This window comes from Streptomyces sp. LMG1-1-1.1 (genome assembly GCF_040815545.1).
Lineage (GTDB): Bacteria > Actinomycetota > Actinomycetes > Streptomycetales > Streptomycetaceae > Streptomyces.
This window is the reverse complement of record NZ_JBFPNH010000043.1, coordinates 279,171-375,526: the sequence shown is the minus strand read 5'-3', so window position 1 is coordinate 375,526 and position 96,356 is coordinate 279,171. Positions and strand designations below refer to the sequence as shown.

The 96,356-nt window shown below is 73.5% G+C and carries 85 protein-coding genes and 1 pseudogene; 58 read left to right on the top strand and 28 right to left on the bottom strand.

The genetic code is table 11. The annotated features are described in order from the left end of the window. The 5 genes from MRBLMG1_RS25775 to MRBLMG1_RS25755 all read left to right on the top strand — a co-directional run. Positions 1-278, top strand: a 278-nt coding sequence (locus tag MRBLMG1_RS25775) for a proline racemase family protein (protein WP_367826485.1), incomplete at its 5' end; no start/stop codon positions are given. Then, entirely contained in the window at positions 275-1,660 is a 1,386-nt protein-coding gene (locus tag MRBLMG1_RS25770) for an aldehyde dehydrogenase family protein (RefSeq protein WP_367826484.1), read from the top strand. The genes MRBLMG1_RS25775 and MRBLMG1_RS25770, both read left to right, overlap by 4 nt. A 47-nt stretch (positions 1,661-1,707) precedes the next feature. Then, a complete protein-coding gene (locus tag MRBLMG1_RS25765) occupies positions 1,708-2,388 on the top strand; it encodes a GntR family transcriptional regulator (RefSeq protein WP_367826483.1) in 681 nt (226 codons plus the stop codon). Positions 2,389-2,525: 137 nt separating this feature from the next. After that, positions 2,526-3,800 carry an alpha/beta fold hydrolase gene (locus tag MRBLMG1_RS25760; protein ID WP_367826482.1) on the top strand — a complete coding sequence of 425 codons (1,275 nt, stop codon included), beginning with the start codon at positions 2,526-2,528 and terminating at the stop codon, positions 3,798-3,800. 86 nt (positions 3,801-3,886) lie between these two features. Further along, positions 3,887-4,984 (top strand): calcium:proton antiporter, encoded by a 1,098-nt coding sequence (locus tag MRBLMG1_RS25755; protein ID WP_367826481.1) that lies wholly within the window; start codon positions 3,887-3,889, stop codon positions 4,982-4,984. A gap of 10 nt (positions 4,985-4,994) precedes the next feature. On the opposite strand, the gene MRBLMG1_RS25750 is transcribed toward MRBLMG1_RS25755, so the two are convergent. Then, positions 4,995-7,388, bottom strand: coding sequence for a penicillin acylase family protein (locus MRBLMG1_RS25750; RefSeq protein ID WP_367826480.1), 2,394 nt, complete (start codon positions 7,386-7,388; stop codon positions 4,995-4,997). A gap of 157 nt (positions 7,389-7,545) precedes the next feature. Between MRBLMG1_RS25750 and MRBLMG1_RS25745 the strand changes: the two genes are divergently transcribed. Then, on the top strand, positions 7,546-9,054 hold the full coding sequence (locus MRBLMG1_RS25745; RefSeq protein WP_367826479.1) for a fatty acyl-CoA synthetase: 1,509 nt from the start codon (positions 7,546-7,548) through the stop codon (positions 9,052-9,054). An 18-nt stretch (positions 9,055-9,072) separates the two neighbouring features. Here MRBLMG1_RS25745 and MRBLMG1_RS25740 read toward each other — a convergent pair whose 3' ends face one another. Further along, positions 9,073-9,453, bottom strand: a complete 381-nt coding sequence (locus MRBLMG1_RS25740) for a VOC family protein (RefSeq protein WP_367826478.1) — start codon at positions 9,451-9,453, stop codon at positions 9,073-9,075. A gap of 173 nt (positions 9,454-9,626) precedes the next feature. Between MRBLMG1_RS25740 and MRBLMG1_RS25735 the strand changes: the two genes are divergently transcribed. Beyond that, entirely contained in the window at positions 9,627-10,001 is a 375-nt protein-coding gene (locus MRBLMG1_RS25735; RefSeq protein WP_367826477.1) for a hypothetical protein, read from the top strand. Positions 10,002-10,192: 191 nt separating this feature from the next. After that, positions 10,193-10,918, top strand: coding sequence for a dienelactone hydrolase family protein (locus tag MRBLMG1_RS25730; RefSeq protein WP_367826476.1), 726 nt, complete (start codon positions 10,193-10,195; stop codon positions 10,916-10,918). A gap of 131 nt (positions 10,919-11,049) precedes the next feature. Here the strand turns inward: MRBLMG1_RS25730 and paaK are convergent, their stop codons facing one another. After that, complete coding sequence (gene paaK, locus MRBLMG1_RS25725; protein WP_367826475.1) at positions 11,050-12,345, bottom strand: phenylacetate--CoA ligase PaaK; 1,296 nt, start codon at positions 12,343-12,345, stop codon at positions 11,050-11,052. A gap of 289 nt (positions 12,346-12,634) precedes the next feature. Here paaK and MRBLMG1_RS25720 point away from each other — a divergent pair, with 289 nt between their 5' ends. After that, on the top strand, positions 12,635-13,315 hold the full coding sequence (locus tag MRBLMG1_RS25720; RefSeq protein WP_367826474.1) for a class I SAM-dependent methyltransferase: 681 nt from the start codon (positions 12,635-12,637) through the stop codon (positions 13,313-13,315). A 159-nt stretch (positions 13,316-13,474) separates the two neighbouring features. On the opposite strand, the gene MRBLMG1_RS25715 is transcribed toward MRBLMG1_RS25720, so the two are convergent. Continuing rightward, positions 13,475-14,290 (bottom strand): pentapeptide repeat-containing protein, encoded by an 816-nt coding sequence (locus MRBLMG1_RS25715; protein WP_367826473.1) that lies wholly within the window; start codon positions 14,288-14,290, stop codon positions 13,475-13,477. A 127-nt stretch (positions 14,291-14,417) separates the two neighbouring features. Here MRBLMG1_RS25715 and MRBLMG1_RS25710 point away from each other — a divergent pair, with 127 nt between their 5' ends. Beyond that, positions 14,418-15,941, top strand: coding sequence for an alpha/beta fold hydrolase (locus MRBLMG1_RS25710; protein WP_367826472.1), 1,524 nt, complete (start codon positions 14,418-14,420; stop codon positions 15,939-15,941). A gap of 48 nt (positions 15,942-15,989) precedes the next feature. Here the strand turns inward: MRBLMG1_RS25710 and MRBLMG1_RS25705 are convergent, their stop codons facing one another. Beyond that, positions 15,990-16,340 carry a winged helix-turn-helix transcriptional regulator gene (locus tag MRBLMG1_RS25705; protein WP_367826471.1) on the bottom strand — a complete coding sequence of 117 codons (351 nt, stop codon included), beginning with the start codon at positions 16,338-16,340 and terminating at the stop codon, positions 15,990-15,992. 81 nt (positions 16,341-16,421) lie between these two features. On the opposite strand from MRBLMG1_RS25705, the gene MRBLMG1_RS25700 reads away from it, so the two are divergent. From MRBLMG1_RS25700 to MRBLMG1_RS25685, 4 genes are all read left to right on the top strand, one after another. Then, complete coding sequence (locus MRBLMG1_RS25700) at positions 16,422-17,075, top strand: NADPH-dependent F420 reductase (protein WP_367826470.1); 654 nt, start codon at positions 16,422-16,424, stop codon at positions 17,073-17,075. 152 nt (positions 17,076-17,227) lie between these two features. Then, a complete protein-coding gene (locus tag MRBLMG1_RS25695) occupies positions 17,228-18,202 on the top strand; it encodes a hypothetical protein (protein ID WP_367826469.1) in 975 nt (324 codons plus the stop codon). Positions 18,203-18,335: 133 nt separating this feature from the next. Continuing rightward, positions 18,336-19,475, top strand: a complete 1,140-nt coding sequence (locus MRBLMG1_RS25690) for a hypothetical protein (RefSeq protein ID WP_367826468.1) — start codon at positions 18,336-18,338, stop codon at positions 19,473-19,475. Continuing rightward, positions 19,472-20,095, top strand: a complete 624-nt coding sequence (locus tag MRBLMG1_RS25685; protein WP_367826467.1) for a hypothetical protein — start codon at positions 19,472-19,474, stop codon at positions 20,093-20,095. The genes MRBLMG1_RS25690 and MRBLMG1_RS25685 overlap by 4 nt, the downstream gene beginning before the upstream one ends. A gap of 162 nt (positions 20,096-20,257) precedes the next feature. On the opposite strand, the gene MRBLMG1_RS25680 is transcribed toward MRBLMG1_RS25685, so the two are convergent. After that, positions 20,258-21,892: an acyl-CoA synthetase gene (locus MRBLMG1_RS25680; RefSeq protein WP_367826466.1), complete on the bottom strand. Its 1,635-nt coding sequence runs from the start codon at positions 21,890-21,892 to the stop codon at positions 20,258-20,260. A gap of 174 nt (positions 21,893-22,066) precedes the next feature. On the opposite strand from MRBLMG1_RS25680, the gene MRBLMG1_RS25675 reads away from it, so the two are divergent. The 8 genes from MRBLMG1_RS25675 (at position 22,067) to MRBLMG1_RS25640 (ending at position 30,850) form a co-directional block, all read left to right on the top strand. Then, positions 22,067-22,867 (top strand): crotonase/enoyl-CoA hydratase family protein, encoded by an 801-nt coding sequence (locus tag MRBLMG1_RS25675; protein WP_367826465.1) that lies wholly within the window; start codon positions 22,067-22,069, stop codon positions 22,865-22,867. Positions 22,868-23,052: 185 nt separating this feature from the next. Next, a complete protein-coding gene (locus tag MRBLMG1_RS25670) occupies positions 23,053-24,012 on the top strand; it encodes an OB-fold nucleic acid binding domain-containing protein (protein ID WP_367826464.1) in 960 nt (319 codons plus the stop codon). Beyond that, positions 24,009-25,067 (top strand): thiolase domain-containing protein, encoded by a 1,059-nt coding sequence (locus MRBLMG1_RS25665; protein WP_367826463.1) that lies wholly within the window; start codon positions 24,009-24,011, stop codon positions 25,065-25,067. Before MRBLMG1_RS25670 ends, MRBLMG1_RS25665 begins: the two co-directional genes overlap by 4 nt. Beyond that, entirely contained in the window at positions 25,060-26,226 is a 1,167-nt protein-coding gene (locus MRBLMG1_RS25660) for a thiolase domain-containing protein (protein WP_367826462.1), read from the top strand. Before MRBLMG1_RS25665 ends, MRBLMG1_RS25660 begins: the two co-directional genes overlap by 8 nt. 33 nt (positions 26,227-26,259) lie before the next feature. Next, a complete protein-coding gene (locus MRBLMG1_RS25655; RefSeq protein WP_367826461.1) occupies positions 26,260-26,670 on the top strand; it encodes an ACT domain-containing protein in 411 nt (136 codons plus the stop codon). 106 nt (positions 26,671-26,776) lie between these two features. Further along, the gene (locus tag MRBLMG1_RS25650; RefSeq protein ID WP_367826460.1) at positions 26,777-29,842 is read left to right on the top strand and encodes an ATP-binding protein; all 3,066 of its coding nucleotides are present in this window, start codon (positions 26,777-26,779) and stop codon (positions 29,840-29,842) included. Between the two features lie 124 nt (positions 29,843-29,966). Beyond that, the gene (locus MRBLMG1_RS25645; protein ID WP_024757478.1) at positions 29,967-30,467 is read left to right on the top strand and encodes a hypothetical protein; all 501 of its coding nucleotides are present in this window, start codon (positions 29,967-29,969) and stop codon (positions 30,465-30,467) included. 17 nt (positions 30,468-30,484) lie between these two features. After that, positions 30,485-30,850, top strand: coding sequence for an RNA-binding S4 domain-containing protein (locus MRBLMG1_RS25640; protein WP_367826459.1), 366 nt, complete (start codon positions 30,485-30,487; stop codon positions 30,848-30,850). A 52-nt stretch (positions 30,851-30,902) separates the two neighbouring features. Here MRBLMG1_RS25640 and MRBLMG1_RS25635 read toward each other — a convergent pair whose 3' ends face one another. The 3 genes from MRBLMG1_RS25635 to MRBLMG1_RS25625 all read right to left on the bottom strand — a co-directional run bounded on the left by MRBLMG1_RS25635 (position 30,903) and on the right by MRBLMG1_RS25625 (position 36,668). Beyond that, complete coding sequence (locus MRBLMG1_RS25635; protein ID WP_367826458.1) at positions 30,903-33,101, bottom strand: terpene synthase family protein; 2,199 nt, start codon at positions 33,099-33,101, stop codon at positions 30,903-30,905. 160 nt (positions 33,102-33,261) lie between these two features. Further along, positions 33,262-35,181 carry an N-acetylmuramoyl-L-alanine amidase gene (locus MRBLMG1_RS25630; protein ID WP_367826457.1) on the bottom strand — a complete coding sequence of 640 codons (1,920 nt, stop codon included), beginning with the start codon at positions 35,179-35,181 and terminating at the stop codon, positions 33,262-33,264. A gap of 359 nt (positions 35,182-35,540) precedes the next feature. Then, positions 35,541-36,668 (bottom strand): aminoglycoside phosphotransferase family protein, encoded by a 1,128-nt coding sequence (locus tag MRBLMG1_RS25625; RefSeq protein ID WP_367826456.1) that lies wholly within the window; start codon positions 36,666-36,668, stop codon positions 35,541-35,543. A gap of 233 nt (positions 36,669-36,901) precedes the next feature. On the opposite strand from MRBLMG1_RS25625, the gene MRBLMG1_RS25620 reads away from it, so the two are divergent. After that, positions 36,902-38,389 carry a hypothetical protein gene (locus MRBLMG1_RS25620; RefSeq protein WP_367826455.1) on the top strand — a complete coding sequence of 496 codons (1,488 nt, stop codon included), beginning with the start codon at positions 36,902-36,904 and terminating at the stop codon, positions 38,387-38,389. 81 nt (positions 38,390-38,470) lie between these two features. On the opposite strand, the gene MRBLMG1_RS25615 is transcribed toward MRBLMG1_RS25620, so the two are convergent. Next, positions 38,471-40,006, bottom strand: a complete 1,536-nt coding sequence (locus tag MRBLMG1_RS25615) for a PP2C family protein-serine/threonine phosphatase (RefSeq protein ID WP_367826454.1) — start codon at positions 40,004-40,006, stop codon at positions 38,471-38,473. A gap of 177 nt (positions 40,007-40,183) precedes the next feature. On the opposite strand from MRBLMG1_RS25615, the gene MRBLMG1_RS25610 reads away from it, so the two are divergent. The 7 genes from MRBLMG1_RS25610 (at position 40,184) to MRBLMG1_RS25580 (ending at position 49,928) form a co-directional block, all read left to right on the top strand. After that, positions 40,184-41,560 carry a hypothetical protein gene (locus MRBLMG1_RS25610; RefSeq protein WP_414721644.1) on the top strand — a complete coding sequence of 459 codons (1,377 nt, stop codon included), beginning with the start codon at positions 40,184-40,186 and terminating at the stop codon, positions 41,558-41,560. A gap of 66 nt (positions 41,561-41,626) precedes the next feature. Next, positions 41,627-42,841 carry a threonine synthase gene (locus MRBLMG1_RS25605; protein ID WP_367826453.1) on the top strand — a complete coding sequence of 405 codons (1,215 nt, stop codon included), beginning with the start codon at positions 41,627-41,629 and terminating at the stop codon, positions 42,839-42,841. Between the two features lie 127 nt (positions 42,842-42,968). Then, positions 42,969-44,114: an ABC transporter substrate-binding protein gene (locus MRBLMG1_RS25600; RefSeq protein ID WP_414721643.1), complete on the top strand. Its 1,146-nt coding sequence runs from the start codon at positions 42,969-42,971 to the stop codon at positions 44,112-44,114. After that, positions 44,111-44,827 (top strand): HEAT repeat domain-containing protein, encoded by a 717-nt coding sequence (locus MRBLMG1_RS25595; RefSeq protein ID WP_367826452.1) that lies wholly within the window; start codon positions 44,111-44,113, stop codon positions 44,825-44,827. The genes MRBLMG1_RS25600 and MRBLMG1_RS25595 overlap by 4 nt, the downstream gene beginning before the upstream one ends. Positions 44,828-44,830: 3 nt before the next feature. Beyond that, complete coding sequence (locus MRBLMG1_RS25590; protein ID WP_367826451.1) at positions 44,831-45,889, top strand: HEAT repeat domain-containing protein; 1,059 nt, start codon at positions 44,831-44,833, stop codon at positions 45,887-45,889. A gap of 309 nt (positions 45,890-46,198) precedes the next feature. Then, on the top strand, positions 46,199-49,300 hold the full coding sequence (locus MRBLMG1_RS25585; protein WP_367826450.1) for a tetratricopeptide repeat protein: 3,102 nt from the start codon (positions 46,199-46,201) through the stop codon (positions 49,298-49,300). Between the two features lie 100 nt (positions 49,301-49,400). Then, entirely contained in the window at positions 49,401-49,928 is a 528-nt protein-coding gene (locus tag MRBLMG1_RS25580; protein ID WP_367826449.1) for a GNAT family N-acetyltransferase, read from the top strand. 120 nt (positions 49,929-50,048) lie between these two features. On the opposite strand, the gene MRBLMG1_RS25575 is transcribed toward MRBLMG1_RS25580, so the two are convergent. Then, positions 50,049-50,600, bottom strand: coding sequence for a YdeI/OmpD-associated family protein (locus MRBLMG1_RS25575; RefSeq protein ID WP_367826499.1), 552 nt, complete (start codon positions 50,598-50,600; stop codon positions 50,049-50,051). Between the two features lie 284 nt (positions 50,601-50,884). On the opposite strand from MRBLMG1_RS25575, the gene MRBLMG1_RS25570 reads away from it, so the two are divergent. Then, on the top strand, positions 50,885-51,823 hold the full coding sequence (locus tag MRBLMG1_RS25570; RefSeq protein ID WP_367826448.1) for a carbohydrate kinase family protein: 939 nt from the start codon (positions 50,885-50,887) through the stop codon (positions 51,821-51,823). Here MRBLMG1_RS25570 and MRBLMG1_RS25565 read toward each other — a convergent pair. The 3 genes from MRBLMG1_RS25565 to MRBLMG1_RS25555 all read right to left on the bottom strand — a co-directional run bounded on the left by MRBLMG1_RS25565 (position 51,801) and on the right by MRBLMG1_RS25555 (position 54,248). Continuing rightward, a complete protein-coding gene (locus MRBLMG1_RS25565; protein WP_367826447.1) occupies positions 51,801-53,090 on the bottom strand; it encodes an ATP-binding protein in 1,290 nt (429 codons plus the stop codon). The genes MRBLMG1_RS25570 and MRBLMG1_RS25565 overlap by 23 nt on opposite strands. A gap of 205 nt (positions 53,091-53,295) precedes the next feature. Beyond that, positions 53,296-53,652 carry a DUF805 domain-containing protein gene (locus MRBLMG1_RS25560; RefSeq protein ID WP_367826446.1) on the bottom strand — a complete coding sequence of 119 codons (357 nt, stop codon included), beginning with the start codon at positions 53,650-53,652 and terminating at the stop codon, positions 53,296-53,298. A gap of 233 nt (positions 53,653-53,885) precedes the next feature. Then, positions 53,886-54,248, bottom strand: coding sequence for an SPW repeat protein (locus MRBLMG1_RS25555; RefSeq protein ID WP_367826445.1), 363 nt, complete (start codon positions 54,246-54,248; stop codon positions 53,886-53,888). A gap of 372 nt (positions 54,249-54,620) precedes the next feature. On the opposite strand from MRBLMG1_RS25555, the gene MRBLMG1_RS25550 reads away from it, so the two are divergent. Next, entirely contained in the window at positions 54,621-54,992 is a 372-nt protein-coding gene (locus MRBLMG1_RS25550; RefSeq protein ID WP_367826444.1) for a cupin domain-containing protein, read from the top strand. Between the two features lie 65 nt (positions 54,993-55,057). On the opposite strand, the gene MRBLMG1_RS25545 is transcribed toward MRBLMG1_RS25550, so the two are convergent. Continuing rightward, entirely contained in the window at positions 55,058-56,029 is a 972-nt protein-coding gene (locus MRBLMG1_RS25545) for a TauD/TfdA dioxygenase family protein (RefSeq protein WP_367826443.1), read from the bottom strand. 563 nt (positions 56,030-56,592) lie between these two features. Between MRBLMG1_RS25545 and MRBLMG1_RS25540 the strand changes: the two genes are divergently transcribed. The 10 genes from MRBLMG1_RS25540 (at position 56,593) to MRBLMG1_RS25495 (ending at position 68,105) form a co-directional block, all read left to right on the top strand. Next, positions 56,593-57,825, top strand: a complete 1,233-nt coding sequence (locus tag MRBLMG1_RS25540; protein ID WP_367826442.1) for an ROK family transcriptional regulator — start codon at positions 56,593-56,595, stop codon at positions 57,823-57,825. Positions 57,826-57,901: 76 nt separating this feature from the next. Further along, positions 57,902-57,973: a putative leader peptide gene (locus MRBLMG1_RS25535; RefSeq protein WP_329625827.1), complete on the top strand. Its 72-nt coding sequence runs from the start codon at positions 57,902-57,904 to the stop codon at positions 57,971-57,973. Between the two features lie 381 nt (positions 57,974-58,354). Then, on the top strand, positions 58,355-59,947 hold the full coding sequence (locus tag MRBLMG1_RS25530) for an ABC transporter substrate-binding protein (protein ID WP_367826441.1): 1,593 nt from the start codon (positions 58,355-58,357) through the stop codon (positions 59,945-59,947). A gap of 1 nt (position 59,948) precedes the next feature. Next, a complete protein-coding gene (locus MRBLMG1_RS25525) occupies positions 59,949-60,893 on the top strand; it encodes an ABC transporter permease (protein WP_367826440.1) in 945 nt (314 codons plus the stop codon). A 5-nt stretch (positions 60,894-60,898) separates the two neighbouring features. Next, positions 60,899-61,756, top strand: coding sequence for an ABC transporter permease (locus tag MRBLMG1_RS25520; protein WP_367826439.1), 858 nt, complete (start codon positions 60,899-60,901; stop codon positions 61,754-61,756). Beyond that, positions 61,753-63,588, top strand: a complete 1,836-nt coding sequence (locus MRBLMG1_RS25515; RefSeq protein ID WP_367826438.1) for an ABC transporter ATP-binding protein — start codon at positions 61,753-61,755, stop codon at positions 63,586-63,588. Before MRBLMG1_RS25520 ends, MRBLMG1_RS25515 begins: the two co-directional genes overlap by 4 nt. Then, positions 63,585-64,514, top strand: coding sequence for a formylglycine-generating enzyme family protein (locus MRBLMG1_RS25510; protein ID WP_414721642.1), 930 nt, complete (start codon positions 63,585-63,587; stop codon positions 64,512-64,514). The genes MRBLMG1_RS25515 and MRBLMG1_RS25510 overlap by 4 nt, the downstream gene beginning before the upstream one ends. Then, positions 64,511-66,859: an arylsulfatase gene (locus MRBLMG1_RS25505; RefSeq protein WP_367826437.1), complete on the top strand. Its 2,349-nt coding sequence runs from the start codon at positions 64,511-64,513 to the stop codon at positions 66,857-66,859. The genes MRBLMG1_RS25510 and MRBLMG1_RS25505 overlap by 4 nt, the downstream gene beginning before the upstream one ends. A gap of 77 nt (positions 66,860-66,936) precedes the next feature. Further along, positions 66,937-67,359 carry a DUF4440 domain-containing protein gene (locus tag MRBLMG1_RS25500; protein ID WP_367826436.1) on the top strand — a complete coding sequence of 141 codons (423 nt, stop codon included), beginning with the start codon at positions 66,937-66,939 and terminating at the stop codon, positions 67,357-67,359. A gap of 11 nt (positions 67,360-67,370) precedes the next feature. Beyond that, positions 67,371-68,105 carry a GNAT family N-acetyltransferase gene (locus MRBLMG1_RS25495; RefSeq protein ID WP_367826435.1) on the top strand — a complete coding sequence of 245 codons (735 nt, stop codon included), beginning with the start codon at positions 67,371-67,373 and terminating at the stop codon, positions 68,103-68,105. On the opposite strand, the gene MRBLMG1_RS25490 is transcribed toward MRBLMG1_RS25495, so the two are convergent. From MRBLMG1_RS25490 to MRBLMG1_RS25480, 3 genes are all read right to left on the bottom strand, one after another. Beyond that, the gene (locus MRBLMG1_RS25490; RefSeq protein ID WP_367826434.1) at positions 68,089-69,294 is read right to left on the bottom strand and encodes a serine hydrolase domain-containing protein; all 1,206 of its coding nucleotides are present in this window, start codon (positions 69,292-69,294) and stop codon (positions 68,089-68,091) included. The two genes, MRBLMG1_RS25495 and MRBLMG1_RS25490, sit on opposite strands and share 17 nt — an antisense overlap. Positions 69,295-69,430: 136 nt before the next feature. Then, entirely contained in the window at positions 69,431-69,796 is a 366-nt protein-coding gene (locus tag MRBLMG1_RS25485) for a hypothetical protein (protein ID WP_367826433.1), read from the bottom strand. A 36-nt stretch (positions 69,797-69,832) separates the two neighbouring features. Beyond that, positions 69,833-70,789 carry a LysR family transcriptional regulator gene (locus MRBLMG1_RS25480; RefSeq protein ID WP_367826432.1) on the bottom strand — a complete coding sequence of 319 codons (957 nt, stop codon included), beginning with the start codon at positions 70,787-70,789 and terminating at the stop codon, positions 69,833-69,835. A gap of 146 nt (positions 70,790-70,935) precedes the next feature. Here MRBLMG1_RS25480 and MRBLMG1_RS25475 point away from each other — a divergent pair, with 146 nt between their 5' ends. The 4 genes and pseudogenes from MRBLMG1_RS25475 to MRBLMG1_RS25460 all read left to right on the top strand — a co-directional run bounded on the left by MRBLMG1_RS25475 (position 70,936) and on the right by MRBLMG1_RS25460 (position 76,942). Then, a complete protein-coding gene (locus MRBLMG1_RS25475; RefSeq protein WP_367826431.1) occupies positions 70,936-72,255 on the top strand; it encodes an MFS transporter in 1,320 nt (439 codons plus the stop codon). A 69-nt stretch (positions 72,256-72,324) separates the two neighbouring features. Beyond that, positions 72,325-73,767 carry a carboxylesterase/lipase family protein gene (locus tag MRBLMG1_RS25470; protein ID WP_367826430.1) on the top strand — a complete coding sequence of 481 codons (1,443 nt, stop codon included), beginning with the start codon at positions 72,325-72,327 and terminating at the stop codon, positions 73,765-73,767. A gap of 212 nt (positions 73,768-73,979) precedes the next feature. After that, the gene (locus MRBLMG1_RS25465) at positions 73,980-76,208 is read left to right on the top strand and encodes a sulfatase-like hydrolase/transferase (protein WP_367826429.1); all 2,229 of its coding nucleotides are present in this window, start codon (positions 73,980-73,982) and stop codon (positions 76,206-76,208) included. A 40-nt stretch (positions 76,209-76,248) separates the two neighbouring features. Further along, positions 76,249-76,942: pseudogene (locus MRBLMG1_RS25460) on the top strand (RraA family protein). Between the two features lie 229 nt (positions 76,943-77,171). Here MRBLMG1_RS25460 and MRBLMG1_RS25455 read toward each other — a convergent pair. Further along, positions 77,172-77,609: an OsmC family protein gene (locus MRBLMG1_RS25455; RefSeq protein ID WP_367826428.1), complete on the bottom strand. Its 438-nt coding sequence runs from the start codon at positions 77,607-77,609 to the stop codon at positions 77,172-77,174. A 101-nt stretch (positions 77,610-77,710) separates the two neighbouring features. Then, positions 77,711-78,580, bottom strand: coding sequence for a type 1 glutamine amidotransferase (locus MRBLMG1_RS25450; protein WP_367826427.1), 870 nt, complete (start codon positions 78,578-78,580; stop codon positions 77,711-77,713). A gap of 180 nt (positions 78,581-78,760) precedes the next feature. Between MRBLMG1_RS25450 and MRBLMG1_RS25445 the strand changes: the two genes are divergently transcribed. Genes MRBLMG1_RS25445 through MRBLMG1_RS25435 form a run of 3 tightly spaced genes read left to right on the top strand, consistent with a single transcriptional unit; the run spans position 78,761 to position 82,023 of the window. Further along, a complete protein-coding gene (locus tag MRBLMG1_RS25445; RefSeq protein ID WP_367826426.1) occupies positions 78,761-79,087 on the top strand; it encodes a hypothetical protein in 327 nt (108 codons plus the stop codon). Between the two features lie 57 nt (positions 79,088-79,144). Further along, positions 79,145-81,529, top strand: a complete 2,385-nt coding sequence (locus tag MRBLMG1_RS25440; RefSeq protein WP_367826425.1) for a molybdopterin cofactor-binding domain-containing protein — start codon at positions 79,145-79,147, stop codon at positions 81,527-81,529. 14 nt (positions 81,530-81,543) lie between these two features. Further along, on the top strand, positions 81,544-82,023 hold the full coding sequence (locus MRBLMG1_RS25435; protein WP_367826424.1) for a (2Fe-2S)-binding protein: 480 nt from the start codon (positions 81,544-81,546) through the stop codon (positions 82,021-82,023). Positions 82,024-82,091: 68 nt separating this feature from the next. On the opposite strand, the gene MRBLMG1_RS25430 is transcribed toward MRBLMG1_RS25435, so the two are convergent. Then, a complete protein-coding gene (locus MRBLMG1_RS25430) occupies positions 82,092-82,469 on the bottom strand; it encodes a MerR family transcriptional regulator (protein ID WP_367826423.1) in 378 nt (125 codons plus the stop codon). Positions 82,470-82,533: 64 nt separating this feature from the next. Between MRBLMG1_RS25430 and MRBLMG1_RS25425 the strand changes: the two genes are divergently transcribed. Next, positions 82,534-83,769 carry an MFS transporter gene (locus tag MRBLMG1_RS25425; RefSeq protein ID WP_367826422.1) on the top strand — a complete coding sequence of 412 codons (1,236 nt, stop codon included), beginning with the start codon at positions 82,534-82,536 and terminating at the stop codon, positions 83,767-83,769. A 107-nt stretch (positions 83,770-83,876) separates the two neighbouring features. Here MRBLMG1_RS25425 and MRBLMG1_RS25420 read toward each other — a convergent pair whose 3' ends face one another. From MRBLMG1_RS25420 to MRBLMG1_RS25410, 3 genes are read right to left on the bottom strand one after another with little or no spacing between them, the layout of a single operon-like run. Then, positions 83,877-84,716, bottom strand: a complete 840-nt coding sequence (locus tag MRBLMG1_RS25420) for a hypothetical protein (RefSeq protein WP_367826421.1) — start codon at positions 84,714-84,716, stop codon at positions 83,877-83,879. After that, complete coding sequence (locus MRBLMG1_RS25415; RefSeq protein WP_367826420.1) at positions 84,716-85,987, bottom strand: VWA domain-containing protein; 1,272 nt, start codon at positions 85,985-85,987, stop codon at positions 84,716-84,718. Before MRBLMG1_RS25415 ends, MRBLMG1_RS25420 begins: the two co-directional genes overlap by 1 nt. 37 nt (positions 85,988-86,024) lie before the next feature. Further along, on the bottom strand, positions 86,025-86,561 hold the full coding sequence (locus MRBLMG1_RS25410) for a hypothetical protein (RefSeq protein WP_367826419.1): 537 nt from the start codon (positions 86,559-86,561) through the stop codon (positions 86,025-86,027). A 168-nt stretch (positions 86,562-86,729) separates the two neighbouring features. On the opposite strand from MRBLMG1_RS25410, the gene MRBLMG1_RS25405 reads away from it, so the two are divergent. The 3 genes from MRBLMG1_RS25405 to MRBLMG1_RS25395 all read left to right on the top strand — a co-directional run bounded on the left by MRBLMG1_RS25405 (position 86,730) and on the right by MRBLMG1_RS25395 (position 89,044). Next, positions 86,730-87,236 (top strand): DinB family protein, encoded by a 507-nt coding sequence (locus tag MRBLMG1_RS25405; RefSeq protein ID WP_367826418.1) that lies wholly within the window; start codon positions 86,730-86,732, stop codon positions 87,234-87,236. A 144-nt stretch (positions 87,237-87,380) separates the two neighbouring features. After that, positions 87,381-87,965, top strand: coding sequence for a TerD family protein (locus MRBLMG1_RS25400; RefSeq protein ID WP_367826417.1), 585 nt, complete (start codon positions 87,381-87,383; stop codon positions 87,963-87,965). Positions 87,966-87,982: 17 nt separating this feature from the next. After that, complete coding sequence (locus MRBLMG1_RS25395) at positions 87,983-89,044, top strand: hypothetical protein (RefSeq protein ID WP_367826416.1); 1,062 nt, start codon at positions 87,983-87,985, stop codon at positions 89,042-89,044. Between the two features lie 176 nt (positions 89,045-89,220). Here MRBLMG1_RS25395 and MRBLMG1_RS25390 read toward each other — a convergent pair whose 3' ends face one another. Both MRBLMG1_RS25390 and MRBLMG1_RS25385 read right to left on the bottom strand, forming a co-directional pair. Further along, complete coding sequence (locus MRBLMG1_RS25390) at positions 89,221-89,577, bottom strand: STAS/SEC14 domain-containing protein (protein WP_367826415.1); 357 nt, start codon at positions 89,575-89,577, stop codon at positions 89,221-89,223. A 344-nt stretch (positions 89,578-89,921) separates the two neighbouring features. Next, complete coding sequence (locus tag MRBLMG1_RS25385) at positions 89,922-90,509, bottom strand: exonuclease domain-containing protein (RefSeq protein WP_367826414.1); 588 nt, start codon at positions 90,507-90,509, stop codon at positions 89,922-89,924. A 436-nt stretch (positions 90,510-90,945) separates the two neighbouring features. Between MRBLMG1_RS25385 and MRBLMG1_RS25380 the strand changes: the two genes are divergently transcribed. The 4 genes from MRBLMG1_RS25380 to MRBLMG1_RS25365 all read left to right on the top strand — a co-directional run bounded on the left by MRBLMG1_RS25380 (position 90,946) and on the right by MRBLMG1_RS25365 (position 93,828). Then, positions 90,946-91,320, top strand: a complete 375-nt coding sequence (locus MRBLMG1_RS25380) for a hypothetical protein (RefSeq protein ID WP_367826413.1) — start codon at positions 90,946-90,948, stop codon at positions 91,318-91,320. Between the two features lie 192 nt (positions 91,321-91,512). After that, complete coding sequence (locus tag MRBLMG1_RS25375) at positions 91,513-91,878, top strand: ArsR/SmtB family transcription factor (protein ID WP_367826412.1); 366 nt, start codon at positions 91,513-91,515, stop codon at positions 91,876-91,878. Between the two features lie 508 nt (positions 91,879-92,386). Next, the gene (locus MRBLMG1_RS25370) at positions 92,387-92,617 is read left to right on the top strand and encodes a hypothetical protein (protein ID WP_367826411.1); all 231 of its coding nucleotides are present in this window, start codon (positions 92,387-92,389) and stop codon (positions 92,615-92,617) included. Between the two features lie 272 nt (positions 92,618-92,889). After that, positions 92,890-93,828 (top strand): SDR family oxidoreductase, encoded by a 939-nt coding sequence (locus tag MRBLMG1_RS25365; protein WP_367826410.1) that lies wholly within the window; start codon positions 92,890-92,892, stop codon positions 93,826-93,828. Between the two features lie 140 nt (positions 93,829-93,968). On the opposite strand, the gene MRBLMG1_RS25360 is transcribed toward MRBLMG1_RS25365, so the two are convergent. Beyond that, positions 93,969-94,358, bottom strand: a complete 390-nt coding sequence (locus MRBLMG1_RS25360; protein ID WP_367826409.1) for a DUF6479 family protein — start codon at positions 94,356-94,358, stop codon at positions 93,969-93,971. 238 nt (positions 94,359-94,596) lie between these two features. On the opposite strand from MRBLMG1_RS25360, the gene MRBLMG1_RS25355 reads away from it, so the two are divergent. Further along, the gene (locus MRBLMG1_RS25355) at positions 94,597-95,262 is read left to right on the top strand and encodes an SDR family NAD(P)-dependent oxidoreductase (RefSeq protein WP_367826408.1); all 666 of its coding nucleotides are present in this window, start codon (positions 94,597-94,599) and stop codon (positions 95,260-95,262) included. A 165-nt stretch (positions 95,263-95,427) separates the two neighbouring features. Here the strand turns inward: MRBLMG1_RS25355 and MRBLMG1_RS25350 are convergent, their stop codons facing one another. Further along, positions 95,428-96,159, bottom strand: coding sequence for a flavodoxin family protein (locus MRBLMG1_RS25350; protein ID WP_367826407.1), 732 nt, complete (start codon positions 96,157-96,159; stop codon positions 95,428-95,430). Between the last annotated feature and the right edge of the window lie 197 nt (positions 96,160-96,356).

The window sequence follows — 96,356 nt, the reverse complement described above, 5'->3', positions numbered from 1 at the left end:
TGGCCATCCACCCCGGCTGGTTCGACCGCTCACCCTGCGGCACCGGCACCAGCGCCCGCATGGCCCAACTCCACGCCCGCGGCGAACTCCCCCTCGACACCGACTTCGTCAACGAGTCCTTCATCGGAACCGAGTTCACCGGCCGCATCACCGCCGAAACCCAGGTCGGCGACCAGCCCGCCATCATCCCCACCGTCACCGGACGCGCCTGGATCACCGGCACCGCACAGTACTTCCTCGACCCGCACGACCCCTTCCCCGGAGGCTTCCTCCTGTGACCGACGCCCTTCCCCTCCTCACGTCCCGGAACCCCGCCGACCCCACCGACGTGCTCGTGCGGATCCCCGCACCCGGCGCCTTCGCCGCCGTCGACACCGTCGAACGCGCCCGCGCCGCCCAGCCCGGCTGGCTGCGCGCGGGAGCCGCCGCCCGCTCGACCGCCCTCGGCGCCGTCGCCGCCGGCATCGAGGCGGCGGCCGACGAACTGGCCGCCCTCGCCGTCCGCGAGGTCGGCAAGCCGCTCGCCGAGGCCCGGGCCGAGGTCGCCCGCACGGTCGCCATCTGGCGCTACTACGCCCAGGCCCCCTTCGAGCCCACCGGCGCCGTCCACGAGACCGCGGCGGGAGCCGGGCTGCTGTTCACCCGCCGCCGCCCGCACGGGGTCGCCGGACTCGTCACCCCCTGGAACTTCCCCTTCGCCATCCCGACCTGGAAGGCCGCCCCGGCGCTCGCGACCGGGAACACGGTCGTCCTGAAACCGGCGCCCGAGGCCACCGCCTGCGCCCTGCGCCTGGCCGAGATCGTCGGAGGGGTCCTCCCCGGGGGCGTCTTCACGGTCCTCCCCGGTGGCGCGACCGAGGGCAACGCGCTCGTCTCCGCCGCCGACGTCGTCTCCTTCACCGGCTCCACCCCCGTCGGCCGGGCGGTGGTCAGGGCCGCCACCGCCCGTGGCATCCCGGCGCAGGCCGAGATGGGCGGACTGAACGCGGCGCTCGTCCTGCCGGACGCGGACATCGCGCAGGCGGCGGCCCACATCGCCGCCTCCATCGCCGGGTACGCCGGCCAGAAGTGCACCGCCACCAGCCGTGTCATCGCAGTCGGCGACGCCCTCGACCCGCTGCGCGAGGCGCTCTCCGAAGCCCTGCGGGCCGTCCCCGTCGGCGACCCCGCCGACCCGGCCACCGTGTGCGGGCCCCTCGTCCACGAGCACGCCCGCGACCAGGTCGTCGAGGCCGCACGGGGGCTGTCGGTCCTCGCGGGCGGCACCGTACCCGACCGGGCCGGCTGGTACGCGACCCCGACGCTGGTGGAGAAGGTCTCGCCCGGACACCGGCTGCTCCGCGAGGAGGTCTTCGGCCCCGTGGCCTCGCTGCTGGCCGCCGACGACCTCGCCCACGCGGTCCGGATCACCAACTCCGTCCCGTACGGCCTGGTCACCTCGGTCCACACGGCCGACCTGAACACGGCCCTGCACGGTCTCGACCTGCTCGACACGGGCATGATCCGGATCAACGCCCCGTCCACCGGAGTCGACTTCCACCTGCCGTTCGGCGGCTCCAAGGCGTCCAGCCACGGGCCGCGCGAGCAGGGCGCGGCGGCCCTGGAGTTCTACACGTCGGGACGGACGTACACCCTGGCACCCGCGGGCCCCGCGGCGTGACATCGTACGGTGGTGATGACAACCGGAACGAAGGGATCACCACCGTCATGGGGCACCTGACCCAGCGCGACCTCAACGCCTCCCGGGAGCGGCTGCGCGATCAGGTCGCCCACGCCCTGCGCGCCGCCCTTATCTCCGGCGAGCTGCGACCCGGGGTGGTGTACTCGGCCCCGACGCTCGCCGAGGACTTCGGCATCTCCGCCACCCCGGTCCGCGAGGCCATGCTCGACCTCGCCCGGGAGGGCCTGGTCGAGCCCGTCCGCAACAAGGGGTTCCGCGTCACCGAGGTCGACGAGCGCGACCTCGACCAGTACAACGAGATCCGGGCGCTCATCGAGATCCCCACGGTCGGCAGGGTCACCAGGGTCGCCGCCCGCGAAGACCTGGAAGCCCTCCGGCCCGTCGCCGAGGACATCGTGCGCGCGGCCCGCGCGCACGACCTCATCGGCTACCTGGAGGCGGACCGCCTCTTCCACCTCACCCTGCTGGGCCTCGCGGGCAACGAACGCCTCGTCGAGACCGTCGGCGACCTCCGCAAGCGCTCCCGCCTGTACGGCCTCACCGCCCTCGACGAGAGCGGCGACCTCCTCCCGTCCGCCGAGGAGCACCTCGAACTCCTCGACCTCATGCTCGCCGGCGACGCCGAAGGCGCGGAGGCCTGCATGACCCGCCACCTGGGCCACGTCCGCTCCCTGTGGGCGAAGGCCGCGGGCCCGTCGGGGTCCTGAGGCCCCCGGCCCCCGACGGCCCGTTCGGGTCCCAGGGGCTCCGGCCCGCGTGACGCGCGGGTGGGGTGAGGGTGAGGGTGAGGGGCGTGCCCGTCGCCGCGCCATGCCATGTCACACCTCACCTGAAAGGAACCCTCGTGAACCCCGCGTACGCGACCGTCGACCACACCTTCACCGTTCCCCTCGACCACGGCGTCCCGGGCGGGCCCACCATCGAGGTCTTCGCCCGCGAGGTCGCCGACCCGGCCCGCGCGGGCGACGAACTCCCCTGGCTGCTCTACCTCCAGGGCGGACCCGGTGGCAAGTCGCCCCGTCCGTCGGCCGGTTCGCCCGGCTGGCTGGCGCACGCGCTGAAGACCCACCGGGTGCTGCTGCTCGACCAGCGCGGCACCGGCCGCTCCACCCCGGTCACCGCGCGGTCCGCCGCCCGGTTCGCCTCGCCGGAGGCGCTGGCGGGGTACCTGGCCCACTTCCGGGCCGACGCGATCGTCGCCGACGCGGAGCTCATCCGCCGCGAACTCTGCGGCGACACCCCCTGGGAGACCCTCGGACAGAGCTACGGCGGCTTCATCACCCTCAGCTATCTCTCCACGGCCCCCGAGGGCCTGCGCGCCTGCTACGTCACCGGCGGACTGCCCGGCCTGACCGCCACGGCCGACGACGTGTACGCCCGCACCTACCCCCGCGTCCGCGACCGGGTCCTCGCATTCCACGCCCGCTACCCGGAGGACGCGCGCCGGCTGCGGAGGATCGCGGACCTCCTCGCGGCCGGTGACGTCCGCCTGCCCGACGGGGACCGGCTGACCCCGCGCCGGCTCAGGACGCTCGGGCTCGCCCTCGGGATGGGCGACGGGTTCGAGCGGATCCACTGGCTGCTCGACGAGTCCCTGGACGCCGACGGCGAGTTGACGGACACCTTCCTCCACCAGGTGACGGCCCTGACGGGGTTCGCCGACAACCCGCTGTTCGCCGTCCTGCAGGAGACCCTGTACGGGCAGGGGGCCGGACCGACCGGCTGGGCGGCCTCCCGGGCCATGGCCGGCTTCCCCGAGTTCGCCGAGGACGCCGACCCGCTCCTGCTCACCGGCGAGATGATGTACCCCTGGATGTTCCGCGAGATCAGGGGCCTTCGTCCGTTCGCGGACGCCGCCGAGCTGCTCGCCGCCCGTACCGACTGGCCGGCGCTGTACGACCCGCGGCGCCTCGCCGCCAACGAGGTCCCGCTCGCCGCGGTGGTCTACCACGACGACATGTACGTGGACGCGGGCCTCTCGCTGTGTACGGCCCGGGAGGTCGGCGCGGCCCGAGTCTGGGTGACGAACGAGTGGGAGCACGACGGGCTGTCGGCGTCGGGAGGGCGCGTCCTCGGCCGGCTCATGGACCTGGCCGCGGGTCGTGTGACGGATCGCTGACGCGTCCCCGTGGACGCGTGGGCGGACCTCCGGCCACGAAGGGCGAACGAAAGGGGCGAAAGGTCCGATGTGGCAGGATGCGGATCATGAGTTCGAGTTCGACCGCGTTGACACGGCAATGGACCACCTGGGGGCCGGTGGTGGCGGGGCTTGTCCTGGTCGCGGCGTGGGGCCGCGACCTGCCGGGCTTCGCCGTGGGGCTCATCGCGCTCTGCCTGCTCGTCGCGGTCCTGGCGGCCGTGCACCACGCGGAGGTGATCGCCCACCGCGTCGGCGAACCCTACGGGTCGCTCGTCCTGGCCGTGGCCGTCACCGTCATCGAGGTCGGACTGATCGTCGCGCTCATGGTGGGCGGCGGCGAGAAGACCGCGACGTACGCGCGTGACACCGTCTTCGCCGCCGTCATGATCACCTGCAACGGCATCGTCGGCCTGTCGCTCCTCGTCGCGGCCCTGCGCAACCGCGTCGCGGTCTTCAACGCCGAGGGGTCGGGCGGCGCGCTCGCGACCGTCTGCACGCTCGCCGTGATGACGCTGGTCCTGCCGACCTTCACCACCAGCCACCCCGGCCCCGAGTTCTCCTCGGCGCAGCTGACCTTCGCCGCCGTCGCCTCCCTCTGCCTGTACGGGGTGTTCGTCGGCGTCCAGACCGTCCGGCACCGCGACTACTTCCTCCCGGTGCCGCGCCCGGGCGACGATTCCGTGGACGACCACGCCGACCCGCCGGGCAAGCGGGAGGCGTGGACGAGCCTCGGCCTCCTGGTGGTCGCCCTCGTCGCCGTCGTCGGCAACGCCAAGCTGATCTCGCCCACCATTGAGGACGGCGTCCAGTCGGCCGGCCTGCCCAAGGCGGTCGTCGGTGTGGTCATCGCCCTCATGGTGCTGCTCCCCGAGACCCTCGCCGCCGTCCGGGCGGCCCGCCGCGACCGCGTGCAGACCAGCCTCAACCTCGCCTACGGCTCCGCCATCGCCAGCATCGGCCTGACGATCCCGTCGATCGCGCTCGCCTCGGTCTGGCTGTCCGGGCCCCTGGTGCTCGGCCTGGGGGCGCTGCACCTGGTCCTGCTCACCCTCACCGGTGTGGTGAGCGCGCTGACCGTGGTGCCCGGACGGGCCACCCTCCTCCAGGGCGGCGTGCATCTCGCGATCTTCGCCGCCTTCGTGTTCCTCTCGTTCAGTCCCTGACGGCCCCCCGTCAGTCCCTGACCACCACCACCCGCAGCGCCGGCGAGCGCAGGATGTCCTTCTCGCAGAACCGGGAGGTGACCCAGCGCTCGTCCGCGTACAGCCGGGTCTGGTCGGCGGAGTGCGGCGACGCGGGGTTCGACGACTGGGAGTACGAGAGCAGCGTGCGGGCCACCGGGCACCGCCCGCCGTCCCAGCCCACCGCCTGCACGTGGCTGGTGCCGTGCACGACGTCGACGTAACCGCCGCCCGCCGCGCTCCACGCGGACTCGGTCTTGTTCCAGACGCCCAGTGCCTCCGTCCCGCCGCTCACCGGGATCCGCTGCCCGTTCCGCACCACGAACTGGTGGTCGCCGAGCGGCGCGTCGAGCGGGATGCCCGCCGCCCGCAGCTCCGCGACCGCGTCCCCGAGCGCCTTCGCGAAGCCCGGGGTACCGGTGTTCACGGTGCGCGGGGTACGGACCGGGTCGGTCGCCGAGAACGGCACCAGCCACTGGTCGGCCGGCTTCACCGCGCCGGTGAACTTCCGCCAGAAGCGGTCGAAGAGCAGCGCGCCCCGGCTGTCCGTGTTCACCGTCCGGTCCCAGGCGCCGATCACCCGGCAGGCGTCCGGGTCGCCCGGCAGCGCCGCCGGGCAGGCCGCGGCCACGTCGGCCGCCGCCAGGTCGCCGACCGGTGCCCGGTTGGCGAACTGCTGGCGCTGGAGGTCGGCCACCGTCAGGCCGCCGCGCGCCGCCATCGCCGTCACGTCCTCGACACCGCCCCGGGTACGCGGGGAGCGCGGGGTCGCGATCGTGCCGAAGATCCGCTCGTAACCGGTCAGCGGCCGGTCGGCGTTGGTGAGCCAGGCGCTGTCGTTGGAGTTCTCCACGTACGGGGTGTCCCGCAGCACCGGCATCCGCGCCGGACCGAAGACCCCCGGCTGGACCGCGTCCGGGTCGGAGCCGAGCGCGCAGTCGGAACGCGCGCCGTCGAGCACCGCGACGCCCGACGCCGGATACGTCGCCCGGCCGAGCGGCGTGGAGCAGCGCTGCGCCAGCTCGTCGGTGATCCGGGGGAGCACCTGAGCCTGGCTGAAGTACGAGTGCCCGGCCGCGTCGGCCGCGACCGTGTTGACCCAGGGCAGCCCCTGGGTGCGGCGCAGGGTGTCGGCGACGTCCTGGGTCGAGCGCGCCTTGCCGAAGCCGAGCGCGGTGTCGGAGCCGCGCAGGTTCGCCGCGTTGGGGTCGTTGAGGGCGTACGCCGTGGTCGTGGTCCAGGGCAGCGGGAGCTGCGCGCCGAGGCCGCCGACGACCGGGCCGTATCGCGTCCACCACTGGGTACGGGTGACGGGGGCGCCGTCCTTCACCGGCACGGTCACCTGGCGCGGGGTCATCCGCTCCGGCCGGCCGTCGACCAGGTAGGAGGTCGGGTCGCCGGGGGAGAGCGTCAGTTGGTGCAGGTTGAGCGGCACCCCGGTGGCGACGGTGTGGCTCCAGGCCACCTTGTCGTTGAAGCCGATGTTCACGACGGTGGTGCCGAGGAGCGAGGCGCCCGACACGTTCAGCTCGCCGGGAATGGTCTGCTGCGACTGCCAGAAGCGCCGGCCGCCCTGCCACGGGTAGTGCGGGTTGCCGAGGAGCAGCCCGCGCCCGTTCGCCGTGGTGGCGCCGGAGAACGCGACGGCGTTGGAACCCATGGTGGCGTTCTCGGCGGCGAACAGCTCCCTTGCCGCCGTGGCGGCGTCGTCCGGATCGGGTACGGCGCCGGAGACGGGTGCCGCCGGGGGCGCGGCGGGCGGCCGGGCCGCGGTGATGCCGTCGACGGCCTTGCCCTGGCCGCCGAGCACCGACACGGCGAAGCCGCGCCGGGCCACGTCGAGCGCGGTCACCGGGCGGACCCAGTCGGCGCCCGCGCAGGCCGGGTCGGTGATCCGGTTCTTCCGCAGCCAGGCGTTGTAGCCGGCCGCCCAGCCGCGCATCAGCTCCTTGAGGTCGCGGCTCGGCCCGGCGGGTGCCGGCGTCCTGAGCAGCTCCTCGACCGTCCCCGCGTCCTTCACACCGCGGAAGTACAGGTCGCTGGAGAGGTTGGTGGCGGCGGAGGACAGCGAGCCGTCCGGCGCGGCGTCCGGGCCGAAGTGCCGGGAGCGTTCGCCGGTGACGGTCAGGAAGCCGTCCGCGAGCACGCAGACCTGGTCGGCCGCCTGCGCCCACCCCGTCCCGAAGCCGAGGTTCGCGTAGTCCTTCGCCACGATGTGCGGGATGCCGTACTCGGTGTACCGGATGACGGCCGACAGGCCCCGGTCGGACGGGTGCCGGCCCCGGTCGCCGGAGTCGGCGGCCGCCGCGCCGGGCAGTGAGGCGGTGACGACGGCGAGGGCGGCGCCGGTGAGCGCCAGGTGCCTCAGGCGGATGCGGAGGTGCAACGTGCCTCCCAACGGATCGATGAGCACTGCGGGTTGGACCATGCACGCAGTCCCGTGCCGCCTTGTCAACATCCCGTTCGGTATCCGAGGTCCCGGGCATCCACGGCGCGCCGCGCGGTACTTGACCTTCCGCCCGTGCCACGCGGAGGATCACCGCATGGATCGACTCCCCAGCCGTACCGTCGACGGTGTCCTTCGCGCGAGCGCCCGGCGTGTCCCCGACCGGATCGCCGTGCGGTACGCCGACCGGACCTGGACGTACGCGGAGCTGGACGAGGCCGTCACCACCGCCGCCGCCGTCCTGCGGGAGCGGCGGCACGGCCTCGCCCTCCCGGAGTACGCCCGGGTGGCGACGTACGGCCACAACTCGGACGCCTACCTCATCGCGTTCCTCGCCTGCGCCCGGGCCGGCCTGGTCCACGTACCGGTCAACCACCACCTGACGGGCGGTGACCTCGCGTACGTCCTGGAGCAGTCGGACTGCTCACTCGTCCTCGCGGACCCCGCCCTCGCCGACCGGATCCCCGACCGCTTCGCGGTCAAGGCGCTGCGGGACGCGCCCGGTTCACTGCTCGACGCGCTCGCCGAACCGGAGCCGTACCTCACCGACCGCGATGCCCGCGACCTCGCCCAGCTGCTCTACACCTCGGGCACCACCGCCCTGCCCAAGGGCGCGATGATGACCCACCTCGCCCTCGCCCACGAGTACGCGAGCGCCATCGAGGCCCTCGACCTGCGCGAGGACGACCGGCCGGTGCACGCGCTGCCGCTCTACCACTCGGCGCAGATGCACGTCTTCCTGCTGCCCTACCTCGCGGTGGGCGCCGAGAACACGATCGTCGACGGACCGGACCCGGCCGTCCTCTTCGACCTGATCGAGGCGGGCCGCGCGGACAGCGTCTTCGCCCCGCCGACCGTCTGGATCGGCCTCGCCAACCACCCCGAGTTCGACGACCGCGACCTGTCGGCGCTGCGCAAGGCGTACTACGGGGCCTCGATCATGCCCGTCCCCGTCCTGGAGAGGCTGCGCGCGCGGCTCCCCGGCCTCGCGTTCTACAACTGCTTCGGCCAGTCCGAGATCGGCCCGCTCGCCACCGTCCTCGGGCCCGACGAGCACGAGGGCCGGATGGACTCCTGCGGCCGTCCCGTCCGCCACGTCGAGGCCCGGGTCGTCGACGAGGACGGCAAGGACGTGCCCGACGGCACCCCCGGCGAGATCGTCTACCGATCGCCGCAGCTGTGCGACGGCTACTGGGGCAAGCCCGAGGAGACCGAAGCGGCCTTCCGGGGCGGTTGGTTCCGCTCCGGCGACCTCGCCGTCCGCGACGCCGAGGGGTTCCTCACCATCGTCGACCGGGTGAAGGACGTCATCAACTCCGGGGGCGTCCTGATCGCCTCCCGCCAGGTCGAGGACGCCCTCTACACCCACCCCGGCGTCGCCGAGGTGGCCGTCATCGGCCTCCCCGACGACCGCTGGATCGAGGCGGTCACGGCCGTCGTCGTCCGCCGGGGCGAGGTCACCGAGGCCGCACTCCTCGCCCACGCCCGGGAGAAGCTCGCCTCCTTCAAGGCACCGAAGCGGGTCCACTTCGTGGACGCGCTTCCCCGCAACGCCAGCGGCAAGATCCTCAAGCGGGACCTCAGGGACCGCTTCGGCGCCCGATGACCCCGGTGCGCGGAGCCGTCAGCCCGCGCGTTCCTCCACGACGCAGAGGACGTTGCCCTCACTGTCCTTGAACCAGGCGCCCCGCATGGTGTCCGACTCGACCACGCCGTCGACCGTCTTGATGCCGGGCAGGTCGTAGTCCTCGAACGTGACGCCCTTGGAGCGCAGCTCCTTCATCTCGCTGTCGAGGTCGGCGACCTTCCAGCTCGCCAGGGTGTGCTCGGCCTTGCCGCCGTAGGGCGTCTCGTAGAGACCGATCGTCGTGCCACCGCACTCGAACCTGGTGTCCTCGGCCGATTCCCTGGTGAGCGGAAGACCGAGGGTCTCCGAGTAGAAGCGCTTGGCCCGGTCCATGTCGTTGACCGGAATGATCGCGGCGATAGGGGAGTCCGACAGCATCGCAACCACCTCCTCCCCCCAGGCTACGCGCGCGGAGGCCCACCCTCCGCTTGATCTTGCCGAGGCCGGCGTCCCCGCCCGGAGGCAGCGGATCCGCCCGCGGAAAGACAAGATCGTCAAGGCCTGTGTGCGTGTCAACTTGACGGCCGAACTAGCAGGTCAAGAACAAGATCATGCTGTTCCGCGCGATCAGCCTGTGGATGCCCGAGAACCTGGGCTGGGAGTGGGCGGCGCCCGACCAGACCGTCTGGGACCGGCTCGGCGACGCGCGCTTCCGCGAGACCGACCGCTTCGGCTGGGTGTGCATGGTCGCCGCGGGCGGCAAGGTCGGCATGGTCGACTTCGGTGACGACGACGCCCTGCTGTGGTCGGCGACCCCGGGCGGGAACCCGCACGCGGTCGAGTACCTCCGCAGGCACGGCGTCGTGGTCGCGGCGTCGTCGTTCTTCGACGCCGCGGGGAACCCCACCTACCGCCGGGGGCTGGACTACTACGGCTACGAGGGCCACTTCTACCGCTCCCGGATCGCCAGCATCCGGCTCGTCTGACCTCCCGGGGCTTCCTGCCCCCTGCCGGAACGCGTGACCGCGAAGGTGCCGTGCCGATCAGCCCCGTCGGATCGGCACGGCACCTTGCGTGCTTTCTTGTGAGCCACCGCCGCCTCTCAGAGGGGCCCGCGCTGTTCTGCCGGCGGCGAACCCGGCCCGACCGGACTCGACGATCACTACGGTCCCGTCTCATGACGACGATGACGACGCGCACGGTCCGGTACCCGGCCGACGGGCTGACGATGATCGGGCACCTCGCGCTCCCGGCCGGTGTCGGCCGCCGGCCCGCGGTGCTGCTCGGACCAGAGGGGCCGGGGCTTAGCGACGTCGAGTGCCGCCGGGCCGATGCGCTCGCCGAGCTGGGATACGTGGCGCTGGCCTTCGACCTTCACGGCGGGCGCTATTTGAATGACCCCGACGAGATGCTCGCCCGATGCATGCCGCTGCTCGCCGACCCCGACCGGATGCGGGGCATCGGCCACGCGGCGCTGGACGTGGTGCGCGCCGAACCGCGGACCGACCCCGACCGGATCGCCGCCGTCGGCTACGGCACGGGGGGCGCCATCGGGCTGGAACTCGGGCGCGACGGCGTCGACCTGCGCGTGATCGGGACGGTCAACGCACTGACCACGGGCCGACCGGGCGAGGCGGCGCGCATTCGCTGCCCGGTGTGGGCCGGGGTCGGGTCGGAAGACCCGATCATGCCGCCCGCGCAGCGGGACGCGTTCACGGCGGAGATGCAGGCCGCGGGCGTCGACTGGCGCCTCGTGGTCTACGGCGGCGCCATGCACGCGTTCCACCACCCGCCGGTCGACCAGCCCGTGGTCCCCGGCGTCGGCTACCACCCACGGCACGCGCAGCGAGCCTGGCGCGATGTCGTCGACCTGCTCGCCGAGTGCCTGCCCGTGACGGAGTGATCTGGTCGGTCCGAGCTCGGGCGCCCGCAGACCGCCGTGACGCCTGGGCTTCACTGCCACGGCGGGCGGGGAAGGCTACGGCCTGCCAGTGATCCACTTCGGCCGATCGGCTCGCCCACCACTCGGTGCACTCAGTGCTCTCCGTGCTCCCTCAGGTCCACGATCCGCTTGATCTTGCCCACCGAGCGCTCCAGCGTCTCGGGGTCGACCACTTCGACGCCGACCGACACCCCGATGCCGTCCTTGACGGCAGCGGTGATGGAGCGGGCCGCCTCCGCCCGCTGGTCGGGAGTGGCGCCGGCGCGGGCCTCGGCGCGGACGGTGAGGGCGTCCATGCGGCCGTCCTTGGTGAGGCGCAGCTGGAAGTGGGGGGCGACGGCCGGGGTACGGAGGACGATCTCCTCGATCTGGGTGGGGAAGAGGTTCACCCCGCGGAGGATGATCATGTCGTCGCTGCGACCGGTGACCTTCTCCATCCGCCGGAAGACCCGGGCGGTGCCGGGAAGCAGTCGGGTGAGGTCGCGGGTCCGGTAGCGGATCACCGGCATGGCCTCCTTGGTGAGCGAGGTGAAGACGAGCTCGCCCTCCTCCCCGTCCGGCAGCACCTCACCCGTGAACGGGTCCACGATCTCCGGGTAGAAGTGGTCCTCCCAGATGTGCAGCCCGTCCTTGGTCTCCACGCACTCCTGCGCCACACCGGGGCCGATCACCTCCGACAGGCCGTATATGTCGACCGCGTCGATGGCGAACCGGTCCTCGATCTCCTTCCGCATCGCCTCCGTCCACGGCTCGGCGCCGAAGACGCCCACCTTGAGGGAGGTCGACCGCGGGTCCACGCCCTGGCGCTCGAACTCGTCGAGCAGCGTGAGCATGTAGGACGGGGTCACCATGATGACCTCGGGCCGGAAGTCCTGGATCAGCTGCACCTGCCGGGCCGTCATGCCGCCCGAGGCGGGAATGACCGTGCACCCGAGCCGCTCCGCGCCGTAGTGGGCGCCGAGCCCGCCGGTGAACAGGCCGTATCCGTACGCCACATGGACCTTGTGGCCGGGGCGGGCGCCGGCGGCGCGCAGCGAACGGGCCACCACGTCCGCCCAGGTGTCGAGGTCCCGGTCGGTGTAGCCGACGACGGTCGGCCGGCCGGTGGTGCCGCTGGAGGCGTGCACGCGCCGGATCCGGGACTGGTCGACGGCGAACATGCCGAACGGGTAGTGGTCGCGCAGGTCCGCCTTGGCGGTGAACGGGAAGCGGGCGAGGTCCGCGAGCGTACGGCAGTCGTCCGGGGTCACCCCGGCGGCGTCGAAGGAGCGGCGGTAGAAGTCCACGTTCGCGTACGCGTGCCGCAGCGTCGCGCGCAGCCGCTCCAGCTGGAGTGCCGCCAGCTCGTCCCGCCCGAGCCGCTCGCCGCTGTCCAGCAGTTCCGTCATGCGCCGCTCCTCCGTTGCCGTAAAACGGACTACCGATCATTCGGTAGATACGTTCCGGGCCAGTTAAACCGCCGACACCCCCGCCTTGGCAAGGGGGTGGCTGAAGTTTCCCCCTCGCACGGTTCCCCGGACGGAGGAGCGTGTAGGGCGGCTCCCTGGGCGCTCCCGGGGCGACGAGCAGAGCTCCCGCAGAAGGCACGCGGCGTGGGAAGCGGTGGAGTACGTCGCCGATTTGCCGGACCGGCAACAGCGCTGGCACGTCCGGGACGCGGCGAGCGAGTCTGGGCCCGTGACCGACGACATCGCAGCGGGATCGCCCGCACACGACACGACCCCGCCCGCCGACCGGTACATCGGAGACCCCGCGGTGCGGGCGGAGTGGGACAGCAGGTACGCCGACCGGCCGCAACTGTGGAGCGGCCGGCCCAACGGCGCGCTCGTGGCCGAGACCGCGGGACTCACCCCGGGACGGGTGCTCGACGTCGGCTGCGGCGAGGGCGCGGACGCCGTCTGGCTCGCGCGCGGCGGCTGGGACGTGACCGCGCTCGAGGTCTCCGGCGTGGCGCTGGAGCGGGCCGCCGGGCACGCGAGGGACGCGGGCGTCGAGATCCGCTGGGTCCACGCTGCCCTGACGGAGGCGGCGCTCCCGCCGGCCTCCTTCGACCTGGTCTCCGCCCAGTACCCGGCGCTGCTGCGCACTCCCGACGCGGCGGCCGAGCGTGCGCTGCTCGCTACCGTCGCGGTCGGCGGCGTGCTGCTGCTCGTCCACCACGCGGGGATGGAAACCCAGCAGGCCCACGACAGCGGCTTCGACCCGGCCGACTACGTCTGGCCCTCGATGGTCACCGCCCTGCTCGACGACGACTGGGTGGTGGAGGTGGACGAACAGCGGCCGCGCGTGGCACCCGACGGCGGCGCCGGCGCCCACCACACCGCCGACCTGGTGCTCCGCGCCCGCCGGCTGCGCTGAATCCGACGCCCCTCCCACCGGCAGGCCCCGGCCCGACCGGCGATCCCCAGCCGCGGTCGTTCGTCCGGCCCGGGCCAGTGGCGGCGACCGACGCCGCCGAGATGCCACCGGCCCCGGGCCAGTGGCGGCGACCGAACGCCGCCGAGATGCCCCGGGCCGTCAGGCCGTCCAGTGCGCGGGGCGTTCGAAGCCGTCGGGGAGACGGGTGGCGGCGTTCCCGCGCGCGGAGTTCAGCTGGGGCTGGGTGAGGAACAGCGCGCCCGTCAGGTCGGCGCCGGAGAGGTCCGCGTCCCGCAGGTCGGCGCCGATGAGGTCGGTGAGGGACAGATCGGCCCCCGTGAGGTCGGCGGCGATGAGCAGGGCTCCGCGCAGGTCGGCTCCCCGGAGCTTGGCCCCGCGGAGACGCTTGCCGATCAGGTCGGCCCCCCGCCGGCTCTTCGGCTTGCCGCCGGCCGAGGCGCGGACCAGCTCGCTCGTGCGCAGCAGCAGGGGGTTCACGTCGGCCCGTACGGGACCCACGTCGAGCTTCTCCAGGTCGGCGGGGGTGCCCTGGGTGAGCGTCTCGACGCGGGTGAGCGCCGTGCGCAGCTCGGCGTGGACGGGGCGGGCGGTCGGCAGGGCCAGGGCTTCGGTGACGTAGCGCAGCAGCTCGTGGAGCTGGCGCACCAGGGGGAACACCTCGTACATCTGCCGGGCGGTCTCCGGCGCCTCCCGCCAGGACACGCCGCCGAAGGTCACCTGGGAGACGTGCTGGCCGGCGCCGAAGCAGTCGTACACCGTGCAGCCCTGGAAGCCGCTCGTCCGCAGCCGGGTGTGGATGCCGCAGCGGAAGTCGTCCCGGAGGTTCCGGCAGGGCTCGCCGGACGACTTGTCCACGGCGAAGTCGGCCGACTTGGCGAAGGGCAGCGCCACACAGCAGAGGCCGAAGCAGTTCGCGCAGTCGCCGCGTAGCGCGGATTCCCGGATGTCGGGCACGGGGAAACGGTTCCTTCGCAGTTCGGGGATGGTCCCGCCCACCGTATCGCGCACCGTCCCGCCCTCCCGCTCGCGCGCTCCGCGAAACCGATTGCGAAGATCGTCCGGAGCCGGAGAGGATCATGGCATGCCCCATTTCACGACGTACGACGGCACCGCACTCGCCTACCGCACCCACGGCACGGGGGAACCGCTCGTGTGCCTCGCGGGCGGGCCGATGCGCGACGCCGCGTACCTCGGCGACCTCGGCGGGCTCGCCGCCCACCGCACCCTGGTCCTGCTCGACGCCCGCGGCACCGGGGCCAGCGCCGAACCCGCCGACCCCGGCACCTACCGCTGCGACCGGCAGGTCGGCGACGTCGAGGCCCTGCGCGCGCACCTCGGCCTGGAGCGCATCGACCTCCTCGGCCACTCGGCGGGCGGGAACCTGGCCACGCTGTACGCGGCCGCCCACCCCGAGCGCATCCGTTCGCTCGTCCTCGTCACGTCGGCCGGCCGGGCACTCGGCGTCGGCACCACCGACGAGGAGTGGGACGAGGCCGTCACGGTCTTCGCCGACCGGCCGTGGTACCCGGAGGCCAGGGCCGCGCTCGACGCGCTCGGGCCGGACACCCCGCTGTCCCGCGTCCACGAGGTCGCCGCCCCCTTCGGCTACGGCCGCTGGGACGCGGCCGCGCGCGAGCACGCCGCCGCCGAGGCCCGGCAGGCGCACTGGGACGCCGCGTCCGCCTACCACGGAGAAGGGGCCTACGACCCGGAGCGCACCCGCCGTGACCTCGCCGCGCTCACCGCCCCCGTCCTCGTCCTGGCGGGGGAGTACGACGGGGGCCCGACCCCGGCCAAGGCCGCGGAGGCGGCGGCCTTCTTCCCGTACGCCGAACTCGTCGTCCAGCCGGGCGCCGGCCACTTCCCCTGGGTCGACGACGCCGACGCCTTCGTCCGACCGGTCGCCGCCTTCCTCGACCCGGAGGTGCGCACGGTCACCGTCGACGGCGTGCGCCTCGCCCACCGGGTGCTCGGTCCCGAGGGCGCCCCGCCGGTCGTCCTGGTCCACGGCCGCGGCGAGAACTCCACCACCTGGACGGAGATCGCCGCCGATCTGGCCGCCGACCACCGGGTCTACGCCCTCGACCTGCGCGGACACGGCCTCAGCGACCGCCCGGGCCGGTACGGCTTCGACGACTTCCGCGACGAACTGGGCGGCTTCCTCCGTGCCCTGGGCCTCACCGGGGCCACCGTCGTCGCCCACTCGATGGGCGCCGGGGCCGCCTGGCTCCTCGCCCAGCGGGAACCCGGCCTGATCGGCCGGCTGGTCCTGGAGGAACCGCCCGGCTTCGTGCCGCTCGACCCTCCCCGCCCGCCCGCCGAACGCCCCGACGGCCCCCTGGACTTCGACTGGGAGATCGTCCCGGCCACCGACGCCCAGCTGAACGCGCCCGACCCCGCCTGGCGCGAGCGGGCGGCCGCGATCACGGCCCCCACCCTCGTCCTCGCCGGCGGCCCGACCAGCCACATCTCCCAGACGCACCTGTCCGCGCTGGCCGAGGGCATCCCCGGCGCCCGCCTCGTCACCGTCGACGCCGGACACCTCGTCCACGCCGACCGGCCGGCCGCGTTCCTCGCGGCGGTACGGGAGTTCGGCCTCCGCTGAGCTCACCGCGCCCGGCCCCCTGCCTTCCCCCCCCCGCAGGGGCCGGGCTCACCCACCGTGCCGCTCCTGCGCGGCCATCACCTCGTCGCCGTGCTCGAAGGCCCACGCGCCGAACGCGTCGATGGGCCCGAGCAAGGACCGTCCCAGATCGGTGAGTTCGTAGGAGACCCGCTGCGGCGGGCCGGCGTCGGCGCGCCGCTCCACCAGGCCGTTGAACTCGAGGCGCCGCAGCGTCTCGGTGAGCACCTTGGAGCTGATGCCCCCGATCCGTCCGCGCAGTTCGCCGTGGCGGCTCGGGCCGCCGCGGAGCGACCAGAGCACCACGGAGTTCCAGGTGTTCGCCAGCAGGTCGAACGCGAGCCGGGCACGGCAGTCGGCGAGGTATCCGTCGGAAGTCACGTACCAGATGGTGCCCGACCCGCTCCCTAGTGTCGTTCCCGAGGCCCGGGGCGTACCCGGCCCGACCGAGGGGACGGAACGATGAGGATCGGCGTACTGGGCACGGGGAACATGGCGGACGCCCTCGCCACGCACTGGGTGCGTGCCGGACACGAGGTGCTCCTCGGAGGCCGCGACGAGCGGCGGGCGCGGGACCTCGCGCAGCGCGTCGGCGGCGGCGCCGGGCACGGCAGCCTGCGCGAGGCCGCCGGCTTCGGCGACGCGGTCCTGGCCGCGCTGCCGTACGGAGCCGGCGCGGAGGTCGTCGCGGAACTCCGCGCGCCCCTGACCGGAAAGGCCCTGATCGACTGCGCCAACCCCGTGGGGCCGGGCTTCCGGCTCCTCACGGAAGGTGGCGCCTCCGCGGCCCGCCGGCTCGCCGAAGCGGCTCCCGGCGCGCACGTCGTGAAGGCCTTCAACCTCTGCCACGAGGACGTGTGGCGGATGACCCCTCCCGTCTTCGACGGCCTGCCCCTCGCGGTCCCGGTCTGCGGCGACGACGCGACGGCCCTCACACGCGTGGCGGAACTCGTACGGGACACCGGCTGCACACCGCTGACCGGCGGCGGTCTCGACCGGGCGGGTCTGCTGGAGGCCACCGCCGCCCTCTACATCGGGCTGTGGGTCGGCGAGGGCGCAGACGTCCGCGCGATGGCCCCACCACTCGCGTACGCGACCGGTCCGCAGGCCGCCTGAACCGGGGCGCGGAGGCGCGTGTGCCCGTCCACCGGTCGGCACGTTCCCGTCACGGCGTTCTGGTGGCGGTCGCACGGGGTGCGTGAGACGGTGAACGGCGTGCGTGGGGGCATCGGGGGCCAACACGCTTTTCACGAGGGGGAGTTCGCGCCATGACCAACGCCGTTTCGGACCTGTACGAGGCCCTGGTCGACGGGTACCTCGCCCGACCTGAGGCAGACCAGGCGCCCTACTACGCGGTCGCGGAGGCGCTGCGCCGCTTCGCCGACTCGATCTGGGACGACGCGGGGGACGCGAACCAGCACGTCCAGCGGTTGCTCTCGTCGGGCAGGGGCGAGGCGATGGACGCCCTGGGGCAGCACTGGGACAAGGTCATGAACCAGGACGTCGCCTCCGCCGCGGAGGCGGCGCGGGCGGCGGGCGCCGTGGCGTACGAGATCGGTGACGTCATCGCCGTGACCAAGGCGCAGGTCATCCAGATCGCGGCCGTGTGCGCCGAGGAGACCGTGGCCGCACTCGTCGCCGGGGTGGTGACCTTCGGCGCGGCCGAGGGCGCGGTGGCGGCCGCCCTCGCCCAGGCCCGGGCCCAGTCGCGGGTGACCGTCGAGAAGTGCCACCGGCTCGTCACGTCCGCGCTGGAACGGCTCCAGCGCGAACCGTCCGTGGCCGGCCTCGCGGGCGTCGCCGCCGGCCTCGCGGGAGGCCTCGCGGGCGGCGTCGGCGGTCAGGCCCGCGACGGGGCGTCCGACACGGAGACGGGCCGCGCCTGGGGCAACGACCTCGCCACCGGGCCGGGCCGGACCGGCGCCGAGGGCATCAGCGTCGACCACGCCGAACACGAACGCGCGGCCGGGCGGCTCAGGGAGGTCGCGACCCAGGTCCTCGGCGAGACCGCCGGCCTGCTGGCCGAGGCCGCTCGCCAGCACACCACCGCCGCGGCGAGCGGTGAACTCGGCGCGGCCATCGCGGGGGCCCTCGACCCGGTCCTGCGCGACCTCGCCACCTGCACGACCGCCTTCGCGGACCACCTGAACGGCGCGCTCCCCGACGGGATCCTGCTGATCTCCACCGGCCAGCAGGCCACCGACGGCGACAGCAGGCGGCGGATGTCCGAGTTGGACGGCTAGGCCGATCGCGTGCGGGCGGACAAGGCGGAGAACGACGCGCGCGCTGGTGAACCTGGTGGGAAAATGGGGGTGTCCCCAATTCCCTTTTCCCATGGTCATTTCCGCGCGGTTCGTGCGTCGATTGCTGATGGCTGTGCTTCTGAGCGTAGCGATCAGCCTGGGGCCGGTCGCTATCCCGGCGTCGGCGGAACCGCCGCCCCCGCCGACGACGTCGGAGCCGCCACCGGGCACGACGGAACCACCGCCGACCGAACCGCCGCTGACGACCGAACCGCCGCCGACGACCTCGGAACCGCCGCCGACGACGTCGGAACCGCCGGCTGCCACGGCCTCCCTCACGCTGGCCCCGGACCACGGCTCCGTCGGGGACCCGATCGACGTGCGGGGCACGGGCTTCGACGGGTGCACTGCCGGCACCGTGTACCTCCACGTGGTCGACGGGCCCGAGATCGCGTCCGGCATCCCCGTGGAGGAGAACGGCGACTTCTCGTACACGGAGCCCATCCCGGCCGACACGGACCCGGACACGTACACCTTCCGGGCCGAGTGCACCGATGATCCGTCCCTCTACGCGGACGCCGACCTCGTCGTCGAGAGCCCGGGGGAACCGCTCCTCACCCTCGCTGAGGAGGAGGGCGCGAAGGGGAACAACGTGCAGGTGGAGGGGATGGGCTTCCGGTGCTCGAACGTCGACCTTCTGTGGGACGGCGACGAGCCGCCGCTGGCCACCGCCCCCGTCACGGAGCAGGCCGGCTTCGCCACGGAGATCCCCGTACCGAGTGACGCGGAGCCGGGCGCACACACGGTGCGGGCGGTCTGCCAGGACTACCCGGAGCAGTACGCCGAGGCTTCGTACGAGGTCACAGACGAGCCGGGCTCGACGGATCCGATTCCGACCGACCCGAACCAGACGGACCCGAACCAGACGGACCCGAACCAGACCGACCCGAACCAGACCGACCCCAACCCGACGGACCCGAATCCGAACGTCCCGCCCGGCACCACGGGAGGCTCCACCCCCCTCGGGTGGGTCGTCGGCCCCGCCTCCCTCGGCGGGGCGCTCGCCCTCGCCGCCGCCGCGGCCGTCTACTTCGGGCGGCTGCACCGGGGCCCCCGCTGGGTGCGCAACCACGTGCGGGCCACCTTGCGGCCCGCCATCGGCGACACGGCGCTGGTCGAGTTGCGGCCGCCCGGTGAGCCGCCCACCCGCTCCACCCGGCTCGACCCGCACCCGGACCCCGGCCGGCAGACCCTCGACGAGGAGGACCGATGACCACGACCGCGCCCAGGACCACGACCCCGACGACCGTCCGCTCGTTCCTGCTCGGCGACGGGGAAGGCCTCGACGGCCCGCTGCGCGCCCATGGCACGGCCGGGCCGCTGCTCGCACCCGTACGGGGCCGGACGCCCGCCGCCGACCGGGCCGTCGAGCACGAGTTGGCCAGGGTCGTGGACGACTTCCTCGGCCTCGACGTGCTCGACCTGGCCGCCGCCGGCTGGCGCGGCCACTCCGCACTCCAGTCCGCCGCGCGCCGCACCCGGGACCTGCCGGGCAGCGAGGAGGTCGTCGCGCTCGCGACCCACCGGGTCACCTCCGCGCACCGGCCCTACGTCGACGTCTACGTGGACGGCGCGAAGATCGGTACCCTGGACGTGCAGCTGAACGTGGTCTTCTGGATCTCCGGGCTGGTCTGTGTGGTCCGCGACGCCTGTCTGACCGGCGTGCGGTCAGGGGAGTGCGCGGTCGACGCGAGCCTGGGGGCGCAGGGGGCGGTGGTCGCCGAGCGCCGGGGCGGTCGGCTGGACCTCCCCGGCGGATTCGCGCTGCGGGGCCCGGTGCCACTGCTGCGGGACGAGCCGTCAGCCGGCCGCCGAGGTTCTCCACCGCGCTGACGTCGACGGGTCGGACGACTGGATCACCAGTCGCAGGGCTCGTCGGCGGCGAAGGCCGGCGCCGCTGACGCACGACCACCTGACCTTCGACTGACCTTGATCCCGCTGATCAGGGAGACGTGCCATGCGATCCACACAGCCGCCGCCGAGGGTCGGCTGCGCTCAAGGAGTGTCCGGGGAGGCGTCCGCGGCCACCGCCACCGCGCGGGCCCAGCGGTAGTCCGCCTTGCCGCTGGGGGAGCGCTCGATGCGGTCGGCGAGGACCAGCTGGCGGGGGACCTTGTAGCCGGCGAGGCGGGAGCGGCAGTGGGTCTGGAGCGCGTCGAGGTCCAGCGGCGGGGCGTCCGGGCGGAGTTGGACGACGGCGGCGACGTGGTTGCCCCAGCGGGCGTCGGGGACGCCGGCGACGAGGGCGTCGTAGACGTCGGGGTGGGACTTGAGGGCCTGCTCGACCTCCTCCGGGTAGACCTTCTCGCCCCCGGTGTTGATGCACTGGGAGCCGCGTCCGAGGACGGTGACGACCCCCGCCTCGTCGACGGTCGCCATGTCGCCGAGGAGGACCCAGCGCACCCCGTCGCGCTCGAAGAAGGTCTCCGCGGTCTTGGCGGGGTCGTTGTAGTAGCCGAGCGGGACGTGGCCCCGCTGCGCGAGGCGGCCGGTCTCGCCCGGGGCGACGGGGACGCGGGTCACCGGGTCGACCACCTGGGTGCGTTCGTTGACGTGGAGCCGGAAGCCCTTGGCCGGTCCGGAGTCGTCGGTGGCGCGGCCGTTGGAACCGGACTCGGTCGAGCCGAAGTTGTTGAGGAGCAGCACGTGCGGCATGAGCTCCTGGAGCTGGGCCCGCACGGTGTCGGACATGATCGCCCCCGAGGAGGACAGGCTGAAGAGGGCCGACAGGTCCGTGTCCTTGAGCGGCCCGCGCAGCGCGTCCACGAGCGGCCGCAGCATCGCGTCGCCCACCAGGGAGATGCTGGAGACCTTCTCCTTCTCCAGCGTGCGGAGGACCTCCTCGGGCACGTACTTGCGGTGCAGGACGACCCGCTGGCCGTAGTCGAAGGCGATGAACGCGGTGAGGGTGGACGTGCCGTGCATCAGCGGCGGCGCGGGGAAGAAGGTGATGCCGGCGCCCCCGGCCGCGACCCGCTCGGCGAGTTCCTCCGGGCGCTTCACGGGCTCGCCCGAGGGGTCGCCGCCGAAGAGGCCCGCGAAGAACAGGTCCTCCTGGCGCCACAGGACGCCCTTGGGCATGCCGGTGGTGCCGCCCGTGTAGATGATGAACAGGTCGTCCGCCGAGCGGGGGCCGAAGCCGCGCTCCGGCGAGCCCCCGGCCTCCGCCTCGGTGTACGCCGCGCAGTCGAGGGCCGGTGCTCCCTCGGGCGGGGTCCCCACCCGCACGAGGTGCCGCAGCTTCTCCGTCTGCGGCAGCGCCGCCGCGACCCGCTCGGTGAACTCGGCGTCGAAGACGAGCGCGGCGAGATCGGCGTCCCGGTAGAGGTAGACGAGCTCCTCCTCCACGTACCGGTAGTTGACGTTGACCGGCACGATCCTGGCCTTGAGGCAGGCGAGCACGGTCTGGAGGTACTCGACGCCGTTGTACAGGTGGAGGCCGAGGTGTTCGCCGGGCCGGATGCCCGCGTCGACGAGGTGGTGCGCGATCCGGTTGGCGGCCGCGTCGAGGCCGGCGTAGGTCAGCCGGCGCTCCTCACCGGTCCCCGGATGGTCGACGTACACCAGCGCCTCGCGGTCCGGGACCACGTCGACCACCGATTCGAACAGGTCGGCAAGGTTGTACTCCACCGTTCCTCCTGACCCCGGTTCGCGCTCGCTCGCATGGACGTGGCGGTCATTAGAGCGCCGACCGGTCACCGGGGGAAGGGGGCGTGCAGAAGAATCTGACTGAGTGTCAGAAAACTATTGAACTGGACCCCCGGCTCCTGCAACCTGTTCCAGAACTGGAGACGGGAGACCCCCATGGGCGGCACCGAACACCTCAGCGTCCGGCGCGAAGGCGCCACGCTCGTCCTCACCTTGAACCGGCCCGACGCCAAGAACGCCCTCTCTCTGCCGATGCTCGTCGGCCTCTACGACGGCTGGCTGGAGGCCGACGCCGACGACACCGTCCGCTCGGTCGTCCTCACCGGCGCCGGCGGAGCCTTCTGCGCCGGCATGGACCTCAAGGCCCTCGCCGGCAAGGGCATGGAGGGCGAGCAGTACCGGGACCGGCTCAAGGCCGACCCCGACCTGCACTGGAAGGCGATGCTCCGCCACCACCGGCCCCGCAAGCCCGTCATCGCGGCCGTCGAGGGGCACTGCGTCGCCGGCGGCACCGAGATCCTCCAGGGCACCGACATCAGGGTCGCCGCCGCCTCCGCCACCTTCGGCCTCTTCGAGGTCCGGCGCGGCCTCTTCCCCATCGGCGGCTCCACCGTCCGCCTGCCCCGACAGATCCCCCGCACCCACGCCCTCGAAATGCTCCTCACAGGTCGCCCGTACACCGCCGACGAGGCCGCCCGCATCGGACTCGTCGGCCGCGTCGTGCCCGACGGCACCGCCCTCGACGCCGCCCTCGACATCGCCGAACGGATCAACGCCTGCGGTCCGCTCGCCGTCGAGGCCGTCAAGGCGTCCGTGTACGAGACGGCCGAGATGACCGAGACGGACGGGCTCGCCGCCGAACTGAAGCGGGGCTGGCCGATCTTCGACACGGCGGACGCGAAGGAGGGGGCGAAGGCCTTCGCGGAGAAGCGCCCCGCGGTGTACCGCAGGGAGTGAGCTGCCGAGGTCCCGCCGTACCGCGGGGAGGGAGCCGCCGCCGTCCCGCCGTACCCGCAGGGCGCGGGTCGCCGCGATCCCGCCGTACCGCAGGAAGCGAGCCACCCCCGTCCCGCCGTACCGCAGGAAGCGAGCCACCGCGATCCCGCCGTACCCCACACCGTCCGCCAGCAAGGAGCCCGCCCATGACCGTCACGCCACCGCCGGACCTCCTCCGCGCGCCCCTCGTCGTCGAGTTCCCGTTCACGCGCTCCCTCGGCCCCGTCCAGTCCGCCTTCCTCACCGGGCTGCGCGAACGGACCCTTCTGGGAGTCCGCGCGGAAGGCGGCCGGATCCTGGTCCCGCCCGTCGAGTACGACCCCGAGAGCGCCGCCGAACTCCGCGAGCTCGTCGAGGTCGGGACCACCGGCACCGTCACCACCTGGGCCTGGAACCCGGAGCCCCGCCCCGGGCAGCCGCTCGCGACCCCCTTCGCCTGGGTCCTGGTCCGCCTCGACGGCGCGGACACCGCCCTCCTCCACGCCCTGGACGCACCGGGCCCCGAGGCCGTCCGCACCGGGCTGCGCGTCCGGGTCCGATGGGCCGAGGAACGCTCCGGCGCGATCACCGACATCGCCTGCTTCGAACCGCACGAGAGCGCCGGCGGGGGCGAGGCCCGCGCCCACGACGGGACGTTCGACGACCCCGTCACGGGCATCGTCGCCCCCGCCCGCCTCGACTACACGTACAGCCCGGGCCGCGCCCAGACCCGCTACCTCCACGCGCTCGCCGAGCGCCGCACCGTCGGCGAACGCTGCCCGTCGTGCGCGAAGGTGTACGTGCCGCCCCGCGGGGCCTGCCCCACCTGCGGAGTCGCCACCACCGACCGGGTCGAGGTCGGCCCGCGCGGCACGGTCACCACCTTCTGCATCGTCAACATCAAGGCGAAGAACCTCGACATCGACGTCCCGTACGTCTACGCCCACATCGCCCTCGACGGCGCCGGGCTCGCCCTCCACGGCCGCATCGCCGGCATCCCCTACGACCAGGTCCGGATGGGCCTGCGCGTCGAACCCGTGTGGAGCGAGGACAGCCGCTACCCCGACCACTACCGGCCCTGCGGAGAGCCCGACGCCGACTACGACACGTACAAGGAGCTGCTGTGACCCCGGACCGAGAGGTGGCCATCGTCGCCTTCGCGCAGAGCGACCACCTGCGCCGCACGGACGACCTCTCCGAGGTCGAGATGGTCATGCCCGTCCTGCACGAGGTGCTCCGGCAGACCGGACTGAAGGCCGCCGACATCGGCTTCACCTGCTCCGGCTCCTCCGACTACCTCGCCGGACGCGCCTTCTCCTTCACGATGGCCCTCGACGGCGTCGGCGCGTGGCCGCCGATCTCCGAGTCCCACGTGGAGACCGACGGCGCCTGGGCGCTGTACGAGGCCTGGGTGAAACTGCTGACCGGCGAGGCCGACACCGCGCTCGTCTACGCCTACGGCAAGTCCTCGCCCGGGTCCGTCCGCGACGTCCTCACCCGCCAGCTCGACCCGTACTACCTGGCCCCGCTCTGGCCCGACTCCGTCGCCCTCGCCGCCCTCCAGGCACAGGCGCTCGTCGACGCCGGCGCCACCGACGAACCCGCCCTCGCCGCCATCGCCGCCCGCAGCCGCGAGGACGCGCGGGCCAACCCGCACGCCCAGCTGCCCGGCGCCCGCCCCCAGGGCGAGTACGTCGTCCGGCCCCTGCGCACCGGCGACTGCCCGCCGATCGGCGACGGCGCCGCCGCCGTGATCCTCGCCGCCGGGGACCGCGCCCGCGACCTCTGCTCCCGCCCCGCCTGGATCCGGGGCATGGACCACCGCATCGAAGCGCACTCCCTCGGCGTGCGCGACCTCACCGACTCGCCCTCCACCCGCCTCGCCGCACAACGCGCCGGGGCGTTCGACCGGCCCGTCGACACCGCCGAACTCCACGCGCCCTTCAGCGCCCAGGAGGTCGTCCTCACCCGGGCGCTCGGCCTCGGCGACGGCGTCCGCGTCAACCCCTCGGGCGGCGCCCTCGCCGCCAACCCCGTGATGGCCGCGGGGCTCCTCCGGCTCGGCGAGGCCGCCGCCCGCATCCACCGGGGCGAGTCCGACCGGGCCCTCGCCCACGCCACCTCAGGCCCCTGCCTCCAGCAGAACCTGGTCGCCGTCCTGGAAGGGGACCCCCGTGCCTAAAGAGCCCGTCGCCGTCGTCGGCATCGGCCAGACCAAGCACGTCGCCGCCCGCCGTGACGTCTCCCTCGCCGGACTCGTCCGCGAGGCCGCCCTCCGCGCCCTGGCCGACGCCGAACTCACCTGGGCGGACGTCGACGCCGTCGTCATCGGCAAGGCCCCCGACTTCTTCGAGGGGGTGATGATGCCGGAGCTGTACCTCGCCGACGCGCTCGGCGCGGTCGGCAAACCCATGCTCCGGGTGCACACGGCGGGTTCGGTCGGCGGCTCCACCGCCCTCGTCGCCGCCAACCTGGTCTCCGCGCGCGTCCACCGGACCGTCCTCACCCTCGCGTTCGAGAAGCAGTCCGAGTCCAACGCCATGTGGGGCCTCTCGCTGCCCGTCCCCTTCCAGCAGCCGCTGCTCGCCGGCGCCGGCGGCTTCTTCGCCCCGCACGTCCGGGCCTACATGCGCCGCACCGGCGCCCCCGACACGATCGGCTCCCTCGTCGCGTACAAGGACCGGCGCAACGCCCTCAGGAACCCGTACGCGCACCTCCACGAGCACGACCTCACCCTGGAGCGGGTGCAGGCCTCCCCGATGCTCTGGGACCCCATCCGCTACTCCGAGACCTGCCCGTCCTCCGACGGCGCCTGCGCGATGATCCTCACCGACCGTACGGGCGCGGCCCGTTCACCGCGCCCGCCCGCCTGGGTGCACGGCGGCGCCATGCGCAGCGAGCCCACCCTGTTCGCCGGCAAGGACTTCGTCTCCCCGAGGGCCGGCCGGGACTGCGCCGCCGACGTGTACCGCCAGGCAGGCGTCACCGACCCCCGGCGCGAGATCGACGCCGTCGAGATGTACGTGCCGTTCTCCTGGTACGAGCCGATGTGGCTGGAGAACCTGGGCTTCGCCGCCGAGGGCGAGGGGTGGAAGCTCACCGAGGCGGGCGTCACCGAACTCGACGGCGACCTCCCCGTGAACCCCTCGGGCGGCGTGCTCTCCACCAACCCCATCGGCGCCTCCGGCATGATCCGCTTCGCCGAGGCCGCCCTCCAGGTACGTGGCGAGGCGGGCGAGCACCAGGTCGACGGCGCCCGCCGGGCACTCGGCCACGCCTACGGCGGCGGCGCCCAGTTCTTCTCGATGTGGCTCGTCGGGGACACCCCGCCCGCCACCTGAGCCCCGGCGCCGGGGGCGCCTACGCTGGCCGGCATGACAGCGGAACGCGATCTGACCCGGCTCCTCGCCGGGATGCGGCCGGACCTCGACCCCGGCCGGTACGTCTTCACCACGGTGGACGGCCCCGCCCCGGCCGGGGTCGCCCCTGTGGTCACCGTCACCGAGGCCGAGGGCCTCACCCTCGTCGTACGCCAGGACGAGGCGGACGCCGCCGGCCTCGCGTACGACTACGTGGCGGGCCGGATCACCCTGCGGATCCACTCCGCGCTCGACGCCGTCGGACTGACGGCCGCCGTCGCGGGCGAACTCGCCCGGGCGGGCATGAGCTGCAACGTGGTGGCCGGATTCCACCACGACCACCTGTTCGTCGAACGCGACCGGGCCGAGGAGGCGTTGACCGTTCTGCGCCGACTCGCGGAACGGTCGGGAAGCTTCCCCCATTGACCGTTGCATACCGTGCCGACGGGCGTACGCTGGGGCTTTCGCGGGGCCACCCGCCGGGCGCCGCCCCTCGTGCGCCGGGCGTATGCCCCGGGTGTGGGGGTGGAACGTGGCACGACAGGGCGGCCGACCGGCCCGTCAGGGATTCGGCCTCTTCGAACGCGAGACGGCACTCGCGGCGGCCGAGGACGCGCTGGACCTCCTCACCGGCCTGGCCGACGACCCGCCCTGGCCCGACCCGATCCCGGCGCCCCGCGGCGCCCGCGGTCCCCACCTCGTCGCCGTCCGCGACACCCTCGACACCCCCGACACCTCCGACATCCCCGCCGCCCACGACGACACCACCCCCCACCCCGCCGACCCGGCACCCGACCGGCCCCGGACCGCCCGGCGCGGCGGCACCCTCGCCTACGCCGCGCCCGCCGGACTCGGCAAGACCACCCTGCTCGCCGAGATCCGCCGCCGCGCGGCGGCCCGCGGCTGCACCGTGCTCTCCGCACGCGGCGGCGACCAGGAACAGGGCATCGCCTTCCACGTCGCCCGCCAGCTCCTCCAGCCCCAGCTCGCCCACGCGACCGACACCGAACTGCGTGAACGACTCGGCTCCTGGTACGACATCGTGGGCCCCGCCCTCGGACTGCGCGCCGCGGCCGAGGGCTCCCCGCCGGACCCGCAGGGCCTGCGGGACGGACTCGACTGGGTCCTGACCCACCTCGCCGTACGCCGCGCCCCGCTGGTCGTGGTCGTCGACGACGCCCACTGGGCCGACCCCGAATCCCTCGGCTGGCTCGCCGCCTTCGCGCCGCGCGCCGAGGAGCTCCCCATGCTGCTCGTCGTCGCCTACCGCCCCGACGAACTCCCCGACGAGGGATCGGAGTTCACCGGACACCGGTCCGGCCGGCGGCCCCTGGGCCTGGCTCCGCTGACCTTCGACGCCATCGCGAGCCTCGTCCGCGACCGGGTCGGCGCCCACGCCGACGACGCGTTCTGCCGCGAATGCTGGACGGTCACCTCCGGCAACCCCTTCGAGGCGGTCGAACTCGCCGCCAAGGTCCGCGACCACGGCCTGGAACCCACCGCGGGCGGCGCCCACGAACTCCGCGACCTCGCCGCCGCCCTCAAGGGCAGCGGACTCGTCACCCGCCTCGAACGACTCGGCCCCGCGACCGTCCGCCTCGCCTGGGCCTGCGCCGTCCTCGGCACCGAGATCTCCCCGCAGCTCGCCGGCGCCGTCGCCGGCCTCGGCGGCGAAGCGGTCGCCGACTGCGCCGTGCGGCTGCGCGAGGCCCGCGTCCTCGCCGAGGCCGACGACCCCGACGACCCGCTCGAATTCGTCCACCCCCTCATCGCCACCACCGTCTACCGCTCCATCCCCGCCGCCACCCGCGTCGCCCTGCACGGCCAGGCCGCCTGGTGCGTCGTCGACGCCGGACTCGGCCCCACCGCCGCCGCCCGGCACCTCCTGGAGACCCACCCCGAGGGGGACCCGTGGGTCGTCGGCCGGCTCCGCGCCGCCGCCGGCGAGAACCTCCGCGCCGGCGCGCCCGACGCCGCCCGCCGCTTCCTCGCCCGCGCCCTGCGCGAGCCGCCCGCCGCCGAGGAGCGGGCCGCCGTCCTCTTCGAACTCGGCTGCTCGTCCCTCCTCACCGAACCCGCCACCACCGTCAACCACCTGCGGGCCGCACTGGAGGAGCCCGTCGCCGACCCGGCGCTCCGCCACGGCATCGTCTACCGCCTCTCGCAGGTCCTCGCCCACAGCGACCGCCTCGTCGAGGCGTCCGAGCTCCTTGGCCGCGAGGCCCGGCAGACCACCGACGCCCGCAGCAGGCTCCGCATGCAGGCCGAGAAGTTCATGTGGGACGCCTTCCGCGCCGACGAACCCGAGTCCCCGGCGCGCTCCCGCCGCCTCACGGCCCTCGCCGACCGGCTCACCGGCCGCGACCTCACCGAGCGGTACATCATCGGCCTGCGCGCCTGGGACGCCACCCTGCGCGCCGAACCCTCGGCCGTCGCCCTCGGGCACGCCGAGCGCGCCCTCGAAGGCGGCCTCAGCTGGGCGGACGAGAGCCGCGGCTTCGAGGTCCCGGTCCTCACCGCCCTCACCTTCCTCTACGCCGACCGCCCCGGTCGCGCCGAGGAGCTCTTCGCCGCCGGCACCGCCGAGTTCGAGAGCCAGGGCTGGCGCGGCGCCCACCTCTCCTTCGCGTACACCCTGCTCGGCTACATCCGCTACCGCCGCGGCCGCCTCGTCGAGGCCGAGGACTTCGTGCGGGCCGGACTGCGCCTGTCCGAACGCGTCGGACCGCGCACCCCCGCCCAGTGGTACGCGGTCGGCGTCATGATCGAGGTGCTCCTCGCCCGCGGCCGCGTCGACGAGGCCGCCCGCATCGCCGACGCGCACGACTTCGGCGAACCGTTCCCCGCCGCCGTCACCTTCCCCGACTCCCAGACCGTCCACGCCGAACTGCTGCTCGCCCGGGGACGCACCGAGGAGGCCGCCGCCGAGCTGGCCGCCGTCGGCCGCCGGCTCGACCCGCGCGGCATGCGCAACCCCGCCTGGTGCCCCTGGCAGCTCCACCTGGCCGTCGCCGAGGCCGCCACGACCCCCGTGACCGCCCGTAGGACCGCCGAGGACGCGGTCGCCCGCGCACGCCAGTACGGCGCGCCCTCCGCGATCGGCTCGGCGCTCCGGGTCACCGCCGAGGTCTCCGAGCCCGCCGCGCGCGTGAAGCTCCTGGAGGAGTCCGTCGACTGGCTCGACCAGTCGCCCGCCGCGTACGAGCTGGCCCGCTCCCTCGTCGCGCTCGGCGCCGCCCTGCGCCGCACCGAGCGCGCACGTGAGGCCGCCGAGCACCTGTACCGGGGCCTGGAGGCCGCCCAGGACTGCGGCGCCGACGGCCTCGTCGAGGAGGCGCGGGCCGAGCTCGCGGAGGCCGGGCTGCGCCCGCGGCCACTGCACCCCGCCGGCACGGACACGCTCACCGCGCGTGAGCGCGCCGCCGCCGAGCTCACCGTCCGCGACCGGGACGCGGCCGCCGTCCTCGGCGTCGACGCCGCCGCCGTCGGCCGCCTCCTCTCGGCCGTCTACCGGAAGCTCGGCACCGACCGCACCGGCCTCACCCAGGCCCTCCGAAAGGCTGACCGCGAGCCCCGGGAGCCCGGCCGGGAGGGCTGACCGCGCGCCCCGGGAGCCCGGCCGGGAGGGCCGGCCGCGAGCCCCGGGAGCCCGGTGGCGAGGGCTGAGCTGCCCGTGCCGCCCGGCGCGTCGCATCCCGCGCCGGGACACGTACCATTGCCGTATGTCCTTCCTCCGCCGCCGCAGCGCCGCCACACCCGCGGGCCCGGACTTCGATGTCCTGGCCATGGATCCGGGAGACTGGCCCGGCAATCTCGGCGCCGGTCTGCTGCCCGCCCCCGACGGCTCCTGCCAGGGCGTGTTCCTCCGGTACGACCTGTTCGGCGGCCGCGGCCCCGCGATGATCATCGGCAACCTGCCCGAGGGCTCGCCGGCGCGCGAGCTCGCCGACGGGCAGATCCCCTTCGAGGTGGCCCAGCTCCTCGCGGCGCTGGAGAACGACGAGCCGGTCGAGGTGCTCGACACCGAGGACGTCCCCGTCATGCAGGGCGACAACCTCCTGATCGTGCGGCGGCTGAAGCTCTCCGAGAGCCGCATCTCCTGCGTCCAGTTCGACCGCAGCGACAACGTCCTCGTGACGATCGCCAGTTGGGACCGGCCGATCACCGACGACCTGTACGCGCTGCTCAAGCCGCTGCCCGCCGAGCTGTTCCAGCAGGGCTGACGGGGGAGCGGGGGCCGATGAGCGCGCGCGTCGACAGCTGGATCTGGGCGGTCCGACTCACCAAGACCCGCTCGCAGTCCGCCGCGGCCTGCCGGGCCGGGCACGTGAAGGTCAACGGCGAACGGGCCAAGCCCGCGCAGCCGGTGAAACCCGGTGACGAGGTCAGGATCTTCCACGGCGGCCGGGAGCGGATCGTCGAGGTCAAGGAGCTCCACACCAAGCGGGTCGGCCCGCCCGTCGCCGCCGAGGCGTTCGTGGACAACAGCCCGCCCCCGCCGCCGCGCGAACACGTCGCCGTCGCGGCGGTCCGCGACCGGGGCGCGGGCCGCCCCACCAAGCGGGACCGCCGCGAACTCGACGAACTGCGCGGCCGACGCGCCTGAACCGCCGTACGCGAAGGCCTCCGGGAGCCGTCCCGGAGGCCTTCGGCGTATCTCAGCGCACGCTCGCGCCCAGCAGATCGGAGATCCGCGCCGCAGAGGTGCCGATTCCGGAGGGCCCGCGCCGCAGCAGAGCGCCGCCGCTTCCCGCGCGCACGTCCTCCGCGCCGTAACGACGTGCCTTCCGATGCCAGTTGAGGACACCGGCGAGCCAGTCCTCCAGCTCCCGAAGGTATGCCTCGAACGCCGACCGCTCCGTCGCGTCGAGCCCGAAGTCCTCGTAGAGCAGAGGCACTTCGCGCTGCTTCAGGTGCTCGTACTGGCGCAGCCGGCCCTTCATCAGGTCGGCGACCATCGCCACCGCCGTGGGGTAGTCGCAGTCGAAGAACTTCTGGAGCACCAGCACGCCGTTGTGCACCTCGCCCTCGACCTCGATCTCCTTCTGGTAGGAGAAGAGGTCGTTGATCAGAGCGCCGTAGTCCATCACCGCGTTCTCCAGGCTGCGCACCGTGCCCGACCGGAAGAGCTCCGGGGGCAGCGTCGCGTCCTGCCGCAGCCGGGACAGCAGCATGGTCAGCTCGGACCCGAACGTGCTGCGCCGCATCTCGACGTAGTCGACCGGGTCGGGAACCCGGTGCTGCACCACGTTGTGCATCTCCCACATCCAGCTGTCGAGCATCGCGTCGAGCGCGGCCCGCAGCCGCTCCCGCGCCTCGGGGGGCATCGGGGCGGCGGTCCGCTCCCAGACGTCCGCGAGCGAGCGCTCCAGCGGGTTCGCCGCGCGGGCCGCGCCGGCCGAGGGCTCGTCGACCGGCATGCACGCCTTGAGCCGGTCGGTCTGCTCCTTGGCGCCGGCCAGTGATCCCGTACGCCCGAAGAAGGCCGGGTAGTAGTCGTCGGCGTAGGTTCCCCAGGTGAGCCAGTCGGCGCTGAGCTCCAGCTGTTCGACGGACGCGTCCGGGTCGATGCCCGCCGAGCACAGCGCGAAGTCGAAGCCCTCTGCCATCGGCCGGTCCCACAGGTCGTCGAGGAGCCCCATCCGCTCGGCCCAGTCCACGCTGTGCCGCGCCGCCTCCGCGTGGTGGGGGTTGATCGTGAGGGCGTACGGCAGCTCGAACTCGGGCAGCAGCGACGGGCCCACGTGCTGGTGCGGCGTGTGCGTGAACGCCCGGTGCCGCGCGGCGGCAGGACGCCCGAATAGGGTCCTGATGTCGAGCGCGGAGGTGCCGAGGACCCCGTCGAGCCGCGACGGCCCGCCGACCATGCCCTCGTTCATGTACCGGCTGGAGCGCATGTGCCACTCGTGGCCGCCGGACTGCCAGTCCTGGAGCCCCTTCGCGTACGCCGCCACCGCCGCGCACTCGGCCGGGCTCAGCCCCTGCTCGGCGGCGAGCAGCGGCACCTCGGTCAGGGCGGTGTTCTCGAACTGCTGGACGCGCGAGGTCAGCAGGTCGTTGACCGCGTCCGCCGCCTCCTGCGTCGTGCAGCCGAGGAACCGTTCCAGGACCAGGACGCCGTTGCTGTTCTCGCCCTCCTCCTCCACCTCGCGCTGGTACGAGAAGAGGTCGTTGCGCAGGTGGACGGCGTCCGAGAAGGAGTCCCTGAGCACCCGCAGCGGCCGCGAGTGGGCCACCCGGGCGGGGACCTCGGCGCCGGCCGCGTACTCGACGAGTCCGGCGGACCAGGGCGCGCCGCCCACCTTGCGGCGCATCTCGATGTACTCGAGCGGGTTGGCGACGCGCCCGTCGTTGATGTTGTCGAGCTCCCAGAGCGACTCGTAGAGCAGGTGCTCCGTCGCCTCCGCGAACCGCACGCGCCACCCCTCGGACATCGACGGCACCGTCCGCCGCCAGAGGTCCGCGAGGCCCGCCTCGACGGGGTTGGTCGGCTCGGGCATGCCGGTCGCCGGGTCCGCCGGCATGAACATCGGCAGCCGGTCCAGATAGGCCTTGCTGCCCGCCCGGTCCTGGGTGCGCTTGAAGACCTCAAGGAAGTGGTCGTCGAAGAAGAAGACCCAGGTGTACCAGTCGGTGACGAGGTCGAGGGCCTCCCCGTCGCAGTCGGGATGGGTGTACGAGCAGAGCAGCGCGTAGTCGTGCGATTCGAGGTCGTGCTCCTCCCAGACGCCCGACCCCTCCAGCATCCCCATCGCGCGCGCCCACTCACGCGTGTGCGTGCGGGCGGCCTCCACATGGGGATTGAGCCGCGCCGGATACGGAACATAGAAATCCGGCATAACGAAGGGCTGAGGCATGTGCGGAGGGGCCTTCCGGTGAGCGGGGTCGCTGTGCGGGCCCAGCCTTACCCGTCGCCCGGACGGCGCACGCGATCTCCCGAATAGTCGTATGAACGCCGGAGGGGTGGTGCCGGACCGCTCGTCCGGCACCACCCCTCGCCTTTCGGCCAGATCCCCGTCAGCCCTGCGAGACCCGCACGTCAGCGGCCTTCACGAAGGCGACCCGATGGCCGAACTGGATCTCGTAGTACTCCTCCTGACCCCGCACGACCCGGTGCCCCGTCGGGTCGAACACCGGCGCGAAGTAGTACTCGCCCGGAGTGCGGCCACCCACCACGTACCGCTGACCGGCGAGCAGCTTGTACGGCAGCGGCGACACCGACTGCACCGGCACGCCCGCCGGGTACGCCGACGCCTCCGGATACGCCCGCCCGTACACCGGCACCTCGGCGAGGCCCTCCCGAGGGGTCAGGACCTGCCCCCGCGCGTTCACCGCCGTCGGCTCCTGCGGCGGATTGCGGAACCAGGCCTTCTGGCCGAGGTACCAGATCGCCGTCCAGTCCCCCTGGCGCTCCGCCACCGCGAAGCTCTGCCCCGTGGAGGCGCGCGCCCCGGTGTCGTTGACCCCGGTGGTCGAGTCCTGCCCGCCCGGCCGCAGACCGACGTCCTTCACGAGCGGGGCGTCGGCGCTCGGCGCGGTGTGCAGGCGCACGGCCCCGCTGCCGTGCGGCGCGCACGCCTCTCCCGCCGTCGCGCAGCCCGTGTAGACGGGCCGGTGGGCGCTGTAGTCCGGACGGATCGTGACGACGCCCGCGTGCGGACCGGCGCTCGGCGTGATCGGACGGCCGAGCAGCGTGAAGTAGTGCGCCCAGTCCCAGTACGGGCCCGGATCCGTGTGCATGCCCCGGATCGTGGACGTCACGGTGCCGGGCACGTTGTCGTGCCCCAGGACGTGCTGCCGGTCGAGCGGGATGTCGTACCGGTCGGCGAGGTACCGCACCAGGCGCGCCGACGTCCGGTACATCGCCTCCGTGTACCAGGAGTCGGGCGAGGTCAGGAAGCCCTCGTGTTCGAGCCCCACCGACTTGGCGTTCACGAACCAGTTGCCCGCGTGCCAGCCGACGTCCTTCAGCGGGAGGTGCTGGGCGACGTGCCCGTCGGAGGAGCGCAGCGAGTACTGCCACGACACGTACGTCGGGTCCTGCACCAGCTTCAGGGTGACGTCCCAGGTGGCCTCGGTGTCGTGGATCACGATGTAGTCGATCGACTGGGACGCCGGCCGGTTCGCCTTGTCGTGGTTCCCGTAGTCCCCGTCACCGAACTCCTCGTACGGCGCGGGGATCCACTCGCAGGCCACCGAACGCGGGCACTCCACCGGACCGCCGGCCGGCCGCCGCAGCCCCAGGCGGTCCACCTGCCCCGTGGCGGGCGCGACCCCGGGGGCGGCGGCGAGCGTCACGACCTGGCCGCTGTCCGTCGTCCGCGACTCCCCGGTCCGGATCACGTCGAACACGTCGTTCGCGTACGTGGCCGCCGTCGCCGAGTCGTCGGCACCGGAGTACGCCGCCACCGCCCCGTACCAGTCCGCCGGATCCGTACCGGCCGGCAGACCCGACTCCCGCTGGGCGGCCGCGAGCAGCGCCGCCCCGCCCTCGATGTTCGCGGCCGTACTGGTCCGCAGCTCCTCCGCCGGGATCCCGGACAGCGCGGACGCCCGCTCCAGGGTCCGCAGCCGGGCGGGCAGCCGCTCCGGGGACGGCACCTCCGCCGCCGCGCCCGAACGCACCGCCCGCGAGGCGTCCCCGCGCGCGTCCTCCTCGTCATCGGAGTGGTGCGGGGCGTCCTCGGCCAGCGCCGTCACGGCGTCCGTCAGGTGCATCGGCCCGTAACCGCCGGTCACGCTGGGAGCGCCACCGTGCGCGTCCCACCGCGACTGGAGGTACGAGACGGCGAGCAGCACGCTCTCCGGCACACCGTGGCGCGCGGCCGCCCGCGCGAACTGCCCCTGGAGGGCACCCGCCTCGGGCACGTCGGCACCCGCCGGCGGCGCGGCGGACAGCAGGGGCAGCAGCAGGGCGGCGGACGCCACGGCGCCCACCGCCCTCGGCACCCGGTTCGATGGCGTACGTCTGCGGGTCGCGGAACGGAGCAAGGCAGCCTCCAGGGGCGTGGGGTGACACGGGGGCGTGCGGGACCGAACCCGTACAGGGGTATCGGGTCCCGGACGATCCGTCAATCACGCCTGCGCGCACGGAAGTTCCCACGTCAGAGCGGGAATGGAGGCCAGGTGGCGGAGTTTCGCGGAGACGGGTCCCGGGCCTGGGACGCGTCAGTGGAGTGGACCAATGGCCGAGGGTCCGGCCCGGTCGTGACACCGGACGAGCCGGTGCGCCGCGTCCCGGTGTGTCGGCACCGGGCGCACGGCGCACCCCCCGTTCCGTCGGTCGGGCCCGCCCTTCAGCGCGTCCCGACCGCCGCGCGCACGGCCCGCCGTGCCATGGCGCAGTCGTCGTGCAGCCGCCTCAGGAGCAGCCGCTGTTCCTCACCGGGGGCGAGCGCCCCCGAGGGCACCGGTACGGAACCGGCCGGCGGGGCCTCCTTCATGGTCCGCTGCACCGCCGTCTCGTACGTGCGGATCTCCCGCGTCAGCACGATCATCAGGTTCACCAGGAAGGCGTCCCGGGAAGCCGGTCCCGCCTGCTGGGCGAGCTGACTGATCTGGCGCCGGGCCAGCGGCGCGTCACCGAGCACCGCCCACAGGGTCGCCAGGTCGTAGCCGGGCAGGTACCAGCCCGCGTGCTCCCAGTCGACGAGGACGGGACCGGCCGGGGAGAGCAGGATGTTGGACAGCAGGGCGTCACCGTGACAGAACTGCCCCATCCCCTGCCGGCCGCCCGCGTGCGCCAGACCGTGCAGCAGCTTCTGCAGGTCGTCCCGGTCCCGGTCGGTGAAGAGACCGAGCTCGTGGTAGCGCGCGATCCGGGCGCCGTAGTCCAGCGGGGCGTCGAAGGTCCCGGCCGGCGGGCGCCAGGCGTTCAGCCGGGCGACCGCGCCGAGCGCGGCCCGCACGTCGGCCCGGGGCGGAGCCTCCACGGGGTGGCGCGACAGTGCCGCCGCCCGCCCGGGCATCCGCTCGATCACCAGCGTGCAGTTCTCCGGGTCCGCCGCGATCAGCCGCGGCGCCCGCACCGGCGGACGGTGGCGGACGAAGGAGCGGTAGGACGCTATCTCGTGCTGGAACCGCTCGACCCACGCGGGGGAGTGGTCCAGTAAACACTTCGCGACCGCCGTGGTCCGCCCGGTCGTCCCGACGATGAGTACGGAACGTCCGCTGCGCCGCAGCACCTGCACCGGGTTGAACTCCGGGCAGATCCGGTGGACCGAGGCGATGGCCATCTTCAGCTGCGCCCCCTGGGGGCCCGACAGATCGATTCTCCCGCTGACCGGCTGGGTACCGGTGCCGCCCGCCCAGCGCCTCGGCCGGACGGCCTGGGTCACGGGGGCGAGGTACGGACCGGCGCCGGCGGGGACGATGCGGTGCTGCGGCCGGGGCGGTGCGGACACGGAGGACGATGCTGTGTACATGGAGGTGACAGATCCCTTCGTGGCCGACGAGTTGCGTGCGTCGCCCCGCCCGCTCCCCGGTCCGCACCCTGGGGAATGAGGGCCGGTCGGCGGTGCGGGGTGGCGCGTTCATACCTGACACCCGGGCGCGGGTGGCGGAACATCGGGCGCACCCTGGCGAACCCTGGCGAATAGTCGCCAGCCCTATGACAGGGGGTTACTGTCAACTCAGCCGAGAACCTGGGGGCTTAGACGTGACCGGACAAACCAACACCCGCCTTGCGGACCTCTTCGGCCTGGCCGGCTGGTCCAAGGGCGAACTCGCGAGACTCGTCAACCGGCAGGCGGCGGCCATGGGCCACCCCCAGCTGGCGACCGACACCTCGCGGGTGCGGCGCTGGATCGACCGGGGCGAGACGCCCCGCGATCCCGTCCCCCGGGTGCTGGCAGCACTGTTCACCGAGCGACTCGGCCGTGTCGTGACCATCGAGGACCTCGGGTTCGTACGACACGGGCGCGCCGGAAAGCGGCAGGATGTCAGGAAGACAGAGAACCCTGACGGGCTGCCCTGGGCACCCGATCGTACGGCGGCGGTCCTCACCGAATTCACGGGAATGGACCTCATGCTCAACCGACGCGGCCTGGTGGGCGCGGGTGCCGCGCTCGCCGCCGGTTCCGTACTCACCAACGCCATGCACGACTGGCTGCAGACCGACCCCCGCAAGGGCGAGGTTCCGCGGGCCACCGATCCCCTCCACGCCGACCCCGCTGGGTTCGACCGCTACGAGGCCGCCCCCATCGGGTCGGAGGAGATCGAGGCCCTGGAGCACTCGGTGGAGGTGTTCCGTGCCTGGGACGCCTCCCGGGGCGGCGGTCTCCAGCGCAAGGCCGTGGTGGGCCAGCTCAACGAGGTGGGCGGCATGCTCGCCTACCGCCACGCCGATCACCTCCAGCGGCGCCTCTGGGGCGTCGCGGCCAACCTCGCGGTCCTCGCGGGCTGGATGTCGCACGACGTGGGCCTCGAACCCACGGCGCAGAAGTACTTCGTCATCGCCGCCCACGCGGCCCGCGAGGGCGGAGACCGGCCCCGGGCCGGCGAGGCGCTCTCCCGGGCCGCGCGCCAGATGGTGCACCTGGGCCGGCCCGACGACGCCCTCGACCTCATGAAGCTCGCCAAGGCCGGCGCGGGCGAGCGGCTGCTGCCCAGGACCCAGGCCATGTTCCACACGATCGAGGCCTGGGCGCAGGCGTCGATGGGACGGGGCCAGGCCATGCGCCGCACCCTCGGCGAGGCCGAGGACCTGTTCGTGTCCGACCGGTTCGACGAGAAGCCCAGTTGGATGCAGAACTTCGACGAGGCCGACATGCACGGCATGCAGGCCCTCGCCTACCGCACCCTCGCCGAGCACGACCCGACCGCCGCTGTCCCGGCGCAGCGCCACGCCAAGTTGGCCATCGAGCTCCGGCACGGCGGACACGATCGGTCGAAGCTCTTCGACCACATCTCCCTCGCCTCGGCCTGCTTCATCGCCGACGATCCGGAGCAGGCCGACCGCTACGCCCGGCTCGCCCTCATGTCCATGGGGGACACCTCGTCCCACCGGACCTGGGACCGGCTGCGCGAGATGTACCGGCTCACCGGCCAGTACGCCGGCTACTCACGGATCGAGAACCTGCGCGAGGAGATCGAACTGGCCCTGCCCAGGTCGCCGGTCAACCGGCCGCGGACCGGGCAGGCCTGACAGGTCCGCACCGCGGTGCGCCGGGCCTGAGGGAACACGGGGCCGGGGCCAGGCACGATCGGCGGGCAGGGCCCGGGCGGCTCAGTGGCCGACCCGGACCACCATCACGCAGGCGTCGTCCTCGCGCTGCTCCTCGCCGAACTCCTCGACCACCGCACGCACCCCGTCCTGGGCGTCCCGCGCTCCGGAGAGACGCCCACCGAGGGCGAGGAGGCGCCGTGTTCCGGTGTCGTCGCCGAGGCCGCCGGCCGCACCGCTGCCGCGGGTCAGCCCGTCGGTGTGCAGGACGAGCACGTCGCCGGGGAGCAGCCGGGTCTCGGCCTCGCCGTAGACGGCTCCGGTCGTCGCCCCGAGCAGCACGCCCTCGGGCCGGCGCAGGACGTGCCCCGCCCCGTCGCGGAACAGCAGCGGAGCGGGGTGTCCGGCCTGCGCCCAGGCCACGGTCTGGGCGACGGGGTCGTACCGGCAGCACATCGCGCTGCCGAGCGCGGGCTGTACGGAGGTCTCCAGGAGCTGGTTGAGGTGCCCCATCAGGGCGGCCGGCCGGATCCCGGCGACGGCCATGCCGCGCAGCGCGCCGAGGAGCATGGCCATGGAGGAGGTCGCGGCGACCCCGTGGCCCGTCAGGTCGCCGACGGTGAGCAGTGCGTCCCCGTCCGGCAGCGCGAGCGCGTCGTACCAGTCGCCGCCGATCAGTCCGGTGGTCGCGGCCGGCAGGTAGTGGGCGGCCACGTCCAGCGGGGCGGGGCCGTCGTGGGCGAAGCGGAGCGAGCCGCGCCACGGCGGGAGCACCGCCTCCTGGAGCTCGACGGCGACCCTGCGCTCGGTCTGCTCGATGTGGCGGCTGCGCTCCAGGCTGTCCCGGCTCTCGCGGACCGCCCGCTGGCTGCGCCGCAGTTCGCTGACGTCACGTAAGACGGCCCACATGGAGGCGGTGCAGCCGTCGGTGTCGAGCACCGGCTCGCCGGTCATGTGCACCGTGCGCACCCGGCCGTCCGTCCGCACGATGCGGAACTCGCCGTCGATCGGCTTCCCGTCGATCAGGCAGTCGGTGACCATGCCCTGGAGGACGGACTGGTCCTCGGCGAACACCATCGAGGGCATCTCGTCCAGCGACATCGGACCGCTCTCGTGGGCGCGTCCGAAGATCTGGTACAGCTCCTCCGACCAACTGACCTCGTCGGTGAGCAGGTTCCACTCCGCGCTGCCCACCCGCGACAGCAGCGAGCCGGTGCGCGGGGGGGCGGCCTGTCCGTACGCGGCGCCGGGGTCCGTCGCGAGCGACGCGTCGAGCGCGCCGTCGAATCCGGCGTCCGATCCGGCATCGAGTCCGCCGTCGAACCCGACCTCGGCACCGGGATCGTCCTCGGGTACGAGCTCCGCCGGGACGCCGGCCCGCAGCTGACCCAAGTGGGCCCCGAGGTCGTCGAGTTGGTGCACCGCGAGGTCGCACAGCGCTCGCTGCCACCGCTGCTGAGGATCGTCGTCGTTCGCCACGGCGTCCCTGCGCACGGCGTCGACCTCGCCGCGCAGGCGGCGGGTCTGTGAGATCAGCGCGTCCACCGCGCCCGGCTCCGGCGGTTGAGCGGGGCGGTCCGCGAACAGAGGGGACGGCATGACGAACTCCGATGCAGGCGGGGCGCGGCCATGTGTGAAGGGGAGGCCCGCATACGACTGTTGCACAGCGGGGGACGGCCCGTAAGGGATTTGGCAACACTCGATCCGGTGGTGCTTCCGGCATATGTCAAAGGCCCAGCGGGAATCGGCCAGGGCCCGACGCGTTACGGTGCTGGGGTGGTGAACGACGACGGGAACGGCACGGTGGGCACGTACACGACGGTCACGAACGGGCCGGGTACGCGCGCGGCAACGAGACCGGCGGACAGGGGAACGGGCGCCCGCGCCACGGGCACGCGTACGACGGCGAACGGGCCCGGTGACACGTCCGGCGCGAATGCGGCACGGAACGGCGGTACGACCGCCGCGGGCGCGGCACAGAACAGCGGTACGACCCCCACGGGCGCGGCACGGGACGGCAGCGGCACCGCCACGGGCGCGGCACGGGACGGCGGCTGCACCGCCACGGGCGCGATGCCGGACGGCGGCGCGGCGGCGGTCGGGACCGCGTTGCTGCTCGCGGCCGCGCCCGCCGGGCGCGGCCGGGCCATGGACGCCGCGTCGGTGCTGCCGGCACTGGCCGCCGTACCGCCCGGGGTGCTCACCGACACGGCCACCGCCACGGTCGTCGAGCTCGCCGACCCGCTGGACCCGCAGACCGTCCTGACCCGCCTGCGCGCGGCCGCGGCGAGCCCCGGCCCGCTGGTCGTCTGCCTCGCCGGCCAGCTCCACCTCGACCGCCGGCAGGAACTGCCGCACCTCGCACTGGCCCGCACCACCCCCGCCACCCTCCGCTACACGGCGCTGCCCTGGCACTGGCTCGCCGGCGAACTCGGCGTGCGGCGGCCCGGAACCACGACCGTCGTCGCCGACCTCGCCGCCGACCCCGACGTGTGGCAGCGCCTGACGGCCGTACCCGAACTGCTGCACCTCGGACCGGGAACCCTCCTCTACGGGCGGGTGACGCCCGCCCCGCGCCGGGGCGAACCCACGACCCCCGACTACCTCCGCGCCTGGGCGGAACTCTGGCGCTCCGGCGCCCGGCTCCCGCACGCCACCCGGCACGCGGAGGCCGCCGCCGGCACCGCACAGGCCACCGCGGAGTCCCGGTTCCTCACCCCCGCGCCCCCGCCCGCCGCCGCCGTGCCGGAGGACCCGCACCCGGCGATCCTCGCCGCGGCCATGGCCGGGCGGCACGGAGAGGCCGCGGCCGTGGCGGCGGCCTGGGAACACGAGGCCCTGCGCCGCCACGGACCCCGCTCGCCCGAAGCAGTGCACTGGACCGAGGTGCGCGCCGACCTCGCCCGGCTCGCCGGCGAACCCGCCCGCAGCTGCGAACTGTGGCTGGCCGCCGCCGAGGCCCGCCTCGCCCTCCGGCAGCGCCCCGACGACCCGGACGTCGAGGCCGCCGTCGACCGCGCCCACCACCAGTGGGAACAGATCACCGACGCCGCCCGCGCCCGCGCACTCGGCCCCGCCCTCGTCACCCTGCGCCACCGCGTTCCCGGCCGCCAGCCCGGCGCCCTCGCCGCCCTGACCCGCCGGATGGGCTGACCGGGACCCGCCGCCCGGCCGCCCAGTCGCCCGCCCCGCCCCTCACCCCGAAAGGGCCCCGCCCCCGTGACCTCGCTCGCCACCGCTCAGCGTTCGCTGGCCGACCCGTCCGTACGCCATCCGCTGTGGCCGCCGCTGACCCGTGGCTGTCCCGTCACGTCCACGGACGACGTCGCGTACCCGCTCGACATCGACTACGCGTACGACGACGTGCCGGCGGATCTGTTCACCCGCCCGGCCGCCCACGGTCTGGAGCGGTGGGCGCCGCTGTTGCCGCCGCTCGCGGCACCCGGCCTTGGGGAGGGGAACACCCCGCTGGTCGAACTCGGCGACGGGGTGTGGATCAAGGACGAGTCCCGCAACCCCACGTGGAGCCACAAGGACCGCCTGAACCGCGTCGCCGTCAGCGCCGCCGTCGCCTCGGGCGCGCGCGGGATCGTGGTGTCCTCCTCCGGCAACCACGGCGCGGCGGCCGCCGCCTACGCGGCCCGCGCCGGACTGCCGTGCGCCGTGTTCACCTCCCCGCACGCGCCGCCCGCCGTCGCCTCCCATCTCCGGGCGTACGGGGCGACCGTACTGACCGTGCCCCTCGATGCCGTGCGTCCGCTGATGCGCCGGATCGTCGACGACCTCGGCTTCCAGAGCGTCAGCAGCGTCACGGACAGCGCGCACACCGGGCACCCCTTCGGGCCCGAGGGCTACAAGACCCTCGCCTACGAGATCGCGCTCGATCTGGGACGGGCCCCGGTGGCGGTCCATCTCCCCACCGGATACGGCGAGTTGCTGTTCGGCGTCGCCAAGGGCTTCCGGGAACTCGCGCGGCTCGGCGTCACCGATTCCGTCCCCCGGCTGTACGCGACCGAGCCCGCCGCGGCCGGCGCCCTCACCGAGGCCGTGCGCAGCGGCCGGCCCGTCGCCCGGGTCCCCGTCGGACCCACCACCGCGTACGCGATCGACTGCGAGATCAACAGCTACCGGGGCGTCCTCGCCGTCCGCGAGTCCGGCGGCGCCGCCCGTACGGTGACGGACGAGCAGATGGCTTCTGCACGCGCCGAGTTGGCCTCCCAGGGGCTCTGGTGCGAGACGTCCGCGGCCGCCGGCCTCGCCGGTCTCCGCGCGCACGGCCCCCGCGAGACCGAAGGCCCCGTCGTCTGCGTCGCCACCTCCAGCGGCTACAAGGACGTCTCCACCGCTCGGCGCACGTACGCACCGACGGCCCCCGACTGGACCTCGATCAAGGCCGCGCTGACGCACACCGACACGCAACAGCACGACAGTTGAGGGGAGAACGGGCCACCGACGGGAGTCCGGCACGTCACGTCGCATCCCGCACCGCACCGTCGTTCCCCCGGAACCGCACCGCGGGTTCCGGCCGACCGCCAACGCTTCGTCGCAGGGGAGTCCACCGATGAACACGCAGCAGGAGCAGCAACCGAAGTCGTCGCCGTCGCCGTCGCCGTCGCCGTCGTCTTCGTCCGGAGCAGGGCGTGCCGGCGGGGCCTCCGTCCGCCTGGGTGCCCTTGTTCCGTTGACGAGGCCTGGCTGGGTGGAGGCGGGACGGCATCTGCTCGCCGGGCTCGAACTGGGTGTGCGCGACGTCAACGACGCGGGTGGGATCGGCGGCGTGCCGGTGGAGCTGGTGGTTCGGGACACCGCGGCCGATCCGGAGCGGGCGGCGGCGGCCGTGGACGAGCTCGCGGGACTGGGGGTGGCCGCCGTGGCGGGCGAGTACCACAGTGTCGTCGCGCGCGCCGCCGCCGCCCGGGCCGACGCCGTCGGTGTGCCGTTCCTCTGCTCGTCCGCGGTGCTGGACGCGCTCACCGACGAGCCGACGGAGTGGGTCGCCCGGCTGGCCCCGGCGCAGTCCCACGGCTGGCGGGCGTACGCGGACTTCCTGCTCGGCGCGGGCCGGGGCAGGACGGCCGTGGTGACCCAGCCCAGCGTGTACTGGGCGTCGGGGACCCGCATCCTGCGCGACCACCTCGCTTCCCGCGGGGGCTCCGTCGTCGAGCTCGACGCGAACGCGCACACCCCCGAGGCCCTGTGCGACGCGCTCGTCGACCACGGTGCGACGGCGGTGCTCCTGCTCGTCGGACATCCGGAGCCGGCGGTGCCGATCGTGAGGGCCGTCCGCGCCGACCGGCGGCTCGCGGAGATCCTGATCGGCGCACCCGCGGGGCAGCCGGAGTTCGCCGGATGGGCCGCGGCGCTGGGCGAGGACGGCGCCGGGATCCCGTTCCTGAGCTACCTGCCCGAGCACCTGGGGCCGCTCGGCGAGCGCGTCGGCAAGGAGCTCCACGAGCGGCTGGGCGAAGAGCCGTCGTTCGTCGCCTTCGAGGGGTGGGACACCGTCACCGTCCTTGCCGAGGGCCTCCGTTCGCACGGCACGGATCGAGCGGCCGTCGCCGCGTCCTGGCCGCACCTGTCGGTCGAGGGCACCCGCGGTCCGATCCGCTTCTCCCGCACGCCGGGCATCGGCGTGTGGCAATGGGTGTGGCCGCCGGTCCGGATCGTCGACCGCGACGGCGGGCGGTACTTGACCTTGACACGGTGACAAGGTCTTCACTGCTCGCCGAGGAGGTGGTCTCGGTGACGGTCACGGGACAGGTTCAGGAAACGGATGTGGCGGGCGCGCTGCGGGGGCTCGAGGACGGATCCTCGTCGGTGCGGCTGCGGGCCGCGCTGGCGGTGGGCACGGCGCCCGACCCGCGCTTCGTCGGCAAGCTCGTCGAGCGGTGCGCGGTCGAGCCCGAGTTCTTCGTCCGCGACATGCTGACGTGGGCGCTCACGCGCCACCCGGTGTCGTCGACGCTCCCGGAGATGCTGCGCGAGGTGCGTTCGGAGCGCGCGCAGGCACGGAGCCAGGCACTGCACACGCTGTCCAAGATCGGGGACGGGCGGGCCTGGCCGGCGATCACCGGGGCGCTGCTGGCCGATGCCGACGACGAGGTGGCGCGCAGCGCCTGGCGGGCCGCGGTGGTGCTCGTACCGTACGGCGAGGAGTCCGCCCTCGCGGCCGCACTGGCGACACAGCTAGGGCGCGGCGACCGGGAGACGCAGCTGAGTCTCAGCCGGGCGCTGGTCGAGCTGGGCGAGGCGATCGTGCCGGCGCTCCACGCCGCGACGTCGGACGCCGACCCGGGCGTGCGGGCGCACGCGCTCGCCACGGAGCGGCTGCTCCGCGACCCGGACACCGGATTCGGATACGCGATCGAAGAAGCGAAGCGTGTCGTCGCTCTCGGGGGCGCCGGCCAGGAGGGACCATAGGGCGTGTTGATCGGTGAGGTGGCGCGACGCTCGGGAGTCAGTTCCCGCATGCTCCGGCATTACGAGTCCCTCGGCCTGGTGCGGCCTTCCGGTCGTACGGGCTCCGGCTACCGGGAGTACTCCGGGGACGACATCCGGCGGATCTTCCACATCGAGAGCCTGCGGTCGCTGGGTCTTTCGCTGCGCGAGATCGGGCGCGCGCTCGACGATCCGGCGTTCACCCCCGCCGAGCTCGTCGGCGACCTCGTCCTCCGGACCCGCGAACGCATCGCCGCCGAGACCGAGCTGCTCACCCGGCTGCGCCGGATCGACGCCTCGGATCCCGCCGGCTGGGAGGACGTCCTCCAGGTCGTCGCGCTCCTCCAGGCCCTCTGCTCGCCGAGCGCCGACGCCCGCCAGCGTGCGGCCCTCGCCTCCGCCGCCGACGTGCCCCTGCCGGTGGAGGCGCTCGTCGAGGCGGTCCTGAACGAGACGGATCCGAACGTCGCGGGCGCCCTCCGGTGGGCGCTGGCCCGATCGGACGACGGAGGCCCCGCCCTGCTCGCGCGGGGCCTCGACTCACCGGTGGCCGCGGTGCGGGACCGGGCCGTCCGCTCCCTCGCCGAGCTGTCCGGCGACGAGGCCGCCGCGGCGCTGCGCGAGGCCCTCGCGCACGCCGACCCGGTGGTCCGCGGCCACGCGGCCCTCGCGCTCGGGTCACGCGGGGACGCCGACGCGGTTCCGACGCTCATCGACATGATCGTGACGGGACGCAACGACACCGACGCGGCCGACGCCCTGAGCGTGCTCGCCGGCGACCCGGCGACGGAGGACCGGATCACGACCGGCCTCGTCGACCGCCTCAACCACGACACCACCGCAGCCCCCGCCCGCGGACGCCTCACCCAGGCACTCGCCGCCGTACCGGGGACGAAGGCGACCCGAGCCCTCGTCGAGCTGTCGCACGACGAGGACCGCGCCGTGGCGCTGACCGCGACCTACCTGCTGGGGCTGCGCGCCGCCGGCGGCGAGGCTCAGGCCTCGGACGTCGCGGGGAGGACGACGCGGTTGCCGAACTCGTAGGTGCCCGTCGGGGGTCGGCCCGGCTTGTCGCGAACGACGCCACCAACGTGCGCGCGAGCCCACCGACCGCTACCTCGCCGCCGCCACCCCCGCCGGCCCCCTCATCCGGCTCGACCGGTGATCCGCCTGACAAACGCGTGACCCGGATCGGACACTGATGACCTACGTCCGATGCGACGGCTTCGGGCGATGCGGTGCCGGCCTCAGGAACGAGGGAGGCGAAGCGACGGGGGTGCGGATTTGCCGGGAGCGGGTCATCGGGGTCTGTCGAGGGGTGCACTGATCAGGCAGCGCGCGCAGGCGCGGTTCGTGGGGCGGCGGTCGCAGTTGGCGCTGTTCACGGAGAACCTGACGAAGGACCCGCAGTCTGAGGAAGACCCGGCGGAGTTCCTCTTCCATGTGCGCGGGGTGGGCGGGGTGGGGAAGTCCACCCTGCTGCGGCAGTGGCAGGAGGCGGCCAGGCGCGCGGACGCGGTGACGGCCGTGGTGGACGAGAACGACGTCCACGGGGTGCAGCAGGCCCTGGCCGAGCTGGCCAGACAGTTGGCGGAGCAGGCGGGCCCGTGCAAGGAGTTCGACAAAGCGGTCGAGCAGTTCCGGCGTGACCAGGCGGCACAGGCGGATCCGATGCCCGCGGAGGGCGAGGCGTCCGTGGCGAGCCGGGTGGTGACGCAGGCCGCTCTGGGAGCGGTGTCGCTGGTGCCGGGGGCCGGCGCGGTGACGGCGATGGTGAATCCGGATGCCGCGGCCCAGGGGTTGGACCGACTCCGATCGACCTCCCAGGCTCGTGCCCGGCGGCGGGGGGCCCGGGGCGAGGAGGCGGATCTGAGCCGGGCCTTCGTCGCCGAGCTGGAGCGGTCGTGCCGTCGACACCGGTGGGTGGTGCTGTTCTTCGACACGTGGGAACAGACCGCCCAGTACCTGGACGGCTGGCTGCTGAGCATGCTGGAGGAGGAGTTCGGCGCGGTGCCCGCAAACGTCATCGTCGTACTGGCCGGCCGGGACGAACTCGCGGAGCGCGAGTGGGCATCGCTGCGGGCGCAGGTCGTGGACGTTCCCCTCGAAGTCCTGACCGAGGCCGAGACACGCTCGCTGCTGACCGCGCGGGGCGTCACGGACCCGGGTGTGATGGAAGCGGCACTTCGGCTGTCGATGGGACTGCCGCTGCTCGCGGAACTCCTCGCCCTGGCCCACCCCCACACGGCGGAGGACGTCGACGCGGACGGGGACCTCGCGGACGTGGCGGTCGAACGGTTCGTGCAGTGGATCACCGACCCTGAGCAACGCGAGGCCGTGCGGGCGTGCGCGCTGCCCCTGCAGCTGAACGAGGACGTCTTCGCCGCCGCCGCCGGCCCTGGCAGAGAAGGGCTGTGGCAGTGGCTGTGCGGGCAGCCGTTCGTCAGCGGCCGCGGCGGCTTCAAGCACTACCACGCGGTGGTCCGCGCCGGCATGGTCCGCCAGGAGCGCACCCGCTCCCCTCAAGGCTGGGCTTCGAAGCATCTGCAACTCGCCGACACCCACGCCGTCTGGCGCGCCACGGTCGAGGAGCGAATCCCCGAGGCGAAGCGGTGGAAGAACCCCGAATGGCGCCGCCACCGTCTGGACGAGACGTATCACCGGCTCTGCGCCCACCCCGCCACACACCTCACGCCCGCACTCGAACAGCTCGTACACGCTGCGGACCAGGACACCGCTGTCCTGCGGCAATGGATCGAGACACTGGAACAAGCCGCACATGACACCACCGACGAAACCCTGCTCAGCTGGTCAGGCCGCCTCCGGGATGCTCTGATCGGAGACGAGCCCGAGTTCACCTGCCTTGGCATCCTGCTCTCCTACGGCCGTTTGAGTGCTGAGATCAAAAGCTGGGCACACACCTACCGTGGCGTACTCCTCTACCTCCGCGACCGGGAGGAAGAGGCACTCACCGAGCTGGACCGCGCCCTTGCCCACCATGCCCGCAACGCCCGCGCCTGGGCACGTCGCGGCGAAGTCCATCGCTGGCTCGGCCACCACGACGCGGCCCTCTCCGACCTCACCGCCGCACTCGACATCGACCCCACCGACGCCTGGGCCCTGGGCACCCGCGGCCAAGTTCACCAACAGGCCGGCCGATACGACCAGGCCGTCGCCGACCTCACCGGCGCACACGCCCTCGACCCCACCTACGCCTGGGTCCTCGGCACCCGTGGAGAGGCGCACCGGCAGGCCGGCCGACTCGACCAGGCCGTCTCCGACCTCAATGCCGCCCTTGAACTCGACCCCACCGACGCCTGGGCCCTCGGCACCCGTGGAGAGGCGCACCGGCAGGCCGGCCGATACGACCAGGCCGTCTCCGACCTCACCGCCGCGCTCGTGCTCGACCCCACCTACGCCTGGGCCCTGGGCACTCGTGGAGAGGCGCACCGGCAAGCCGGCCGACTGGATCAGGCCGCTGCCGACCTCACCGCCGCACTTGAGATCGACCCCGGCTACGCCTGGGCCCTGAGTACTCGTGGAGAGGCGCACCGGCAGGCGGGCCGATACGACCAGGCCGTCTCCGACCTCACCGGCGCACTCGTGCTCGACCCCGCCTTCGCCTGGGCCCTCGCCCACCGCGGAGAGGCGCACCGGCAGGCAGGCCGACTGGATCAGGCCGCCTCCGACCTCACCGCCGCACTCGGCCTCGACCCCACCTACGCCTGGGCCCTGGGCACTCGTGGACAGGTGCACCGGCAGGCCGGCCGACTGGATCAGGCCGTTGCCGACCTCACTGCCGCACTTGAGATCGACCCCGGCTACGCCTGGGCCCTGAGTACTCGTGGAGAGGCGCACCGGCAGGCCGGCCGATATGACCAGGCCGTCACCGACCTCACCGCCGCACTCGAAGCCAACCCCACCGACACCTGGGTTCTCGGCACCCGCGGAGAAGCTCACCACCAGGCCGGCCGATACGACGAAGCCGTCGCCGACCTCACCGCCGCACTGGAAATCGACCCCACGAGCGCCTATGCCCTCGGCGTCCGTGGCAGAGCCCACCGGCAAGCAGGCCGGTTCGACAAGGCGCGAGTGGACCTGGAACGGGGAGTGGAAGTGGACCCCGAAGACCTCTCCTGCACGTTCGAGAAGCTCATGCTCGACACCGTGGAGGGACGGCTTGCATCGTGTGCGGAGCAATGGGGTCAGCTGCTCGCACATCCCACGATCCCGCTGAACGAGGCGAGTTCCAAAATCCTGGTCCTCTTTCGTGCCGTACTCCTCGAGCCGGAAGACCGTGTGGCAGAGGCAGCCGAGGACTTGCGCACGGCAGGACTGGGGCTGGGTGACCTCGCAGAGATCAAGAGCTATCTGGCTGAGCTCTCTGCGGCGGGAGAGGTCGTAGCAGACCGTGCGCGGCATGCCTTGGCCTGCCTGTCGAGCACCACGGGATGAGCATCCGACCGGGGCGACGAATGGTGCGGAGGGCGGCCCCTGCTCGTCCCGCTGAGCAGCCGCCGGCTTCCTGCTCGTCGCACCTGAGATGATCGGAGGCGTGACCGCCGTCCCGCACTCCGCCCCGCCTCCCGCCCTGCAGCCGCTCGTGACCGAGCGGCTGGTGCTGCGGCGCGTCCGGAGCGGTGACGTACCGGGCGTGACACGGCTGTGGACCGATCCCGACGTGCGGCTCCACCTCGGCGGCCCGGTCATCGAGTCCGTCGTCCGGATCCGTCAGCGCCGGATCGTCGGTGCGGCCGGCTCCCACGCGGTGGTCCGGGCCGAGGACGGGGTGCTGCTCGGGCTCGTCACGGTGGAGGACGGCGGACGGGGCGGCGAGACGGAGGTCTCGTACCAGTTCCTGCCCGAGCACTGGGGGCGGGGTTACGCGCGTGAGGCGGTCGGCGCGGCCGTGGCGCGGGCCCTGGAGACCGCGCCGAGCGTCGTCGCGGTCACCCAGGAGGCGAACTCCAGGTCCCGTCGGCTCCTGGAGGCCATCGGTCTGGAGCACGCCGAGTCCTTCGTGGAGTGGGACGCCCAGCAGGTCCTCTACCGGCGGCGCAGGGACCCGGGCCCCGGCGCCTGACGTCCGGCCCGGCCCCGTCGCGGAGCGCGATGCCCCGGCGCCTGACGTCCGACCCGGCCCCGTCGCGGAGCGCGATGCCCCGGAGATCCCTGGCGCGCGGGCCAGCTCCCGCCAGCGTGATCAGCGCCGCCCCTCGCCCGCCGCCAGCGCTGCCACCGACCGCTCCAGGCGGGCCGCCCTCGTCTTCGCGGTGCGGGCCTGCCAGAGTCCGAGGATGACGAGGTAGCGGTCGGTCTTGCCGAGGGCGTCGAAGGCGGCGGCCGCGCGCGGGTCGGCGGCCAGGGCGGCGGCGAGGTCGTCGGGGACGGTGGCGTCCTTCTGGGACGGGTACGCGGCCTCCCAGCGGCCGTCGCGCCGTGCGGCCCGGACTTCGGCGAGGCCCGGTTCACGCATACGGCCCGCGGCGTCGAGCGCTTCCACCTGGCGGACGTTGACCTGGGACCAGAGGCTGCGGGGCCGGCGCGGGGTGATCTTCTGGAGGTAGGTCCGCTCGTCGCGCGTGATGCGCTTGCCGGTGATCCAGCCGTAGACGAGCGTGGCGTCGAGGATCTCGTCCGCGGTCGGGGAGGGGAGCCCCGAGCCCTTCTTCGCGAGGAGCAGCCAGATGCCGGGGGTGTCCCCGTGGTGCGTCTCCAGCCAGGCCTCCAGCTCCTTCCCGTCGCCGAACGCCATGACCCCGAGCCCCTCGACCGTGTCCACCGGTTCCACCGGAAGTCCTCCCCCCCAGTACGTCCGGCGCCGCCGGCGACCCCGGCGGCGCCCCGAGGCGACCACGATAGGCACAACGGCCGGACGGCGGACGGAACTCGGGCCCGCCGCCGCGTCGAGGCGGGTGCGACGGGGCGGCGTACCGGACCGAACGGGCGTACCATCTGCGGGTCGTCCGGCAGGGCACCCGCATCCAAGCGGCGGCCGGGCCGGCTACCGGGACCACTACGCCGAGGAGCTCTGACCGCATGTCCATCCTGGTGATCGGCGAGTGCGTCGCCGACATCGTCCGGGTCCCCGGCACCGAGGACCGGGTCCACCCGGGGGGCAGCCCCGCCAACGTCGCGTACGGCCTCGCCCGGCTGGGCCGTGAGGTCACGCTGCTCACCCAGCTCGCCGACGACGACGCCGGGCGGCTGATCGCCGACCACCTCAAGGGCGCGGGGGTGCGGGTGGAGATCGGCGGCGTGCCCGCCCGCACCCCGTCGGCGGTCGTTGGCCTCGACGACCACGGCCGGGCCACGTACACCTTCGACATCGCCTGGACGCTGGAGGCGGACGGCGCCCGGCCCTCCCCGGCCCCCGTCCACGTCCACATCGGGTCGATCGGGGCCGTCACCGCGCCGGGTGCGGCGGCGGTGCTCGACCTGGTCGAGGGGCTCAAGGGGCAGGCCACGGTCAGTTACGACCCGAACGTGCGCCCCGCGCTGATGGGTGACCACGCCGAGGCCGTCGCCCGCGTCGAACGCTGTGTCGCCCTCAGCGACCTGGTGAAGGCCAGCGATGAGGACCTCGACTGGCTGTACCCGGGCGAGGACCCGGGCACGGTCGCGGCCCGCTGGCTCGGCCTCGGTCCCGACGTCGTCCTCGTCACCAGGGGCGCCGAGGGATCGCTCGCCGTCACCCGGCGGTCGACGGTCGCCGCGACGGCGCCGGCGGTCTCCGTCGTGGACACGGTCGGCGCGGGCGACTCGTTCATGTCCGCGGTCCTCGACACGCTAGCGTTCCGCGCCGCGGCGGACCTCGCCGGGCTCGGTACCGAGTACCTGGCCAGGCTGCTGTGCACGGCGGCCGCGGCGGCCGCCGTCACCGTGTCGCGGGCCGGGGCGCAGCCGCCGGACCGCGACGAACTGGACGCGGCGCGCCAGGAGTTGTCCTTCGTCGTCAGACCCGTGCGTGGGTCGTGATGTCCGAGGCGAACTGCTCGATCATGTCCGGCGTGACGGTCGGGCGGCACTGTCCGATCGCCGCCAGGTAGTCCGCCGTGCTCGCCCCGGGGGCCGGGCCGTCGCCGCCGCGCCCGCCGATGGCGATCAGGTCCCGCTCGAAGGAGGCCTGGGCGGCGATCCGGGCCGCGTGCTCGATGTCGGCGGGGGTGAACTGGTCGCTCGCCAGGACGAGTTCGTCGATGTCGACGTCGATGCGCCCGTCGGTGTAGCGGGCCCAGATCGCCGCGCGCGCCGCCTTGTCCGGCGTACCGATCGGGATCAGGTAGTCGAACCGGCCGGGGCGCAGGAACGCCGGGTCGAGGGAGCGGATCGAGTTGGTGGCGCAGACGAGCAGCCGCTCGTCCCGCTCGCGGAAGCCTGGTATCAGCTTGAGGAGTTCGTTCGTGACGCCGTGCATGCCCCCGGGCTGTGCGGGCTCCGAGCGGACCGGCGCGATCTCCTCGACCTCGTCGATGAAGACGAGGACCCGCTCCAGTTCCGCGATCCGCGCGAACGCGGAGCGGAGGGCGGCGGCGAGGTTCCCCTCGTCGGCGAGCCGGGACGGCAGGATCTCCACGAACGGCCAGCCGAGCCGGGAGGCGATGCCGCGGGCGAACGTCGTCTTGCCGGTGCCGGGCGGACCGAAGAGGCAGACGGCGCGCGGCGGCCGCACGCCGTGCCGGGTGGCCCGCTCCGGCTCGGCGAGCGGAAGCACCACCCGCCGTTCGATCAGGTCCTTCTCGCGCTCCATCCCGGCCACCCTCACCCACAGGTCGCCCGGCAGCAGCCGGCCGCCGAGGTCGTCGAGGAGTCCGGCTGCCGGACCGTGCAGCGGCTCCACCTTCTCGAAGTAGGCGACGGCCGGCTGCCGGGTGTAGCCGGCGTTCAGGAGTCCCTCGCCGAGGAGCTCCTCCTCCGGCAGGACGTACGCGATCCGCCCGACGCGGGCCGCGACGAGGCGCCGCTCCAGCTCCACGAGCAGGGCGCTCGCGAGGCCGCGGCCGCGCCACGCCGACGAGATCGCGACGCGCATCACCCAGGCCCGCTCGCCGGAGACGCAGGCGAGCGCGGCTCCGATGGGCACGCCCTGGTGGACGGCGACCACGGCCGGCTCCCGGCTGGTGAGGGCGCCGATGCACTCGGCGAGCGAGAACACGGACTCCTGCCCGAGCTCGGCGGTGGTGTCGATCAGATGGACGACCGCGGCGAGATCGCTCTCGCGGTAGTCGTGGATGTGCCAGTTCACCGGTGGTTCCGCCCCTCGTTGGTGCCGTCGCGTCCGTTCGGCGAGGCTAGGCGGGGCGGTGGGGGCGGGTCGTGCGCCACCGTGCACAAGGCGGCGGGGCCAAACGCTCCGTACCGGCTCTATACGCGGGGGAAACCCCCGGAAGTGGACCTTCCGGGGGTTTCACCTTCCGGGGGTTTCCGTCCCCGTGAGGGAGAGCGGCCCGTCAGTGGGCGGGTACCGCCTTCGGGTTCGGGCCGTGGGCGTTCTGGTGCTGGTCGCCCTCGGTGGCGAGGAAGACGATCAGGATGATGGCGCCGACGAGCGGGATCAGGTCGATGAGGATCCACCAGCCGGACCGGCCGGTGTCGTGCAGGCGGCGGACGGTCACTCCGAGGCACGGCAGCAGGACGGCCAGCGCGTAGAGCCCGTACAGCAGCGGATAGGTGCCGAGCGCCATGTCGACGGCGAAGAGGACGAGCGCCGCGATCACGTTGAAGAGCGCGAACATCCAGAATTCCTGGCGACGCGCTCGGCCGGTGAACACCGCGTACTTCTTGAGGACGTCGAGGTACCAGTTCACTTTGTCCCCCCAAGGACTCGGTCAGCGAGCGGGAGCCTGTGCCTGTCTCTGAGGAGCAGTTTTTCGCGCCGAGCGGTGACCGAAACCGCACGCATCGATTCGTTACGCGGTATTGGCCGTTCCCGGACCGGAACGGTAAGAGGCGGCACCTCCGGGGGATGGAGGTGCCGCCGTTCCGGGAGAGGATCAACGGATGGTTGGGGGAGAGGGTGCGTGAGTGAGGGTCAGCCCGGTCACGTCCTCCTCCGCTTGCTCATGAGCAGTCCGCCGGCTGTCAGAGAGAACAGGCAGACGCACGCACCGGTGATCACGTTGCTGAGGATCATGCCGGTGTCGGGGTTCCGCGAGACCACCCACGGGGCGACGATGAGCCACGCGCCCATGAGCAGGACGACGAAGTTCAGGTCCTGCGACCGCTCGGGGGCCATCGACATACACAGGCCGAGGACCGCGAGGGCGATGCCGACGACCAGGTTGCTGATGGCGAGTTCCGGCTGGGCGGCGGAGAAATGGACCGTCCACCCGGAGATCGCGGCGTAGATGCCGGCGAGGATCACGAGTTCCTCGACCGCCGCGACACCTCGGGTCTGGAGCATACGGGCGTACCTGTCCCGCATTTCCGACGCGTCGGGGTGTCCCGCGATATCACCAGGACGGTGAGAGACGTCGGCCATACGACTCGCCTCCTTCTGGCGTCATACACGTCCGACCACAGTCGCGGCAAATGCGTGCCGCTGTTTCATTGTGCGCTTATCTGGTCTTTATGTGTAGGTCTGACCGATAAGTGATGTGCACAGAATTCGGGGCCCGGATCTGCCGGGAACCACCAAGCGAGGGGTGCCCCCGCCGGGAATTCGATGTAAAAGCGAACCATCCTCCCCGCACGGTTGCGCAGGGTGGCGGGGACGGTCCCGGCGTAGCCTGGAAGAGGACTCGGGGACCCTCCTTCTCCCCGCCGGGAGCACAAGATGGCCGGCATCGTACGGAAGAGCTTCGACGAAGCGGACGAGACCCGTCCCTTCGAGGACGGCAAGGGCAGGCTCGATCTGCTCACCAGTGAGGACGGTGCGGTGGGCCGTGCCGTCTTCGAGCCGGGCTGGCAGTGGTCCAAGCACGTCAAGCCGATCGCCGGCACCGACAGCTGTCAGGCGTCGCACGTCGGATACGTCGTCAGCGGCCGGATGAAGGTCGTCATGGACGACGGCGATTCGGTGGAGTTCGGCGCGGGCGACTTCATGCGGGTCACCCCCGGGCACGACGCCTGGGTCCTCGGTGACGAACCCTGCGTGGCCCTGGACTGGGTGGGCTTCACCGACTACGCCATGCCGCCCCCCGCCTGACACCACCACCCCTCCCGCCCCCGCACGGCCCCCGGCGCGCCGACTCACCGGGGGCGGGACGCTCGTCACACGGCGGCGGACTCCGTCGCCGTGGCCGCGGGGTCGGTCGGGGCCGTCGAGGCGCCGGAGGCGATCCCGAAGCCCGGCTCCGGGACGGTCTCGGGCGCGAGCAGCACCGAGGAGCGGCCGTCCACGCCGACCGGCACGTCGCCGTCGATGGTCACCCGGCGGAGCTTGCGGTCGTGGTCGTCGGAGTCGTCCACGCCGTAGTGCTGGGTGGCCCGGTTGTCCCAGATCGCCACGTCGCCGACCTGCCACTGCCAGCGCACGGTGTTCTCCGGACGCTCGACGTGCGCCTGGAAGAGGCCGAGCAGTGCGCGCGAGTCGGCGCCGGTCAGGCCGCTGATCCGCTGCACGAAGTTGCCGAGCAGCAGGGTGCGTTCGCCGGTCTCGGGGTGGACCCGCACCACCGGGTGCTCGGTGAGGTACTTCGTCGACGCGAAGATCTCGCGGAAGCGTTCGAGCTGCTCGGGCAGGACGCCGGGGCGCAGGGCCGCGTAGTCGTAGTCGTTGGAGTGCACGGCGCGCAGGCCGTCGGCGAGGGCGCGCAGCGGCTCCGGGAGCTTCTCGTACGCCGTCGCCGTGTTGGCCCACAGGGTGTTGCCGCCGTAGGGCGGGATGACCACCGCGCGCAGGATCGAGAACGCGGGGTAGGCGGGGACGAAGGTGACGTCGGTGTGCCACTGGTTGGCCCGGCCGCCGTAGTCCGAGTCGATCGGGAAGGAGTAACGGCCGTCGGCCGAGGGGACGGTGGGGTGGGCGACGGGAGTGCCGAGGAGCCGGCCGAAGGCCTCGTGGGCGTCCTCGTCCAGGTGGTCCTGGCCGCGGAAGAAGACGACCTTGTGCGCCAGGAGGGCGGCACGGATCTCGGCGACGGTCTCGGCGGGGAGGTCGCCGCCGAGGCGGACGCCGGAGATGACGGCGCCGAGGCGGCCGCCGACCTTCTGGACGGTGATCGTGGTGGTGGCGGTGGACATGGTGGTTCCTTTCGCGGGGTCCGAGCCGCTCGGAATTAATTCCGGAGCGGAAGTAATGAGGGGAAGCGAAGCCGCGCGAGCCGTACGAGGGGTACGGGCGAGGCGCGTCGAGCGCGGGAAGCGTGCCCAGAGGGCGAGGAACGCGGGAGCGCGAGCGGCGAACCGGCCGCGGGAGGCGTGCCCTCAGGGCGAGGAACGCGGGAGCGCGAGCGGCGAACCGGCCGCGCGGGAGGTCGCGAGGATCAGGCGCCGTGGAGGGCGAGACAGGAGGAGGAGGTCGCGAACATGTCCCGGAGCCTCGCAGCGGCCGCCGCCACACGTCAAGCGGCCGCCGGCTCCCCGAACCCCCGCCCCCGGTGGTTGAATCGGCGCCTGCCCGGTGGCCCCGCGCCTCGCCCCCGTGCAGTGCCGAACCGCCCCTGACCAGTGGTGATGTCCCCGCATTGGGTGGGGTCGGCCGGCCCGGAAGCGCGGACGGCGGCCGTGCCGACGGCGGCCACGGGATTTCACACCGCCGCAACAGTGATCAGAGCCCCACCGCGGAGACGACCAGAGAGGCCCCCATGACGACCACCCCCCACGGCCCCCGGAGGGCGGGCGACGGCCGGCGCGAGGCCAACGCGGCCAGCGTGCTGCGGACCGTCCTCGACCACGGACCCGTCGCCCGCGGCGCCGTCGCACGCCTCTCCGGCCTCAGCCCCGCCGCCGTCTCCCGGCAGGCCACCGACCTCACCCGGCTCGGCCTCCTGCGCGAACTGCCCGAACTCGCGGGAGGCGGGGGAGTGGGGCGGCCCCAGATCCCCGTCGACCTGCACATCGGCGCCACCGGCGGGCCCGTCGCGGGCGGTGTCCACCTCGGGGTGCCCGCCTCGACGTTCGCCCTCGTCGACCTGCGGGGACAGGTCCTGGCGCGCCGGACCTACCCCCACGACGGCATCGCGCCGGACGTCCTGCCCGAGGCCGTCGCCCGCGGACTGCGCGGCTTCCTGGACGAACACACCCGGGGGCGGCCGCTGTTCGGGGTCGGTGCCGCGGTCGGCGGGTGGGTCGACCCCGCCGAGGGGGCGGTGGTGCGCCACGACGCCTTCGGCTGGCGCCGCCGGCCGCTCGCAGCCGAGCTGGCCCGCGGCCTCGGCGGACGTACCACCGTGCACGTCGACAACCACGCCCGCTCCATCGCCCAGTCGGAGATCCTCTTCGGCCGGCCCGCCGCCCGCCGCAGCCTCGTGCACCTCTTCGTCGGCAACGTCGTCGACGCGGCCGTCGGACTCGCCGGAGTCGTGCACCAGGGACCGGGGGCGGCGGCCGGCGACGTGGCCCATCTGCCCGTCCCGGACTCCACCGTCCCCTGCCCGTGCGGGCGTTCCGGCTGCCTGGAGGCGACCGCGTCGAACACCGCCGTCGGGCTCACCGCGGTGCGCCGCGGCATCGTGCCCGAGCCCGACACCTCCCTCGTCGTGGACGCGGCGGCGGCCGGGGACCGGCGCGCCGACCGGCTGCTGAGAGAACGGGCCCGGTCGGTCGGCCGCGCCGTCGCCCTGCTCCTGGACGTCCTCAACCCCGATCTGGTCGTCGTGACCGAGCAGTCCAGCGTGCTCGAACCGGAGTACCTGGAGGAGATCCGGGGCGCCGCGATCGACCTCTCGCACGTCTGCGACGATCCCGAACGGATCGTCAGTCCACATGCCGGACCGGCCACGCTGCCCGTCGCAGCGGGCACGGTTCTACTGAATCCCCTGTTCAGAAGGCCTTTTGAGACGGTCGCCGAGCTGACGGGTGGAGTGGTCGAGGTGTGAGGTCGTCTCAGAATGCGGTCAACCCCGGTTGACCGCCCCGCGAAGCCGCTGTCATATTGCTCCCGTGAATCCGGACATGCGCCTCATCTCCCGCAGGCACGTCGACCTCTGTCGACAGGCCAGCGCGGTCTGTGCCGTCCGCGTCTGATCCCGGCGTCCGTCCCGACGACCGACTCCGGCGCCGGCCGTCGCACCGGCCCCGCTGACACCACCCCGGCCCCGCCGAACGCGGGCGTTCCGCCGTTCCCTCGGGGCACCTGAGGCCGGCGCGTTCCGCCCACCCTCGCCACCGTCGGCCGGTTCGCGCTCCCGTGGCGGCGTCACTCGGTAGCCGAGCGGCCCGTACTGCCGTACCCGCGTACCCCCGTACCCGCGTACCCCAGCACTCCCGTACCCCAGCACCCCCGTACCTCCGGGTCGTGCGGTCTCGACACCGCGCGGCTCGGACCACCACCCTTCCCCCTCTTCCTTCCGCAGCGGAACGAATCCGCTCACCCTGCGGCCTCCACCCCTTCACAGGCAGGCATCGATGACCGAGCTGTTCTCCTCCACGCCCACCGCACTCTCCCGGCGCACCACCCTGCGCGCCGCGGGCGGCGGCACCCTGCTGCTCGGGCTCGGCCTGGCGGGCTGCCGCTCGGCGGTCTCCGAGACCGAGGTGCCCGCCGGCAAGTCGGGGGCGGAGCCCAAGCGAGGCGGCACCCTCACGGTCGCCGTCAACGCGGACTTCACGCCCAGCCTGCTCTTCGCGCAGAGCGCCCAGTCGCTCCAGCAGCGGCTGATCTACAACACCCTCACCCGCTACGACGACCGGCTGGAGCCGCAGCCGGAGCTCGCCACGTCCTGGCAGGCCGCCGCGGACGGCAAGGCGATCACCCTGAAGCTGCGCACCGACGTCACCTACCACGACGGCAGGCCGTTCACCGCCGACGACGTGATCTTCGCCGTGAAGAACCTCCAGAACCCCCTCCGCGCCGCCCAGTTGAGGGCCACCGCGGCGGCCGTGACCGGATTCGAGAAGCGCGGCGACCACGAGCTCGTCCTCAAGCTCGCCCACCCGGTGAACAACCTCTTCGACCTCTTCGAATTCATGATCATCACCGACCGCCACGGCATCGAGGACGCGGTCAGCGGCAGGAAGCTGAACGGCACCGGACCCTTCAGGCTCACCAAGTGGAGCCCCGGCGCCGGGCTCAGCTTCACGCGCAACGACCGGTACTGGCAGCCCGGCCGCCCCTACCTCGACGCCGTCGAGTTCCGCGTGGTGCCCCAGGCCGACGCGCTGCTGTCCTCCCTCCGCAGCGGACAGTCCCAGCTCTCCTTCGGCGTCCCCGGCAAGAACCTCGGGGTCGTCAAGGCCGCCCCCGGGCTCGCCGTCAGCGAGTACGCGACCGGCGGCGGCGCCTACTACCTCGGCGTCAACACCACCGTCGCCCCCCTGGACGACAAGACCGTCCGGCAGGCCCTCGCCTGGGCCATCGACCGCGAGCGGATCCTCAAGCAGGTCCTCGGCGGCTACGGACTCGCGTCCGCCACACCCTGGCCCAAGTCGTCGCCCGCCTTCACCGAAGCCGGCCGCACCCACTACACGTACGACCCCGGCAAGGCCCGCGAGCTCCTCAAGTCCGCCGGGCACACCAGGCTCGACCTGCCCCTGCTCCACGTCAACCTGCCCGGCGAGACGGCGGTCGCCGAAGCCGTCCAGTACGACCTGAAGCAGATCGGCGTGCAGGTCACCCTCCAGCCCACCGACCCCGCGACCGCGCAGAAGCACCTGATCGCCCAGACCATGCCCGGCCTCTGGACCATGGGCCACGGCTTCGCCCAGGTCCAGCCCGCCACGCTCGCCGTGAGCGCCTACCCCTTCAACGAGGCCAAGAACACCTCCAAGTTCCGCTCCGCCGCCTACACGAAGGTCGTCCGGGAGGCATGGACCGGCCCCGCCACCGGAGCCCGCGCCAACGCCCTGCGGCAGCGGATCACCGACACCCTGCTCGACGAGGCGTTCATCATCGACCTCGTCATCCGCGGCTCCGTCCAGGTCTCCGCGGAGAAGCTGCGCGGAGTCACCCTCAACAAGTTCTCCTACCTCGTCCTCGACGACGCCCACCTGGTCGACTGACATGCGCGGCTACCTGCTGCGGAGACTCCCCTCCGCACTCCTCGTCCTCCTCGTCGCCTCCTTCGTCGCCTTCGCCCTCCTGCGGCTCGTCCCCGGCGACCCCGCCGCCGTCCTCGCCGGACCCGACGCGAGCCCCGCCACCGAAGCCGCCATCCGCGCCCGGCTCGGACTCGACGCGCCGCTGCCCGCCCAGTACGCGCGATGGATCGGCGACCTGCTCACCGGAGACCTCGGGCCGTCCTACGCGATCGGCGGGCAGACCGCCGACCTGATCGCCGACGGACTCGCAGCGACGGTCGAACTCACCCTCGGAGCACTGCTGTTCGTCGTCGTCATCGGAGCCGCCTTCGGCATCCTCGGCGCGACCTCCCGCAACCGCTGGGTCAGCGGCACCGTAAGGGTCCTCACCACCGGAGCACTCGCCGTACCGCCCTTCGTCACCGGCGTCCTCCTCGTCCTGGTCTTCGCCGTCCTCCTCGGCGTCCTGCCCCCGGGCGGACGCGTCCCGCTCCTCACCGCACCCGACCTCGGCGTCCAGTACCTGCTGCTGCCCGCCCTTTGCCTCGCGCTGCCCAGCTCCGCCGTGCTCGGCCGCTACCTCAAGGACGGCATCGAGCGGACCCTCGCCGAGGACCACATCCGCACCGCCACCGCCGCCGGCGTCGCACCCCGCCGCCTCCTCTGGCGGCACGCCCTGCCGAACGCCCTCCCGCCCGTCGTCACCCTCCTGGGCATGCAGACCGGCCACCTCCTCGGCGGCGCCGTCCTCGTCGAGGCGATCTTCGCCTGGCCGGGCCTCGGCCAGCTCGCCGAACAGGCCCTCGTCCGCCGCGACTACCCCGTCGTCCAGGACCTGCTGCTCCTCCTCGTCACCGTCTTCGTCCTCGTCCAGCTGCTCACCGACCTCGTCCACGCCTGGCTCGACCCCCGAATCAGGTGGGAGTGACCGCCATGACCACCCTCGCCGCCACCAAGCCGACCCCCGCCCCCAGGCCCCGCCACCCCTACCGGGCCGCCCTCGCCACCGCGCGCGGCCGGACCGGCCTCGCCCTCGTCGGGCTCGTCGTCCTCGCCGGACTCCTCGCCCCCGTCCTCGCCGCCCACGGACCCACCGACCAGAGCGCCCTGGCGCTCGCCGGACCCGGCACGCCCGGACACCCGCTCGGCACCGACGACCTCGGCCGCGACCTCCTCTCCCGGCTGCTGTACGGCATCCGCGCCGACCTCGGCATCATCGCCGCCGCCGTGCCGCTCGGCGCCGCCCTCGGCTGCCTCCTCGCCCTGGCCGCGGCCACCCACCCGGTCGCCGACACCGTCGTCCAACGCACCTTCGACCTGATCCTGGCCTTCCCCGGACTGATCCTCGCGCTCGCCGTCACCGCCGTCCTCGGCCCCGGCCGACTGCCCGTGATCCTCGTCATCGCGCTCGCCGAGATCCCCGCCTTCGGGCGGCTGCTCCGCACCGGCATCCTCGTCCAGAGCGGCCGGGAGTACGTGACAGCCGCCCGCGTCGGCGGCACGTCCGGCGGCCGGATCCTCACCCGTCACGTCCTGCCCAACGCCGTCGACCCGCTCGTCGTCCAGATCGCCGTCTCCCTCACCGTCGCCGTCTTCCTGGAAGGCGCCATGAGCTTCCTCGGCGTCGGCGTCCGGCCGCCCGAACCCACCCTCGGCGCCGTCCTCAGCCAGTCGATGCCCTACCTGGCGCAGGCCCCGCACTTCGCCGCCGGACCGCTCGTGACCGTGACCGCGCTCGTCCTCGGCCTCTCCCTGACCGCCGAGGCGCTGAACCGGGAGATACGCCGATGACCACCCCGCCCCTCCTCGAAGTCCAGGGTCTGGACGTGGAGTTCACCACCCCCGGCGGCGGCGCCCTGCGTGCCGTCCGGGACGTGTCCTTCACCCTCCGCCGGGGCGAGACCCTCGCCGTCGTCGGCGAGTCGGGCTCGGGGAAGTCCACCACCGCCCTCGCCCTGCTCAGGATGCTCCCCGGTACCGGCCGCATCACGGGCGGCTCCGTCCGCCTCGACGGCGAGGAGCTGACCACGGCCGGGGAGGAGCGGCTGCGGGCCGTCCGCGGCGCCCGCGTCGGCATGGTCTTCCAGGACCCGATGACCGCGCTCAACCCCGTCCTCACCGTCGGCCGCCACCTCGACGAGGTGCTGCGGGCGCACGGCGGCCGCGACCGGAAGGCCCGCCGCAGCCGCGCCGTCGAACTGCTGCGCCTCGTCGGCATCGCCGACCCCGAGCGCCGCCTCGACGACCATCCCCACCAGTTCTCCGGCGGTCAGCGCCAGCGCGTCCTCATCGCCATGGCCCTCGCCGGCGAACCCGACATCCTCCTCGCCGACGAACCCACCACCGCCCTCGACGCCACCGTCCAGGACCAGATCCTCACCCTCCTCGGCGACCTCACCCGCAGCACCGGCACCGCGGTCGTCCTCATCACCCACAACATGGGCGTCGTCGCCCGCGCCTGCGAACGCGTCCTCGTCATGTACGGCGGCACGATCGTCGAGGACGGCCCGACCGCCGACGTCCTCACCCGCCCCCGCCACCCGTACACCGCCGGCCTCCTCGCCGCCGTGCCCCGGCTGTCCGCCCCCTCCGGCACCCGCCTCACCGGCATCCCCGGCACGCCGCCGGACCTCGGCCTGCCGCTCGCCGGCTGCGCCTTCGCCGCCCGGTGCGCCCTCGCGGAGGACCGCTGCCACACCACCGCCCCGCCGCTCACCGCCGTCACCGACACCGTCCGCGCCGCCTGCCTGCCCGCCGCCGAACACGGCGCGCCGCTGCCCCCGCCCCCACCGCCCGTACGCATCGACCGGCCCGCACCCGGCGCCGTCGTCCTGAGCGCCGACGGGCTCCGCAAGACCTACCAGGGCCGCGGCCGCCGCTCCTTCACCGCCCTCGACGGCGTCTCCCTCACCCTCGCGGCGGGGGAGACCCTCGGCATCGTCGGCGAGTCCGGCTCCGGCAAGTCGACCCTCGCCCGGGTCCTCGCCCACGCCCAGCCGTCCGACGGCGGCCGGATCCTCCTCGACGGCCAGGACGTCACCCGGCCCGGCCGCGCCGAGCTGCACGCCGTGCGCCGCCGCGTCCAGATGGTCTTCCAGGACCCGTACGCCTCCCTCAACCCCCGCATGACCGTGGGGGAGATCGTCGCCGAACCGCTGCGCGCCTTCGGGATCGGCACCCCCGGCGAGCGCGCCGGGCGCGTCGCGGAACTGCTGCGCCTCGTCGGCCTCGACCCGGCCGTCGCCGACCGGCACCCGCGCTCCTTCTCCGGCGGGCAGCGCCAGCGCGTCGGGATCGCCCGCGCCCTCGCCCCCGCGCCCGACGTCCTCATCTGCGACGAACCCGTCTCCGCGCTCGACGTCTCCGTCCAGGCCCAGATCGTCGGCCTCCTCACCGACCTCCAGCGCGACCTGGGCCTCGCCCTCGTCTTCATCGCCCACGACCTGGCCGTCGTCCGCCAGGTCAGCCACCGGATCGCCGTCATGCACGACGGCCGTGTCGTGGAGACCGGCGACGCCGACGAGCTGTGCGACCACCCCCGCGACCCGTACACCCGCGCCCTGCTCGACGCCGCGCCCGAACCCGTGCCGGTGACCGCCGCACCCGAGGCGGTGTCCGCGTGAGCGCCTGCTGCACCCCGGGCCGCACCTGCGCGGGCCCCGCCGGCCACGCGGCGACCCGAGAGCTCCTGCCGCTGCCGACCGTACGGACCGCTCCGCCGCCCCACCCCGCGGTGGAGCTGCCCGGCGGCACCTTCCGGATGGGCGACGCCTTCGACGAGGGCTACCCCGCCGACCACGAGGGACCCGCACGGGAGGTGACCGTCGCCCCGTTCGCGATCGACGCCACCGCCGTCACGAACGCCCGGTTCGCCGACTTCGTGACGGCCACGGGACACCGCACCGACGCGGAACGCTTCGGCTCCTCCTTCGTCTTCCACCTCCTGCTCCACCCCGCCGCCGAACGGCACGTCCTCGGCCGGGTCCCGCAGGCCCCGTGGTGGCTCGGCGTCACCGGCGCCTCCTGGCACGCGCCCGAAGGCCCCGGCTCCGACCTGGAAGGCCGCGCCGACCACCCCGTCGTCCACGTCTCGCACGACGACGCCCTCGCCTACTGCGCCTGGGCCGGCGTCCGGCTCCCCACCGAGGCGGAGTGGGAGTACGCCGCCCGCGGCGGCCTCGACGGCGCCCGCTACCCCTGGGGCGACGAACTCACCCCCGGCGGCCGGGAGATGTGCAACACCTGGGCCGGCGACTTCCCGTACCGCTCCGACCGGCCCGGCGGCCGCACCGGCACCGTCCCCGTCACCGCGTACGCGCCCAACGGCCACGGCCTGTACAACACCTCCGGCAACGTCTGGGAGTGGTGCGCCGACGCCTTCGGCCCCGGCGAGCGCGTCATCCGCGGCGGCTCGTACCTGTGCCACTCCTCCTACTGCAACCGCTACCGGGTCGCCGCCCGCTCCCACAACACCCCCGACTCCTCGACCGGCCACGGCGGCTTCCGCACCGCCCGCACGCTCCTCCCGGAAGGACCCGCCCCCGCATGACCACCGGCACCCCACGCGACCCCGCCACCCGGTCCACGCACACCCGCCGCGACCCCTACGAGGGCTTCCCCGGGCGCGTCGGCCGGACCTTCGCCGCATCCGAGCCCGCCTGGCCCGCCCGTACCACCCCGCCGGCCAAGGCACCGAACATCGTCGTCGTCCTCGTCGACGACATGGGATTCAGCGACATCGGCCCCTTCGGCTCCGAGATCCCCACCCCGGTCCTCGACGGCCTCGCGGACGCGGGCGTACGGCTCACCAACTACCACACCATGCCGCTCTGCTCACCGGCCCGCGCCGCCCTGCTCACCGGCCTCAACCCACACCGCGTCGGCTACGCCATGGTCGCCAACTCCGATCCCGGCTTCCCCGGTTACGGCATGGAGGTCGCCGACGACATCCCCACCCTCGCCGAACTCCTCCATGACGCCGGCTACGCCACCTACGCCGTCGGCAAGTGGCACCTGGTCCGCGACTCCGCCTCCAACGCGGCCGACCACCGCGGCAACTGGCCGCTCCAGAAGGGCTTCGACCAGTACTACGGCGTCCTGGAAGGGCTCACGAGCCTCTTCCACCCGCACCAGCTCGTCCGGGACAACAGCCCCCTCGACATCGACGAGTTCCCCGACGACTACTACTACACCGACGACATCACCGACCAGGCGATCTCCATGGTGAAGTCGCTGCGCGCCCACGACCCGGACAAGCCCTTCTTCCTCTACCTCGCCCACAACGCCGTCCACGGCCCCCTCCAGGCCAAGGCCGAGGACATCGCCCGCCACCGGGGCCGCTACGACGACGGCTGGGACGCCCTGCGCGACCGGCGCTTCGCCGCCCAGCTCGCCGCCGGACTCTTCCCGCCCGGTACCGAACTGCCCGAGCGCAACAGCGAGGCCGGACTCGACGTCCCCGCCTGGGACTCCCTGTCCGACGACCGGCAGCGGCTCTACGCCCGCTACATGGAGGTCTACGCCGCCCTCGTCGACAACATCGACCAGAACCTCGGCCGGCTCACCGACACCCTCGCCGCCCTCGGCGAACTCGACAACACCATCGTCGTCTTCACCTCCGACAACGGCGGCACCGGCGAAGGCGGCCCCGAAGGCACCCGCTCCTACTTCAGCCGCTTCGTCCACCACCCCCGCCTCCCCGGCGACTGGGACCCCGACGTCGACCGCGACCCCGAACTCATCGGCGGCCCCCGCAGCCTCGTCCACTACCCCCGCGGCTGGGGCATGGCCTCCAACACCCCCTTCCGCCTCTACAAGGGCCACACCTACGCCGGCGGCGTCCGCGTGCCCTTCGTCCTCTCCTGGCCCGACGGCGTCCGAGACGGCCGGCTCGCCACCGGACTCCGATCCCAGTACCAGTACGTCACCGACATCACCCCCACCCTCCTGGAACTCGCCGGCCTCACCAGGCCCGAGACCCGCGGGGGCGTCCCCCTCCAGGAACTCGACGGCACCGACTTCACGCCCGTCCTCGCCGACCCCGCCCACGCCTCCACCCACCCCGAGCAGTACTGCGAGATGACCGGCAACCGCAGCCACTACCGCGACGGCCGCAAGCTCGTCACCCTCCACCGGCCCGGCACGCCCTACGACGACTCCGAATGGGCCCTCTACGACATCCGCACCGACCCCACCGAGATCCACGACCTCGCCGCCGAACAACCGGACCTGGTCAAGGAGTTGTCGGCAGCGTGGGAGGAGGCGGCCTGGCGCAACGGCGTCTTCCCGCTGCCCGACCACAGCGGCGCCCTCACCCGCCGCAACCCCGCCGAACAGCGCCTCTCCCGCCCCCTCACCCTGCTCCCCGGCACTCCGGAACTGGAGCGCTACCGCTCCTCCCGCCTCGTCTCCCTGCGCTCCTTCGAGATCGCCGTGGCCGTCGACGAGACCGGTGACGGCGTCCTCGTCTCCCACGGCGACCAGGGCGGCGGCTACAGCCTCTACGTCGAGGACGGCCGGCTCGCCTTCGCCTACAACGAGTACGGCACCCTCCACGAGACCGACGCGGGCCCCCTCTCCGCCGGCCCCCACGCGATCCTCCTCACCGCCACGGCCGAGGAAGGGCTCCGCTGGCGCTTCACCGTCACCGTCGACGACGAACACCGGGCCGCCCCCGACAGCGTCCACCAGCTCATCGGCATGGCCCCCTTCCAGGGCATCAGCGTCGGCATCGACCGCAAGTCCCCCGTCTCCTGGCCCCTCTTCGAACGCCACCGCTCCTTCCGCTTCACCGGCCGCCTCCACTCCGTCACCTACCGCCCCGGCGCCCCCGGCCCCGACGCGCCCGAGACGGTCACCGCCGCACTGAAGGAGGCCGCGGCGGCCTTCGAGTAGCGACACATGGCGGGGCGAGCCGTGCGACCAGGGAAAACCCCGGGCCGACCGGCTCGCCCCGCAGGCAGAATGCCCCCATGACCCACCAGCACACCACCCCCGCACCCGACTCCCCGCACCCCGACGTCGCCGAGGCCATCGCGGGTGAACTCCGCCTCCTGGACCCCGCGGTACGCGCCTCCCGCACCCTCTCCGTCCCGCTCTTCGACCCCGAGTTCGTCGAGGTCGGCGCCTCCGGCCGCCGCTGGACCTACGCCGAGATGCTCGCCGCCCTCCCCGAGATGTCCGGCAGCACCGGGAACGGCACCCCCTACGAACCGGGCCCCGTCACCGGCGTCCTCCTCGCCCCCGGCCTCGTCCACCTCACCTTCGAAACCCTCCACGAAGGCCGCCGCGCCCGCCGCACCTCCCTCTGGCGCCGCGAACCCGGCGCCGCGCCCGACCAGCCCCTGCGCATGTACTACCACCAGGCCACGCCCGTACCCGAGTCGATCGCGTAGGGGGCCGGGACATGCCTGGCGAGGACACTCGGACGCGTGCCCGCGCCCTGTGGGAAGGCCTGGCCGGGACGCCCGTGTCCTTCCCGCGGGCCGGCGGCATACGCGTCGTCGTCTCCCCCGCGTCGGGGCTGTGCCCCGCCGGCTGGACCGGAGTCGTCGTGCTCGGCGGCTCCGCGCTCGTGACCGCGCCCGACGGGGGCACCGCCACCTCGGTGCGCGACGCCCTGAGGGGGCTGCCGGCGGACGTCGACGCGATCCGCGGGGCGCTGCCCGCGACGGGGGTGCTGGGCCCCGCCGCACTGGCGTACCTGTCCCCGGACCGCTTCCGCCCGGCAGCCGCCCCGCCGACGGTGGAACGGCTGCCCGGTGACCACCCGGCCCTGCGCGCCCTGGAGGGCGCGGCGGGTGACGACGACGCGGGGGAGGCGGCTCTGGAGGACATCACCTCGCCCGCCTTCGTAGTCCGCGAGCGCGGCGAGGTCGTGGCCGCGGCCGGTTACCGGGCCTGGCCCCACCGGACGGCCCACCTCAGCGTCCTGACCGCTCCGGGTGCACGCGGGCGCGGACTCGCCCGCCGGACGGCGTCGGCGGCCGTCGCCCACGCCCTCGCCGGCGGACTCCTGCCCCAGTGGCGCGCCCGCCCCGAGGCCTCCCGGCGGGTGGCGGCCGCGCTGGGATTCGAGGAGCTGGGCGCGCAGCTCTCGGTCGAGCTCGACCCGGGGAGCCCGACTAGCGGGTGGGCGTGACGCTGCCGGCGTACACGTTGTCCGGGGTGATGATCTGGGTGACGGCCCGGGCGAGCAGGGTCGAGGGCTCCTGGTTGTCGACGTGGCGGGCGTCGGTGTTGAGCATCAGGACCAGGGTGGCCTTCTTCGACGGCAGGTAGACGGTGACGGTCTCGTAGCCGGGGATGGAGCCGTTGTGCCCGATCCAGCCGTCGGTGTCGAGGATGCCGAGGCCGTAGGTGGTGCCGGGGAAGCCGGTCGGGAGGGTCTTGAGGCGCTGTGCCTGGGTCTCGGGGCTGAGGAGCTCGCCGGTGGCGACGATCTTCGCCCAGCGGCGCAGGTCGTCGAGGTCCGAGATCATCGCGCCGGCCGCCCACGCCCAGCTGGGGTTCCAGTCCGTGGCGTCCGCGATGGTGCCGTTCAGGGTCTGGTCGGTGTAGCCGCGCGGGTGCGGCTGGGGGAACTCGGGCCCGGTCGGGAAGAGGGTGTGGCGCAGGTGCGTCGGGCGCAGGATCCGGTGGCGGATCACGTCTTCGAGACGGTGGCCGGTGACCTTCTCGATCACGAGGCCGAGCAGGACGAGGTTGGAGTTGGAGTACTCGAACTTCGCTCCCGGCTTGAAGGTGTTCGCGTGCTTCATGCCGTACGCGAGCGACTCCTCCGGCGTGAAGTAGCGCTGCGGGTCGCTCAGCAGGTCGTGGATGAAGTCCGGGTCCGAGGTGTACGGGAACAGCCCGCTGCGCATCTCGGCGAGGTGCCGCAAGGTGATGTTCCGGCCGTTGCGGACGCCCTTGACGTACTTGGCGATCGGGTCGTCGAGACCGATCCGGCCGTCGTCCACGAGTTGGAGCAGCGCGGTGACGGTGAAGGTCTTGGTCTCGCTGCCGATCCGGACGAGCGAGTCCTTCCGCATCGGTTCGCCGGTGGCCGTGTTCGCGACCCCGGTCGCCCGGACGTAGCTGCCCTTCCCCGGCATCCACACCCCGGCGACGATGCCGGGAATCTGCGCCTGCTTGCGGACGTCCTCGATCGCCTTGTCCAGCCGGGCCTCGATCTCCGGGCCGAGACCGCCCTGCGGGCACTCGTCCGCCCCCTGGCGGTCGGCGACCGCCGCGTGGACGGCCGGGGCCGGGGCCACGGCCAGCGGAGCCAGTACGGACGCCACGAGGAGCGTCGCGGCGAACAGACGTCGGGTGGGGGTACGTCGCATGTCGGGGCGCCTTCTCCGGAGCAGGGAACGGACGGCCACATCACCATCCCGCTGCGCGTCGAGACCCCCGGTCCGCAGCGCGTTGCGACGAGTCCACTCGTTCGGCGCCGCAGGAACGGGCGGATGACGGCCGGGCTCAGCCGTACGCGTCCGTGACGCAGTCGGCGGCGCACCTCCAGTGCTCGAACCGCCGGCGCAGCGCCGCCGCCGCGTGCCGACGGTCGACCTCGTCGTGTCCGTAGTGCTCGCGGGTGACCCGCAGGACGGCCGCCACCGTGACGATCGCCGGCTCGCCCTCGCCGGCGGACCTGCGGGCCGCCGCGATCACCTGGTCCGACGCGCGCTGGAGGTCACGGGCGTACTCGCGCCGGGCGGCCGATCGCGCGCGCCCGGCCGCGAAGGGCCGCACGGCCCGGCCCTTCCACACGAGGCCCGCCGCGATGAGCCCGACGCCGGTGAGGCCGACGAGCACCCCGATGACGGTGTCAAGGTTCCACCTCATGACCGGCCTTCCCCCGAATCCGCTGGGCGTACGAGTCTATGGCGCGGGGCGCCGCTCCCGTGGGCGCGCCCAGGACGGCGTCCAGGTGTCGGCCCCCGGCGGCCGGTGCCGCCGTGCCGTGGAGAGGTGCTCGCGGAGGGCCACCAGGGCGGGGTGGGGGTTGTCGACGGCCCACAGCAGCGAGTGGGGGTAGACGGGGGTGGGGCGATGGACGGCGACCCGGCGCAGGTCGTGGCCCTCGGGCCAGACGAGGCGGGTCTGCGCGCCGACGAAAGTGGCGAGTTCGGGGGAGTCGGCCACGGTGTCGAGGAGCGGCTCCGTGCCGAAGTCGGGGCCGGCCACTTCGATGGCGAGGTCGAACTCGGCGGCGAGGTCGGCGTAGTACGCGGCCCACTCGGTTCCGCTGACGATCCCGGGCACCCAGATCCGGTGCCCGGCGAGCTGTGCGGGCGTCACCTCGGGGGCCCCCGCGAGCGCGTGCGCCGGTCCGGTCAGGAGCTGGAGCGGCTCGTCCAGGACGGGTACGGCCTCGATCCCCTCGGGAAGCCGGCTGCCGGGCATGCTGACGGCCCGGAAGGACGCGTCGATCGTGCCGGCCCGGAGGGCGGCTACCGCGGCTTCGGCGTCGAAGAGCGTCACCACGTCGAGGTCGATCTCCGGGTGCGCCTGGTGGAAGTCGCGCAGCAGGGCCGCCGGCGCGAGCCGCCGTCCGAGCACGTCCACCCGCAGCGCGCGACGGCCCGGCCGCACGGACGCGACCGCGCGCGCCTCGGCCCGGAGCAGGGCGCGGGCGTGCGGCAGGAAGGCCTGCCCGTCGATCGTGGGCTCGGTCCCGCGCGCGGTGCGGGTCAGCAGGCGCACCCCGAGGTCCTTCTCCAGGGCGGCGACCCGCTTGGACACGGCCTGCTGGGTGATCGACAGCTCGTCGGCGGCGTGCCGGAACCTGCCCGAGTCCACGACGGCGAGGAAGGTGCGCACGGCTTCGAGGTCCACGGGCCCAGCCTAGGACGACAACCACGGGTTGTCGTCCGGCCGATCGGTGGTTGTTTGATCCGGGTCTCCTCGGCTGGCTTTGATGTCGGTGGTGTGTCGGTGGTCGACAAGTGGTTGTCGCACCGGTTGGCGAGAGGGGTACGGGAATGGTGGGCGGAACGTCACTCGGGAGGGACTTCGGGTGGCTCTGGGCGGCGTTCGCGGCGAGCACCCTCGGCACCTGGATCGCGTTCAACGCCTTCCCGCTCCTTGCGATCACCGTGCTGCACAAGGGGGCCGCCGAGGTCGCGGCGCTCGCCGCCGTGGGCGCCGCGGTGGGTGCGGCGGTCGCGGTGCCGCTCGGACCGTGGGTGGAGTTCCGGCGCAAGCGGCCGGTGATGATCGCGATGGACCTCGTGCGGTGCGCGGCGCTCCTGAGCGTCGCCGGCGCGTTCGCGCTGGACCGGCTGGGCTTCACCCAGCTCCTGGTCGTCTCCGTCGTCGTCGCCGGGGCCGACATCACGTTCGGAGCCGCCTCCGGTGCCTGCCTCAAGGCGCTCCTGCGCCCCGAGGACCTGCTCCGCGCCCAGGCTCGTCTGGAGTCCACGACCTGGACCGCGACCGTTCTCGGTCCGCCGCTCGGCGGAGCCCTGTTCGCGCTGCTCGGCCCGGTGGCGACCGTGCTGGCCGACGCCGTGAGCTATCTGCTCTCGGCGGCCGGACTCCGTGCGATCGGACGCGCCGAACCCGCACCGGCGCCGGCCCCGTGGGCGGCGGCGCGGGACGGGCGGGGCGAGCCGAAGCGCCTGCGTCCCGCCGACCTCGCCGAGGGGTGGCGCCACATCCTCGGCCACCCGCTGCTGCGCCCGCTCTTCCTTCACACGGTGCTGGTCAACGGGCTGATCATGGCGACCGCGCCGCTGCTGGCCGTCCTCATGCTGGGGCCGCTGGGGTTCGCGCCGTGGCAGTACGGCCTCGCCTTCGCCGTCCCCTGTGTCGGCGGGCTGGTCGGGTCGCGGCTGGCACGGCCGCTGGCCGCGCGGTACGGCGGGCACCGGGTGCTGCGGGTCGCGGGCGTGCTGCGCGTGTGCTGGCCGGTCGGTCTGGCCTTCGTCCACCCCGGGGTCACCGGGCTGCTGCTCGTCATGGGGGTCGAGTTCGCGCTGATCACCTGCTCGGCCGTGTTCAACCCGGTGCTCGCCGCCCACCGCCTCGGCCTGACGGCGGCCGATCGCGTCGCCCGCACCCTGACCGCCTGGTCGGTCACCGGGAAGGCGTCGGTGGCGGCGCTGACCGCGCTCTGGGGCCTCCTCGCCGGCGTCACCGGCCCGCGGGCGGCGATCGCCCTCGCGGGCCTCCTGCTCCTCGCGACCCCGCTGCTGCTTCCGCGCGCCGACCGCCTCCTGGCGGGGGCTGAGGGCGAGGAGGGGCGGAAGGAGTCGGAGCGGACCGGCCGCCCGGGATTGACACGTGTAAGCGCACGGTGACACGCTCCAGTCCCGGCCCCCGGTTCCTTCCCGGCCCCGTGGCGCCCCGCGCAGAAGGAGCAGCACCTCATGAGCACCACCGTCCTCACCACCCGAGGCCCCGTCCGCGGCGAGCGCCGCGCCGACGGCAGCTCGCGATTCCTGGGCATCCCCTACGCGCAGCCGCCGGTGGGCGAGCTGCGGTTCGCCGCGCCCGTGCCGCCGGAGTCGTGGTCGGAGCCGCTGGACGCCACGGCGTACGGGCCGACGGCCCAGCGCCGGCCGTTCGCCGAGGTGACGACGATCCCGGAGCCGTCGATCCCGGGTGCCGGCGTCCTGAACCTGAACGTGTTCACGCCCGACACCGCTCCGGCCGCCGGGCTGCCGGTCCTCGTGTGGATCCACGGCGGTGGCTACGTCGCGGGTTCGGCCGCCAGCCCCTGGTACGACGGGGCGGCGTTCAACCGCGACGGCGTCGTCCTCGTGTCGTTCGGCTACCGGTTGGGCGTCGAGGGCTTCCTGCACCTGGAGGACGCACCGGACAACCGGGGCGTGCGGGACTGGATCGCGGCCCTGGAGTGGGTGCGGGACAACATCGCGGCCTTCGGCGGCGATCCGGCGAAGGTGACGATCGCGGGTCAGTCGGCGGGCGGTGGCGCGGTGCAGACGCTGCTGGCCGTGCCCGCGGCCGAGGGCCTGTTCCGGGGCGGGATCTCCGTCTCCGGCGCGGTCCTGACGCCCGACGGTCCCGAGGTGGCCCGCGCCGCGGCCCGCCTCTTCACCGCGCGCACCGGAGTGCCGGCCACCGCCGCCGCTCTGCGCGACCTGACCGACGACGAGATCCTCGACTTCCAGGACGTCCTGGCGGAGCCGGGCCCCGACCGCGAGGGCCTGCCGCCGATGCTGGCCCTCGCTCCCTTCGCCGACGGCGAGCTGATCCCCGTACCCGTCCGGGACGCCCTGACGCGGGGGGACGCGGCCGCCGACGTCCCGCTGATGCTCGGCTTCACCGAGCACGAGTTCACGATGATCCCCGCGCCCGGCCCCGAGGGGCCGCCGCTGCCCGTCCTGCTCGGCGGCCTCGGCCTCGACCCCGCCCGCACCGCCGCCTTCACCGAGGCCTACGCGGCGGGCGGCGAGGACCTGCTCTTCGGCCAGGCGATGACCGACGCCACCTTCCGCGCCCCGAACCTCGCCGTGGCCGACGCCCGCGCCGCCCGCGAACGGCCCACCTGGTTCTACGAGTTCACCTGGCGCTCGCCGGTCGTCGGGATCGCCTTCCACTGCCTGGACCTGCCCTTCGCCTTCGACCTGCTCGACGCCGAAGGGGTACGGGACGTCGCCGGCGACGCACCGCCGCGGGCGCTCGCCGACGCCCTGCACCGCGCCTGGGTCGCCTTCGTCACCGACCAGGACCCGGGCGCCGACTGGCCGCGCTACACCGCCGGCGAACGCGCCACGATGCTCTGGGACGCCGAGCCCCGGATCGCCTCGGACCCGCTGCGCCGCGTCCGCGAACTCTGGCTCGACTGACGGCCGGAGCGGGGGACGCCCGAAGGCGCGTGCGCCCGCCCAGGGGGCGAGCCCGGACCGTGTCACACGTTCTTCATGCTCCGTGCATGGTCCGCCCGACCGGGCGCCACGATGATCGATCGTGCGCCCGGCTCCCGGACCGGACGACACGGCCGGTCCGGGACTCGCGGGGCGCACCGCCACCCGCGCCCGCCGCCCCGAGGAGCCCCGCCATGTCCAGCCGCCGCAGCTTCCTCGCCGGGTCCGCCGCCGCGATCGGCCTCGGCGCCCTGCCCGCCACCGACGCCGTCGCGACGACGACCGCACCGGCCGGGGCGGCGCTACCGGAGGACACGACCCGGCCGCCGAACCTCGTCGTGGTGGTCGCCGACGACCTCGGGTACGGCGAGCTCGGCGCGTACGGGCAGAAACTCGTCACCACCCCGCGCATCGACGGACTCGCCGCCGACGGACTGCGGTTCACGGACGCCTACGCGACGGCGGCCGTCTGCGCCCCCTCCCGCTGCTCCCTCCTCACCGGCCTCCACACCGGACACGCGACGGTCCGCGCCAACCCGGCCGGGGCACAGGGCTCCCTCGCCGCCACCGACACCACCTTCGCCCAGGTGCTCAGGGCCCGCGGCTACCGCACCGGCGTCATCGGCAAATGGGGCTTCGGGCCCGAGACCGCCGACCAGGACAGCCACCCCAACGCCCGCGGCTTCGACGAGTTCCACGGCTACATCGACCACACCCACGCCCACCAGTACTACCCGGCGTACCTCTGGCACAACGGCGTGAAGGAACCCGTCCCGGCCAACGAAGGCGGCGCCAAGGGCGCGTACGCGCCGGACCTGCTGCGGCAGCGGGCCCTCGACTTCCTCGACCGCCACGCCGCCGAGCCGTTCCTGCTGCTGCTCACCCCGACCGTGCCGCACGCCCCCAGCGACATCCCCGACACCGGCGCGTACGCCTCACGGACCTGGAGCACCGCCGACAAGGGGCACGCGGCGCAGGTGAGCCTCTTCGACACCCTCGTCGGCGACGTCGTCGACCGGCTGCGCGCACTCGGCCTCGAGGACGACACCATCCTCCTCGTCACCAGCGACAACGGCCCCCACGAGGAGGGCGGGGCCGACCCCGACCGGTTCGACGCCAACGGCCCGCTGCGCGGCTACAAGCGGAACCTGTACGAGGGCGGCGTCCGCGTGCCCCTCATCGCCTGGGGGCCCGGCCGCGTCCTGCCCGGCACCAGCGACCGTCCGACGCCGCTCACCGACCTCCTCCCCACCCTCGCCGAACTCGGCGGCGCCCCCGCACCGTCCGACGTGGACGGACTCTCGGCGGCGCCCCTGCTCACCGGCGGCGCGGCCACCGCCCACCACGACCACCTGTACTGGTTCCGTGACGAGCGGGGCGTCACGAGCCGCGCCGACGCCCAGGACCGCCAGCGCTCCACCTGGCTCGCCGAAGCGCTCCGCAAGGACCGCTGGAAGGCCGTCCGCTTCGCCCCCGTCCGCGACCACGCCCTGCCCGACGACCAGTGGCAGGTCGAGCTGTACGACCTGGCCACCGACGTCGGCGAGACCTCCGACCTCGCGGCCCGGTACCCCGCCCGCGTCACCGAACTCGTCGCGCTGATGCGCTCCTCCTGGCAGGACCGGTACCCCCGCACCCCGTTCGGAACGAAGCTCACCACCCCGCCGCTCGCCGTGCCCGGCGAGCCCTTCGTCGTCACCGCCGAGCTCGCCAACGGCTCTTCCCGGGCCTGGAGTTCGGCCGCCGTCACGCTCCGCGCCCCGGCCGGCTGGACCGTACGGGCCACCACCGCCACCGGCGCGGCCCAGCTCGCCCCCGGCGCCCGGCTCACCACCGCCTGGCAGGTCACCCCGCCCGCCGGGGCGCCCGCGGCCACCCCCTGGCCGCTGACCGCCGAGGGCACGGCGCTCGCCCCGGGCGGACCTGTCCGGTACGCCGCCGACGGCACCGTCACCACCCCGCCCCCGGCCCCCACCCGCGACAGCTACCTCTCCGACCTGCCCTGGATCCGCGCCGTCAACGGCTGGGGCCCCGTCGAACGCGACTCCTCCAACGGCAAGAACGCCGCCGGCGACGGCACCCCCATCGCCTTCGGCGGCACCACCTACCCCAAGGGCCTCGGCGTCCACGCCTACAGCGACATCGCCTTCCACCTCGGCGGCGCGGCGAACCGGTTCACCGCCCTCGTCGGCATCGACGACTTCTCCGCCCGTCAGAGCACCACCGGCGCCACCCGCGCCACCGTGTACGGCGACGACCGCGTCCTCCTCACCACCCCCACCCTGACCGCCGCCACCGGCCCTGTCCCGGTCGACGTCGACGTCCGGCGCGTCCGCGTCCTGCGCCTGGAGGTCACCGACGCCAACGCCAGGACGTCCTTCGACCACACCTCCTGGGCCTTGGCCCGCGTCACGGTCGGGTAGGGAGAGCGGGACGCGTCCTCTCCCACAGAACGGACCACCGATGCCGACCGACTTCACCGGCCTCGCCACCCCCCTCGTCGCCGACGCCTGCGTGCGGCTCGGCGAGCCGCCGCGCGCCGCGCCCGCCGGGGTCCTGCCCGTCGTCGCCGGTCAGCGCGCCGCCGGACGGGCGCTGCCCGTGCGGCACCACGGAAGCGTCGACGTGTTCATCGAGGCGTTCACCCACGCCGAACCGGGGGACGTCCTCGTCATCGACAACGGCGGACGCCGCGACGAGGCCTGCTCGGCGACCTCGCCGTCCTGGAGGCGGAGGCGGCCGGTGTCGCCGGCGTCGTCGTGTGGGGCCTGCACCGGGACACACCGGACCTCGTGGAGATCGGCCTCCCCGTCTTCTCGTACGGACGCCACGCGCCGGGCCCCGTCCGCCTCGACCCGCGCGGCCCGGACGCGCTCCGCACGGCGCGGTGCGGCGACCACGTCGTGACGGCCGACGACCTCGTCCTCGCCGACGACGACGGCGTCCTCTTCGTGGCGGCCGACCGCGCGCGGAGGCTGTCGTGGAGACCGCACGGGGCATCCTCCGCACCGAACGCGAACAGGCCCGCCGCATCAGGGCCGGCGAGAGCCTGCGCGCGCAGACCCGTTTCGACGACTACCTGAAGGCCCGGGCCGAAGACCCCGCGTACACCTTCCGGCGGCATCTGCGACGGATCGGCGGCGCGATCGAGGAGTGACGTCCGGGCGCCGGCCGGCCGCGTCCGCGCGGCCGGGCCGGGCGCCGGGGGGCAGCCGGGCCGGAAGCCGGGGAGCAGCCGCACCGGAAGTCGGGGAGCAGCCGGACCGTAAGCCGGGAAGGCGGGCGGCGGACGGCCCCGGGAAGGCAGCCAGAGGGCGGACGGCCTCGGGAAGGCCCCCGGCGGACCGGCCCCCGGCCAACCGGCTCCTGGAAGCAGGCGGCGGGTGTCAGCCCTCGAAGCCGACCGTGCCGTCGGGCAGGATCGCTTCCACCCGGGCGCCGTGCTCGACGGTCCGGCTCACCGTGCAGAATTTCTCGTGGGTGAGGCGGACGCCGCGGGCGAACACCTCGGCCGCACGCGGGTTGTTGTCCGGGAGCTCGAACTCGTAGCTGACCCGGATGCGCCCGATGCGGCCGTCGTCCTCGGGCCCCGACACTGACTCCACCACGATCCGCAGGTCGTCGTGGTCCACGGCCCGCGCGGTCCGGTCCACGACGAGGCCGCCGCAGCCGCCCATCGCGGCGAGCAGCAACTCGACCGGGGTGAACGAGGGCTGGGCGTCCGCGTCGTCCGCGGCGGCCATCCGCACCTCGGCGCCCCGGTCGTTGCGGGCGGTCCAGTTGCGGTACCCGGTGCGGACGGTCTCGATGCGGTAGTCGGCCATGACGGCGGTGCTCCTCGTGTTCGTACGGTACGGTCGCCGCCACGCAACCCCACCGCCCGCGCCCCGCCAAGCGGACGCGCCGGACGCGCGCGGCGGCCCCGTCAGTATCCGCGGTCCCGCACGGCGGCCGCACCGGCACGGGCCCGTACGACCGCGCCCCACGCCTCCGCCACCGCGCCCCAGACCGTGCGGAGTGCCGGCTCGGCACGCCGTACGGAAGCCACCGCCGCCTCCGGCGAACCGCCCGCCGCGCGGACGTCCTCGCCGTCGCCCGCCGCCCACTCCGCCACCGTCTCCGCGCCGACCTCGGGATGGAACTGCACCCCCCACCCCGCGCCGCCGACGCGGAAAGCCTGCACGGGGCAGTCGTCGCCGCCCAACAGGGGTACGGCGCCGGGCGGCAGCGCGGCGATCTCGTCCCAGTGCCACTGCGCGGCCGGAGCGCCGTCGGGCACACCGCCGAAGACCGGGTCCGCGGCGACGCCGGACAACCGCCGCACGGGTACGGCCCCCACCTCGGGCCCCCGGGGCCGTCGGGCGACCGTACCGCCCAGGGTGTGGGCGAGGATCTGGCCGCCGAGGCATATCCCGAGCAGCGGGACCTCGTCGGCCACGGCCTCGCGGACCAGTTCGCGGACCCGGGGGAGCCACGGTGCGGCCAGGTCGTCCTCACAGTTGGCGGACCCGCCGAGGACCAGCAGCCCCGCGTGGCAGCGCAGCGACGCGGGGAGGGCCTCGCCCCGCCAGGCCCGCACCACGTCGAGACGGAACCCGGCCCACGCGAGGCGCTCGCCGACGAGGCCGGGCCCGGCCTCCCTCTCGTGCTCCACGACGAGGACGGCGAGGACGGGCGCCGTGCCCACGGCCGCCCGGGCGTCCGCCGTCGCTCCGGCCGTCCTGGCTGTCCCGACTGCCCCGGTCACCCCGACCATCTCGGTCGTCTCGGTCGTCTCCGTCGTCTCCGTCGTCATCGTCGTGCCCCTCCGTCGTCGTCCTCGGAACGCCTCGTCCGCTCGACCTCCCCGAGGATCTCCGATGAACCCCCGCCGCGGGGACCCCTCGTCGCCGTACCGTGCGGATGAGTAGCGCGCCGAGTACGCCTGAGTACGCCGACCGATACGCCGACCGGCGCCCGCTGGTGGACTGGGGCCATGACTTCCGACGCCCGGCGCACCCGCTCCCTCCAGCACGTCGCCGCCACCGGTACGGCCCTCGCGGTGGCCCTCGGCCCCCTGGTGATCGGTGCGCTGCTCGCCCGGTCGGTGGGAGGGGACCCCATGGTTTCCGTCAACGCCCTGATCGCGGGCGGCGGTCAGCGGGCCCGGATCTCCCGGGCGCAGCTCCGCTCGGGTGCGCGGATCGGCGCCCGGCGGAGGCCGCGACTGCGGCGGGTGGCGCCGGGGCCCGGGCCGCGGGGCGCGACGGGACGGCGTCGACCTCTCCGAAGGGCTCCCGGAGCAACGCCGGATGAGCGATGATCCTCGCTGGGATACTCGGCAGTAGCAGGCCGGGGCCATGGCGAAAGGGCACACCGAATGGCGAGGCGGCACCCCGCGGGGGACGACCACACGAGCGACGCCGGTGACGGTGGCGCGAGTCCGGCCGGCGGGGGCGAACCCGGCATCGGGCGGCGCCGGTTCCTCGGCTACGTCCTGGCCGCGCCCACCCTCACCGTGGCGGCCCAGATCGGCGCCGAGGCGCTCGCGCCCCGGCAGGCGCGGGCCGCGGTTCCCGCGCTCGTGCCGTCGCTGCCGGGACCGGCCGAACTCCTCGACCTGAACGAGCTGCTGACGCTCGCGGCGCTGCCCACCAGCAACCTCATCACGATCCGTATCGACGCGGACGGCACGGCCCACTTCGCCCTGCCGCGGGCCGAGGTCGGCCAGGGCGTCACCACCTCGAGCGCCATGATCGTCGCCGAGGAACTCGACCTCCCCCTGGACAAGGTGAGGGTCACCCTCGCCGACGCGCGGCCCGAGCTGCTCTTCAACCAGCTGACCGGCGGCTCCAACACGACCTACTCGACCTACACCCCGATCCGGGTGGCCGCCGCGGTCGCGCGCGGCCGTCTTCTGCACGCCGCCTCGCTCGTCCTCGGCGAGGCCGTCTCCACCCTCACCACGAAGGCGGGCGCCGTCCTCTCCCCGGCGGGCGCCCTGCTCGGCTACGGCGAACTCGCCGCCAAGGCGGCCGCCGTCACCGACTCCGCGGTGGAGGTCACCCTCAAGGACCCGGCCCGCTTCCGGGTCGTCGGTACCGGTCAGCGACGGGTGGACGCGCTCGAAGCGGTCACCGGGCGCAAGAAGTTCGCCATGGACCTCCAGGTCCCGGACGCCCTGCCCACCATGGTGTGCCGCCCGCCCACCATCAACGGCACGGTCCGCTCGGTGGCCAACCTCGCCGAGGTCCGGGCCATGCCCGGGGTCACCGACGTCGTCACCGTCTCCACCGGCGTGGCCGTCCGCGCCCGCACCTTCGGGCAGTGCGTCGACGCCGTGCGGGCGCTGAGCGTCACCTGGGGACCCGGCACCGCCGAGGGCGCCTCCGACGCCACCGTCCTGGAGAAACTGCGCCGGGCCGAACTGCCGCTGGTCGTCCCGGCCCTGCCGCTCCTGACGAAGGCGGTCGACGCCCGCTTCACCTTCCACTTCGCCAGCAACGCGGCCCTGGAGACCAACTGCGCTGTCGCGGACGTCCGCGCGGACTCCGCGGAGATCTGGGCCTCACTGAAGGCGCCGATCGTCGCCCAGGAACAGATCGCCCTCAAGCTGGGCCTGCCGCCCACCGCCGTCCGCGTCCACGTCACCGAGGGCGGCGGCTCCTTCGGCCGCAAGCTGTTCTCCGACGCCGCCCAGGAGGCCGCCGATATCTCCAAGGCCCTGGGCAAGCCGGTGAAGCTGATGTGGCACCGCACGGACGACTTCCGGCAGGGCCGTACGCACCCGATGTCGACGTCCCGGGTGCGGGCCACGTACGCGCTCGGCGAGGTCCTCACGTACGAGCAGCGGCACACGTCCGTCGCCACCGACTTCGGGCACGGCATCGGCGAGGTCCTGACGGCGGAGGCGGCCCGGCTGCCGGTCGCCGACGCCGCCTTCTCCCAGACGATGTTCGAACTCACCCAGATCAGCCCCTACCACCTCGGCGTCACCACCCAGCTCCTCGCCGAGACGGACAAGGGCTTCAACACCGGCTCCATGCGCAACATCTACTCGCCCAACGTCCGCTGCGCGCAGGAACTCGTCATGGACGAACTGGCCAGGCGGATGGGCCAGGACGGGTACGCGCTGAGGCGCCGGCTCGTCAAGGACGCGCGGGCCCGTGCCGTCCTGGACAAGGTCGCCGAGGTGGGGGAGTGGGGCAGGTCGATGCCGGCCGGTACGGCCCAGGGCATCGCCGTCCACACCGAGTACCACTCGGCCGTCGCGATCCTCGCGGAGATCGACTGCCGGCCGGAGACCGTCGGCCGCAAGGTCCCCAACGCGTACACCGGGCCGCGGGTGACCAAGGTGGTCTGCGCCGTCGACGTCGGCCTCGCGGTCAACCCGCGCGGGCTCGAAGCGCAGATGATGGGCGGGATCGCCGACGGCATCGCGATCACCCTGACGTCCGGCCTCCACCTGCGCGACGGGCACTTCCTCGAAGGCAGCTGGGACCAGTACTTCTACACCCGGCAGTGGAACACCCCGCCCGAGCTGGAGATCATCGTGATGCCGCCGACCGGCGACAGGCCGGGCGGCGCGGGCGAGTTGGCCGTCGCCGGCGCGATGGCCGCGGTCGCCTGCGCGTACGGCCGGGCGACCGGCACGATGCCGACGGTCTTCCCGGTCAACCACGCGGAGCCGCTCGCGTTCACCCCCCTGCCGGTCGTCCCGCCCGTCCCGGCCTCGCCCACCGACGGCCGCGACCGCACCATCTGAGAGCTGGAGTCCCCGTGCCGCAGCACACCTTCATCCTGAACGGCAAGGCCGTCACCGCCGACGTCGAGGGCGACGTCCGGCTCCTGTGGGTCCTCCGTGACGTCCTCGGCGTCACCGGCCCCAAGTACGGCTGCGGGGTCGGCGTCTGCCGGGCCTGTACGAGCCATCTGAACGGCAAGGCGTTCACGCCCTGCGCGGTGCGCGTCGACGACGTCGCCCCGACCGACGAGGTCACCACCATCGAGGGCCTCCCCGACACCGTCGGCAGCGAGCTCCACCCCATGCAGGAGGCCTGGCTCGACCTGGACGTCGCCCAGTGCGGCTACTGCCAGCCGGGCCAGATCATGACCGCCGTGGCAACCGTCCGCAAGGCGCGCGAGGCCGGCCGGGAGATCACCGACGCCGACCTCGACGCCATCCGCAACATCTGCCGGTGCGGCACCTACCACCGCATCCGGCAGGCCGTCCTGGAAGGCGCCCGGCGGATGACCTGACCGGTGGTCGCACCGCGACGGCATGCGGGGTCGCCGCCGTCCCGGTCGACCCGGCCCGAGGGGCTCGGTCACGGCGACCCCGCGGTCAGCTTCTCCCGTACCGTGTCCAGGTACTCGGCCACCGCGTCCCTGTTTCGGGTCAGGCAGCGGATCCGGGCGGTCATGCGGTCGCGCTCGGCCTCCAGGGTCGCCAGCATCTCCGGGGTCGCGTCGGGGAAGTGGATGATCCGAGGCTTGTTCAGGCAGGGCAGGATCTGCTTGATGATGCGGGTCGGCAGGCCGGCGTCGAGCAGGCCCCGGATCTGCGTCACGCGGTCGACGTTCGACGGGTCGTAGACGCGGTAGCCGTTCGGCAGCCGGTCCGCGACGATGAGGCCCTGCTCCTCGTAGTAGCGCAGGAGTCTGCGCGGTGTTCCGGTCCGCTCGGACAGCTCGCCGATCCGCATGGGAAGCCCCCTCCAGGCAATCGCTTGACCTTCACATCGATGTGAAGGTTCGAGCATACGGAGCATGAGCCACGACACGACAGCGGCGGCCGGTCCGGCGAACCGCGCGCCCGCACACCACGAACACCGCCCGTCCTCAGGCCGGTTGCCGCTCCCCGCACTGCTCGCCCTCGCCACCGCCGTCTTCGTCACCAGCCTCACCGAGACCCTCCCCGCAGGCCTCCTGCCCGCCATGAGCGCCGGACTCGGCGTCGGTGAGGCCGCGGCGGGCCAGTCGGTGACCGTCTACGCCCTCGGCACGGCCCTGACCGCGATCCCGCTCGCCGCCCGGACCGCCGGATGGCGCCGCAAACGGCTGCTCCTCACCTCGGTCGCCGGCTTCGCCGCAGCCAACACGGTCACCGCCGCCTCCTCCTCGTACGCCCTCACCATGGGAGCCCGGTTCCTCGCCGGAGTCGCCGCCGGCGTCGCCTGGGCCCTCCTCGCCGGATACGCCCGCCGGATCGCCCCCGCCCGCCTCCAGGGCCGCGCGGTCGCCGTCGCGATGACCGGCATCCCCCTCGCGCTCTCCCTCGGCGTGCCGGCCGGCACCTTCCTCGGCGAGGCCGCCGGCTGGCGGACCGCCTTCGCCGCGATGACCGTGATCGCCGCCGGGCTCCTCGGCTGGATCGCCCTCGCCGTCCCCGACCTGCCCGGCGAAGCGCGCGGCGCCCGCGCCCCCGCCGGGCGGACCCTCACGGTCCCCGGCGTCCTCCCCGTCCTCGCCGTCACCTTCGTCCTCGTCCTCGCCCACACCGTGCTCTACACCTACGTCGCCGCCTACCTCGGCCACCTCGGCCTCGGCGGCTCCACCGGACTCGTCCTGCTCGTCTTCGGCGCCGCCTCGCTCGTCGGCATCGGGGTGACCGGCCGTCACATCGACCGCAGGCTCAGGGCCCTGACCCTCGCCGGCACACTCCTCGTCGCCGTCGCGGCCGCCGCCCTCGCCGTACCGACCGGGAGCACCGCCCTGGTCCTCGTCGCCGCCGCTCTGTGGGGGCTCGGCTGGGGCGGGGCGCCGACCCTGCTGCAGACGGCCGTCGCCGACGCGGGCGGGGACGCCGCCGACACGGCCCAGACGATGCTGGTCAGCCTCTGGAACGCGGCCATGGCGGCCGGCGGCCTCGCGGGCGGTCTCCTCCTCGACCTGCTCGGCGCGGGCGCCCTGCCCTGGACCGTGCTTCTCCTGCTCGTCCCGGTGGTGGCCGTGGTGGCCGGCGCCCGGGCCCACGGATTTCCCGCCCGGCGCCGCCCCGCCTGACCGCCGGGCCCCGCCCGATCGCCGCCCGGCGGGCAAGGACGCAGGCCCCCACCGTGGACGGTGAGGGCCTGCGCCGCGTACGGGACCTGCGCCGCGTACGGGACCGGTCAGACGGCCGGCGGGACGCGGGGCGCACGGCCGGTGCCGCGCGTCAGCACGTACCCGCCGATGCCCGCCAGGGCGGCGAGAATGCCGCCCGCGGCCGTCCAGAGCCAGCGGTCGGACCACCAGCCGGAGGACCAGCCGTCCCCCGGGGCCGCGGCCTCGACGGCGGTGCGCCGGCCCGCCTCCTCGTCCGCCTCCGCCTGGTCGGCGGTGGTGGCCCCGGGCACGAGGGGTGCGCCGAGCGAGCCGTCACTGGCGTAGGCGCCGCCCTTGTCGAGCGTGTCGACCCCGATCCGGGCCGTGAACGGCTGCCCGAGGTCCTCCTCCGGCAGCCCGGTGACGGTCAGCCGGACGTAGTAGCTGCCGGGCAGCGGGTCGTTCGCCCACGCGTCGGCCGACGCGCGCACCGGCCGCAGCACACAGGCCAGCTCGGCGGTCGTGGCCGCCGGCGCCGCCGCACGGGACTGCATCCCGTACATGCACGGCTGCCGCCGCCGCAGCCCGTCGTACACGTCGATCCGCCAGGTGGCGGGCCCGTGCCGCAGGGCCGCGTCGGGGAGGGTCACCGTCGCCCGGACGGTGGACCGCTGCCCGGTGTCCGCCGGGAACACCCAGTACAGGTAGTCACCCGTCGCGGCCTGCGCGGTGGCCTGCTGCCCCGGGAGGAACCGGGCGGCGGTGCGGAACGTGGTCCCGGCCTCCGTCGGGCCCGACCCCGTGCCCGCGCTCGCGCTCGGGTCCGGCGTGGCGGAGGGGGAGTCGGCCAGGGCGGCGGGACCCGCGAGACCGAGCAGGGCGGCGCCCGCGAGCGCGGCCGTGGCGAGCATGCGTACGGTACGCATCAGTGGGTCCTCCAGACAGCGACGCGCCAGCGGGACAGCCAGCCCCAGACCAGACCGGCCAGGAACCCGACGAGCACCAGCGCGCCGAGCAGCCACCAGCCGCGACCGAGACCGAACGAGGCCACGTCCGACGCGGTCGACGGACCGTCGACGACGTCCACGGTCAGCTCGATGGGCATCCCCGGCGTGGTCTTCACCGACGGCGGAGCGGAGAAGGAGTTGCTGACCTGGAGGCAGACGGTCTCGGCCGCCGGCTTGGCGTCCCCGGGGCCGTCGTCGAGGTCCGGCTTCGGGTAGCGCAGACCGGTCGACACCACGTCCGTCCGCCCGTCGCCCGCCTCGGAACCGCGGACGATCTCCCGGCCGTGGAGGGTGACGGCCCGCAGCAGCACGCCGTAGTCGTTGTTGACCGCACGGTCGGCGGACACGCTGACGGAGGCACGCAGTTCCTGGCCGGGCAGCAGGTCCACCCGGTACCAGCGGTGCTCGCCGAAGGACTCGCGGTCCGTGTACAGGCCGGGCTTGAGCTGCGGGGCCTTGTCGCACCGCACCGCGCCCTGCGTGGCCACGGGGGTGACGACCGGGTCGGCCGCCCGGTCCACCAGCTGGCGGACGCGGCGGGAGAGGTCCTCGGTGCGGTGGATGGAGGTGTACGTGCCTCCGGTCGCCTCCGCGATGCAGGTCAGCTGCTGCCGGGTCTTGGCGTCCGGCACCAGGCCCAGGGTGTCGATGACGAGGTGGATGCCCTTCGCCGCGATCTCCCGCGCCACCTGGCAGGGGTCGAGCGGGGCGCAGGTGTCCTCGCCGTCGGTGATGAGCACGATCCGCTTGGTCGCCCCGTCGTCGCCGAGGTCGTCGGCCGCGCCGAGCAGCGCCGGGCCGATCGGCGTCCACCCGGTCGGTGCCAGGGTGGCCACGGCGGTCTTGGCCTCGGTCCGGTCGAGCGGCCCGATCGGGTACAGCTGCCGGGTGTCCTTGCAGCCCTGCTTGCGGTCCTGGCCCGGGTAGTCGGCGCCGAGGGTGCGGATGCCCAGCCTGACCTCCTCGGGGACCGCGTCGAGGACCTCGTTGAAGGCCTGCTTGGCCGCGGCCATCCGGGACTTGCCGTCGATGTCCTTGGCCCGCATGGAGCCGCTGACGTCGAGTACCAGCTCGACCTTGGGTGATTCCTTCGCCGGCTCGTCGGCGGCCGCGCCCGTCGGCAGGAGCGCGACGCTCAGGGCGGCGAGCAGCGCGCAGGCCCCGGTCGCCAGCCGTTTTCTCGTGATCATCGCCGGATCGTATTGATGATTCTCCGACAAACCCAAATCACGTCTGGCTGTTGAGGAATCCGATCAGGCAGGCGCCCCACCAACCCGTCTGGCTGACGGTCGCCGCCAGGCCCGAGCGAACGAGCAGCCGCCGCGGAACGGTGCTGGTGCGATGGGCGTCCAGGAGCTGGCCGAGCCGGTGCGCCCAGAGGCCGTTGACGGTGACGGCGACGACGAGCCCCAGCTTGACCAGGGTCAGCGGGGAGTGCAGGTCGGGGCGGAGGAACAGTCCGGAGACGACCAGCCCGCCCAGACCGGCCCAGATCGGGGTCTGCAGGGCCACGGCGGTGTCGAGCACGCCCGCGAGCGGCCGCCTGCCCGTCAGCCACAGCACGGCGAACCAGTCGACGGCCAGGACCGAGCCGAGCCCCACGACGAGGAACGCGACGTGCAGGAACCGTGCCACGGTCAGCAGCGAGGCGTCCGCGTGGACGTGCCCCGCGGTCCAGCAGGCGGTCGCTATGCCGGCGGTGGCGGCGAGCCCGAGGGCGGTGAGGAGCCAGGAAGGGGTGAGCTCCTGCGCGGTTCTGGGCATACGTGATCTTTCAGACGTCAGGACGGCATTTATTAGGTAAGGCGAAGCTAAGTGTCGCCCGTGTGCACGTCAAGCCGGTGTGTTCCACGTCCCAATCGGCGAAACGGCAGGTCGGGCCCGTCGTAAATGCCTCGACACCGGTCGCGGTGATCGGGGACGCTTCGCCCGATGACAAGAATCGACGACACACCGCCCGCGTGGGACGAGCGCACCCAGCTCACCACGTTTCTCGACTACGCACGGGACACCGCCCGCGCCAAGTGCGACGGCGTCTCCGCGGACAACGCCCGCAAGGCGCTCCTCCCGGGCTCACCGCTGATGACCATGAGCGGAGTGATCAACCACCTCCGCTGGGTCGAGTACTACTGGTTCCAGGTGGTCTTCCTCGGCGAGGAAGACCGGGCCCCCATGACGGATGAGGACCCCGACCGCGAGATGCGTATCGCCGTCGACTTCCCGCTCACGCAGTTGCTCGACGAATACGCCGAACAGAGCGCCCGCTACCGAGAACTGGCCGCCGGGAACGACCTGGCCAAGCAGGCCGTGGGAACCATCCGCGACGGCCTCCACGTCGACCTGCGCTGGATCCTCCTCCACCTCACCGAGGAGACCGCCCGCCACAACGGCCACCTGGACATCCTGCGCGAGATGCTCGACGGCACGACCGGCGACTAGATCCGCCGGAGATCACGGGCGGAGCCGGAGCCGGGAGCGGCGCACGTACCTCTGGCCTCGTGGGGACTCACCCGTGTCGGGGAACCGTCAGAGGGCCCGGCACACTCTGGTGTTGTAGAACCTTCGACAAAGGATGACGCGCGCATGATCACGTTGACCAAGGAAGACGGCCCGGCAGACCTGGACGGAGTGACCCACCTGTCCATAGGCGTGTCCTGGGATCCCACCGCCGGCAGCTCCGGCGGAGTGCTGGGCAAGCTGCGCCGCAAGACCGGCACCGACCTCGACCTGATCGCCGTCGCGATGCAGGGCGGCGACCCGGTGCGCCTCGCGGGACTCGACTCGCTCGACCCCATAGGCAACGGCTCGCTGGTCCACAGCGGCGACAACCAGACCGGGCACGGTGACGGCGACGACGAGACGGTCACCGTCGAGTTCGCCCGCGTGCCGCCCAACATCACGTCGATCGTCTTCGTCGCCGCCGCGTACAAGAAGGGCAGCTCCTTCCAGAAGGCGCGCAACATCAGCTTCAAGGTCTACGACGCGACCGGCGGAAGCTCCCAGCAGGTCGCCGACATCTGGCCCAGCCTGCTGACCCAGGACAACGGCTGTGCGGTGGCCAAGGCCATGCGGGTCGGCAACGCGTGGAAGCTCGAAGTGATCAATGTGACGGGGAAGATCAAGCAAGGGGACGAGCACGCCCTGATGCGTTTCGCCGTCAGCAAGTAAGACGTACGGGGGTTGTGGTGAGCCAGGTGCTCTATGGCGAGCGGTCGTGGAATCCGCTGGCGCGGACCGTCGAGCTGACCGAGGAACAGCTGCGCAGGGGCGGCAGGATCACACCACTGACCGAGCTGAACCTCGGTGCCATGGCGGAGGCCTATCAGCGCGGGACCTGGCTCGGTGGCGGAGGGGCCGAGCGCCCGCTGGAGCGGCTGGCGCCGGGTGTCGGGTTCGTGCCGGTGACCCGCGTCACCGGCACCAGTACACCGGTGAGAGTGCGACAGGCCGCCGACTTCGCCCGGGAGCTGGGCGAGTTGGCCGTGCGGCTGAGCGGCGGGCCGGACGGTGTGCATGCTCTGGCCGGCCGAGCCTGGGCCGAAGGCGTCCCACTGTGGATCGCACGGCGGTATGCCGAGGGCCCCGCGGGGCCGATCACGGTCGCCGTGGACCGGCGCCTGGTGCGCGTGGACGTGTGGGGACCGCAGGCTCCGGTCGTGCGGATCAGGGCGCCGCACGGCTTCCACGGCGACTCCGGCGACCCGGCCAAGGGGCTCCGTCTGACCATCGGCGACGCCGCCGCCGACCTCAGGCTGACGAAGAAGCTGCGCAAGTCGAAGAGCTCCGTGGAAGTGGAACTGTCCGGGCGGCGATGGCTGCTGCGACGGTCCAGCGCGATGAGTTCGTGGCTGCTGCGCGACGAACAGCGCGTCGCCCTGCTGACGCGGCCGCCCCGCAGGCCGGCGGTCGCGCCGGGGTCCATCCTTCTGCCGCTCGCCCCCGTGCGTTACGAGAGCCACGACCCGCTGGACGCGGTCATGGCACAGGTCTTCGCGGTCGCCTTCGGCCTGGGGGACACCACGGGCCTGGCACGATTCCGGTCGCAGCGGCGCCAAGCGGACGCCGGTGAGCCGGTGGCCACCGACCTGGACTGGGACCGCTCCTGGTTCAGCAACCTGGGCACCGGCGGCGACGACAACGAGCCCGGCGGCGGGGACGGCTGGGGCTCCGACGGCGGCGACTCGGGCGACTCCGGCGGGGGCGATGGCGGAGGAGACGGTGGAGGCGGGGGCGGCGGAGGTGATTAGCCGGCCGCATCGCGGTCGCCCTCGGCGCTCGTCACCCGGGCGAGGGCCGTGCTTTCTGCCAATGCCCCCTCGCCGCCCCTGGCGGGGAGCGGGGGCGGCGACCTGCCGGGCCGGTCTGTCCGTGCGGGGCAGTTCAGCGGTGTCAGTGTGCTTGCGTCAGTGCGACGGAGCTGCGGTCACCCCGAGACCCACGTGACTGCCGCGTCCCTCTTGTCGACCGGGAAGGTCCTCGTCTCTCCTGGGGTCATCCAGCCGAAGAGCGACGTGACATGGGTCATCCACTCGATGTCGGTCACCAGCGCGATCCGCTTCCAGGCGCGCAGGTGCTCGACGCCGACCTTGAGGTCCTGCCACAGCGCTCCGCCCGACATGCCGCCGAAGTCGCGGACGACGATCAGGAACCGCACCTCGCCCGCCTGTGCGGCCTCGACGAGCGCGGGGAGCACCGTGTCGCGGTAGTCCTCGGCGGACAGCTTGCCGGATGCTTCGAAACCGATGACGCCTGACGGCATTCCTTCGAGCTTCTTGATCACCAAGGCCTCCGGTTCCGGTCGCGCCCAGCGTGCCTCCAGGGAGCCCGAACTCGTACGGACACAGGCACAGCCGACCTCCAGTCTCGGGGCCGCCCGTCTCTCCTGACCACGCGGAGCACCCGAACAGGTGAACCGTGACGGAGCGGCGAGGGCATGACCCCGATGTCGAAGAACCGCGGCCGTGCCCGCGCCACCCGCGCCCACAGGGAAGCCCCCGGAGCCTTGCGCGCCCGGGCCGCCCGTGCGGTCGACACCGCCTCCCCCGAGACGACCGCGGCTACGACCGCGTTCCTGCCGGACGCCTCCGTCCCGAACGGGAAGAGCCCCCCCCTGAGGGGCAGCCCTCAGGAGAGCGGGACCGTCGTCGGCCAGGCTTCGCGGGTCACAAGGTCGAGGACGAGTGCCGCGATGTTCCACGCGTCGTCCTCGCCGCGGTGGTGGCGGCCTTCGAGCGGCAGGCCGGCGATGCGCAGGGCGGTGGCCATGCCGGGCTTTTTGCGGAGCCCCTGGGCATCGGTGAACACGGCCTTGGCATTGGTGTGGGTGCGGTCCGTCGGGTACCCGAAGGGGTAGGGGACCCCGTCGGCCTGGCACTGCCGGGCGAACTGCCGGCGGTCGTACTCGCCCCAGCTGGCCCAGGGGCGCACCCCTGCCTCGTACTCGTCGGCGAGGATCCTGCATGCCTCGGCGAAGGTGACGCCCTGGTCCACCACCGCCTGGGTCAGGCCGGTCAGTTCCGTGCAGAAGTCGCTCACCGTCGACCGGGCCGGGCGGACCAGGATGCGGTGGCGGGACACGCGCCGGCGGGCCGACACGTCCACGACGGTGAGGCCGATCTCGATGATCTCGTTGACGGACCCGGGCGGCGGTTGTCCGTTCCAGCAGGTGGCTTCCACATCGATGATGTTCAGCAGGGCGGATCTATGGTGCATGGGGGTGAGGGTAGGGATGCGAGGTGATCGCGGCACCTGAGTTTCCGGCTGCCTCACGGCCGCCATCAACGGCCTTTGCAGGCAGGAGCTTTCCGTATCTCTGCCGGCCCGCTCCTGGGAACCTCCACCCGACCTCGATGCCCCGCGCCCGACGATGTGGGGTGGCGGCATGGCGAGGCGCAAGAAGGAGGAGAGGGAGCGGCCGTCGCTCGGCGAAGGGCGAAGAGCGGCTGCTCGTTCTCGGTGGTCAGGACGTTGAGGGCGTTCGGGTGGGCGCCTCCCGCGGAAACGTCGGATGTCGGATCACGGGGAACGGATTCCGGCCGGATTTCCGATCTCCCTGACGGCCCCGCGGTCAGTGGGTAGCGTCTGCGCTCAAGATCCGGCTGCGGCGTGAGGTCGGCCGGGCGGTCACGAACACGGAGAGCGGGTACTGATGTTGACTGTGGAGACGTCTCTGAAGGAGGCGATGACCTCGATCGAGGGGAGTCTGGGGGTGGCGCTCGTCGACTACACGAGCGGCATGGCGCTGGGGACGCTGGGCGGGGGCAAGGACCTCGACCTGTCGGTGGCCGCGGCGGGGAACACCGACGTGATCCGTGCGAAGGTCCGCGCGATGGAGATGCTGGAGATCAGGGAGGACATCGAGGACATCCTGATCACCCTCGGGAGCCAGTACCACCTCATCCGGCTGCTGGGCGGTCGTGGGGGCAACGGTCTGTTCCTGTACCTCGTGCTGGACAAGGCGAGGGCGAATCTGGCCATGGCCAGGCACCAGCTGAAGCGCATCGAAGCTGAACTGGCGCTCTAGTCCTTCTTCCTCGTTCCCGGCTTCTTGCGCCCATGAGTTGAAAGATTCTTCAACTCGACACATCTGAAAGTGATCAGCCGGGGGCGTGCCGGAGCCGGGAGGCGGGAGAATGACAGGAGCTGGGCATGGAGAAACCGGCAGGTCTGGCCGGTAGCCCTTGGATTCGTCGTACCCGGGCGGGAGTGTTGTCGCATGCAGGTGCCGCTGTACCAGGTCAAGGCGGAGTTCTTCCGTATGCTCGGACACCCCGCCCGGATCCGCGTACTCGAACTGCTCCAGAACGGCCCGGTACCCGTACGCGAGCTTCTGAACGAGATCGACATCGAGCCGTCCAACCTGTCCCAACAGCTCGCCGTTCTCCGCCGGTCCGGCATCGTCGTCTCCGTCCGTGACGGCTCGACCGTCAGTTACGCACTCGCCGGCGGCGACGTGGCGGACCTGCTGCGCGCCGCACGGCGCATCCTCACCGAACTGCTCGTCGGACAGAGCGAGTTGCTTGCCGAACTCCGCGACACCGACACCGACACCCCGGTGCAGGCGAGTCCGCCCCGGCGATGACGGGGCCGACCGGCATCGGGCCGCGCCCGCCGACGCACACCGCAGGCCCGACGAACGCCTGACGGAGCGGCCGCACCGCTGTCAGGCCGCCCGCCACGATCGCGGTGCTCGGCATGCTCCTCGGGCCAGGCCGGACTCACCGACCTCCAGCGCACCGAGGCGCTGTCGGTCCGGGGCAGGCGTACCGGAGACGCGGGGAGTACACGGAGGCGTTCGCCGGCTTCGACCGGTCGATCGAACTGACCCCGCGCGCGCCACGGCCGTACACGGGGCGGGCGGTGACCCACCGCGACCTCGGCGCCTTCGACCGGGCCCGCGCGTTGGCGCCCGACAGGGAGCGGACCCTGGGGTACCGGGCTGAGACGTACCGCCTGGCAGGCCGCCTCGACGAGCCGCTCGCGGACTTCGACAGCGCTCTCCGCATCGCGCCCATCACCACCTGGACGATGGCGAGCCGGGCGGACGTACTGCGACGCCTGGGCCGCCCCCGGGAGGCCGGGAGGCGTTGGTGGACCCTGACCGGGCACTCGCCCTGGAGCCGGACTACGTGTGGGCCCTCGTGAGGCGCTCACGGCTCTGGAGTGCCTTGACCGACGCCGACTACGGCGACGGCGGGGGCGGGGGCGGGGTCGCGGACCTGGACCGGGCCCTCGGCATGGATCCGGAGTATGCCTGGGCCAGGGCGAGGCGGGCCGAGATCGTCGCCGCGACCGCCGGGGGCGGCGCAGCCCAGCTGTGATCGAGACGCCGACGGACCCGGACGGCGACCTCGGAGAGCGGTAGACACGTTGGTCAGCGGTGGTCAGCGGTGGTCAGCGGTGTTCGCGCTGTCCGGACGAGGGGCCGACAGGGTGACGGTGGCTGGCCGGGCTCGGTGTCGCGCATCCGGATGCCGTCACGCGGAGAAGAGCTCGTGGAGGGGCGAACGTCGCCCGCCGCGGACGGTGTGGCCTGGCTGAGGGCCGGGCAGCCGCTGTGCGCGTCATCCGCCGGTCCCCCGAGGAGGCAGTCATGGCCCGTTCACGGGCAGTGCAGGGACGTACCGCAGTCGTCACGGGAGCCGCCCGAGGTCTGGGCGCCGGTCTGGCTATGCGGCTCGCCGAACGAGGGGCGAAGGTGGCTGTGCTCGGCAGGGAGGCCGCCACGTTGGAAGCCGTGGCCAGGACCCTGCCCACCGAGAGTCACGTCGTCGAGGTCGACGTGACCGACGACGAGGCCATGGGCCGCGCCTCCGACGACGTGGCTCGGCACCTCGGCGCTCCCTCGGTCGTCATCGCCAACGCCGGTGTCGCCGAGGGCGGCCCGTTCGAGACTTCCGACCCGGAGACGTGGCGGCGCGTCATCGAGGTCAACCTCGTCGGAAGCGCTGTCACCGCACGCTCCTTCCTGCCCGGTCTGCGGACCACACGGGGGTACTTCCTCCAGGTCGCCTCCACGGCGGCGTTCGGCGCGGCCCCCATGATGAGCGCGTACTGCGCTTCCAAGGCCGGTGCCGAGGCCTTCGCCCGTTCCCTGCGCGCCGAAGTGGCCCATCAGGGCGTCGCCGTGGGCGTGGCGTACCTGCACTGGACCGACACCGACATGGTCCGCGACGTCGACCGCCACACGGTCCTGCGGGAGCTGCGCGGACACATGCCGGCTCCCGCCCGCCGCGTGTACTCGGTGGACCGGGTCTCGGACTGGATCGCCCGCGGCGTGGACCGTCGTGCGGGGTCCGTCTACGCGCCGCCGTGGCTCAGGCTCGCCCAGGTCGGACGCCCGGTCTTCCCCCTCTTCGTCGAACTCGTGTCGCGGCGGGACCTGCCGCGGCTGATGCGCGAGTACGCCTTCGACCAGACCGGCCTGCTGGGCCACGGCGGCCGCATCGAGGAGGCGAAGCTCGGCCGCACGGCCACCGTCCCCGGTCCCGGCGCCGCGTCTCCCGCGAGCGACGGACCCGAGCGGGCGTGAGCCCCACTCGGGTCCGGTGTCCCGGTCGGTGACCTGACCGGGACGGATGATTCTGCGCTGATCGCCATACTGATCGCCGTACTGATCGACGTGGTGGTCGGCGTATCGGTCGACGGAGTCCGCCGCGCGCGCCGTGGTGGTCAGTCGCCGTGGCCGGTGCCTCCGCTGCCGAAGCCGCCGCTGGAGATGCCGCGCCACTTGCGCTTCTCCTCGCTCTGGGGTTCGAGGTCGGCCTCGCCCGAGTTCTTCAGGTTGTGCGGCGTGAGCCGGTGGGCCCCGTCCGTCTGGGGGACCTCGGCCGGGCGTCGGTACTCCGACACCTCTCCCGGCGGTCGGTCGGTCTCGGGCCGGTGCGGCTGGGACTCCGGGGCGGGCGGCGGGGACTCCTTGTCCCTGATCCTCGTCCCGAGGACGAACGCCCCGATGATGACGCCGACGAGCACCAGTCCTCCGAGGACCTGTGCGAGACCTGTCTGCCACACGCCGGCCGTCTCGGTCAGAGATCCGGCTTCGATCACGTAGGTGTTCAACGGTCACCCCTGCTTCGCCACGGGAGGATCGGGACCCTGAGGTGTGTGACCTGCGCGTTCCCGACGCCTCGACACTGGTCAGGCACCTTTGCGGTGCCTTCGTGCGGTATTTCCTCCCGATGCCGTCCGGCGGATGCACCGCCTTCGGGAAGCGGTCCGCGCATCCCGAAGGGGCTTCCACGGAGAAGGGCCTGTATCAGGAGGCGATCCGCCTCGCCCTGCCCAGGAGGGACCGCCGGTGACCGGAGCGAGGACGCTCGTCGTGGGAGCGACGGGGATGATCGGGGGTCTGACCGCGCGGATGGTGGCCGGGCGAGGCGCCTCGCTCGCCCTCGCCGGCCGCGACGGCGAGCGGCTGGCGGAGCGGTCACGGCTGCTGGGCGACTGCCCGTACCGTGCCTTCGACGCCTACGACCTGGACGGATGTGCCGCCCTGGCACCGTGGGCCGCGCAGGCCCTCGGAGGACTGGACTCCGTCGTCGTCGCCATCGGCGTCGCGGGATTCGGCCGTGCCGAGCACGTCGGCGAGGCGGCAGCCGAGCACCTCATGACCGTCAACGCCCTGGCACCCATGGCCGTCGTACGGGGAGCCCTGCCCGCCCTGGAGGCGGCCGGAGCCGTCGTGGTCGTCACCGGGATCGTCGTCGACAAGCCGCCGCTGGAGACCGCCGACTACGCGGCGTCGAAGACGGCGCTCGCCGCCTGGCTCGGTGTGGTGCGGCGTGAACAGCGCAAACGGGGGATCCGAGTCGTCGACGTCCGCATGCCGCACCTCGACGGCGGATTCGCCGACCGGGCGGTGACCGGCCGCCCGCCGAGGTTGCCGCCTGGTGCGGATCCGGCCCGGGCGGTGGAGGAGTACGTTTTGGGGCCGCTCGACGCGGCAGCGGCGCGTGATTCCTGAGGGGCCGGGTCACAGAAGCGGGTGCGAATTCCCGGACATCGGCTGCATCCGGATCGGCGCCGGGGAGAAGCGTCCACGGACCGTGTACTCCCTGATGGTGTACGGGATGGACCTGCTCGATCCGGAGCTGACTTCCTCCGGACCTCGGACCGTTCCGGCCCGCACTCAACGGTGCTCGGGGTTCTCGAAGTCGAACCGGCAGCCGGCGTCCCACTCGGAGCGCTGGTTTCCGTGGGCGGGCATGCCACCGGCGTCCTTCAGCATCCTCGCCAGGTGGAGCTGGTTCCAGGTCATGAAGGTGGTGTTGCGGTTGGTGAAGTCGTTCTCCGGGCCGCCCGAGCCGGGGTCGAGGTAGGACGGGCCCGGGCCGGCCGGGCCGACCCAGCCCGCGTCCGCCTGCGGCGGAATGACGTATCCGAGGTGCTGGAGGCTGTAGAGCACGTTCATCGCGCAGTGCTTGGCGCCGTCCTCGTTCCCGGTGATCAGGCAGCCGCCCACGCGGCCGTAGTAGGCGTACTGGCCGCGCTCGTTGAGGATCGACGAGCAGGCGTACAGACGCTCGATCACCTTCTTCATGACCGAGGAGTTGTCTCCCAGCCACACAGGCCCCGCCAGGGTCAGGATGTCGGCGGCCATCACCTGCGAGTAGATCACCGGCCACTCGTCCGTCTCCCACCCGTGCTCCGTCATGTCCGGCCAGACACCGGTCGCGATGTCGATGTCCACCGCCCTGAGCACGTCGACCTGCACGCCCTGGCGCTCCAGGATCCCGGTGCTGACGTCGATCAGCCCCTGGGTATGGCTGCGCTCCGGGGAACGTTTCAGGGTGCAGTTGATCACCAGGGCGCGCAGGTCGGCGTACGACGTCGTTGAGTCCGGCACGGGATCCTCCTCCATACGCTCCGGGATTCCGGACGCGAGGGCACCGGAGATCTCCCCGTACAGCTCACCAGGCCGTCGCCCCGGGCGCTCGCGGAGCTGGGCCGGTTGCCTGACAGCCCGCCCTCCGGTCGGCCGGGCAGGGCTGTCCGCCCGCCCTCGATTCCACGTCGGGCGTCGGGGCGTCCGAACGCATGAGGGGACGAGGAGGAACC

What these genes read in the sequence shown, in the direction of transcription:
- MRBLMG1_RS25740 (WP_367826478.1), bottom strand. Translation starts at nt 9,453, where the DNA reads ATGCTGTCGGACTCCCCTATCGCCGCGATCATTCCGGTCAACGACATG.
- MRBLMG1_RS25425 (WP_367826422.1), top strand. Translation starts at nt 82,534, where the DNA reads ATGAGCCACGACACGACAGCGGCGGCCGGTCCGGCGAACCGCGCGCCC.
- MRBLMG1_RS25475 (WP_367826431.1), top strand. Translation starts at nt 70,936, where the DNA reads ATGGTGGGCGGAACGTCACTCGGGAGGGACTTCGGGTGGCTCTGGGCG.
- MRBLMG1_RS25365 (WP_367826410.1), top strand. Translation starts at nt 92,890, where the DNA reads ATGGCCCGTTCACGGGCAGTGCAGGGACGTACCGCAGTCGTCACGGGA.
- MRBLMG1_RS25745 (WP_367826479.1), top strand. Translation starts at nt 7,546, where the DNA reads ATGGATCGACTCCCCAGCCGTACCGTCGACGGTGTCCTTCGCGCGAGC.
- MRBLMG1_RS25405 (WP_367826418.1), top strand. Translation starts at nt 86,730, where the DNA reads ATGACAAGAATCGACGACACACCGCCCGCGTGGGACGAGCGCACCCAG.
- MRBLMG1_RS25485 (WP_367826433.1), bottom strand. Translation starts at nt 69,796, where the DNA reads ATGAGGTGGAACCTTGACACCGTCATCGGGGTGCTCGTCGGCCTCACC.
- MRBLMG1_RS25540 (WP_367826442.1), top strand. Translation starts at nt 56,593, where the DNA reads ATGACGACCACCCCCCACGGCCCCCGGAGGGCGGGCGACGGCCGGCGC.
- MRBLMG1_RS25445 (WP_367826426.1), top strand. Translation starts at nt 78,761, where the DNA reads ATGACTTCCGACGCCCGGCGCACCCGCTCCCTCCAGCACGTCGCCGCC.
- MRBLMG1_RS25635 (WP_367826458.1), bottom strand. Translation starts at nt 33,101, where the DNA reads ATGCCTCAGCCCTTCGTTATGCCGGATTTCTATGTTCCGTATCCGGCG.
- MRBLMG1_RS25545 (WP_367826443.1), bottom strand. Translation starts at nt 56,029, where the DNA reads ATGTCCACCGCCACCACCACGATCACCGTCCAGAAGGTCGGCGGCCGC.
- MRBLMG1_RS25575 (WP_367826499.1), bottom strand. Translation starts at nt 50,600, where the DNA reads ATGGCGTTCGGCGACGGGAAGGAGCTGGAGGCCTGGCTGGAGACGCAC.
- MRBLMG1_RS25615 (WP_367826454.1), bottom strand. Translation starts at nt 40,006, where the DNA reads ATGCCGTCCCCTCTGTTCGCGGACCGCCCCGCTCAACCGCCGGAGCCG.
- MRBLMG1_RS25440 (WP_367826425.1), top strand. Translation starts at nt 79,145, where the DNA reads ATGGCGAGGCGGCACCCCGCGGGGGACGACCACACGAGCGACGCCGGT.
- MRBLMG1_RS25415 (WP_367826420.1), bottom strand. Translation starts at nt 85,987, where the DNA reads ATGATCACGAGAAAACGGCTGGCGACCGGGGCCTGCGCGCTGCTCGCC.
- MRBLMG1_RS25420 (WP_367826421.1), bottom strand. Translation starts at nt 84,716, where the DNA reads ATGCGTACCGTACGCATGCTCGCCACGGCCGCGCTCGCGGGCGCCGCC.
- MRBLMG1_RS25455 (WP_367826428.1), bottom strand. Translation starts at nt 77,609, where the DNA reads ATGGCCGACTACCGCATCGAGACCGTCCGCACCGGGTACCGCAACTGG.
- MRBLMG1_RS25450 (WP_367826427.1), bottom strand. Translation starts at nt 78,580, where the DNA reads ATGACGACGGAGACGACGGAGACGACCGAGACGACCGAGATGGTCGGG.
- MRBLMG1_RS25430 (WP_367826423.1), bottom strand. Translation starts at nt 82,469, where the DNA reads ATGCGGATCGGCGAGCTGTCCGAGCGGACCGGAACACCGCGCAGACTC.
- MRBLMG1_RS25385 (WP_367826414.1), bottom strand. Translation starts at nt 90,509, where the DNA reads ATGCACCATAGATCCGCCCTGCTGAACATCATCGATGTGGAAGCCACC.
- MRBLMG1_RS25625 (WP_367826456.1), bottom strand. Translation starts at nt 36,668, where the DNA reads ATGTACACAGCATCGTCCTCCGTGTCCGCACCGCCCCGGCCGCAGCAC.
- MRBLMG1_RS25400 (WP_367826417.1), top strand. Translation starts at nt 87,381, where the DNA reads ATGATCACGTTGACCAAGGAAGACGGCCCGGCAGACCTGGACGGAGTG.
- MRBLMG1_RS25765 (WP_367826483.1), top strand. Translation starts at nt 1,708, where the DNA reads ATGGGGCACCTGACCCAGCGCGACCTCAACGCCTCCCGGGAGCGGCTG.
- MRBLMG1_RS25470 (WP_367826430.1), top strand. Translation starts at nt 72,325, where the DNA reads ATGAGCACCACCGTCCTCACCACCCGAGGCCCCGTCCGCGGCGAGCGC.
- MRBLMG1_RS25570 (WP_367826448.1), top strand. Translation starts at nt 50,885, where the DNA reads ATGTCCATCCTGGTGATCGGCGAGTGCGTCGCCGACATCGTCCGGGTC.
- MRBLMG1_RS25550 (WP_367826444.1), top strand. Translation starts at nt 54,621, where the DNA reads ATGGCCGGCATCGTACGGAAGAGCTTCGACGAAGCGGACGAGACCCGT.
- MRBLMG1_RS25525 (WP_367826440.1), top strand. Translation starts at nt 59,949, where the DNA reads ATGCGCGGCTACCTGCTGCGGAGACTCCCCTCCGCACTCCTCGTCCTC.
- MRBLMG1_RS25670 (WP_367826464.1), top strand. Translation starts at nt 23,053, where the DNA reads ATGACCGTCACGCCACCGCCGGACCTCCTCCGCGCGCCCCTCGTCGTC.
- MRBLMG1_RS25490 (WP_367826434.1), bottom strand. Translation starts at nt 69,294, where the DNA reads ATGCGACGTACCCCCACCCGACGTCTGTTCGCCGCGACGCTCCTCGTG.
- MRBLMG1_RS25600 (WP_414721643.1), top strand. Translation starts at nt 42,969, where the DNA reads ATGAACACGCAGCAGGAGCAGCAACCGAAGTCGTCGCCGTCGCCGTCG.
- MRBLMG1_RS25520 (WP_367826439.1), top strand. Translation starts at nt 60,899, where the DNA reads ATGACCACCCTCGCCGCCACCAAGCCGACCCCCGCCCCCAGGCCCCGC.
- MRBLMG1_RS25380 (WP_367826413.1), top strand. Translation starts at nt 90,946, where the DNA reads ATGTTGACTGTGGAGACGTCTCTGAAGGAGGCGATGACCTCGATCGAG.
- MRBLMG1_RS25530 (WP_367826441.1), top strand. Translation starts at nt 58,355, where the DNA reads ATGACCGAGCTGTTCTCCTCCACGCCCACCGCACTCTCCCGGCGCACC.
- MRBLMG1_RS25655 (WP_367826461.1), top strand. Translation starts at nt 26,260, where the DNA reads ATGACAGCGGAACGCGATCTGACCCGGCTCCTCGCCGGGATGCGGCCG.
- MRBLMG1_RS25500 (WP_367826436.1), top strand. Translation starts at nt 66,937, where the DNA reads ATGACCCACCAGCACACCACCCCCGCACCCGACTCCCCGCACCCCGAC.
- MRBLMG1_RS25735 (WP_367826477.1), top strand. Translation starts at nt 9,627, where the DNA reads ATGCTGTTCCGCGCGATCAGCCTGTGGATGCCCGAGAACCTGGGCTGG.
- MRBLMG1_RS25640 (WP_367826459.1), top strand. Translation starts at nt 30,485, where the DNA reads ATGAGCGCGCGCGTCGACAGCTGGATCTGGGCGGTCCGACTCACCAAG.
- MRBLMG1_RS25695 (WP_367826469.1), top strand. Translation starts at nt 17,228, where the DNA reads ATGACCAACGCCGTTTCGGACCTGTACGAGGCCCTGGTCGACGGGTAC.
- MRBLMG1_RS25515 (WP_367826438.1), top strand. Translation starts at nt 61,753, where the DNA reads ATGACCACCCCGCCCCTCCTCGAAGTCCAGGGTCTGGACGTGGAGTTC.
- MRBLMG1_RS25350 (WP_367826407.1), bottom strand. Translation starts at nt 96,159, where the DNA reads ATGGAGGAGGATCCCGTGCCGGACTCAACGACGTCGTACGCCGACCTG.
- MRBLMG1_RS25755 (WP_367826481.1), top strand. Translation starts at nt 3,887, where the DNA reads ATGAGTTCGAGTTCGACCGCGTTGACACGGCAATGGACCACCTGGGGG.
- MRBLMG1_RS25410 (WP_367826419.1), bottom strand. Translation starts at nt 86,561, where the DNA reads ATGCCCAGAACCGCGCAGGAGCTCACCCCTTCCTGGCTCCTCACCGCC.
- MRBLMG1_RS25710 (WP_367826472.1), top strand. Translation starts at nt 14,418, where the DNA reads ATGCCCCATTTCACGACGTACGACGGCACCGCACTCGCCTACCGCACC.
- paaK (WP_367826475.1), bottom strand. Translation starts at nt 12,345, where the DNA reads ATGACGGAACTGCTGGACAGCGGCGAGCGGCTCGGGCGGGACGAGCTG.
- MRBLMG1_RS25675 (WP_367826465.1), top strand. Translation starts at nt 22,067, where the DNA reads ATGGGCGGCACCGAACACCTCAGCGTCCGGCGCGAAGGCGCCACGCTC.
- MRBLMG1_RS25375 (WP_367826412.1), top strand. Translation starts at nt 91,513, where the DNA reads ATGCAGGTGCCGCTGTACCAGGTCAAGGCGGAGTTCTTCCGTATGCTC.
- MRBLMG1_RS25685 (WP_367826467.1), top strand. Translation starts at nt 19,472, where the DNA reads ATGACCACGACCGCGCCCAGGACCACGACCCCGACGACCGTCCGCTCG.
- MRBLMG1_RS25495 (WP_367826435.1), top strand. Translation starts at nt 67,371, where the DNA reads ATGCCTGGCGAGGACACTCGGACGCGTGCCCGCGCCCTGTGGGAAGGC.
- MRBLMG1_RS25555 (WP_367826445.1), bottom strand. Translation starts at nt 54,248, where the DNA reads ATGCTCCAGACCCGAGGTGTCGCGGCGGTCGAGGAACTCGTGATCCTC.
- MRBLMG1_RS25465 (WP_367826429.1), top strand. Translation starts at nt 73,980, where the DNA reads ATGTCCAGCCGCCGCAGCTTCCTCGCCGGGTCCGCCGCCGCGATCGGC.
- MRBLMG1_RS25700 (WP_367826470.1), top strand. Translation starts at nt 16,422, where the DNA reads ATGAGGATCGGCGTACTGGGCACGGGGAACATGGCGGACGCCCTCGCC.
- MRBLMG1_RS25645 (WP_024757478.1), top strand. Translation starts at nt 29,967, where the DNA reads ATGTCCTTCCTCCGCCGCCGCAGCGCCGCCACACCCGCGGGCCCGGAC.
- MRBLMG1_RS25730 (WP_367826476.1), top strand. Translation starts at nt 10,193, where the DNA reads ATGACGACGATGACGACGCGCACGGTCCGGTACCCGGCCGACGGGCTG.
- MRBLMG1_RS25505 (WP_367826437.1), top strand. Translation starts at nt 64,511, where the DNA reads ATGACCACCGGCACCCCACGCGACCCCGCCACCCGGTCCACGCACACC.